The sequence below is a fragment of the Mesorhizobium sp. CA4 genome, assembly GCF_020165075.1.
GTDB lineage: Bacteria > Pseudomonadota > Alphaproteobacteria > Rhizobiales > Rhizobiaceae > Mesorhizobium.
In genome coordinates this window covers 1-113,639 of sequence record NZ_JAIUHK010000010.1, presented here as the reverse complement: position 1 = coordinate 113,639, position 113,639 = coordinate 1, and the positions used below count along the sequence as shown (strand labels likewise).

At 64.1% G+C, this 113,639-nt stretch carries 102 protein-coding genes and 2 pseudogenes (1 of these 104 running past the window's edge); 69 read left to right on the top strand and 35 right to left on the bottom strand.

The annotated features are described in order from the left end of the window. The 4 genes from LB528_RS11000 to LB528_RS10985 all read right to left on the bottom strand — a co-directional run. Positions 1 to 79, bottom strand: partial view of a hypothetical protein gene (locus LB528_RS11000; protein ID WP_224714875.1) — the 5' end (the start) only. 95 nt of this gene lie to the left of the window's left edge; the window shows 79 of its 174 coding nt (coding positions 1-79); its start codon is at positions 77 to 79; its stop codon lies beyond the left edge, outside the window. Between the two features lie 278 nt (positions 80 to 357). Beyond that, complete coding sequence (locus LB528_RS10995) at positions 358 to 561, bottom strand: hypothetical protein (RefSeq protein ID WP_224514769.1); 204 nt, start codon at positions 559 to 561, stop codon at positions 358 to 360. 54 nt (positions 562 to 615) lie between these two features. Next, positions 616 to 2,607 (bottom strand): protein-L-isoaspartate(D-aspartate) O-methyltransferase, encoded by a 1,992-nt coding sequence (locus LB528_RS10990; protein WP_224714874.1) that lies wholly within the window; start codon positions 2,605 to 2,607, stop codon positions 616 to 618. 12 nt (positions 2,608 to 2,619) lie between these two features. After that, on the bottom strand, positions 2,620 to 4,380 hold the full coding sequence (locus LB528_RS10985; RefSeq protein ID WP_224714873.1) for a thiamine pyrophosphate-dependent enzyme: 1,761 nt from the start codon (positions 4,378 to 4,380) through the stop codon (positions 2,620 to 2,622). A gap of 255 nt (positions 4,381 to 4,635) precedes the next feature. On the opposite strand from LB528_RS10985, the pseudogene LB528_RS30530 reads away from it, so the two are divergent. Then, positions 4,636 to 4,731 (top strand): annotated as a pseudogene (locus LB528_RS30530) (hypothetical protein); the annotation flags it as partial. A 7-nt stretch (positions 4,732 to 4,738) separates the two neighbouring features. Here LB528_RS30530 and LB528_RS10975 read toward each other — a convergent pair. The 4 genes and pseudogenes from LB528_RS10975 to LB528_RS10960 form a co-directional block, all read right to left on the bottom strand. Continuing rightward, a pseudogene (locus tag LB528_RS10975) lies at positions 4,739 to 4,959 on the bottom strand (DUF2267 domain-containing protein); the annotation flags it as partial. A 240-nt stretch (positions 4,960 to 5,199) separates the two neighbouring features. Beyond that, positions 5,200 to 6,015: an alpha/beta hydrolase gene (locus LB528_RS10970; RefSeq protein WP_224714872.1), complete on the bottom strand. Its 816-nt coding sequence runs from the start codon at positions 6,013 to 6,015 to the stop codon at positions 5,200 to 5,202. Between the two features lie 8 nt (positions 6,016 to 6,023). Beyond that, a complete protein-coding gene (locus tag LB528_RS10965) occupies positions 6,024 to 7,472 on the bottom strand; it encodes an NAD-dependent succinate-semialdehyde dehydrogenase (protein ID WP_411962140.1) in 1,449 nt (482 codons plus the stop codon). Positions 7,473 to 7,528: 56 nt separating this feature from the next. Further along, on the bottom strand, positions 7,529 to 8,755 hold the full coding sequence (locus tag LB528_RS10960; RefSeq protein WP_224714870.1) for an iron-containing alcohol dehydrogenase: 1,227 nt from the start codon (positions 8,753 to 8,755) through the stop codon (positions 7,529 to 7,531). A gap of 204 nt (positions 8,756 to 8,959) precedes the next feature. Here LB528_RS10960 and LB528_RS10955 point away from each other — a divergent pair, with 204 nt between their 5' ends. Further along, complete coding sequence (locus LB528_RS10955; RefSeq protein WP_224714869.1) at positions 8,960 to 9,658, top strand: GntR family transcriptional regulator; 699 nt, start codon at positions 8,960 to 8,962, stop codon at positions 9,656 to 9,658. 45 nt (positions 9,659 to 9,703) lie between these two features. Beyond that, entirely contained in the window at positions 9,704 to 10,297 is a 594-nt protein-coding gene (locus tag LB528_RS10950) for a DJ-1/PfpI family protein (RefSeq protein ID WP_224714868.1), read from the top strand. Between the two features lie 130 nt (positions 10,298 to 10,427). Here LB528_RS10950 and LB528_RS10945 read toward each other — a convergent pair whose 3' ends face one another. Continuing rightward, the gene (locus LB528_RS10945) at positions 10,428 to 10,712 is read right to left on the bottom strand and encodes a hypothetical protein (protein WP_224714917.1); all 285 of its coding nucleotides are present in this window, start codon (positions 10,710 to 10,712) and stop codon (positions 10,428 to 10,430) included. Between the two features lie 124 nt (positions 10,713 to 10,836). After that, the gene (locus LB528_RS10940; protein WP_224714867.1) at positions 10,837 to 11,622 is read right to left on the bottom strand and encodes an SDR family NAD(P)-dependent oxidoreductase; all 786 of its coding nucleotides are present in this window, start codon (positions 11,620 to 11,622) and stop codon (positions 10,837 to 10,839) included. Positions 11,623 to 11,789: 167 nt separating this feature from the next. On the opposite strand from LB528_RS10940, the gene uxuA reads away from it, so the two are divergent. Beyond that, a complete protein-coding gene (gene uxuA / locus LB528_RS10935; RefSeq protein WP_224714866.1) occupies positions 11,790 to 12,974 on the top strand; it encodes a mannonate dehydratase in 1,185 nt (394 codons plus the stop codon). Between the two features lie 65 nt (positions 12,975 to 13,039). On the opposite strand, the gene pqqE is transcribed toward uxuA, so the two are convergent. From pqqE to LB528_RS30170, 5 genes are all read right to left on the bottom strand, one after another. Then, on the bottom strand, positions 13,040 to 14,149 hold the full coding sequence (pqqE, locus tag LB528_RS10930; RefSeq protein WP_224514752.1) for a pyrroloquinoline quinone biosynthesis protein PqqE: 1,110 nt from the start codon (positions 14,147 to 14,149) through the stop codon (positions 13,040 to 13,042). Further along, on the bottom strand, positions 14,146 to 14,442 hold the full coding sequence (gene pqqD, locus LB528_RS10925; protein ID WP_224514751.1) for a pyrroloquinoline quinone biosynthesis peptide chaperone PqqD: 297 nt from the start codon (positions 14,440 to 14,442) through the stop codon (positions 14,146 to 14,148). Before pqqD ends, pqqE begins: the two co-directional genes overlap by 4 nt. After that, the gene (gene pqqC, locus LB528_RS10920) at positions 14,439 to 15,197 is read right to left on the bottom strand and encodes a pyrroloquinoline-quinone synthase PqqC (protein WP_224514750.1); all 759 of its coding nucleotides are present in this window, start codon (positions 15,195 to 15,197) and stop codon (positions 14,439 to 14,441) included. The genes pqqD and pqqC overlap by 4 nt, the downstream gene beginning before the upstream one ends. Continuing rightward, complete coding sequence (gene pqqB / locus LB528_RS10915) at positions 15,194 to 16,132, bottom strand: pyrroloquinoline quinone biosynthesis protein PqqB (RefSeq protein ID WP_224514749.1); 939 nt, start codon at positions 16,130 to 16,132, stop codon at positions 15,194 to 15,196. The genes pqqC and pqqB overlap by 4 nt, the downstream gene beginning before the upstream one ends. Before the next feature lie 133 nt (positions 16,133 to 16,265). Next, positions 16,266 to 16,400 (bottom strand): hypothetical protein, encoded by a 135-nt coding sequence (locus tag LB528_RS30170; RefSeq protein WP_263484085.1) that lies wholly within the window; start codon positions 16,398 to 16,400, stop codon positions 16,266 to 16,268. 508 nt (positions 16,401 to 16,908) lie between these two features. Here LB528_RS30170 and LB528_RS10910 point away from each other — a divergent pair. The 3 genes from LB528_RS10910 (at position 16,909) to LB528_RS10900 (ending at position 19,667) form a co-directional block, all read left to right on the top strand. Beyond that, positions 16,909 to 17,892, top strand: coding sequence for an ABC transporter substrate-binding protein (locus LB528_RS10910; RefSeq protein ID WP_224514748.1), 984 nt, complete (start codon positions 16,909 to 16,911; stop codon positions 17,890 to 17,892). A 90-nt stretch (positions 17,893 to 17,982) separates the two neighbouring features. Further along, positions 17,983 to 18,786 carry an ABC transporter permease gene (locus LB528_RS10905; protein WP_224514747.1) on the top strand — a complete coding sequence of 268 codons (804 nt, stop codon included), beginning with the start codon at positions 17,983 to 17,985 and terminating at the stop codon, positions 18,784 to 18,786. A gap of 122 nt (positions 18,787 to 18,908) precedes the next feature. Beyond that, positions 18,909 to 19,667 carry an ABC transporter ATP-binding protein gene (locus LB528_RS10900; protein WP_224514871.1) on the top strand — a complete coding sequence of 253 codons (759 nt, stop codon included), beginning with the start codon at positions 18,909 to 18,911 and terminating at the stop codon, positions 19,665 to 19,667. Positions 19,668 to 19,823: 156 nt separating this feature from the next. Here the strand turns inward: LB528_RS10900 and LB528_RS10895 are convergent, their stop codons facing one another. Beyond that, a complete protein-coding gene (locus tag LB528_RS10895) occupies positions 19,824 to 21,443 on the bottom strand; it encodes a GMC family oxidoreductase (RefSeq protein ID WP_224714865.1) in 1,620 nt (539 codons plus the stop codon). A gap of 355 nt (positions 21,444 to 21,798) precedes the next feature. On the opposite strand from LB528_RS10895, the gene LB528_RS10890 reads away from it, so the two are divergent. The 5 genes from LB528_RS10890 to LB528_RS10870 are packed head-to-tail and all read left to right on the top strand — an operon-like array spanning position 21,799 to position 26,704. Then, complete coding sequence (locus tag LB528_RS10890) at positions 21,799 to 23,073, top strand: flavin-containing monooxygenase (RefSeq protein WP_224714864.1); 1,275 nt, start codon at positions 21,799 to 21,801, stop codon at positions 23,071 to 23,073. 35 nt (positions 23,074 to 23,108) lie between these two features. Further along, a complete protein-coding gene (locus tag LB528_RS10885) occupies positions 23,109 to 23,525 on the top strand; it encodes a RidA family protein (protein ID WP_224514743.1) in 417 nt (138 codons plus the stop codon). A 5-nt stretch (positions 23,526 to 23,530) separates the two neighbouring features. Further along, complete coding sequence (locus LB528_RS10880) at positions 23,531 to 24,205, top strand: DUF1028 domain-containing protein (protein ID WP_224714863.1); 675 nt, start codon at positions 23,531 to 23,533, stop codon at positions 24,203 to 24,205. Between the two features lie 22 nt (positions 24,206 to 24,227). Beyond that, positions 24,228 to 25,718: an aldehyde dehydrogenase gene (locus tag LB528_RS10875; protein ID WP_224714862.1), complete on the top strand. Its 1,491-nt coding sequence runs from the start codon at positions 24,228 to 24,230 to the stop codon at positions 25,716 to 25,718. A 50-nt stretch (positions 25,719 to 25,768) separates the two neighbouring features. Continuing rightward, positions 25,769 to 26,704 carry a LysR family transcriptional regulator gene (locus LB528_RS10870; RefSeq protein ID WP_224514737.1) on the top strand — a complete coding sequence of 312 codons (936 nt, stop codon included), beginning with the start codon at positions 25,769 to 25,771 and terminating at the stop codon, positions 26,702 to 26,704. A gap of 12 nt (positions 26,705 to 26,716) precedes the next feature. Here the strand turns inward: LB528_RS10870 and argE are convergent, their stop codons facing one another. Beyond that, complete coding sequence (argE, locus tag LB528_RS10865; protein ID WP_224714861.1) at positions 26,717 to 27,868, bottom strand: acetylornithine deacetylase; 1,152 nt, start codon at positions 27,866 to 27,868, stop codon at positions 26,717 to 26,719. Between the two features lie 210 nt (positions 27,869 to 28,078). Between argE and LB528_RS10860 the strand changes: the two genes are divergently transcribed. The 4 genes from LB528_RS10860 (at position 28,079) to LB528_RS10845 (ending at position 33,818) form a co-directional block, all read left to right on the top strand. Further along, positions 28,079 to 30,148: an NAD(P)-binding protein gene (locus LB528_RS10860; RefSeq protein ID WP_224714860.1), complete on the top strand. Its 2,070-nt coding sequence runs from the start codon at positions 28,079 to 28,081 to the stop codon at positions 30,146 to 30,148. A 172-nt stretch (positions 30,149 to 30,320) separates the two neighbouring features. Beyond that, on the top strand, positions 30,321 to 31,361 hold the full coding sequence (locus LB528_RS10855; RefSeq protein WP_224714859.1) for a proline racemase family protein: 1,041 nt from the start codon (positions 30,321 to 30,323) through the stop codon (positions 31,359 to 31,361). A gap of 222 nt (positions 31,362 to 31,583) precedes the next feature. Continuing rightward, a complete protein-coding gene (gene ftsZ / locus LB528_RS10850; RefSeq protein ID WP_224514728.1) occupies positions 31,584 to 32,576 on the top strand; it encodes a cell division protein FtsZ in 993 nt (330 codons plus the stop codon). Positions 32,577 to 32,756: 180 nt separating this feature from the next. Beyond that, the gene (locus tag LB528_RS10845) at positions 32,757 to 33,818 is read left to right on the top strand and encodes a maleylacetate reductase (RefSeq protein ID WP_224714858.1); all 1,062 of its coding nucleotides are present in this window, start codon (positions 32,757 to 32,759) and stop codon (positions 33,816 to 33,818) included. A 35-nt stretch (positions 33,819 to 33,853) separates the two neighbouring features. Here LB528_RS10845 and LB528_RS10840 read toward each other — a convergent pair whose 3' ends face one another. Further along, positions 33,854 to 35,350 (bottom strand): aldehyde dehydrogenase family protein, encoded by a 1,497-nt coding sequence (locus LB528_RS10840; protein WP_224714857.1) that lies wholly within the window; start codon positions 35,348 to 35,350, stop codon positions 33,854 to 33,856. 320 nt (positions 35,351 to 35,670) lie between these two features. Between LB528_RS10840 and fghA the strand changes: the two genes are divergently transcribed. Further along, complete coding sequence (fghA, locus tag LB528_RS10835; protein ID WP_224714856.1) at positions 35,671 to 36,504, top strand: S-formylglutathione hydrolase; 834 nt, start codon at positions 35,671 to 35,673, stop codon at positions 36,502 to 36,504. Here fghA and LB528_RS10830 read toward each other — a convergent pair. After that, positions 36,461 to 37,618 (bottom strand): NAD(P)/FAD-dependent oxidoreductase, encoded by a 1,158-nt coding sequence (locus LB528_RS10830; RefSeq protein WP_224514725.1) that lies wholly within the window; start codon positions 37,616 to 37,618, stop codon positions 36,461 to 36,463. The genes fghA and LB528_RS10830 overlap by 44 nt on opposite strands. 205 nt (positions 37,619 to 37,823) lie before the next feature. Between LB528_RS10830 and LB528_RS10825 the strand changes: the two genes are divergently transcribed. From LB528_RS10825 to LB528_RS10815, 3 genes are all read left to right on the top strand, one after another. Next, positions 37,824 to 39,200 carry an aspartate aminotransferase family protein gene (locus LB528_RS10825; protein ID WP_224714855.1) on the top strand — a complete coding sequence of 459 codons (1,377 nt, stop codon included), beginning with the start codon at positions 37,824 to 37,826 and terminating at the stop codon, positions 39,198 to 39,200. A 140-nt stretch (positions 39,201 to 39,340) separates the two neighbouring features. After that, positions 39,341 to 39,793, top strand: a complete 453-nt coding sequence (locus LB528_RS10820; protein ID WP_224514723.1) for a DUF2231 domain-containing protein — start codon at positions 39,341 to 39,343, stop codon at positions 39,791 to 39,793. Between the two features lie 40 nt (positions 39,794 to 39,833). Then, on the top strand, positions 39,834 to 41,126 hold the full coding sequence (locus LB528_RS10815; RefSeq protein ID WP_411962144.1) for a PQQ-dependent sugar dehydrogenase: 1,293 nt from the start codon (positions 39,834 to 39,836) through the stop codon (positions 41,124 to 41,126). A gap of 9 nt (positions 41,127 to 41,135) precedes the next feature. Here the strand turns inward: LB528_RS10815 and LB528_RS10810 are convergent, their stop codons facing one another. Continuing rightward, positions 41,136 to 42,005 carry a LysR substrate-binding domain-containing protein gene (locus LB528_RS10810; protein WP_224514721.1) on the bottom strand — a complete coding sequence of 290 codons (870 nt, stop codon included), beginning with the start codon at positions 42,003 to 42,005 and terminating at the stop codon, positions 41,136 to 41,138. A gap of 150 nt (positions 42,006 to 42,155) precedes the next feature. Between LB528_RS10810 and LB528_RS10805 the strand changes: the two genes are divergently transcribed. From LB528_RS10805 to otsB, 14 genes are all read left to right on the top strand, one after another. Beyond that, complete coding sequence (locus LB528_RS10805; protein WP_224714854.1) at positions 42,156 to 43,358, top strand: 2-aminoethylphosphonate--pyruvate transaminase; 1,203 nt, start codon at positions 42,156 to 42,158, stop codon at positions 43,356 to 43,358. An 11-nt stretch (positions 43,359 to 43,369) separates the two neighbouring features. Next, positions 43,370 to 44,623 (top strand): phosphonoacetate hydrolase, encoded by a 1,254-nt coding sequence (gene phnA, locus LB528_RS10800; protein WP_224714853.1) that lies wholly within the window; start codon positions 43,370 to 43,372, stop codon positions 44,621 to 44,623. A 230-nt stretch (positions 44,624 to 44,853) separates the two neighbouring features. After that, positions 44,854 to 46,308, top strand: coding sequence for a phosphonoacetaldehyde dehydrogenase (phnY, locus tag LB528_RS10795; RefSeq protein WP_224714852.1), 1,455 nt, complete (start codon positions 44,854 to 44,856; stop codon positions 46,306 to 46,308). A gap of 5 nt (positions 46,309 to 46,313) precedes the next feature. Beyond that, a complete protein-coding gene (locus LB528_RS10790; protein ID WP_224514712.1) occupies positions 46,314 to 47,432 on the top strand; it encodes a TIGR03364 family FAD-dependent oxidoreductase in 1,119 nt (372 codons plus the stop codon). Beyond that, complete coding sequence (locus LB528_RS10785; protein ID WP_224514711.1) at positions 47,429 to 48,775, top strand: aspartate aminotransferase family protein; 1,347 nt, start codon at positions 47,429 to 47,431, stop codon at positions 48,773 to 48,775. Before LB528_RS10790 ends, LB528_RS10785 begins: the two co-directional genes overlap by 4 nt. Before the next feature lie 5 nt (positions 48,776 to 48,780). After that, on the top strand, positions 48,781 to 49,791 hold the full coding sequence (locus tag LB528_RS10780) for a 2-hydroxyacid dehydrogenase (RefSeq protein WP_224514709.1): 1,011 nt from the start codon (positions 48,781 to 48,783) through the stop codon (positions 49,789 to 49,791). A gap of 253 nt (positions 49,792 to 50,044) precedes the next feature. Continuing rightward, positions 50,045 to 51,076, top strand: coding sequence for a 2-aminoethylphosphonate ABC transporter substrate-binding protein (locus tag LB528_RS10775; RefSeq protein ID WP_224714851.1), 1,032 nt, complete (start codon positions 50,045 to 50,047; stop codon positions 51,074 to 51,076). A gap of 31 nt (positions 51,077 to 51,107) precedes the next feature. Next, complete coding sequence (locus tag LB528_RS10770; RefSeq protein WP_224714850.1) at positions 51,108 to 52,256, top strand: ABC transporter ATP-binding protein; 1,149 nt, start codon at positions 51,108 to 51,110, stop codon at positions 52,254 to 52,256. Next, positions 52,249 to 53,106, top strand: a complete 858-nt coding sequence (locus tag LB528_RS10765; RefSeq protein WP_224714849.1) for a 2-aminoethylphosphonate ABC transporter permease subunit — start codon at positions 52,249 to 52,251, stop codon at positions 53,104 to 53,106. The genes LB528_RS10770 and LB528_RS10765 overlap by 8 nt, the downstream gene beginning before the upstream one ends. Positions 53,107 to 53,108: 2 nt before the next feature. Next, positions 53,109 to 53,906 (top strand): ABC transporter permease subunit, encoded by a 798-nt coding sequence (locus LB528_RS10760; RefSeq protein WP_224714848.1) that lies wholly within the window; start codon positions 53,109 to 53,111, stop codon positions 53,904 to 53,906. A gap of 169 nt (positions 53,907 to 54,075) precedes the next feature. Continuing rightward, positions 54,076 to 55,134 carry a glycosyltransferase family 4 protein gene (locus LB528_RS10755; RefSeq protein WP_224714847.1) on the top strand — a complete coding sequence of 353 codons (1,059 nt, stop codon included), beginning with the start codon at positions 54,076 to 54,078 and terminating at the stop codon, positions 55,132 to 55,134. A 146-nt stretch (positions 55,135 to 55,280) separates the two neighbouring features. Further along, positions 55,281 to 57,443 (top strand): amylo-alpha-1,6-glucosidase, encoded by a 2,163-nt coding sequence (locus LB528_RS10750; RefSeq protein WP_224714846.1) that lies wholly within the window; start codon positions 55,281 to 55,283, stop codon positions 57,441 to 57,443. Between the two features lie 147 nt (positions 57,444 to 57,590). Beyond that, the gene (locus tag LB528_RS10745; RefSeq protein ID WP_224714845.1) at positions 57,591 to 59,384 is read left to right on the top strand and encodes a trehalose-6-phosphate synthase; all 1,794 of its coding nucleotides are present in this window, start codon (positions 57,591 to 57,593) and stop codon (positions 59,382 to 59,384) included. Beyond that, on the top strand, positions 59,381 to 60,163 hold the full coding sequence (otsB, locus tag LB528_RS10740) for a trehalose-phosphatase (RefSeq protein WP_224714844.1): 783 nt from the start codon (positions 59,381 to 59,383) through the stop codon (positions 60,161 to 60,163). The genes LB528_RS10745 and otsB overlap by 4 nt, the downstream gene beginning before the upstream one ends. A 123-nt stretch (positions 60,164 to 60,286) precedes the next feature. Here the strand turns inward: otsB and LB528_RS10735 are convergent, their stop codons facing one another. From LB528_RS10735 to LB528_RS10700, 8 genes are all read right to left on the bottom strand, one after another. Then, complete coding sequence (locus tag LB528_RS10735) at positions 60,287 to 61,393, bottom strand: ABC transporter ATP-binding protein (protein ID WP_224714843.1); 1,107 nt, start codon at positions 61,391 to 61,393, stop codon at positions 60,287 to 60,289. After that, positions 61,390 to 62,190, bottom strand: a complete 801-nt coding sequence (locus LB528_RS10730; protein WP_224714842.1) for an ABC transporter permease — start codon at positions 62,188 to 62,190, stop codon at positions 61,390 to 61,392. Before LB528_RS10730 ends, LB528_RS10735 begins: the two co-directional genes overlap by 4 nt. Before the next feature lies 1 nt (position 62,191). After that, complete coding sequence (locus LB528_RS10725) at positions 62,192 to 63,052, bottom strand: ABC transporter permease (RefSeq protein WP_224714841.1); 861 nt, start codon at positions 63,050 to 63,052, stop codon at positions 62,192 to 62,194. Positions 63,053 to 63,121: 69 nt separating this feature from the next. Further along, positions 63,122 to 64,126 carry an ABC transporter substrate-binding protein gene (locus LB528_RS10720; protein ID WP_224714840.1) on the bottom strand — a complete coding sequence of 335 codons (1,005 nt, stop codon included), beginning with the start codon at positions 64,124 to 64,126 and terminating at the stop codon, positions 63,122 to 63,124. 62 nt (positions 64,127 to 64,188) lie between these two features. After that, positions 64,189 to 65,664, bottom strand: coding sequence for an aldehyde dehydrogenase (locus LB528_RS10715; protein WP_224714839.1), 1,476 nt, complete (start codon positions 65,662 to 65,664; stop codon positions 64,189 to 64,191). After that, entirely contained in the window at positions 65,661 to 66,713 is a 1,053-nt protein-coding gene (locus LB528_RS10710; protein ID WP_224714838.1) for an LLM class flavin-dependent oxidoreductase, read from the bottom strand. Before LB528_RS10710 ends, LB528_RS10715 begins: the two co-directional genes overlap by 4 nt. A 5-nt stretch (positions 66,714 to 66,718) precedes the next feature. Then, entirely contained in the window at positions 66,719 to 68,527 is a 1,809-nt protein-coding gene (locus tag LB528_RS10705; RefSeq protein WP_224714837.1) for an alpha/beta fold hydrolase, read from the bottom strand. Beyond that, a complete protein-coding gene (locus LB528_RS10700; RefSeq protein WP_224514674.1) occupies positions 68,520 to 69,107 on the bottom strand; it encodes an amino acid synthesis family protein in 588 nt (195 codons plus the stop codon). Before LB528_RS10700 ends, LB528_RS10705 begins: the two co-directional genes overlap by 8 nt. Positions 69,108 to 69,247: 140 nt before the next feature. On the opposite strand from LB528_RS10700, the gene LB528_RS10695 reads away from it, so the two are divergent. Then, positions 69,248 to 69,922: a GntR family transcriptional regulator gene (locus LB528_RS10695; RefSeq protein WP_224514671.1), complete on the top strand. Its 675-nt coding sequence runs from the start codon at positions 69,248 to 69,250 to the stop codon at positions 69,920 to 69,922. A 16-nt stretch (positions 69,923 to 69,938) separates the two neighbouring features. Here LB528_RS10695 and LB528_RS10690 read toward each other — a convergent pair whose 3' ends face one another. Then, the gene (locus LB528_RS10690) at positions 69,939 to 70,970 is read right to left on the bottom strand and encodes a hydroxyacid dehydrogenase (RefSeq protein WP_224514669.1); all 1,032 of its coding nucleotides are present in this window, start codon (positions 70,968 to 70,970) and stop codon (positions 69,939 to 69,941) included. A 146-nt stretch (positions 70,971 to 71,116) separates the two neighbouring features. Between LB528_RS10690 and LB528_RS10685 the strand changes: the two genes are divergently transcribed. The 6 genes from LB528_RS10685 (at position 71,117) to pcaD (ending at position 76,824) form a co-directional block, all read left to right on the top strand. Further along, on the top strand, positions 71,117 to 72,193 hold the full coding sequence (locus tag LB528_RS10685) for a LacI family DNA-binding transcriptional regulator (protein ID WP_224514667.1): 1,077 nt from the start codon (positions 71,117 to 71,119) through the stop codon (positions 72,191 to 72,193). 61 nt (positions 72,194 to 72,254) lie between these two features. After that, complete coding sequence (locus LB528_RS10680; RefSeq protein WP_224514665.1) at positions 72,255 to 73,244, top strand: substrate-binding domain-containing protein; 990 nt, start codon at positions 72,255 to 72,257, stop codon at positions 73,242 to 73,244. A 67-nt stretch (positions 73,245 to 73,311) separates the two neighbouring features. Continuing rightward, the gene (locus LB528_RS10675) at positions 73,312 to 74,304 is read left to right on the top strand and encodes an ABC transporter permease (RefSeq protein ID WP_224714836.1); all 993 of its coding nucleotides are present in this window, start codon (positions 73,312 to 73,314) and stop codon (positions 74,302 to 74,304) included. Then, positions 74,301 to 75,077: an ATP-binding cassette domain-containing protein gene (locus LB528_RS10670; protein ID WP_224714835.1), complete on the top strand. Its 777-nt coding sequence runs from the start codon at positions 74,301 to 74,303 to the stop codon at positions 75,075 to 75,077. Before LB528_RS10675 ends, LB528_RS10670 begins: the two co-directional genes overlap by 4 nt. 1 nt (position 75,078) lies before the next feature. Next, entirely contained in the window at positions 75,079 to 75,933 is an 855-nt protein-coding gene (locus LB528_RS10665) for a sugar phosphate isomerase/epimerase family protein (RefSeq protein WP_224714834.1), read from the top strand. 93 nt (positions 75,934 to 76,026) lie between these two features. Beyond that, a complete protein-coding gene (gene pcaD / locus LB528_RS10660; protein ID WP_224714833.1) occupies positions 76,027 to 76,824 on the top strand; it encodes a 3-oxoadipate enol-lactonase in 798 nt (265 codons plus the stop codon). A gap of 2 nt (positions 76,825 to 76,826) precedes the next feature. On the opposite strand, the gene pcaF is transcribed toward pcaD, so the two are convergent. Genes pcaF through LB528_RS10645 form a run of 3 tightly spaced genes read right to left on the bottom strand, consistent with a single transcriptional unit; the run spans position 76,827 to position 79,729 of the window. Further along, positions 76,827 to 78,071 carry a 3-oxoadipyl-CoA thiolase gene (gene pcaF / locus LB528_RS10655; RefSeq protein WP_224714832.1) on the bottom strand — a complete coding sequence of 415 codons (1,245 nt, stop codon included), beginning with the start codon at positions 78,069 to 78,071 and terminating at the stop codon, positions 76,827 to 76,829. After that, positions 78,072 to 78,875, bottom strand: a complete 804-nt coding sequence (locus LB528_RS10650; RefSeq protein WP_224714831.1) for a CoA-transferase subunit beta — start codon at positions 78,873 to 78,875, stop codon at positions 78,072 to 78,074. It lies immediately after the preceding gene. Then, entirely contained in the window at positions 78,872 to 79,729 is an 858-nt protein-coding gene (locus LB528_RS10645) for a CoA transferase subunit A (RefSeq protein WP_224714830.1), read from the bottom strand. The genes LB528_RS10650 and LB528_RS10645 overlap by 4 nt, the downstream gene beginning before the upstream one ends. Before the next feature lie 100 nt (positions 79,730 to 79,829). Here LB528_RS10645 and LB528_RS10640 point away from each other — a divergent pair, with 100 nt between their 5' ends. From LB528_RS10640 to LB528_RS10605, 8 genes are all read left to right on the top strand, one after another. After that, positions 79,830 to 80,600, top strand: coding sequence for an IclR family transcriptional regulator C-terminal domain-containing protein (locus LB528_RS10640; RefSeq protein ID WP_224714829.1), 771 nt, complete (start codon positions 79,830 to 79,832; stop codon positions 80,598 to 80,600). Between the two features lie 148 nt (positions 80,601 to 80,748). After that, positions 80,749 to 81,474, top strand: coding sequence for a GntR family transcriptional regulator (locus LB528_RS10635; protein ID WP_224714828.1), 726 nt, complete (start codon positions 80,749 to 80,751; stop codon positions 81,472 to 81,474). 2 nt (positions 81,475 to 81,476) lie between these two features. Then, a complete protein-coding gene (locus tag LB528_RS10630) occupies positions 81,477 to 82,505 on the top strand; it encodes an ADP-ribosylglycohydrolase family protein (protein WP_224514645.1) in 1,029 nt (342 codons plus the stop codon). Further along, on the top strand, positions 82,505 to 83,479 hold the full coding sequence (locus tag LB528_RS10625) for a PfkB family carbohydrate kinase (RefSeq protein ID WP_224714827.1): 975 nt from the start codon (positions 82,505 to 82,507) through the stop codon (positions 83,477 to 83,479). Before LB528_RS10630 ends, LB528_RS10625 begins: the two co-directional genes overlap by 1 nt. A 39-nt stretch (positions 83,480 to 83,518) precedes the next feature. After that, positions 83,519 to 84,583, top strand: a complete 1,065-nt coding sequence (locus LB528_RS10620) for an ABC transporter substrate-binding protein (RefSeq protein ID WP_224714826.1) — start codon at positions 83,519 to 83,521, stop codon at positions 84,581 to 84,583. A gap of 27 nt (positions 84,584 to 84,610) precedes the next feature. Next, positions 84,611 to 85,480: an ABC transporter permease gene (locus LB528_RS10615; protein ID WP_224714825.1), complete on the top strand. Its 870-nt coding sequence runs from the start codon at positions 84,611 to 84,613 to the stop codon at positions 85,478 to 85,480. Beyond that, complete coding sequence (locus LB528_RS10610; RefSeq protein ID WP_224714824.1) at positions 85,480 to 86,268, top strand: ABC transporter permease; 789 nt, start codon at positions 85,480 to 85,482, stop codon at positions 86,266 to 86,268. Before LB528_RS10615 ends, LB528_RS10610 begins: the two co-directional genes overlap by 1 nt. Then, positions 86,268 to 87,332, top strand: a complete 1,065-nt coding sequence (locus LB528_RS10605; RefSeq protein ID WP_224714823.1) for an ABC transporter ATP-binding protein — start codon at positions 86,268 to 86,270, stop codon at positions 87,330 to 87,332. Before LB528_RS10610 ends, LB528_RS10605 begins: the two co-directional genes overlap by 1 nt. Before the next feature lie 18 nt (positions 87,333 to 87,350). Here the strand turns inward: LB528_RS10605 and LB528_RS10600 are convergent, their stop codons facing one another. Beyond that, positions 87,351 to 88,379, bottom strand: coding sequence for a LacI family DNA-binding transcriptional regulator (locus LB528_RS10600; protein ID WP_224714822.1), 1,029 nt, complete (start codon positions 88,377 to 88,379; stop codon positions 87,351 to 87,353). Between the two features lie 348 nt (positions 88,380 to 88,727). Here LB528_RS10600 and LB528_RS10595 point away from each other — a divergent pair, with 348 nt between their 5' ends. From LB528_RS10595 to LB528_RS10530, 14 genes are all read left to right on the top strand, one after another. Further along, positions 88,728 to 90,341, top strand: a complete 1,614-nt coding sequence (locus tag LB528_RS10595) for an extracellular solute-binding protein (protein WP_224714821.1) — start codon at positions 88,728 to 88,730, stop codon at positions 90,339 to 90,341. A gap of 81 nt (positions 90,342 to 90,422) precedes the next feature. Next, positions 90,423 to 91,283: a carbohydrate ABC transporter permease gene (locus LB528_RS10590; protein ID WP_224714820.1), complete on the top strand. Its 861-nt coding sequence runs from the start codon at positions 90,423 to 90,425 to the stop codon at positions 91,281 to 91,283. Beyond that, positions 91,280 to 92,236: a carbohydrate ABC transporter permease gene (locus LB528_RS10585; RefSeq protein ID WP_224714819.1), complete on the top strand. Its 957-nt coding sequence runs from the start codon at positions 91,280 to 91,282 to the stop codon at positions 92,234 to 92,236. Before LB528_RS10590 ends, LB528_RS10585 begins: the two co-directional genes overlap by 4 nt. Then, entirely contained in the window at positions 92,233 to 93,318 is a 1,086-nt protein-coding gene (locus LB528_RS10580; protein ID WP_224714818.1) for an ABC transporter ATP-binding protein, read from the top strand. Before LB528_RS10585 ends, LB528_RS10580 begins: the two co-directional genes overlap by 4 nt. Positions 93,319 to 93,321: 3 nt before the next feature. After that, positions 93,322 to 94,383: an ABC transporter ATP-binding protein gene (locus LB528_RS10575; RefSeq protein WP_224714817.1), complete on the top strand. Its 1,062-nt coding sequence runs from the start codon at positions 93,322 to 93,324 to the stop codon at positions 94,381 to 94,383. A gap of 35 nt (positions 94,384 to 94,418) precedes the next feature. Then, positions 94,419 to 95,507, top strand: coding sequence for a Gfo/Idh/MocA family protein (locus LB528_RS10570; RefSeq protein ID WP_224714816.1), 1,089 nt, complete (start codon positions 94,419 to 94,421; stop codon positions 95,505 to 95,507). Between the two features lie 69 nt (positions 95,508 to 95,576). Then, positions 95,577 to 96,491 carry a sugar phosphate isomerase/epimerase family protein gene (locus LB528_RS10565; protein ID WP_224514626.1) on the top strand — a complete coding sequence of 305 codons (915 nt, stop codon included), beginning with the start codon at positions 95,577 to 95,579 and terminating at the stop codon, positions 96,489 to 96,491. A gap of 70 nt (positions 96,492 to 96,561) precedes the next feature. Then, positions 96,562 to 97,506, top strand: a complete 945-nt coding sequence (locus LB528_RS10560; protein ID WP_224714815.1) for a substrate-binding domain-containing protein — start codon at positions 96,562 to 96,564, stop codon at positions 97,504 to 97,506. Positions 97,507 to 97,636: 130 nt separating this feature from the next. Continuing rightward, on the top strand, positions 97,637 to 98,587 hold the full coding sequence (locus tag LB528_RS10555) for an ABC transporter permease (protein WP_224714915.1): 951 nt from the start codon (positions 97,637 to 97,639) through the stop codon (positions 98,585 to 98,587). A gap of 2 nt (positions 98,588 to 98,589) precedes the next feature. Further along, positions 98,590 to 99,366: an ATP-binding cassette domain-containing protein gene (locus LB528_RS10550; RefSeq protein WP_140630653.1), complete on the top strand. Its 777-nt coding sequence runs from the start codon at positions 98,590 to 98,592 to the stop codon at positions 99,364 to 99,366. Positions 99,367 to 99,370: 4 nt separating this feature from the next. Next, a complete protein-coding gene (locus tag LB528_RS10545; protein WP_224714814.1) occupies positions 99,371 to 100,552 on the top strand; it encodes an aldose 1-epimerase family protein in 1,182 nt (393 codons plus the stop codon). A gap of 82 nt (positions 100,553 to 100,634) precedes the next feature. Then, on the top strand, positions 100,635 to 101,720 hold the full coding sequence (locus tag LB528_RS10540; protein WP_224714914.1) for a fatty acid desaturase family protein: 1,086 nt from the start codon (positions 100,635 to 100,637) through the stop codon (positions 101,718 to 101,720). A gap of 29 nt (positions 101,721 to 101,749) precedes the next feature. Beyond that, positions 101,750 to 102,064 carry a MocE family 2Fe-2S type ferredoxin gene (locus tag LB528_RS10535; RefSeq protein WP_140699262.1) on the top strand — a complete coding sequence of 105 codons (315 nt, stop codon included), beginning with the start codon at positions 101,750 to 101,752 and terminating at the stop codon, positions 102,062 to 102,064. Between the two features lie 30 nt (positions 102,065 to 102,094). Beyond that, on the top strand, positions 102,095 to 102,898 hold the full coding sequence (locus LB528_RS10530) for a 3-methyl-2-oxobutanoate hydroxymethyltransferase (RefSeq protein ID WP_224714813.1): 804 nt from the start codon (positions 102,095 to 102,097) through the stop codon (positions 102,896 to 102,898). Positions 102,899 to 102,916: 18 nt separating this feature from the next. Here LB528_RS10530 and hutH read toward each other — a convergent pair whose 3' ends face one another. Continuing rightward, positions 102,917 to 104,413, bottom strand: coding sequence for a histidine ammonia-lyase (hutH, locus tag LB528_RS10525; protein ID WP_224714812.1), 1,497 nt, complete (start codon positions 104,411 to 104,413; stop codon positions 102,917 to 102,919). Further along, positions 104,410 to 105,411 carry an ornithine cyclodeaminase family protein gene (locus tag LB528_RS10520; protein WP_224714811.1) on the bottom strand — a complete coding sequence of 334 codons (1,002 nt, stop codon included), beginning with the start codon at positions 105,409 to 105,411 and terminating at the stop codon, positions 104,410 to 104,412. Before LB528_RS10520 ends, hutH begins: the two co-directional genes overlap by 4 nt. 443 nt (positions 105,412 to 105,854) lie before the next feature. Here LB528_RS10520 and LB528_RS10515 point away from each other — a divergent pair, with 443 nt between their 5' ends. From LB528_RS10515 to LB528_RS10490, 6 genes are all read left to right on the top strand, one after another. Continuing rightward, positions 105,855 to 106,841: an ABC transporter permease gene (locus LB528_RS10515; RefSeq protein WP_224714810.1), complete on the top strand. Its 987-nt coding sequence runs from the start codon at positions 105,855 to 105,857 to the stop codon at positions 106,839 to 106,841. 86 nt (positions 106,842 to 106,927) lie between these two features. Further along, a complete protein-coding gene (locus LB528_RS10510; protein WP_224514608.1) occupies positions 106,928 to 107,953 on the top strand; it encodes a sugar ABC transporter substrate-binding protein in 1,026 nt (341 codons plus the stop codon). Positions 107,954 to 108,035: 82 nt separating this feature from the next. Continuing rightward, positions 108,036 to 110,159, top strand: coding sequence for an ABC transporter permease (locus LB528_RS10505; RefSeq protein WP_224714809.1), 2,124 nt, complete (start codon positions 108,036 to 108,038; stop codon positions 110,157 to 110,159). Then, positions 110,156 to 111,211 carry a hypothetical protein gene (locus tag LB528_RS10500; RefSeq protein ID WP_224714808.1) on the top strand — a complete coding sequence of 352 codons (1,056 nt, stop codon included), beginning with the start codon at positions 110,156 to 110,158 and terminating at the stop codon, positions 111,209 to 111,211. The genes LB528_RS10505 and LB528_RS10500 overlap by 4 nt, the downstream gene beginning before the upstream one ends. Next, positions 111,211 to 112,707 (top strand): sugar ABC transporter ATP-binding protein, encoded by a 1,497-nt coding sequence (locus tag LB528_RS10495; protein WP_224714807.1) that lies wholly within the window; start codon positions 111,211 to 111,213, stop codon positions 112,705 to 112,707. Before LB528_RS10500 ends, LB528_RS10495 begins: the two co-directional genes overlap by 1 nt. Positions 112,708 to 112,966: 259 nt before the next feature. Further along, the gene (locus LB528_RS10490) at positions 112,967 to 113,374 is read left to right on the top strand and encodes a carboxymuconolactone decarboxylase family protein (RefSeq protein ID WP_224514601.1); all 408 of its coding nucleotides are present in this window, start codon (positions 112,967 to 112,969) and stop codon (positions 113,372 to 113,374) included. The last annotated feature ends 265 nt before the right edge of the window (positions 113,375 to 113,639 follow it).

The following is a 113,639-nucleotide window of genomic DNA, read 5'->3' as shown; positions in this document are numbered from 1 at the left end:
CTCCGTTGGGCTTGGCTGTCGTGTTCGTGCTGTTTGTGGCGTTCGGATCGATCGTGCCGCCATTGCCGTTGTTGTTCATGCCACTGGTCCCGGTCGTGGTCCCTGTGCCGTTGGTGCCCGTCGTGGCGCCGGTCCCGCTACCACTGGTTCCGGACCCGCTGGACTGTGCCATTGCGGATGTGGCGAGCACGATTGCGACAGCCGAAGCCGAGAGAAGTCTAATCATGGGGAGTCTCCTATTTTATCGCCTGATTGCGATACGATTCAAACAAGAGACTCCTGCCGATGTTCCAACTGGGCTATGCACAAATTATACTTCGTTGTCACGCTGTTCGGGGCATAGCAACGTAAGAACGATTATTTGTTTGTACGGATTTTCTGCCTCGGGTTGATTCCACCGGCGGCGTTAGTGTCGTTCTCGACGTCCCCTTCGACCGTGTTCTCGCCATGCTCCAGCTCGTCGCCCTCCTTGATGGTGCCCTTGGACGTGCCGATGCCTGGATCGTTCGCCATATCCGCGTCGCTCGGTTTTTTCGATTTCGGGTGCTGGTTTCCGCTCATGGTTTTCCTCGCTCTTGTCTTTCTGAACCGGAAGCGGCGCCGAATGCTCCAGCGTCAAACGCCGAATGGGTAGGTTTCGGGCATGCCTCCAGCCGCGTGCTCGGGTCCAAGAGGCGTGACGGTGCTGGTTTGATCGAACCAGACGAAGGCGTCGAACTGCCGCGCCAGCGAAGCGTCGGCATAATGGCTGTGCAGTTCGGTTTCCGGTCGGTAGATCACGCCGATGAATCGTTCCAGGCGACGCTCCGTCAGCCGGTCGCGCAGCTTCGGATCGCGTCCGAGGTCAAGCAGGAACCGCTCGACGCCGGCGTCGTGGCAGAGCCGCTCGTAGCTGTCCTCGCGCGAAGGTCGCACCGACTTGATTTCCATCTCGCCGTCCCAGTCCGTTGCCGCGGCGACAGTGCCTGCATGCGTGCCGAAACCGATGAGCGCCGCGGCATCGCCGAACCGCTGCCGGCAGAGCTGGCCGATATTCACTTCCTCGCGCGAGATTCCCATTTCGGTGTAACGGGCGTCGCCGATATGGGAATTGTGCGCCCACACCACGGCTTTGGCGTTCGGACCCCGCGCGCCGAGAATACGTTCCAGCGTTTCGAACATATGCGTGTCGCGCAGGTTCCAGGATTGCGATCCGCCATAGTACATGGTGCGGTAATAACGCTCGGCGGAGGCAATGAGCCTGGCGTTTTGCGCGGCGTCGAAAAGTTCGTCGCCGTCCCGGCCGGCATGATCGAGTTGCCTCGCCAGCATGTCGCGGCACTGCTGGAGGACCGCTTTCTCGCAGTCGCGATAGCCTTTGGTCAGCGCGGCCCGGGCATAGGTAGACGGTTCGGTCTGCCACGGCGTCAGGCAGCCATAGCGTTCCCGCGCAACCCTCGCCGCTTCCGGATCGACGTGGTCGAGATATTCCAGGACCGCGGCGATCGAGCCGCGCATGTTGTAGATATCGAGGCCATAAAAGCCTGCTTGCGGCTGGAGTGCCTTGACCTTGTCATTATGCTCGCGCAGCCATTCCACGAATGCCGCGACGTCGGTGTTGCGCCACATCCAGGTTGGAAAGCGCTGGAACGGCCGATCGGCACCGGGCGAGGCGCCGCGGCCGCGGACATAGCGGTCGATCGCGGCGGCATCGGGCCAATCAGCCTCGACCGCGACGATGGTGAAGCCATGCCTCTCGATCAGCCTTTTTGTTATTGCCGCGCGCGCCCGGTAAAATTCCGACGTGCCATGGCTGGCCTCGCCAAGCAGGACGATCCGCCGGTCCGCAAACCGGTCGAACGCTTCGGCGAAGCCGGGATCGTCGAAGTCCAAAAGCGGCTCGGCTGCCGCCGCGATCATCTCCGGCAGGCTGCGCGGGCGGGCAAGCGGCATCGTGCGGGCAATTCCTGGGCGGCTTTCCTCCCGCCAGCCCTGTTCGCCGATCAAGGGGACGAAGCGCACCCCACCGAAATCCTCCTCGCTGTAAGTCGATGCGCCGGTGCGGGTTACCTTGAGCAGCCGCTGCTCGTCAGGATCGTCGCCGACCGGGATAACCAGCCTGCCGCCGACATCGAGCTGCTGCTGCAAGGCCAGCGGCGCGCCCGGCCCGCTCACCGCTACCACGATGGCGTCGAAGGGCGCCGCTTCCGGCCAGCCTCTGGTGCCGTCGCCGGTCCGAACTTCGATATTGCCGTAGCCTAGTTTTTGAAAGCGCCGCCGTGCTGTCTCGGCCAGCGCCGCATGGCGTTCGATCGTGTAGACATGGTCGACGACGCGGCTCATGACGGCGGCAGCGTAGCCCGATCCCGTGCCGACTTCGAGGACCTGATCTCCCGGACCGATCTCCGCCATTTCCAGCATGAAGGCGACGATATAGGGCTGCGATATGGTCTGCCCCTCCGCGATCGGCAACGGTCCGTCTTCATAGGCGAATTCCTCGTAGCCAGGATCGACGAAGGCTTCGCGCGGAACCTCCCGCATCGCCGCCAATATCTCCCGATTGTGGATGCCGCGGCGGCTGAGATGCACATCGACCATCCGACGGCGCTCGCGGGAAAGATCGAGCATAAGGATTCCTTCCTATTCGCCTGCTTCCATCATCGTCTTGGCCGGCTGCCGGGCGACATTTTCCTCGATCAGGTCGCGGCCCGGAGTCTGGGGCAGCGCCTTGCGGAAGTTCCTGGCGTAGTCGCGCGGCATCTTCGGCGGCATCATCGGCTCATAGGCGTCGACCAGCGCTTCGATGATCACCGGCCCGCTGGCGGCGAAGGCCTGGTCGAGCACGCGCTCGACATCGTCCGCCCGCTCGATGCTGAAGCCTTTTCCGCCCATCGCCTCCGCAGCCTTGGCAAAATCGATCGGCTGCAATTCGCAGCCGAACTGGGGATTGCCGAGGAACATCATCTGCTCCCAGGCGATCTGGTTCAGCATGTTGTTCTTGATGACCAGGAGCTTCAGCGGAATGCCGTAGCGCACCGCCGTAGAAAATTCGCCGAGCTGCATGGCGAGCCCGCCATCGCCGACGATCGCCGCGACCGGACGGCCGGGAAAGGCGATGCCCGCGGCGATCGCGTAGCTCAAACCGCAGGACATGGAAGCAAGCGCGCCCGAAACGCCGAAGGCTTGCCCCGCGCCAAGATCGACATGGCGAGCGGCCAGTTCCGTGTTCTGACCGGAATCGGCCGCCAGTATCGTGTTTTCGGCGAGGCGTTCGCCGAAGGCGCGCGCGATACGCTGCGGCTTGAGCGGATGCGCCGAGCTGTCTTCGGATTGGCGCATCATCTCGCGCCATTTTTGCATCGAGCTTTGCGCCGTCGCCAGGAATTCGCCATCGCTCTTCTGCTCCAGCCGCTTGTTGAGGGCGCGCAAGGTCTCCGCCGCGTCACCGACCAGGCCGGCCTCGACCGGGAAGCGCAAGCCGATGCGCTGCGCGTCGCAGTCGATCTGGACGCCACGCGCCTTGCCCGGCTGCGGATAATATTCGATGTAGGGGAAGGTTGAGCCGACAATGAGGACGGCATCGCAGGTTTCCATCGCCTGCTGCGAGGGCAAGGTGCCCAGAATGCCGATGCCGCCGGTGGTATAGGGATGATCGTCCGGCAGCACCGCCTTGCCGAGCAGCGCCTTGACGATCGGCGCCTTCAGCAGCCTCGCCGTGTCTTCGAGTTCGGCCGCCGCGCCGATGGCTCCGCGTCCCGCCAGGATCGCCACGCGCCGCGCGTCGTTGAGGATGGCCGCGGCCTTGTCCAACTCCGCATCCTCGGCGAGGCAGTGAGGAGCGAACATGTCCTGCGGCGTGTGCGCCGGCCGGTTGCGCTTGGACCGCTTGGCTGCGTCGGCGGGCTGTTCCTGGATATCGCTGGCTATCGAAAGATGAGCGACGCCCTTGCGGGCGAGCGCCGTGCGGCAGGCAAGGCTCGCCACGTTCTCCATATGCGCCGCATCCGATACCTGGACGTTATAGACGCTCACATCGTTGAAGACGCGGGTCAGATCGACGTCCTGCTGCGTGAATGTCTCGATAAGATCGTGGAACTGCATGCCCGTGATCGCCAACACCGGGGCCTGGTCGAGCTTGGCATCATAAAGGCCGGTCAGAAGGTGGGTGCCGCCGGGTCCGGACGTTGCGAGGCACACGCCGAGCCTGCCTGTCCATTTCGCGTAAGCGCAGGCCATGAACGCGGCCGACTCCTCGTGCCGCACTTGAATGAAAGAAATTTTGTCCTGGTTTTTGCGCAGCGCCTCCATGACGCCGTTGATGCCGTCGCCGGGGAGCCCGAACACGACTTCGACGTTCCAGGCGATCAAGGTGTCGACGAGGATTTCGGCTGCATTGGGCATTGCGAGGCTCCGCTGTTGGTTTCCGAACCATCACGATTGCGGTTGGTTCCCTTGTTGGCGGCCGCAACAAACCCAAGCGCCCAGAATGCGCCCAATCCCGAAACCCCTCTATGCAAAGCGCCAGTACAGCTGTGATGAGGAAACCCGTAGCGCCCGATAGGAAGACGCGACGGAGGCCGGCAATTCGGACCGGCCGAGGCGGTATCGGCCGGTCCTGGCGAAGGAACGGGATTTGGCGGCGGCGAGGGAACGCCTAGCTTCATCCATATCGTCGATTCCATGGTCAATCAGCACGCCAAATGGCTAAAGACCTCGGCGGAGCTTTTCTGGCGCGAACCGATCGCGTCGCTCACTATCTGCTGGGGTTGTACTGATCGTAATAGGCTCCGCGGATCAGGAGCGGCAACTCGGCGGCGAGATTGGCTCCCAGGTCCGGGGGCAGGCTGTCGCGCAAGGTCCGCAGGACAACGCCAGGGGTATGCCTGCCGATCCGGCCCGAGATCATCCATGATCTCCTTCAGCCAGATATTGGTGGTCTGGTATCGTCTTGTCGAACACGTCGAGGCCATTAGAGCTCATCGTCGCCTCCAGATGAGAAAATGCCCGCACACCCATCTAAGGCAGAACACGCTGCCAGAGTTATTGTTTCGTCCGTTTGGCAATCGTTTTGATTGGCTGCCCGGAAGCGCCCACATCAACAGGGGCGCCAGGGTCTGCTTCCGTGACCCGGATATTGCCGTCCGAGATGCGCCTCATGGTGTTCGGAGCAGATCCTATCCTTACCGAAAGACGACTTTCGATCGCTGGCGTCTAAGCCTTTCATCTGGCCAGCAGACGAGTCAACAAAGCCGAAGCCTGTGTGCCAGGCATGCCGAGGTCGCGAATGCTGCTCATATGATTTGCGCCCGCCAAGCTCGAGCGCGAAACGGCCAGCCCTTGCCGTTCCAGGTGCTCGGCAAACGCTGCAGCTTGACCATGGAAGGGGGGTGTCTCATCGCTTCCGACCGCGATCTCGACCGCCACCCGACTATCGAAACGATGGCCGATGGGCGAAAAGCCGGCCACCTCTTCGTTGGTGAGCGCGATCTCCCCAGCAAGGAAGGAGCTTTGCAACGGCCTCAGGTTGTAAAGCCCGCCAAGCAGCATTGCTCCCTTGATGCCCGACGGCTGGCTGCCGTCGTTGAAGAGCATGGTAGCAAGATGCGCCCCCGCTGAATGACCGCTGATTGTGAGTTGCCCGGGATCGCCGCCAAAATTCGCGATCCTCTCATCTAGCCACCGTCTTGCCCGGCGCACCTGATCCACGATTGCAGCCATCCTGACGGCAGGCATCAACGCATAGCCAACGATCGCTGCGATGGCTCCTGCGCTTGTGACGGTCTCGGCGACATACGAATAGTCGCTCTTGGAAAACATGCGCCAATAGCCGCCGTGGATGAACATGTGCACCGGCAGCCGATCGCGCCTTCCTTCCGGGAAGAACAGGTCCAGGGTTTCGGCACGGCTCGGTCCGTAGGCGACATCGGCGACCATCGGGATTCTCGCCCTGGTCTCCGCGCTTCTGCGAACAATCTCGGCGACGATTTCGTCAAATTCGACGACGTGATCACGGGTGCGGAACGGGTCTTTCGCCATTTGTCTGCTCACATCGTCACGGCGATGTACTTCGCCTCCATGAACTCGACTATGCCGTGCTTCTGGCCGCCTTCCCGTCCCAACCCGCTCTGCTTGACGCCGCCGAATGGCGCCGCCGGATCCGACATGAGGCCGCGATTGAGCGCGATCATGCCGGACTCGATCTTCGATGCCACGCGCATGCCTTTTGCAAGATCACGTGTGTAGATGTAGGCGGCGAGGCCGTATTCGGTATCGTTCGCTTTTGCGATGACCTCCGCCTCACCTTCGAAGCGGCTGATCGGTGCCACGGGACCAAATATCTCCTCATGCGCCATGAGGGCGTCGGCAGGCACATCGCAGAGCACGGTCGGCGGATAGAAGTAGCCTCTGCCTTCAGAAATCGCGCCGCCGCACAGAACTTTCGCGCCGCGGGCAAACGCGTCCTGGACGAGCCGGTCGATCTTGTCCACGGCCTTCCTTGTGATCATCGGACCGCACTCTGTATCGGATTCAGTGCCCGGGCCGACCTTGAGCGCCGCCATGCGCTTGCGCAGTCCTTCCGCAAAAGCATCGTGGATGCCGGCCTGCACATAGAGCCGATTGGCGGCCGTGCAAGCCTCGCCCGCATTGCGCATCTTAGCGATCATCGCGCCGTCGAGAGCCGCCTCCAGGTCGGCGTCATCGAAGACGATGAATGGAGCGTTGCCGCCAAGCTCCATCGAGCAGGAGATGACGTGTTTGGCCGATTCGGCAAGAAGCACCCGGCCGACGCCGGTCGAACCGGTGAAGGACAGCTTGCGTACGCGCGCATCGGCCAGCATGGCCGATGTTACCGTGCCTGGATTCGAGGTGGTGATGACGTTGACGACGCCGGGCGGCACTCCGGCTTCCTCGTAGAGCGCGGCAAGCGCGTAAGCCGTCAGAGGCGTCTCGCTGGCGGGCTTGAGGATCACGGTGCAGCCGGCTGCAAGGGCAGGCGCGATTTTGCGCGTGGCCATGGCCGCGGGAAAATTCCAGGGCGTTATAAGCACGCAGATGCCGATGGGCTGGTAGTCGACGACAATCCGATTGGTGCCTGATGGCGACAGGCCAAATTCGCCGCTGATGCGCACTGCCTCCTCGGCGTTCCAGCGAAAGAACTCGGCTGCATAGGCGACTTCGCCGCGCGCATCGCGCAGGGCTTTGCCGTTCTCCAGGGCGATCAGCGCAGCCAGCGTCTCTGCCTGTTCGGTCATCAGCTCGAAGCAGCGCCGCAGGATCTCGGATCGCCTGCGCGGCGGCGTTTCGCGCCAACCCGATGCTGCCGCCGCAGCCGCATCGACCGCGGCCCCGGCATCGGCCAGCGTCGCATCGGGAACCGCGGCGATTACTGCTTCCGTCGAGGGATCGACCACTTCGATGACGCGTCCGTCGGATGAAGCGCGCCACTTACCGCCGATGTAAAGGCCGTGCGAAAATGTGGTGTAGTCGGACATGTCGGAATCCTGGTCAAACAAGTCTGGAGAGATGTTCATAGTTTCGGATTCCTCCATCACATCGCGCTGGCGGCCATGTCGCCTTCATACGCGGCTCGGATCAGGTTTCGCATCGCCGCGATGTCGAATGGACGGGGATTGTTCTTGATCAACCTGTCTATTCCGAGCGCCTGCTCGGCCGTCCAGTCGATCTTATCCGCGGGGAGGCCGAGTTCGGCCAACGTCCGTGTGATGCCTATCGCGGCGAACAGTCGGGCGATTTCATCGATGGTCGCTTCCGCCAGGGCGGCGGGATTGCCGTTGTAGCCGGCCAAACCGAAGGCTGAGCCGATCTCGGCTATCTCCGCTGTCGCTGCGGCAAGGTTATAGCGCATCACGTAAGGAAGCATCGTGGCGACGCCCAAGCCGTGCGGCGTGTGGGTGAGGGCGCCGACCGGATACTGCACGGCGTGGGCAGCAGCCGTTCCCGCGGTGCCGAAGGCGCAGCCGGCGGCCAACGCCCCCATCATGACATCCGCGCGTGCGTCCTCGTTGGACCCGTCGCGGCAAGCCGCTTCCAGGCTGCGGCCAAGGAGTCTGATCGCCAGCAAGGCGAAATGGTCGGTCATTGCGCTCTTGCCGATGAACACATGTCTTTGCGGCAGGTCGGGGTCGGTGCCCCGCTTGGCAGCGGTCAAGGCTTCGATCGCGTGTGTGAGTGCATCGGCGCCGGCAATGGCTGTCAGTGATGGGGGACAACTCGCTGTCAGGTCCGGGTCGCACAGCGCAACCGCGGCGATGAGATGCGGGCTGGAGATGCCGACCTTGAGCGTCCGCTCCGGATCGGAGATCACCGCGACGGGAGTAACTTCGGAGCCGGTGCCGGCCGTGGTCGGCACTGCGATAAGGGGAAGGGCAGGGCCCGGCACCTTGAACTCACCATAATAGTCCTGGAGCTTGCCGCCATGGCTGATGAGCAGCCCGGCGCATTTTGCCATATCGAGGCAACTGCCGCCGCCGATGCCGATCACCATGTCCGGCCTGAACCCCTTCGCCTCTGCGATACAGGCACCCACGCTGTCGCGCGGCACATCGGGCAAGGTGCGGTCGTAGACGAGCGTGTCGATCCGGGCAGCCTTTAACCCATCGAGCATCTCGATGAACTCGGACGTTCCGGCGAGCCGTTCGTCGGTGCAGATGAATGCACGCCGGCCATGTCGGCCGGCAATGGCAGGCAGCGCGTGGCGCTGACCTTTGCCGAAGAGAATTTCGCGCGGCAGACGCGCGGCTGCAAAAAGGGTCATCGACTGAGATCTTTCGAAAAAGACTGTTGGAAAAGTGTCGTGTTCCTCATGGGGTGGTCTTCAGTTCGGGGACCGTGCTTTGTCGGATTGTGCCCGGGTCGGGCTTCCTAACCCATCTCGTTATCCTCTATAAAATCGTATAGGATATCCTATTGAATTGGCTGGAGCATCATGTTAGGGCTTGCTCCTGTCAAGAGGTAACCGATGGAAAATCCCGACCTGACGGTTGAAACCGAAGCTCGCTCAAGCGGCCGCATCCAGCGCGCCAACAGCTTGGCGGGCGATGTTTACGAAGCAATCTTCGCGCAATTGATGTCGCTGAAGATTCCGCCAGGATCGCGCATTACCGTCGATAATCTTGTCAGGGAATTCGACGTTTCACACACGCCCATCCGCGAAGCGCTCGGGCGATTGGAAGGCGAAGGCCTGGTCGTAAAGACCCATTTGATCGGCTATCGCGCGGCCCCGCAGATCACTCGGCGCCGGTTCGACGAGCTCTACGAACTGCGTCTCCTGCTTGAGCCCGCCGCTGCGGCAAAGGCTACGGCAACGCTCGACGAGGAGCGCCTCACGGCATTGCGGGAGGCGGCCGGCGTGATGGCCCGGCGGGTGGGGAAGGACGAGCGTCTGCGCTATTCCAACTTCGCGCGGCAGGATGCGATCTTTCACGACAAGATCATGGAGTTCGCGCAGAACGAGCTCATTCGAGAGACGCTGAACCATCAGCATACCCACTTCCATATTTTCCGCCTGATGTACCATTCGCGGGTCACCGAGGAAGCGTTGGATGAGCACGAGGCGATTCTCGCCGCGTTCGCTGCAGGCGACGCGAGCGGCGCCGCGGACGCGATGCGCGTTCACATCGAGAATTCGCGGGACCGGCTCCTGCCTGCCTTCGAGTGACAGGTTCCTACGGCCATCGCCGCCCCAAATCAAAGAGGACAAATCATGCCAGCCAAAAAAATCCTGATGCTGACCGGTGAGTTCACCGAGGAATACGAAATCTTCGTCTATCAACAGGCGATGGAGGCGGTCGGCCACACGGTTCATGTGGTCTGCCCCGACAAGAAGGCCGGCGATGTGATCAAGACGTCATTGCACGACTTCGAGGGCGACCAGACCTATACCGAGAAGCTTGGCCATTATGCGCTGATCAACAAGACTTTTTCGGATGCGGAAAGGCAACTTGATCAGTACGACGCCGTCTATTGCGCCGGCGGCCGCGGACCGGAATATATCCGCACGGACAAGCGCGTTCAGGCAATGGTGCGCCATTTCCACGAAACCAAGAAGCCGATCTTCACAATCTGCCACGGCGTGCAGATTCTGATCGCGGTCGACGGCGTCGTGCGTGGGAAGAAGGTCGGAGCTTTGGCGGCCTGCGAGCCGGAAGTGACGCTCGCCGGCGGCACCTATATTGACCTGTCGCCAACCGAAGCCTATGTCGACGGCACAATGGTTTCGGCCAAAGGTTGGACTGCGCTCGCGGCCTTCATCCGGGAATGCCTGAAAGTGCTCGGCACAGAAATCCGGCACGGCTAGAACTTGGCAGCGCGCAGAAAGTACTTGGAGCGGAAGGCGGCTGAACTGAAGCCGCATCGCTCCAAGTACACAATGGCTGCCGTCTTTCGCCGGCCCGCTAAATCGCGTTATGGGACCTCGCCGGCAAGGCCTATGCGTGCCGATCTACCAGATGCTGGGCGGCAAATTTCGCGATCACGTGCGCGTCTATTGCGACACCGACGCGGAGAAGCAGCTTCGGCCAGTCGTCGCCTTCGCCCCTGTCGGAAAGCACGCCGGGTTTGATTTCATGGGCGAGCGCTCGGGTCGTCTCGCACTCGACATCGTTCGCCGCCAAGGCCTTGGTCAACTCCGTGAGCATTCGATCGGTGGAGGATCGTTCGTCGTCCTCGGGCATCTTGAGTGTGCAATTGAGAGCAAAAGCGGTGAGCGGCATGTAAGTCCTCCTGCTTCGCCCCGAGGGACCAATGTGAAGCAGGGACCGAGGTTGCCTCACGGGCAAAGCGGAAATTATCTTGAGTCAGCGGTTCCCGGTAAAGACCAAGACCGATCTTCATGGGTCACTTCACGCCGATGCCGGCGGTCAGGCCGCCGTCTATCTTGTAGTCCGCGCCGGTGCAGAAGCCGGCCTTCGACGAGCACAGAAAGGCGATCAGTTCCGCCACTTCCTCGGGTTCGCCGATGCGGCCCAGCGGATGCGCCGCGCCGAAGCGCCTGTAGGCTTCTTCGACATCGGCATCGCTGCCATTGTCGCCGCGCGCGGCCTTCTCGAGGATCGGTGTGCGGATCGAGCCGGGGCTGACCGAATTGACCCGGATTCCGGCGGCCGCGTAGTCGAGCGCCAGCGAACGCGTCAGCGTGTGGATGGCACCCTTGGTAGTGGCGTAGGCGGCGACGTTCTGCTGACAGGCGAAACCCTGCACCGAGGCGACATTGACGATGGCGCCGCCGCCGCGCTTGATCATTTCCGGGATGCCGAAATGGGAGGTCAGGTAGATCGAGCCGACATTGACCGTCATCGCCCTGTTCCAGGTTTCCCAGTCGGTCGTCGTCGCGGTTCCATAGGGATGGACCGCCGCCGAATTGACGATCACGTCGAGGCCGCCGAAGCGCTCAACGCCGGCGGCGACGGCGTCGCGGACCTGGTCCGATACGGAGACATCGGTGTCCACGACCAGCGCGCCGGCCTCGGAGCTTTTCAACTCCGCTCTCATCGCGGCATTGGCCGCGCGATCGATGCCGCAGGCGATGATCGCGGCGCCCCCGGCGGCGAGGCGCCTGGCGGCTGCGAGACCGATCCCGGTCGTTCCGGTCACCAGCGCGACCTTGCCGTCAAAATCCTTCATTGCTGAACTCCTTTGGTCACGTCTCGGAAGCCGGTTCTTCCGGCAGGAATCGCAGGGCGAAATCGAGATGGCGGCTTACCAGATAGGCGTAAGCCAACTGTCGCGCGCCTATTTGACTCTCATTGTGGTCCAACAATAAGTTGCCCACCTCGCGGAGGAAAGCGGCAATGGAACAATGCTGGCGCTGGTATGGCCCGGACGATCCGGTGACACTCGATCATGTCAAGCAGGCGGGCGCGACAGGCGTGGTTTCGGCCCTGCACGACATCTATGACGGGCGTGTCTGGCCGCTGGAAAACATCCTCGAGCGCAAGCGCATCATCGAGGCGGCGGAGCTGACCTGGTCGGTGGTCGAGAGCATTCCCGTCCATAACTCGATCAAGATCGGTTCGCCGGAGCGGCTCCGCTATGTCGGCTTCTACAAGGATACGATCCGGGCCCTGGCGAAGGCCGGCATCGCGACGATCTGCTACAATTTCATGCCGGTGGTCGACTGGACGCGGACGGATTTAGCCTACCGTCTGCCGACGACGGGTTACGCGCTGCGCTTCGATGCGATCGATTTCGCCGCTTACGATCTGTTCGTGCTGAAGCGCCGGAATGCCGAGGCCCGCTACACGCCTGCCCGCATCGCCGAGGCGGAAGCGCGGCTGAAGGAGCTCGGCGACGAGAAGATCGACAGGATCGAGCGCAATCTCATCGCCGGCCTGCCGGCCACCGAGCGCGCCTACAACCGCGACAGCTTTCGCGAGGCCTTGGCTGACTATGATGCAGTCGGGCCGAAGGAATTGCGCGAGAACCTCGCTTGGTTCCTGCGCGAAATCATTCCGGTGGCCGAGGAGGAGGGGGTGCGCATGTGCATCCATCCCGACGATCCGCCATTCTCGCTCTACGGCCTGCCGCGCATCGTTTCGACCGCCGAGGATGTGCGCTTCATCCTCAATGTTGTCGACAGCCGGGCCAACGGGTTGACGTTCTGCACCGGCTCCTACGGCACGCGCGCCGACAACGACATTGTCGCGATGGTCAAGGAATTCGCGGAGCGAATCCATTTCGTCCATCTGCGCAATGTCACCATCGAGGACGACGGCTCCTTCCACGAGGCCGAGCATCTCGAGGGTGGCACCGACATGGCGCATGTCATTCTCGCGCTGATGCAGGAGGAGGCGCGTCGCCGTAAGGAAGGCCGCGCCGACTGGCGCATTCCGATGCGGCCCGATCATGGGCATCTGCTTGCCGACGATATCGGCAAGACCAAGATCAATCCCGGCTACTCGCTGATCGGCCGGCTCAAGGGCCTTGCCGAGTTGCGCGGCATCATGCGCGCCGTCGAGCGGTTCGGGCTGGCTTGAGGTGACTGCCACCAAGGCCGGGGTATCCTTCGGACCGTTATCGGTGGCCAGGCTCAGCGCGCGTGTCACGTGGGGGGTGTGGCGCCGATCCGCCGGAAAATGAAGCTTTCATTTCCCTCCGGCGCTGCCTGCGCGGCGTCGGTCAGCATCGCCATTCGCTTGTGGATCGGCGACTTGATGCAGGCCGGATCCGTTGCCGCCGCATCGCCGGCGATCGCCATCGCCTGACACCTGCAGCCGCCCCAATCGACCTCGCGGCGCTCGCAGCTTCGGCATGGCTCCTGCATCCAGTCGGTGCCGCGGAAGGCGTTGAATGCCGGTGAATCGGCCCAGATTTCGGCGAGCCTCCAGTCTCCGAAGCGCTCGAAGCGCAGCGAGGGAATGGTCTGGGCGGCATGGCACGGCAACACGGTGCCGTCGGGAGCCACCATGAAGGCGTCGCGCGCCCAGCCGCCCATGCATGGCTTGGGATAGATGGCAAAATAATCCGGCGTGACGAAATCGATGTTCATGATGCCGGCGAGCCTTTCGCGCGCCGCCGCGACAATGTCCGCCTGCCGGTTGACCGCCGCCAGGTCGGGCATCAGCCTGTCGCGGTTGGCGAGCGCCCAACCGGCATATTGGACGTTGGCGATCTCCAGCCGCTCCGCATCCAAGGAGAGGGCGAGATCGATGAATTCCGGCACTTCCTCGATGTTATTGCGATGAACCGGCGCATTGATGGTGAGGGGCAGCCCGACCGCGCGGGCGCGGCGTGCCGTCTCCAGCTTCTTCTCGTGACTGCCCCGGTGGTTGCCGATACGGTCGGTGGTCGCCGGACGGGCGCCCTGGAAGCTTAGTTGCAGATGGTCAAGACCGGCTTCGGCAAAGGCCTCGATGCGGCCCTCGGCAATGCCGACGCCGGCGGTGATGAGGTTGGTGTAGACGCCGCGGGCCGAAAGCCCGGCGATCAATTGCCCGAGGTCGCGACGCAGCGTCGGCTCGCCGCCGGAAAGATGCACCTGCAGGACACCGAGATCGGCGGCCTGCGAGAAGAGATCGAGCCAGGTCTGCGTGTCGAGCTCGCAGTTGGCCTTCAGCAGTTCGAGCGGATTGGAGCAATAAGGGCACTGCAGCGGGCAGCGATGCGTCAGTTCCGCCAGCATGCCGATCGGAGGCAGGAGGGGCGCACTCATAGCTTCACCAAAAGCTTGTCCGACCATTCCTGCAGGAAGGCGATGACGTCGGCCGCCACGTCCTCCGGATCCGCGTCATAGTCGGCCGCAAGATCGGCGATGATGCGCTCGACCGTGGACCGGCCGTCGCAGCGGCGCAGTATGTCGAGACTGATCTCGTTCGGCCAGAAGACCTTCTCCGGCGAAAGCACGGCGAAGGCCTGCCGCACGGGATCGTACTGGATGCGCACATGCCTGGGCAGTGATGGCGCCGACCGCAACGACACGATGGCTCTGTCGCGCAGCGCTGTCATGGCGCCGCCTCCGGGCGGAAGGCGCCGGGCGGTATGTTTCCCGGCGCGCCATAAGCATGCTGGAGCGCATCGAGCATGGCCCAGAGTATGTCGCATTTGAACACCAGCGCATCGATCGCCTGCTGCTGGCGTTCGGCCGTGTCGGCGTGGGCGAGCACGTAGGCGAGGGCGAAGTCGGCGTCGCGCGATGCCTGTTCGGGCCGGCGGGTGAAATAGGCCAGCGTATCCTCGGTGATGTAGTCGTATCTGGCCAGCATCGCCGGCACCCGCTCGCCGATGATGGTCGGTGAGAACATCTCGGTCAGCGATGACGCGACCGCCTCGAGCAGCGTATGGTTTGTGCAGAAGGAAAGATAGGCGCCGACGGCGAAGCGGGTCGCCGGGAGCGCCAACCTTTCGCTCTTGACCGCTTCGGCATCGAGCCCGAGCGAGGTCGCCAGGTGCAGCCAGCGCGCGATGCCGCCGCTCCATCCGTCCTCGCCGTCATGGTCCTCGATGCGTTTGCGCCAGGCGGCGCGGAACGCCGGATCCTCGGCGCGCGCCAGGATCATGGCGTCCTTGCGCGGAATGACGGCCTGGTAGCAATAACGGTTCAGCGCCCAGGCCTGCATTTCGGCCTTCGACAAGGCGCCGCCGGTCATCCTGTGATGGAAAGGATGGCGGTTGTGGTAGCGCTTGTCGCCGACCTGCCGCAGCACTGCCTCGAACTCGCTCTTGGACAGTCCGCCTCGGGCCGCGTCGTGGAAATCGCTCAAAATTCCATCTCCATGCCATCCCTGGCGACTTCCCAGCCAGCCGCCTTGACCGCCGCGTGTTCGGCGGAATTCTCGTCCAGAACAGGATTGGTGTTGTTGATATGGATGAAGATACGGCGACCGATCTTCACATCGGCCAGGCCGGCGATCGAACCCGCTTCCCCGGACATCGCGATGTGCCCCATGCGCGCGCCGGTTTTCTGGCCGACGCAGGCGGTTATCATCTCTTCGTCCGTATAGACGGTGCCGTCGAACAGAAGGCAGGCGGCATTCGCCAGGCGCGTGCGCAACGCGGCATCGATGCGCGCGCAGCCCGGAACGTAGAAGACGGCGCCGCGACCGCCGGTCCCGCTGATGCGGACGCCGATCGTGTCGCCCGTGTCGGAGCTGAAATCGGCGGCGAGATCGCCTCTTTGCTCAAGATAGAGCGCGACCTTGCCGGGCACCGGAAAGCTGCGGACGACCACCCCGGTCGGGTGACCGTCCGCGCCGCAGATCGGCATCTCCTCCGTCTGGGCCAGCAGGCGCCGGGGCACGATCGCCGGGTCGAGGACATTGAAGATCGAATTCGCCTCCAGCGTCGCCAGCACCTGTGCCGTCGCATAGATCGCGAAAGGCTGTCGCTCGCGCAGGCTCAGCAGGCCGGCGACATGGTCCACGTCGGCGTTGGTCAGCACCACCGCGCGGATCGGCGTCGAGCGCAGCGGAGCGTCAGCCGCGGGCTGAAGCTCGGGCGCTTGCGCAATCTGCTGGCGGATATCGGGCGACGCGTTGAAGAGAACCCAACCTGTGCCGTCCGCCGATACGGCGATGGATGATTGGGTTCGCGAACGCACGCCGGGCATGCCCGCGCGAGCCGCGCGGCTCAGGCGGTAATTGCAATTCCATTGCGGGAAGCCGCCTCCCGCCGCCGATCCGATGATCTTCACGCGCATGCCAAACGCCCGCTCCGCGCCCCGTCCGATCGGCTTTTCGGCGGCAGACAGCTTGGTATTCGCGTTTCCCGCTGCAAGCCCTCACATGCGGCGGAGTGCATGCCCCTGCTGCCAGGGACATGCACCTTGCGGCCTACTTCCTGGGAGGAATTTCAGCAGGCAGATACCGCGAAATTTCGAAGCCCGCAGCGACCTGGCACATGGTCGGTTTCTTCCAGCTCTTCTTCATCGCATTGTCCTCTTCTGCCAGCCCGAAGGGGCCGGTCATGTCGTTGGCCCATTGCGGGCGGGTGCAACGGCTCGTCCATCATCTCACAAATGGACAAATGAAACACCGGGTTCTCAAACAACCAAATCGAAGATCGGTTCCTTTCCTCTATCGCCTCTTTCGTTTTCACGCCCATCGAGTTCGCCCCGGCGTCGCCGGGATCGGGTTATCATACTCGTCGATTGGGCAAACCGCACTACAATCCCTTTGGCCGGCAAGCCTCCATGGTCATCGGCATATCTGCCGGCGCCCCCGGAACCACGGTTCACCTGGCGTCCTCAATTCAGGCTTATCAGCCAAGCTCAGCCTGCTGCTTCGGTTTCGGCGAAGCAAAGGACAGAAAAAGACTTCTTTTTGCGATCCGGGCCGGGTGCTCTCTTGCAGGCCTAGAACACGCTAGGCCCGCCCGGGAGGCGACGCATAACAAGAGAGCGGCTGCCAAAACGCCGCTTGGCATAGGCCGCTTGAATGGGGCCGACGCCGGCAACAGCCATGGGGAACCACGACAATGAAGACATTCCGAAATTGCCTGATGACGGCGGTCAGCGCAGGCCTGCTGGGCCTGGGGCTTGCCGCTCCCGCCAATGCCGGCGCCATTCGCCTCGGCATGACCACCTGGGTGGGCTACGGGCCGCTGTTTCTCGCCCGTGACCTCGGCTACTTCAAGGAAGCCGGCGTCGATGTCGACCTGAAGATCATAGAAGAATCAGCGCTTTACATGGCGGCGGTCGCAGGCGGCGACCTCGACGGCGCCGCTTCCACCGTTGACGAGCTGATGAAATACCGCTCCGAGGAGCTCTGCTTCAAATATGTGGTGGCGCTCGACGACAGCCATGGCGGCGACGGCGTCGTCACGCAGCCCGATGTCAAGTCGCTCAAGGATCTGAAGGGCCAGCAGGTGGCCTTGAACGAGGGCTCCATTTCCGAATTCTGGTTCAATGTGCTCCTGAAAAAGGAAGGCATGACCGAGGACGACGTCACCATCACTAACATGACCGCCGACGACGCGGCCACCGCCTTCATCGCCGGCCAGGTACCCGCAGCCGTGACGTGGGAGCCGCACCTCACCGAAGTCCGCAAGGGCGGGAAGGGCAAGGTGCTGATCGATTCCACGACCACCCCCGGCCTGATCGTCGATGTGATCGCGCTCAAATGCGACCTGATCGAGAAGCACCCAGAGGACGTGAAAGCTCTCATCAAGGGCTATTACAAGGCGGTCGACTACATCAAGACCAACCCGGACAAGGCCTATGAGATCATGGCCAAGGGCATTGGCGGCTATCTCGAGAAGCCGGAGGATTTCGCAGCCGGCGCCAAGGGCGTGCGCTACTACGATCGCGCCCGCAACCTGGAATTCTTCGGCACGCCGCAGAAGAGCGAAGCGGCCGACCTGGTAAATTTCGCGCAGGACGTCTGGGGCAAGGCCGGCAAGCTCAAGATGACGATCGACTCGAAAACCATCCTCGACACCGATTTCATCAAGGAACAGTAGGCCATCGGGATGGCCGGGGGTCGGCCCGTCGGGCCGATCCTGCTTCTCGAACGCCTGAGTTTCAGGCCTGAAATCAACGGAGGCCATCTCATGGCACAAAGGCGGACGGCGTGGACACGCCTGACGACCCCATTCGCCAACATCCCCGCCAGCACGGCCACCACGCTTGCGCTGGCGATGTGGGTGGTCGTGATCGGCGGCTGGGCGTTGCTGTCCTATGGCCGCGTCGTGCCGAACATGTTCCTGCCGACACCTGGAACCGTGCTCGAGACGACCTATCGCATGTCTCTGGACGGCAGCCTTCTCTACCACACTTTGACAAGCGCCAAGGTGGTGATCCTGGGCTTCATCGTCTCCTCGCTCATCGCGGTGCCGCTGGGACTGTGGATGGGGACCTATCGGGCGGTTCAGGCGCCGCTGGAGCCGCTGGTCAATTTCATCCGCTATCTGCCGGTGACCTCCTTCGTGCCGCTGTTCATCCTTTGGATCGGCATCGGCATCGAACAGCGCATAGCGGTCATTTTCTTCGGCACGTTCTTCCAGCAACTGGTGATGATCTCCGACTGCGCGCGCGGCGTCTCCAGGGACCTGGTCAACGCCTCCTACACTTTGGGCACCAAGCGCAGCGAAGCGGTGTGGCACGTCATTTTTCCTGCAGCGCTTCCGGCGATCCTCGACACGCTTCGCGTCACCATGGGCTGGGCCTGGACCTATCTGGTCGTTGCCGAGCTCGTCGCCGCGTCGAGCGGCCTCGGCTATATCAGCCTCAAGGCAATGCGCGGCTTCCAGGTGGATGTGATCTTCATGGCGATCGCCGCGATCGGGCTTCTGGGCCTGATCACCGACACGGCATTCCGCATTCTCCGGGCAAGGGTCGCGCCATGGGCACCTTGATCTTGAACGCATCCTCGCAAACCGCAGCCGGATCAAGGGTAGTGATGACCGAAACCGTCAAGGCGAACCATCCGGCCGGCACGGTCCATGCATCCGGCGATCCGCGTTCGGCCGGGACCACGATGGCCATCGAGGACGTGACATTGCGCTACGGCGATGCCAATGGCGTGCTGGCGCTGGACGATGTGTCGCTGAAGGTGGCCAAGAACGAATTCTGCGTCATCGTCGGCCCTTCTGGATGCGGCAAATCCAGCCTGCTCTACCTTGCCGCCGGCCTCAATGACGCGACCTCGGGCAGCATCAAGGTCGACGGCCGGGAAGTGATCGAGCCCGGCGCCGACAGGGGCATGGTGTTCCAGAGCTACACCTTGTTCCCGTGGCTCACGGTGCGCGCCAACATCGAATACGGGCCGAAGCGCAAAGGCCTGCCAGCGGAGCAGCGAAAGCAGATCGTCGACCAGTATCTCAACGAGGTTGGCCTCGCGTCTTTTGCGAATCACTACCCCGCCCAGTTGTCGGGCGGCATGAAGCAGCGCGTGGCGATCGCGCGCGCCCTGGCCAACGACCCTGCCGTCCTCTTGATGGACGAGCCGTTCGGCGCGCTCGACAGCCAGACGCGCGGCACCATGCAGAAGCTGCTTCTGCGCGTCTGGGAGCGGCAGCAGAAGACGGTGCTCTTCGTCACCCACGATATCGACGAGGCGCTGGTGCTCGGCGACCGCGTGCTGGTGATGACGGCAAGGCCCGGCAAGATCAAGGCCGAGATCAAGGTCGACATTCCTCGGCCGCGTTCGATGGATGTAATCCTCGAACCCGACTTCATCGCGCTCAAGCGCCGCATCCTCGGCCTTCTGCACGACGAGATCGACGAGGATCACTAATCCGCCGCCCCAAATTCGCAGCGGTTTTGGGAGGGCTTAAACAAGGCTTAAAGCGCGTTACGCATTTTAGAGCACTCGCAAGCAATCACAAATAGTTGGGGGCAGTTCTGCATAGAAACGCTGAACTGCCCTCAAACGTGAAGGGCGGAGGGATCTTTACCTTTGCGCGCGATGCGCCGGGCCGAGGATCATCTCCGAAGCCTTTTGCCCGATCATCATGCTTGGCGCGTTGGTGTTGCCGCCGATCAGCTTCGGCATGACGGAGGCATCGGCGACCCGGAGCCCATCCACGCCTCTCACCTTGAGCGTCGCCGGATCGACCACAGCCATGTCATCCGTTCCCATCTTGCAGGTTCCGACCGGGTGATAGACGGTCAGCGCCTCGGCGCGCAGATAGGCCAGGATCTCGTCGTCGGTTCGGACATCCTTGCCCGGCAGCATCTCCTTGCCGCGCACGGCGTCGAACTCGGACGAGGCAAAAATCCGGCGCGCGATCTTGATGCCTTCCACCAGCACCATGGCGTCGTCTTCATGGGTGAAGAAGCGGTGGTCGATCAGGACGTCGCGGCGAGAATTGTCGCGCGACAACCTGATCTCGCCCACGCTTTTCGGTCTGAGCACGCAAGTGTGAATGGCGTAGCCGTGGCCGTATTCGATCAGCCTGCCGCGATGGCTGCGATAGCCCGGCACGAAATGGAACTGGATGTCCGGAAGGCCGTTGGCGTGGCTGGTCTTCGCGAAGCCGCCGGCTTCGACATAGTTGGTGGTGAGCATGCCCTTGCGGCGGGCGAAATACTGGAAGGGCGCCGCCGCCATGCGCGGCAGGTTGGCGAGTGAGAGGCCGAGCGTCCTGGTGCTCTTGGAGCGCACGGTGATCATGCCGTCGACATGGTCCTGCAGGTTCTTGCCGACGCCCGGCAGGTCGAGGACCGGCGTGATGCCGATCTGCTTGAGATCGGCTGCCGGCCCGATGCCGGACGCCATCAGGATCTTGGGCGAGTTGATGGCGCCGGCCGAAAGCACGATCTCACGGCCGGCCGAGAGCGTCTTCTGCTGGCCGCCATGACGCACGCGCATACCCGTGGCGCGCCCTTCGGCAATGACGAGGTCGATCACCTCGCATTCGCTGAGCAGCGTCAGGTTCTTGCGGTCGAGCACCGGGCGCATGAAGGCGCTGAAGCTGCTGAAGCGCTGCCCGCGATCCTGCGTGACGTTGTAGATCCCGAGGCCGAACTGGCTTGCCGCATTGAAGTCGGTGTTGGCGGGCAGGCCGGCGCTTGCGCCAGCTTTCACGAACATCGCGGAAAGCTCGTTCGGATCGCGCGGATTGTCGACCAGCAACTCACCTTCAGTACCGTGATAGCGCGGGTCCTGGGCAAGCAGGTTGCGCTCCAGTTTCTTGAATAGCGGCAGCACATCGTCATAAGCCCAGCCGGCGCAGCCAAGTTCGGCCCACTCGTCATAGTCCTCGGCGGCGCCGCGAATATAGACCATCGAATTGATCGAGCTCGATCCGCCCAGCGCCTTGCCGCGGTTGACCGGAATCCTGCGATTGTTGAGCTGCGGTTGCGGTACCCCGACGAAACAATAGTCGTAGTTCGGGTTGCCGTAGAGCGAGAGAATGCCTGCCGGCACTCTGACCCGCAGGCTGCTGTCGCTGCCGCCGGCCTCGATCAGGCACACTGTGACCGACGGATCGGCGCTCAGCCGATTGGCGACCACGCAACCGGCCGAGCCGGCGCCGACGACGATGTAGTCAAAGCTTTCAGTTTTCATGCCCAGCCCCTCGAGAATGCCGGCGCTCGAGGCATGGCAGAACCGGCCGCCGCGAAGGCGTATCCTTGTTCCGGAACCAGTTCCGCGCGGACACATGTCCGGCCTCGCCCGCCACCTCATGCAGCGCTGTCGATCCGACCGCCGGGACTCTAGGTGCGTCTATCGGTGCGAGAAATTCGGAAATGGTTACGCGTGACTTCGGAGATTCGTTATGGGCGCCCGCCGGCACGTGCTGCTACTTGTGAGCGCCAGCAGAGAAGCGGTCGGATGGCAGCCTGGCTGCATCCACCAACTGCCAGAGATCGTTTTCATCCCGCGCGGCGGAAGCTGTCGGATGGTCAGAAGAGGACTGAGCATGTCGGTTGAGAAGGTAGACACGCTCGTCGTCGGCGGCGGCCAGGCTGGAGTGGCCATGAGCGAGCATCTGAGCAAATGCGGGGTGCCTCATCTCGTCCTCGAACGCGGCCGGATCGCCGAGCGCTGGCGCTCACAGCGATGGGACTCCCTGGTCGCCAATGGCCCGGCCTGGCATGACCGGTTTCCGGGCATGGAGTTTCCGGTGACGGGTCCCGACGGCTTTCCTTCCAAGGAGGAGGTCGCCGACTATTTCGTCGCCTATGCAAAGCAGATCAATGCGCCGATCCGCTGCGGCGTGGAGGTCAAGCTGGTGCAGAGGAATGTCGGCCGTCCGGGATTTCGCGTCGAGACATCGGGTGGGGTGATCGAAGCCAACAGCGTCGTGGCCGCGACCGGGCCTTTCCAGGTCCCGGTCATCCCGCCTCTCGTTCCTGACGATGCCGGCATTCTGCAAATCCACTCCAGCGCCTACCGCAATCCGGCGCAGCTACCAAAGGGCGCGGTGCTGGTGGTCGGCGCCGGATCCTCGGGCGTGCAGATTGCCGACGAGCTGCAGCGCTCAGGCAGGCGCGTCTATCTTTCGGTCGGCCCGCATGATCGGCCGCCGCGCGCTTATCGCGGGCGCGACTTCTGCTGGTGGCTGGGCGTGCTCGGCAAATGGGACCTCGAAACCCCGGGGCCCGGAACGGAGCATGTCACGATCGCGGTGAGTGGCGCGCGCGGCGGCGAGACGATCGACTTCCGCCGCCTGGCCGCGCAGGGGCTCACGCTCGTCGGCATGACAAAGGCATACCAGGACGGGGTGATGAGTTTCGCGCCCGACCTAGCGAAGAATATCGCCAGGGGCGACGCCAGCCTGATGTCGCTGCTGGACGAGGCCGACGCCTATGTCGAGCGCAACGGCCTCGACCTTCCGGAAGAGCCTGCTCTTCGCAAAATCGACCCCGATCCGGACTGCGTGACCAATCCGATCCTCGAGCTCGATCTGACCGAGGCCGGGATCGCGACGATCATCTGGGCGACGGGCTTCGCCGTCGATTACAGCTGGCTGAAGGTCGACGCTTTCGACGAGAGGGGCCGGCCAAGGCATCAGCGGGGCGTCTCGACCGAGCCCGGGATCTATTTCCTTGGGTTGCCCTGGCAGTCGCGCAGGGGGTCGAGCTTCATCTGGGGCGTCTGGCATGATGCCAAGCATGTGGCAGACCGTATTTCGACGCAGCGCAAATATCTGGCCTACCACGCCGCCGCCAAGCGCGAGCCCGTGGACGCCTGACCAAAGCTGCGAGCCCGATCCTCATGGAGACCAAGATGGCGCATACGCGAATTCGCAAATTCAACTCCAAGGACACCTATCCCGAGCAGAAGCTCGATAACGATCTCTGCCAGGCCGTCGTCACACGCGGCGGCCGCACCGTCTATCTGCGCGGCCAGTGCCCGCAGGACCTCGACACCGCCAAGAACATCGACAGCCACGATCCGGTCGAGCAGACCCACAAGGTGATGCAGAACATCAAGCAGCTCATCGGGGAGTGCGGCGGCACGATGGAGCATCTGGTGAAGGTGGTGGTCTATATCACCGACGTTCGCCATCGCGAGGCCGTCTACCGGACGATGGGCGAATATATCAAGGGCGTGCATCCGGTTTCGACCGGCCTGGTCGTGTCGGCGCTTGCGCGGCCGGAATGGCTGGTCGAGATCGACGGCACCGCCGTCATTCCGGACTAAGCGCCATGACCTTCTCCATCGTCGCGCGCTGCAGGCGCACAGGCATGTTCGGGGTGGCGGTGTCGTCGTCGTCTCCCGCGGTCGCGGCGCGTTGTTCCTATGCGCAGGCGGGCGTCGGCGCGGTTGCCAGCCAGAACGTCACCGACCCCACGCTCGGGCCTCGAGCATTGGAACTGATGGCGCGTGGCGCTTCCGCCACGGAGGCGGTCGCGATCCTCAAGCACACGGGCGCTTTTATCGAGTACCGGCAGATACTGTCTGTAGACGCCGCGGGCGGCAGTGCGGTCCACTCCGGGCCGAAAGCGCTCGGCATCTGGGCCGAGGCGCGCGGCGAGGACGTTGCCTGCGGCGGCAACCTGCTCGCGAACGCCGGCGTTCCGCAAGCCATGGTCGACGCCTTCCTTGCCTCCGAAGGCGATCTCGGTGACCGGCTGATCGTCACGATGCGTGCCGCGCTTCAAGCCGGCGGGGAAGCGGGTCCCGTCCGCTCCGCCGGCATGAAGCTGGTCCGCGATGTATCCTGGCCCGTGGCCGACCTGCGTTGCGACTGGACGGAAGTATGTCCGATCGAGCAGCTGGCGGGACTGTGGGACATCTACAAGCCCCAGCTCGATGCCTACGTCACCCGCGCCCTCAATCCGTCCGATGCGCCAAGCTACGGCGTCCCCGGTGACGAATAGTCCGGCCAGTTCTGGAGCGAGCATGAGCGAACTCAGCCACAAGGAGTGGGTCCGCAAGGCGTCGGCGATCCGCTTCCGCGACAAGGCCTTCATCGACGGCAAGCCGGTGCCGGCGCGCTCCGGCCGGACCTTCGCCAGCGTCAATCCGGCCACGGGAGCGACGCTCGCCGAGGTCGCCTCCTGCGGTGAAGAGGACATTGACCTTGCCGTCGCGGCGGCGCGGCGCAGTTTTGAGGCCGGCGTCTGGTCGCGAGCAGCCCCCGCGCATCGCAAGCAAGTGCTGCTGCGGCTGGCGGAATTGCTGCGCGAGAACCTGCCGGAGCTCGCGCTGCTGGAATCGCTGGACATGGGCAAGCTGGTCAAGGACGCCGCCACCATAGACGTGCCGGGCTCGGCGGCGATCTTCCAGTGGTATGGCGAGGCGATCGACAAGGTCTATGACGAGGTAGCCCCGACGGGGCAAGGCGACCTCGCTTTGGTGCGGCGCGAGCCGCTTGGCGTCGTGGGCGCGGTTGTGCCTTGGAATTTCCCGCTCGACATGGCGACCTGGAAATGCGCGCCCGCGCTGGCCGCGGGCAATTCGGTGGTGCTAAAGCCGGCCGAGCAATCGCCTTTCTCGGCGCTCAGGCTGGCCGAGTTCGCCATGGAGGCGGGCCTGCCCGCCGGGGTGCTCAATGTGGTGCCGGGCCTCGGCGAGACCGCCGGCCAGGCGCTGGGCCGGCATATGGATGTCGATTGCCTCGCCTTCACCGGATCGACCGCCGTAGGCAAGCTGTTCCTGCAATATTCCGGCCAGTCGAACATGAAGCAGGTCTGGCTGGAGGCCGGCGGCAAGAGCCCCAATCTGGTGTTCGCGGACTGCGGCGATCTGGATGCGGCGGCCGACATGGCCGCCTTCGGCATCTTCTTCAACCAGGGCCAGGTCTGCTCGGCCAATTCCCGGCTGCTGGTGGAACGCGGCATCAAGGATGCGCTGGTCGAGAAGCTGGCGGAGCGTGCGGCGGCGACGCAACCCGGCGACCCTCTCGACCCGGCATCCAGGATGGGCGCGATGGTGGATGCGCGGCACGCCGCTACGGTGATGCGCTTCATCGATGGCGGCAGGCAGTCGGCACGGCTGGTCGCCGGCGGCGGCCGGATCTCGGTCGGCGGGCGCGGCAGCTTCGTGCAGCCGACGATCTTCGACAATGTCTCGCCCGAGGATCCGCTCGCCCGCGACGAGATATTCGGTCCGGTGCTGTCGGTCATCGCCTTCGACAGCGAAGAGGAGGCGCTGCGGATTGCCAATGACAGCGTCTACGGCCTTGCAGCGTCGCTTTGGACCGACAGCCTGTCGCGGGCACACCGCATCGCGGAAAGACTGCGGGTGGGCACGGTTTCGGTGAATACTGTCGACGCGCTGAGCCCGATGACGCCCTTCGGCGGTTTCAAGCAGTCCGGCTTCGGGCGCGACCTGTCGCTGCACGCGCTCGACAAATATACCGCGCTGAAGACCACCTGGATCAGGTATTGAGGAGCGGCCGCGACTTGATTGCAGCGACCAAACGGGCATCATAGAAGCCCATGCCGCTTCGTTTCACACTCAGACAACTCGAGTACTTCGTCGCCGTCGGCGAGGCAGGCTCTATCGCCAAGGCAGCCGAGCAGGTGAACGTGTCGCCGCCGTCGATCTCGGCTTCGATCGCCCAGCTCGAGGCGGAGTTCGGCGTCCAGCTCTTCGTGCGCAAGCACTCGCACGCGCTTGCCCTCACGGCGGGCGGGCGCCTGTTCCTCAAGGAAGCCGCGCGGCTGCTCAACGACGCCGATGCGCTGCATGACATTGCCGGCGATATCGCGGAAAAGGTGCGCGGACCGCTGGCGATCGGCTGCCTTCTGACTTTCGCACAGATCGTGCTGCCGGCGCTGCGCCGCAAATTCGAGGACGCCTATCCGGATGTGCGCGTCCGACAGTTCGAGCGCAACCAGGGGCAGTTATTCGAGATGCTGCAGCGTGGCGAAATAGACGCAGCACTGACCTACGATCTCGAACTGTCGCAGGATATGACGTTCGAGCCGCTGATGCAGCTGCCGGCCTATGTGATGCTGCCGGCCGCGCATCGCCTGGCGGGGAGGGCGGGCATCACCCCCGAGGAACTGGTCGATGAGCCGATGGTACTGCTCGATTTGCCCTACAGCCGCGAATATTTCCTGTCGGCTTTCCAGCCCAAGGGCCTGCGGCCAAAGATCGCCGAGCGCACCGGCGACATCGCCGTGATGCGCTCGATGGTCGCCAATGGCTTCGGCTACGGCATCGCCAACATGCGGCCGCTCAACACCATGTCGCCGGACGGCAAGCTGCTGGTCTTCGTGCCCCTGCTGGGCGACCTCAGGCCGCTGACCATGGGAATTGCGCTGCCGAATGCCGAGCATCGCACGCTGACGGTGCAAGCCTTCATCGACCACTGCCGCCGCTTCGTTGTCGAGCAAGGGGTCTTCGGCACCGAACGTATCGTCAAATAAGCCTGGTCACGGTCAGCCGTCGGCGAGCCGCGACAGCAGCCTCTCCAGCATCTCGTCGCAACGCCGCAGTTGTTCCACGCTGATAAATTCCTCCGGCTTGTGCCCCTGCGCCATCGAGCCCGGTCCGCAGACGACGGCCGGCGTGCCGAGATCGCGGCTGAACAATCCGCCTTCCGTGCCGAACGCGACCTTCATGGTATCGTTGGCGCCGGCCAGCGATTTGACGAAGGCGACCGCTTCCGAAGCGACCGGCGTGTCGAGGCCCGGATAGGTGTTGGTGATCTCGATGTCGATCGCGGCTTCGGGCGCGATCAAAGCGGCGTCGGCTGCAATGCGTGCCGCGGCGCCGCGAAGCCTGTCGAGAATGCCGGCGGCATCGTCGGCGGCGATGTTGCGGATCTCGAAATCGACCTGGCAGAGATTGGGCACGATGTTGAGCGCCACGCCGGCATTGATTTTGCCCACATGCACAGTCGTGTAGGGAATGTCATAGTCGCCATCGCGAGCGCCTTCGCGTGCCAGCCGGTCCTGTTCGTCGCGAAGCGCCCGCACGAAATCGCAACCGAGATGGATGGCGTTGAGCGCCAGCGGGGCGAGCGCCGAATGGCCTTCGCGTCCTCTGCAGAGGGCGCGCGCTGCAAGCTTACCCTTGTGCCCCGTCGCCACCTGCATGTTGGTCGGCTCGCCGACGATGCACAGCAACGGGCGTTGCGGTGCAGCGCTCAGCATTTCGATCAGGTGGCGGACGCCCAGGCAGCCGACTTCCTCGTCGTAGGAGAGCGCCAGATGCAAGGGCGTGCGAAGCGTCATCTTCGAGGCCTTGAGACACGCCGCGAGAGCTGAGGCCACAAAGCCCTTCATGTCCGCCGCGCCGCGCCCGTAAAGCCTGCCGTCGCGCGCGGTCATGGCGAATGGCGGCAGCGTCCAGTTCTGGCCATCGACGGGGACGACGTCCGTGTGACCGGAGAGCATGATGCCGGGCTTATCGGCCGGGCCGATCGTGGCGAAAAGATTGGCCTTGTGCCCGTCCGGACTGTGGATGATCTGGGAGGCGATGCCGTTTGCTTGAAGCAGGGCCACCGCATAGCCGATGAGGTCAAGGTTAGAGTCGTGGCTCACCGTCGGGAAGGCGATCAACCGCTCGAGTATTCTGACGCTGTCCATTCTTGTCTGGTCCCGTTGCCGCAGCCGTTCTCTACATCGCGTCGCGACAGCCCTGAAGTCGCATTTGGCTCAGCCTCGCTTCATCTGAGGTTAATCCAGGCGACACAAGATTAGGCGCGCCCTAATCCCCGCGGAAGAAATCCGTAGTTTTCCCGCCCACGCGCCCACTTATGGGTAATCTCCAGAGCAGCCGGCATGAAGGAAGCTATTATGCGCGACCCACGCTACGACATTCTGTTCGAGCCGATGAAGATCGGTCCGGTGACCGCCAAGAACCGCTTCTACCAGGTTCCGCATTGCAATGGCGGCGGCTATCGCGATCCCTCGGCCGCGGCCGAGATGCGGCGCATCAAGTCCGAAGGCGGATGGGGCGTCATCTTCACTGAGCAGACGGAGATGCATCACACCTCCGAGATCACGCCCTTCATCGAGCTCAGGCTGTGGGACGACGCCGACATTCCGGCTCTGGCCAAAATGGCCAAGGCCATGCACGAATATGGCGCGCTCGCCGGCATCCAGCTCGCCTATTCCGGCATCAATGGTCCCAACCTCTACACCAAGGAGGTGCCGCGCGGGCCGTCGGCGCTACCGATCCGCACCTTCACCAACGATCCGGTGCAGGCGCGCGCCATGGACAGAGAGGACATCCGCGACCTGCGCCGCTGGCACCGCAATGCCTTCAAGCGCGCCAGGCAGGCGGGGTTCGACCTGGTGTGCCTCTACGGCGCGCATGGCTTCGGCATCATCCAGCACTTCCTGTCGACCGCTACGAACCAGCGCAGCGACGAATATGGCGGCTCGCTGGAAAACCGCTCGCGACTGATGCGCGAGCTGATCGAGGAAGGGCGCGACGCGATCGGCGACACGTGCGGCCTTACGCTCAGGCTGTCGCTGGACGAGATGGTCGGCGAGCTTGGCTTCGCCAATTCGGAAGTCCGCGAGATGATCGAGATGCATGCTGAGCTGCCCGATCTTTGGGACCTCGCCCACGGCGCCTGGGAGGATTGCTCCGGGCCGTCGCGCTTCAAGGAAGAGGCGGCGCAGGAAAGCCTGGTCTCCGGCATCAAAAAGCTTACCTCGAAGCCGGTCGTCGGTGTCGGCCGCTTCACCTCGCCGGACGTGATGGTGAAGATGATCAAATCAGGCACGCTCGATTTCATCGGCTGCGCTCGCCCGTCGATCGCCGATCCTTTCCTGCCAAGGAAGATCGAGGAGGGCCGCATCGAGGACATCCGCGAATGCATCGGCTGCAACATCTGCATCACCGGCGACATGACGATGTCGATCTCGCGCTGCACGCAGAACCCGACCTTCATGGAGGAATGGCGCAAGGGCTGGCATCCGGAGCGCATGCAGGCCAAGGGCGATAGCGACAGCGTGCTGATCGTCGGCGCCGGGCCTGCCGGACTGGAGGCCGCCCGCGCGCTCGGCCTGCGCGGCTACCAGGTTGCGATTGCCGAAGCCGGCACCGCGCTTGGCGGGCGCGTGGCGCGCGAATGCCTGCTTCCGGGTCTCTCGGCCTGGGGCAGGGTGCGCGACTATCGCCAGTATCAGCTCAGCCAGATGCCGAATGTCGACATTTATTTCGAAAGCCGGCTGTCGGCGGACGACATCCTGTCCTTCGGCTTCCAGAACGTGGCCATCGCCACCGGATCGACCTGGCGGCGCGACGGCGTGGCGCGTGCCCATGTCGTGCCGATGCCGATCGACGCCGCCATGCCGGTCTACACGCCCGACGACGTGATGGACGGCAAGGTGCCCTCCGGCAATGTCGTGCTGTTCGACGACGACCATTATTACATGGGCGGCGTGCTGGCCGAGCTGATGGCGCGCCAGGGGGCGAGGGTGACCCTGGTGACGCCGTCGGCCTATGTCTCGGACTGGACCCGCTGCACGCTGGAGCAGGGCGCCATCCACCGCCGCCTGACGGAGCTGGGGATAGATATCGTCCTCAACAGGACCATCACGACCATCGCGCCCGGCGGCGTCGTGACGGCCTGCGTCTATACCGGCGCTCGGCAGGAGTTGGCGGCCGATGCCGTCGTCCTGGTCACGTCGCGCAATCAGGACGATGCCGTTTGGCGCGAGCTCAAAGCAAGGGAGAACGAGTGGACCGACAATGGCATCCGCTCGATCAAGGTCATCGGCGATGCGGAAGCGCCGGGGCCGATCGCCTGGGCGACCTATGCCGGCCACCGCTTCGCCCGCGAGCTGGACGAACCCGATATCGGTGACGCGCTGCCTTTCCGGCGTGAGGTGACGGCGCTGGCGGACGGGTAGAGCCCCTCGGTTGTGGCCGCTTCGGAGCACTGTCGTTTCTTATTTTGACAAGCAGCCCAAAAAACGTCGGCGGTCAGGATTCTCCTTGAGGCCGGCGCGCGGATTGATCAGTTTGTCCCCAAGCCGGACCGCTTGCCTGGCGGGTAATCGCGGCCGACAGGGAGAAAAAACAATGCGCACCAAAACCAGCATCCGCGTCGTCGGCTGCCATGCCGAGGGCGAGATCGGCGATGTCATCGTGGGAGGCGTGCTGCCGCCTGCGGGCCGCACGATGATGGAAAAGATGATCACGATGGAGCGCGATCACGACCATATCAGGCGCATGCTGATCTGCGAGCCGCGCGGCAGCGTTGCCCGTCATGTCAATCTCCTGCTGCCCTCCACGCGCGAGGATTGCGCTGCGGGCGCCATCATCATGGAGCCGACCGAATATCCGCCGATGTCCGGCTCCAACACGATCTGCGTCGCTACGGTGCTGCTCGAGACCGGCATGGTGCCGATGCAGGAGCCGGAGACGCGCTTCAAGCTCGATATGCCCGGCGGCGTCATCGAGGTGCGCGCCGAATGCAGCGACGGCAAATCCCTGTCGATCACGCTGCGCAATGCGCCCGCTTTCGCCGAGCGCCTCGATGCCGATATCGAGGTGGAAGGGCTCGGCACGATAAAGGCCGATATCGCCTATGGCGGCATGTTCTACGCGATTGTCGATGCGCCCGCGCTCGGCTTCTCGGTGACGCCCGACGAGGCGCGCGAGTTGGCGGTGCTCGGCGAGAAGGTCCGCCGCGCAGCGCGCGAGCAGCTCGATGTCGTGCATCCGCAGTTCGACAATGTGCGCGGTGTGTCTATCGTCCAGTTCGCCATGCCGTTCCAAGGGCCGGGCAACGTCACGCGCAACACCTGCATCGTTTCGCCCGGGCGCTCGGACCGCAGCCCGACGGGAACCGGCACCTCGGCCCGCATGGCTGTGCTGCAGGCGCGGGGTCAGATGAAGCAAGGCGAGGTGCTGATCCATGAATCGATCATCGGCTCGCGCTTCACCGGCAAGATTCTCGAACTCACCGAAGTCGCCGGGCGCAAGGCGATCGTGCCGCAGATAACGGGCAGAGCCTGGATCACAGGAGAGCACAATTATTATCTCGATCCGACGGATCCGTACCCGCAAGGCTACGTGCTGTCGGACACCTGGGGCACCTCGACTTCGGTGACGCAATAGACTTTCCCGCAACGACGCCGGCTCGCATAACTCGAGCGCCCGGACGCTTTCCAGCTGTCGGTCGAGGCATTTGCGCTTGCAGAATGTCAGCGGACCTTGCAGGGAGGCGCCTGCTCTGATTCCCTGCGGTTGGTGGGGATCGCCTGATTCGTGTGCTCGTTGTTCCGGTTCCGCATGATCGTGCGGCGGAGCAACAGGTACCTTCGGTAGAAAGATGAGAAAATGACCGCCAAGCCGGAAATCCTGGAGATGAGGCCCAAGATCACCGTCGTCGGGGTCGGCGGCGCCGGCGGCAACGCCGTCAACAACATGATCGCCGAAGGGCTCCAGGGCGTCGAGTTCGTCGTCGCCAACACCGACGCGCAGGCGCTCACCATGTCGAAGTCGTCGCGGCTGATCCAGCTGGGCGCGCATGTGACCGAGGGCCTGGGCGCCGGATCGCTGCCCCAGGTCGGCAGTGCCGCCGCGGAGGAATCCATCGACGAGATCATGGATCACCTTGCGGGAACGCATATGTGCTTCATCACCGCCGGGATGGGAGGCGGCACCGGGACGGGCGCTGCGCCCGTGATTGCGCGTGCCGCGCGCGATGCCGGCATTTTGACGGTGGCCGTTGTCACTAAGCCTTTCGTGTTCGAAGGCAAGCGCAGGACCCAGGCAGCCGAGGAAGGCATAGAACGGCTGCGCGAGAGCGCCGACACGGTGATCGTCATCCCGAACCAGAACCTGTTCAGGGTCGCCGACGCCAAGACCACATTCGCCGACGCCTTCGCCATGGCGGACCGCGTTCTCTACGCGGGTGTCGGCTGCATCACGGATCTCATCGTCAAGGAAGGCCTGATCAATCTCGACTTCGCCGACGTGAAGTCGGTGATGCGGGACATGGGCCGGGCGATGATGGGAACCGGCGAGGCCTCCGGGGAAGGGCGCGCCAAGATCGCGGCCGAGGCGGCGATCGCCAATCCGCTCCTCGACGAGGCCTCGATGTCCGGCGCCAGGGGCCTGCTTGTTTCGATCTGCGGCGGCATGGACATGACGCTGTTCGAGGTCGACGAAGCCGCGACGCGGATACGCGAAGAGGTCGACGCCGATGCCGACATCATCGTCGGCGCCATCTTCGACCAGGCGCTGGCGGGAAAATTCCGCGTGTCCGTCGTCGCGACGGGTCTGCGCAAGAGCGCGGACATCGCGCAATTCGAGCAACGGATCGCCTGAGACCAACGGCGATCTCGCGTCTGTGCCGATGGCGTGACGCGATCGGCCGATGTGTGCTTCCGATGGCGGATAGATAAAACACTGCGAGATGCCGGTGGCTGGCGCACTTACGCACGCGCCTCTTCGTCGCTAAGTTTGATGCTCACGGCACACAATCGCGGCTGACGGGAAGGGGCTCACATGAAAAGCTTCGTCTATAACGCCCAGCCGGCGCGCGTCGTCTTCGGATCGGGCACCATTGCCCGGCTGCCGGAGGAGATCGACCGGTTAGGGCTGAAACGCGTGCTCGTGCTGGCAACGCCGCCGCGTGAGGCCGACGCCCGGCGTCTCGCCGGATCGCTCGGCGGCGTGGCCGCCGGGGTCTATGCCGGGGCGACGATGCACACGCCCGTGTCCGTGACCGAGGACGCGCTGCGGGTCGTGGCGGAGCTCCAGGCCGACGGGCTGGTTGCGGTCGGCGGCGGCTCCACGACAGGCCTCGCCAAGGCGATCGCCTTGCGCACCGACCTGCCGCAGATCGTGATGCCGACAACCTATGCCGGCTCGGAAATGACGCCGATCCTCGGCGAGACGAAGGATGGCGTGAAGGTCACCCAGTCGAGTCCGAGGGTACTGCCGGAAGTGGTGATCTACGATGTCGACCTGACGATGACGCTTCCTGCCGCACTGTCGGGAACGAGCGGCATGAACGCCATCGCCCATGCGGCCGAGGCGCTCTATGCAAGGGAAGGCAACCCGGTGATAAACCTGATGGCCGTTGAGGCCATCCGCACGTTGGTGCGCGCCTTGCCGGCCATAGCCGGGAGCCCGCATGACCCGGACGCGCGCTCCGAGGCGCTTTACGGCGCCTGGCTCTGCGGCATCTGCCTCGGCTCGGTCGGCATGGCGCTGCACCACAAGCTGTGCCACACGCTCGGCGGCAGTTTCGATCTGCCGCATGCGGAGACCCATGCGATCGTGCTGCCGCATGCGCTGGCCTACAACGCCCCCGCCGTTCCGGCGGTCATGGAAACCCTGCGGGGCGTGCTGAAGGCGGACGATCCTGCCATGGCTCTCTACGATCTGGCCGGCCGGATCGGCGCCGAGCGCGGCCTGTCGCAGATTGGCATGCCGCCAGACGGGATCGACATCGCGACAGACCGTGCGCTGGCCAATCCGTACTGGAATCCGCGGGCGCTGGAGCGGGAGCCGATCCGGGCTCTTATGGCGCGCGCCTATGCCGGCGAGCCGCCGCAGGCCTGAGAAACCGAGCGTCGCAGGCCGGCCTCACCTGAACATCAATCTGTCTGGATCCAGACCGCCTTCGTCTCCAGATATTCGTGCAGATGCTCGACGCCGCCCTCGCGGCCGTAGCCGGACATCTTCATACCACCGAACGGCACGGCCGGATCGATGGCATGGTACATGTTGATCCAGACCGAGCCGGCCTTGACGCGGCGCGCGAGCTTGTGCGCGGTGCCGAGATTGGTGGTGAAGATGCCAGCCGCAAGGCCGTAAGGCGTTGCGTTGGCGCGCGCGACAACCTCATCCAGCGTGTCGAAAGGCATGGCCGAGATGACCGGCCCGAAGATTTCTTCGCGCGCGATGGTCATCTTGTCAGAGACCGCGCCGAAGACGGTCGGGGCGATAAAATTGCCGCCGTCATAGGGCTCGCCCCTCAGCCTTGAGCCGCCGGCCACCAGTTTGGCGCCTTCGTCGCTGCCCGCCTTGATGTAGCCTTCCACTTTGCCGGCCTGCCTGGCATTGATCAGCGGCCCGATTTCGGTCTCCACCTCGATGCCATGGCCGATGCGAAGCTTGCCGGTGAAGTCGGCAACCCGACGCACGAACTCGTCATGGATCTCGCGCGCCACGAACAGGCGTGAGCCGGCAATGCAGATCTGACCGGAATGCACGAACACCGCCATCGCCGCGACCGGCACGGCCTTGTCGATGTCGGCGTCGCGGCAGACGATGATCGGCGACTTGCCGCCGAGCTCCAGCGAAACGCGCTTGAGGTTGGTGACGCCGGCGCGGGCGATCGCCTGGCCGGTCAGCGTCGAGCCGGTGAAGACGATCTTGTTGACGTCCGGGTGCTCGGCAAGCCGCGCGCCGGCCTCGGCGCCCGTCCCGGTGACGACGTTGACGACCCCGTCGGGGACGCCGGCCTCCTGCATCAGCTTCGCGATCAAGAGCGGCGTCAGCGAGGCATCCTCCGACGGCTTCAGCACGATGGTGCAGCCGGTAGCCAGAGCCGGCGCGATCTTCCATATCGAGGCGGCGGTGGGCGCATTCCACGGGATGATCGCGCCGACGACGCCGACCGGCTCGCGCCGGGTGAAGGAGACGATCTCGCCGGGTATGGAATTGTCGATCGTCTCGCCATGCAGCGCGGTCGCCATGCCGCCGTAGAAGCGCAGCATGCCGATGACTCGGCGCCGGTTGGCCAGCGTGCGGGTGATCGGCAACCCCATGTCGAGCGTGTCGGAGACGCTGAGCTCTTCCCAATGCTTCTCGAACAGGTCGGCGATCCGCAGGAGCACGCATTGCCGCTCGTAAGGGGAGAATTTCGACCATGGCCCTTCGAAGGCGGCGCGCGCCGCGGCCACTGCAGCGTCGATGTCCGCGGCTCCGCCGCGCGGCACGGTGGCCAGCACTTCGCCCGTCGCCGGGTTCAGCGCCTGCATCTCCTCGCCGGATTGCGCTGCGACCCACTTGCCGCCGATGAACATCGGCCGGAATTCGCCATGGTAGAGCGTGGCGGCCTTCGCCCTCGGGTCGAAGTTCAGCGTCATCGTCTCCTCCTCACGAATTCCGACGCGACTATTACTCCCGCTGCCGGCGGGCTCAAACAAGGAAAGCTAAAGGGCGTTCAGATAATCGGATAACGCGCAGGTCCTCGCCTTGGCGACGCATCGATAGCGGAGAGCTTTGCGGCGACGCTCGATGGCCGCAGTCGGCACTGGGCGGCTCCTGGCGGCACAGGCCAGTGTTGGTCCGGCAGGCTACCGGTGCCGGCCTATTCATCGCCTTGATAGTTTTGCGAGGCGCAGGTTGCGTGAGTCCCGGCCGGCGGTTATGCCGGATCGAGATTTGCTGACGAAAGACAGAGCCGATGAAGGTCGTTTCCACATCGAAATCGCATGGCGGAATCCAGGGCGTCTATTCGCACGCTTCCGAAGTCTGCGCCTGCGACATGACCTTTGCTGTGTTCATGCCGCCGCAGGCCAAGGATGGGCGGCTCCCGGTCCTGTGGTACCTGTCGGGCCTTACCTGCACGCACGCAAATGTCATGGAGAAGGGCGAGTACCGGCGGATGGCATCCGAGCTCGGGCTGATCATCGTGTGTCCCGACACCAGCCCGCGCGGAGCCGACGTTCCGGACGAGAAGGACAATTGGCAGTTCGGCTGCGGCGCCGGCTTCTACCTCGATGCGACGCAAGAGCCTTATGCGGAGAATTACCGCATGTATTCCTATATAGCCGAGGAATTGCCGGCGCTCGTCGGCGCCAATTTTCCGGTTGACATGTCGCGCCAGGCGATCTTCGGCCATTCGATGGGCGGACATGGCGCGCTGACGATCGCGCTCAAAAATCCCGAGCGCTACCGGAGCTGCTCGGCCTTCGCGCCGATCGTGCAGCCGTCGACGGCCGGCTGGTCGCGGCCGGCATTCGAGAAGTATCTCGGAGCGGACGAAAAGAGCTGGCGCGCCTATGACGCGACGCTGCTGATCGAGGACGGCAAGCGATATCCGGAATTCCTCGTCGACCAGGGCGCGGCGGACGGCTTTCTGCAGGATGGCCTCCGCCCATGGCTGCTCGACGAGGCCTGCAAGAAGGCAGGAATCGACCTCACCCTGCGCGTGCAGGAAGGCTACGATCATTCTTACAACTTCATCTCGACCTTCATGGACGATCACCTGAAGTGGCATGCCCGCCGCCTTGGGTGATTTTCGGCGTCAGGGACCGGGCCACATGGTCGGCGATCGCCAGGCTGGAGGTCAGGCCGGGACTTTCGATGCCGAAGAGGTTGACTAGGCCACCGATGCCGTGCGTCTCGGCATCCTGGATCACGAAGTCGCTGTTGGCGTCGCCCGGGCCTGACAATTTCGGCCGGATGCCGCTATAGGCTGCCTGCAGGCTGTCGTCGGCCAGGTCGGGCCAGTATCTGCGGATTTCGGCATAGAAGCGCTCGCCGCGCGCCGGATCGACGCGATAATCGATTGTGTCCGTCCATTCGACATCAGGCCCGAAACGGGCGGTGCCGGCAAGGTCAAGGGTCAGATGGACGCCAAGTCCGTCGGGCTCGGGCACGGGATAGACAAGATGTGAAAACGGCGCCCGCCCGGCAATCGAGAAATAATTGCCCTTGGCGAGGCGAAGCGCCGGTAGGAATTGCCGGCCGAAGCCTTCGATCGAGCCGGCAAGCGTGACCGCGCCGAGACCGGCCGCGTTGATGAAGCGCGGTGCGGCGATCTCGAACTCTGCGCCGCTCGCGGAATCCATCGTCTCCAGCACGACGCGGTCGGCCTCGATGCGGCCGGAAACGATGCGGGTATTGAGCGACAGCATTGCGCCGCTCTCCTCGGCATCGCCGAGCAGGGCAAGCATCAGCCCGTGGCTGTCGACAATGCCGGTCGAGGGTGACAGCAGCGCGGCGGTGCAATGCAGCGCCGGCTCCAGCGCTTGTGCCTCCTCAGCGGTAAGGAAGCGCAGGTCATCGACACCGCAGGCGTTGGCATTGGCGCGGATGGCGGCCAGCACCGGTTCCTGCGTCTCGTCGGTCGCGACGATCAGCTTGCCCGTGCGGCGGTGCGGGATCGAACGTTCGGCGCAGTAGCGGTAGAGCATGTCGCGTCCCGGTAGGCAGAGCCGGGCTTTCAGCGAACCCTGCGGGTAATGGATGCCGGCGTGGATGACTTCGGAATTGCGCGAACTCGTTTCGGTGCCGATGGCGTCCGCCGCTTCGACGATCAGGGTTTCGAGACCAAGCGCCGCCAATTTGCGCGCGATCGCCAGACCGATCACGCCGGCACCCGCGATGATGCAATCGACCTGTTCCATGCCCTGATCCTGCTGCGCGTCATTTACATCATTGCCGAGACAGTCCGAGGCTTGTTGGCGCTATCGATCCCGACATCGCGGCTCTTGCGATCAGCCAGCGCGATGAGGCATCAACCGCCACAATGCAAGGCGGAATCTTCGGACTTCTCAACCAGAGAGGCGGTCCTATTTCCGCTTTGGACGCCTGCCGACAGGAGCCACCACGATGGACGCCACACCGAATTCCCCTGAAGCCCGCGACATCCGCTATCACATGCATGGCTATACCAACGCCCGCAAGCATCAGGAAACCGGACCGCTAGTCATCGAAAAGGGCGACGGCATCTATGTCGAGGACATTGCCGGCAACCGCTACATCGAGGCGATGGCGGGCCTGTGGAGCGTCGCCGTCGGTTTTTCGGAAAAGCGGCTAGTCGAAGCGGCGACAAAACAAATGTCGAAGCTGCCCTTCTATTACGACTTCGGCTCGAAAGCGCATTCACCGTTGATCGATCTTGCGGAGAAGCTGGTGCAGATGGCGCCAGTGCCGATGAGCAAGGCCTATTTCACCAATTCCGGCTCTGAGGCCAATGACACCGCGATCAAGATGATCTGGTACCGGTCGAACGCGCTTGGCCAGCCGGCGCGCAAGAAGATCATCAGCCGCAAGCGCGGCTACCATGGCGTCACCATCGCCTCGGCGAGCCTGACTGGCCTGCCCAACAACCATCTCTCCTTTGACCTGCCGATCGCCAACATCCTGCACACCTCGACCCCGCATCACTGGCGCGACGCCGAGCCCGGCGAGAGCGAGGAACAGTTTTCCGCGCGGCTCGCCGACGAACTGGAAAAGCTCATCCTAGCCGAGGGGCCTGAAACGATCGCCGCCTTCATCGGCGAGCCGGTCATGGGCGCCGGCGGCGTCGTCGTGCCGCCTGCCGGTTATTGGGAAAAGATCCAGGCGGTGCTGGCGAAACACGACATCCTGTTGGTCGCCGACGAGGTGATCTGCGGCTTCGGCCGCACCGGCGAGATGTTCGGTTCGCAGACCTTCGGCGTCAAGCCGGACATCATGGTGCTGTCGAAGCAGATTTCGTCCTCCTACCTGCCGATCTCGGCGCTGCTGATCAACGATCGTGTGTTCGAGCCGATCGCCGACGAGAGCGACCGCATCGGCACCTTCGGCCACGGCTTCACCGGCGGCGGCCATCCGGTCGCCGCGGCCGTCGCGCTGGAGAACATCAAGCTGATCGAGGAGCGCGACCTGGTCGGCAATGCGCGCAAGGTCGGCGCGCATCTGCAGGCGCGGTTGCGCCAACTCGCCTCGCATCCGCTGGTGGGCGAGGTGCGCGGCGTCGGTCTCATCGCCGCCGTCGAGCTTGTCGCCGACAAGGCGACCAAGGCGCCCTGGGGCAAGCCAGCCGCGCTCGGCGCGCTGGTCAACGGCTTCCTGCAGCAGAACGGCGTGATCTCGCGCAACATGAGCGACGCGATCGCCTTCTGTCCGCCGCTGATCATCACCGAGGCGCAGGTCGACGCGTTGGTCGATGCGTTCGAGCGTTCGCTCGACGCCGCCCTGCCGCAGGTCCATCCGCGGAACTGACGAGGCCGCGAGGGCTACCCGGCGGTAGCCTGGGCTGGCAACCGGTTCGTTCACCTTCTGGTGAGCGGTAGATTTTCCAGCGGAACATTCGCGTTTTCGCGCTGTTACATCCAAGCAGCAGCGCGGAAAGGAGCCTCCGCATGGACAATCCGCGATCCACGGCAAGCATAGCCGGCCATCCCATCCACCCCATGCTCGTCACTATCCCGATCGCCTGTTTCGTCGGGACTTTGATCACCGATATCGCCTATTGGCAGACAGCCGAAATGACCTGGGCCAATTTTTCGGCCTGGCTCCTGACCGTGGGTGTCATTGTCGCTATTCTGGCCGCCATCGCCGGGCTTACCGACTTTCTTGGGGACCGCAAGATACGCGCTCAGCCGACCGCATGGCTGCACATGGGGGGTAACCTCATCGTGCTCGTGCTGTCCTTCCTCAACATGCTCATCCACACGCGCGACGCCTGGACGTCCGTCGTGCCGACCGGACTGATCCTGTCGGCGCTAGTTGTGATCATCCTGCTCTTCACCGGCTGGCTTGGCTGGGCGCTGGTCTATCGCCATCATGTAGGAGTGGCCGATGAGACGACTTGATAGCCTAATCAAATGGACGACCGCTGCGCTTTGCAGCGCAATGGTCCTGGGCGTTGCCGGCTGCAGCGACGACAACACCGATCCGAACGCGCAGATTGGCCCAAATCCGAAACTGCCAGAGATAAACCAATACCTGTTCCCGCCGATGCATCTAGCCTCGGTGGTCGGTTGGAAAAACGATGAAAAGCCGACCGTCGCGCAAGGCCTGCAGATCGAGGCGATGGCCAAGGGGCTTCAGCATCCTCGCTCGGTTTACGTGCTGCCCAATGGCGACATCCTGGTGGTGGAGTCCAAGGCGCCGAACGAAGCATCGGTCAAGCGCCCGAAGGACATCGTCATGGGTTGGGTCGAAAGCTGGGTCACCTCCAGCGGCGACACCGGCCCGAGCAACCGCATCACGCTCTTGCGCGACACCAATGGCGACGGCAAGCCGGATTACCAGGGCGTGTTCCTCGACCATCTCAACGCGCCTTTCGGCGTGGCGCTGGTCGGCAACGACTTCTATGTCGCCAATACCGATGCCATCGTGCGCTACCCCTATCAGCCGGGCGACACCAAGATCACGGCACCGGGCAAGGTGCTGACGGAACTGCCGGGCGGGCCGATCGATCACCACTGGACGAAGAGCCTGGTGGCGAGCCCAGACGGTTCGCTGCTCTATGTCGGCGTCGGCTCGAACTCCAACATCACCGAGAACGGCATCCAGGCCGAGAAGGACCGCGCTGCGATCTGGGAGGTCGACCGCGCCACCGGCCGCTCGCGCATTTTCGCCAGCGGTCTGCGCAATCCCAACGGCCTGACGTTCGAACCTGAAAGCAAGGCGCTTTGGACGGTGGTCAACGAGCGCGACGAGCTCGGGCCGAACCTGGTGCCGGACTACATGACGTCCGTGAAGGACGGCGCCTTCTATGGCTGGCCCTACAGTTATTACGGCCAGCACGTCGATCCTCGCGTCATGCCGCAGCGGCCGGACATGGTGGCGAAGGCCATCCCGCCGGACTACGCGCTGAGCTCGCATGTCGCGCCGCTCGGGCTTGCCTTCTACACCGCAAGCAACCTGCCCCAATTCTATCGCGGCGGCGCCTTTGTCGGTGAGCATGGCAGCTGGAATCGCTCCCGCTTCAATGGCTACAAGGTGATCTTCGTGCCGTTCAGCGGCGGGCATCCGAACGGCAAGGCGCAGGATGTCGTCACCGGCTTCCTCAACGACAAGGGTGAGGCGAGGGGCCGTCCGGTCGGCGTTGCCGTCGACAAGTCCGGCGCGCTGCTGATTGCCGACGATGTCGGCAACACGGTGTGGCGGGTCACCACGGCGGCACCCGGATCCACGTAAAAGCCGGGCTCAATCTTCCGACATCGAGCGGGCCATGTCGAGGAAGGCGCGCACGAGCTTGCCGCCGCTGCGTTCGCGCAGGCAGATCAGCGCTTCCTCCATCAGCGTTTCCGGCGCGTCGATCGCGATCGGCACCAGCCGCGAGTCGTGGCCGAACTCCGCAGCCGAGACGAAACCGACGCCGGCTCCGGAGGCGACGATCTCGCGCACAGCCTCACGGCCTTCGGCTTCGATGGCGGGCTTCAGCTCGACATTGGAAGCCGTGGCCAGATCTTCCAGCTTCTTGCGCGTTTTCGAGCCGCGCTCGCGCATCACGAGCGGCTCCTGCGCGAGCTGTCCGAGCGTCAGCGATTTCCTGCCCGACAGCGGATGATCGGCTGACACGAAAGCAATGATCGGCGTCGAGTTGAGCTTGAGCATCTCGAAATCGCGGCCCGCGGGCATCTCACCAAGAACGCCGATGTCGGCCTCGTAACTGTAAAGACCGCTGATCACGGTCTCGGTATTGCCGGAGCGCAGGGACACCTGGACGCCCGGATAACGGGCGCGAAAAGCGCCGAGAATATGCAGGAGATGGTGCGCCGCGTCGGCAACGATGCGCAATGTGCCGGAACGCAGCGCGCGCGATTCGGTCAGAAGCTCCAGCGCCTGCTGTTCGGTCTCGAACATGCGATGCGTGATCTCGAGCAGCCTCTGGCCTTGCGTTGTCAGCGTGACCTGCTTCTTGTTCCGGTTGAACAGGAGTACGTCATACTCTTCCTCCAGCTTGCGCACTTGGTCCGAAATCGCCGGCTGGGTGAGGAAGAGTGCTTCGGCGGCACGCGAAAAGCCGCCCGAAACGGCGACCTGGTGAAATGCCCTGAGCTGAACATAGCGCATTCGCATGGCTCCTATGGAGGCGCTTATCGTTCAGGTTCGTAGCATCGACCAGATCGATACATCAATACAAAATAACGATTTTACAAATATATCATGCCCACTGAGAATGGCTGTCATATTCCAATGACAGGATCGAAGTGGGAGGGCAGCATGCTCGCTGAGATGGAGTTTGCGGCGACCAAGCCGCTGGATGCGCCGGCGCTGGGCGAACCTTATCTGCTGACGCCCGGCCCGCTCACCACGGCCTATGCCGTCAAGCAGGCGATGCTGCGCGACTGGGGCTCCTGGGACGGCGATTTCCGCGCCATGACCGCCGAGCTGCGCCGTCGCCTTCTGGCATTGACCGGCGACGGCCGTGACGAATTCGACTGCGTTCCGATGCAGGGCAGCGGCTCGTTCTGCGTCGAGGCCATGCTCGGCTCGTTCGTGCCCAAGGACGGCAAGGTGCTGGTTTTGGCCAACGGCGCCTACGGGCTGCGCGCGGCGCAGACCATGCAGTATATCGGCCGCGCCTACACGTTGATCGACAAGGGCGACTACCTGCCGCCGCGTGGCGAGGAGGTTGCCGCAGCGTTGAAGGCCGACCCGGCCATTACGCATGTCATCGCCATCCACTGCGAGACGAGCTCAGGCATCCTCAACCCGGTGGCCGAGATATCGGAAGCCGTCTATGCCAATGGCCGCAAGCTTCTGATCGATTCCATGAGCGCGTTCGGCGCCATCCCGCTCGACGTCAACGACATCCGCTACGAGGCGATGGTTTCGTCGCCCAACAAATGCATCGAGGGCGTGCCGGGCTTCGGCTTCGTCATTGCCCGCAAAAGCGAGCTCCAAGCCGCCAAGGGCCGCAGCCATTCGCTGTCGCTCGACGTGCACGCGCAATGGGCGAACATGAACAAGACAGGGCAGTGGCGCTACACGCCGCCGACGCATGTGGTCGCCGCCTTCCTCGAAGCGCTGCGACTGCACGAGGCAGAAGGGGGCGTCGCGGGGCGCGGCGCGCGCTATACGCGAAACCGCGACGTCATGGTGGCCGGCATGCGTGAGTTCGGGTTCGAGACCCTGCTCAAGGATCGCTGGCTGTCGCCGATCATCGTCACCTTCTTCAACCCGGCGCATCCGAACTTCGTCTTCGATCGCTTCTACGAGCTGATGAAGGACAAGGGCTTCATCATCTATCCGGGCAAGCTCACGGTCGTGGACTCCTTCCGCGTCGGCTGCATCGGCCAGATGGACGAGCACGTCATGCGCCGCGTGGTCGAGGCGGCTTCCCAGTCGCTGAACGAAATGGGCGTCGACACCGCCGCCCCGTCCCCCGCCGCTATCGCTGAGCGCGCCAAGCTCGCCGTCTGAAAGGTCTTCGGATGAACCAGATGTCTCCCGTCAACGTCACGGCCAATGGCCGCTCCTATGCGTGGCCGCGCGTGCCGGCCATCGCCATCTGCCTCGACGGCTGCGAGCCGGCCTATCTCGATGAGGCTATTCATGCAGGGCTGATGCCGGCGCTGGAAAGGATCAAAAAGAAGGGCACGGTGCGCTTCGCCCATTCGGTGATCCCGAGCTTCACCAACCCCAACAATCTGTCGATCGCCACCGGCCGGCCGCCGGCGGTGCATGGTATCTGCGGCAACTACCTCTACAACCCGGAGACGGGCGAAGAGGTGATGATGAACGACCCGAAATTCCTGCGCGCGCCGACCGTGTTCCAGGCCTTCTACGATGCCGGCGCCAAGGTGGCGGTGGTGACGGCCAAGGACAAGCTGCGCGCGCTGCTCGGCAAGGGACTGAAGTTCGACGATGGCAGGGCAATGTGCTTCTCGGCCGAGAGGTCCGATACCACGACGAAAGCCGAGCACGGCATCGACAATGCCTCGAAGCATTTCGGCCTGCCCGTGCCCGAGGTCTATTCCGCCGAACTTTCGGAATTCGTTTTCGCCGCCGGCGTGCAACTCCTGAAGGAGTTCCGGCCAGACGTGATGTATCTCACCACCACCGATTATGTTCAGCACAAATACGCGCCGGGCGTGCCTCAGGCCAATGCCTTCTACGAGATGTTCGACAAATATCTCGCCGAACTCGACGCGCTGGGTGCCGCGATCGTCGTTACCGCCGACCATGGCATGAAGCCGAAGCACCACGCCGACGGCTCGCCCAATGTGGTCTATGTGCAGGACCTTCTCGACGAATGGCTGGGCAAGGACGCAGCCCGTGTCATCCTGCCGATCACCGATCCTTATGTGGTGCATCACGGCGCGCTGGGTTCCTTCGCCACCGCCTATCTGCCGAAGGGCGCCGACTGCGAGGCGGTGATGGAAAAGCTGCGCAAGGTCGAGGACGTCATCCTGGTGCTCGGCCGCGAGGAAGGCTGCGCCCGCTTCGAGCTGCCCGAGGATCGCATGGGCGACATCATCCTGATCTCGGGCGAGAACAATACGATTGGCACGTCGGAGCACCGGCACAATCTGGCAGCACTCGACGAGCCGCTGCGCTCGCATGGTGGGCTGACGGAGCAGGAGGTGCCGTTCATCGTCAACCGGGTGCTGCCGGATTTGCCGAGCGAGCCCAAGCTGCGCAATTTTGACGCGTTCTACTACGCGACGATGGCGGCGCTGGGTTGAGGTGGGCGCTGTCGACCCCCACTCCGCCGGGCTTCGCCCGGCAACTCTCCCCTGATCGACCGGGAGAGGAAGGCGCCCAGTCGATTCCGCAGCGCTTTTGCTCAAATGCTGCGCTGTTGGATTGGAGGAGAGCGCTGAGCTGATTTCCTCTCCCCGTCGATCGGGGGAGAGGTGGCCCGAAGGCCGGAGTGGGGTCGACCCCGCGACGTATCCAAGACTGGAACCAATCGATGACCCAACTCGATCCTGCCATCAAAGTCCGCCATGAGCCGATGCGCATCGCCGGCGAGAAGGTCGATGCCGATCAGAGGCTGGAGGTGCGGTTTCCCTGGAACGACACCGTCATCGGCACGGTGCCTGCGGGCGGAGCGGAGCATGCGCGGCGCGCCTTCGAGATCGCCGCCGCCTACCAGCCGAAGCTGACGCGCTACGAGCGGCAGAAGATCCTGCTCAAGGCCGCCGAGCTGCTCGATGCGCGGAAGGACGAGCTATCGGATCTCATCACGCTGGAGCTCGGCATCTCTAAGCAGGATTCGCTCTACGAAGTGGGCCGCGCCTTCGACGTCTTTACGCTTAGCGGTCAGCTGGCCATCCAGGACGACGGGCAGATCTTCTCCTGCGATCTCACCCCGCATGGCAAGCAGCGCAAGATCTTCACCATCCGCGAGCCGCTCAGCGCGATCTCGGCGATCACGCCGTTCAACCATCCGCTCAACATGGTGTCGCACAAGGTCGCGCCGGCGATCGCCACCAACAACTGCGTCGTGGTCAAGCCGACGGAGCTGACGCCGATCACCGCGCTGATGCTGGCCGACATCCTCTACGAAGCCGGCCTGCCACCCGAAATGCTTTCGGTCGTCACCGGATGGCCGGCCGATATCGGCGGCGAGATGATCACCAACCCCAACATCGACCTCATCACCTTCACCGGCGGCGTGCCCGTCGGCAAGATGATCGCGTCGAAGGCCGGCTACAGGCGCCAAGTGCTGGAGCTCGGCGGCAACGATCCGCTGATCGTGCTCAACGATCTTTCGGACGAGGACCTCGCGAAAGCGGCCGATCTGGCCGTCGCGGGCGCGACGAAGAATTCCGGCCAGCGCTGCACGGCGGTCAAGCGCATCCTGGTGCAGAAAAAAGTCGCCGACCGTTTCGTGCCGATGGTGCTGGAGCGGGCCAAGGCGATCCGCTTCGGCGATCCGCGCGACCCGGCGACGCAGCTCGGCACCGTGGTGCATGAGAAGGCCGCGGCGCTGTTCGAGAAACGCGTCCACGTGGCGGCGGAACAGGGCGCCGAAGTGCTCTACAATCCAGGCCGCAAGGGTGCCTTGCTACCGCCGATCGTCGTCGACCGCGTGCCGCACCAGTCCGAGCTGGTGATGGAGGAAACTTTTGGCCCGATCGTGCCGATCGTGCGCGCGCCCGACGATGACGAGGCGCTGATCAAGCTGTCGAATTCGACTGCTTTCGGCCTGTCGTCAGGCGTCTGCACCAACGACTTTCGGCGCATGCAGAAATACATCACCAGCCTCAAGGTCGGCACCGTCAACATCTGGGAAGTACCGGGCTACCGCATCGAGATGAGCCCCTTCGGCGGCATCAAGGATTCCGGCAACGGCTACAAGGAAGGCGTCATCGAGGCGATGAAGAGCTACACCAACGTCAAGACCTTCTCCTTGCCGTGGTAGGCGCCGTGACGGACAGTTTCGACCTTGCCGTCGTCGGCTCCGGCATCATCGGGCTGGCTCACGCATTGGCCGCCGCTCGGCGCGGCTTGCGCGTTATCGTCATCGATCGCGATCAGAAGGCCAACGGCGCCTCGATCCGCAATTTCGGCCTCGTCGTCGTGACCGGACAGGAGCCTGGGCCGTCGCGCCGCCTGGCCGAGCGCAGCCGCGAGATCTGGCTCCAGCTTGCGAACGAGGCGGGGATCGAAATCCTGCATCGAGGCAAGCTCATCGCAGCGCAACGCCCGGAAGCGCTTGCGCTGCTCGAGAATTTCAAGTCCGGCGAGCATGGCGGCGCGTGCAAGCTTCTAACCGCGCGCGAGGCGCTCGCGCATCAGGCCGGCCTTGACGAGAAGGCGATCATCGGCGGGCTCTACAGCCCGTTCGAGTTGCGCGTGGAGTCGCGTGAGGTGCTGCCGCGACTGGTATCGTTCCTGGCTGAAAAGCATGGCGTCGTGTTTCGCACCGGCGTGTCGGCGACCGAGGTCGCTCCGCCCTTTGTCGAAATCAGCGCGGGACGTGTTCAAGCGGAAAAGGTCGTCGTCTGTCCCGGCGACGATTTCAGCTCACTCTATCCGGAACTGATCGGCAAGCACGGCGTGCAGCGCTGCAAGCTGCAGATGCTGCGCCTCGCCGATCCGGGCTTTCGGCTTTCGTCCGCGCTGATGTCCGATCTCAGCCTGTTGCGTTATGGCGGTTTCGCCGGCCTTCCCGAGGCCGGCGCATTGCGAAGCAAGCTGGGCGAACAGCGCGGGGCCGCGTTGGCCAACGGCGTTCACCTGATCGTGGTGCAGAGCGCGGACGGTTCGCTGGTCGTTGGCGATTCCCATCATTATGGGCTGACGCTCGATCCGTTCGGATCGGAAGCGGTCGACCAATTGATCCTGGATGAACTCAAGGCATTGTTCGGCAAGGTGCCGAACGTGCTTGCGCGCTGGACGGGATACTACGCTTCAGCGAAGAATGCGGTGCTGCGCGAGACCCCGCATGAAGATGTCCGGCTGGTGATCGTCACCAGCGGCACCGGCGCCAGCACCGGCTTCGGGCTTGGCGAGGAGACCATCGTGGAGTTGTTCGGCCAATGACGCTCGTCCATACCGAAGGCGAATCCAACAAGGCTCCAGCACGACAGGAATGGAACGCCAGGCAGAGCCACGCACCGTCACAGGAACTCCTGCGGCGCGACGCGGCGGTCTTCCTGCACCAGAGCCTTTCCAGCCCCTGCGTCTCGGCCATCGCCAAGGCGGGAGGCATCTGGATCGAGGACACGGCCGGACGCCGCTACATGGATTTCCACGGCAACAGCGTCCACCATATCGGCTACGGCCATCCGCGGCTTAAGGAAGCCATCCGCAAGCAAATGGATGAACTGCCCTTCTCGCCGCGCCGCTTCACCTGCGAGCCTGCGGTCGAATTGGCCGAGACGCTCGGCAGGCTGGCGCCGGGGGATCTCGGCAAGGTGCTGTTCACGACTGGCGGCTCCGACGCAATCGAGGTCTCGCTGAAATTGGCGCGCGCCGCCACTGGCCGGTTCAAGACATTGTCGTTCTGGGATGCTTTCCATGGCGCAGGCTTCGGCGCTTCCAGCGTCGGCGGCGAGGCGACGTTCCGCTCCGGCATTGCCGGGCCGCTTTTGCCCGGCACCGAGCATGTCGCGCCTTGGGCACCGCACAATTGCCCGTACGGCACCAATTCGCTGGAGGATTCTGCCCGAGCGTGCGCCAACATGATCGCTTACGTGCTGGGACGCGAAGGTGATTTCGCCGCTTTCATCGCCGAGCCGATGCGGGCGACGCCGCTGGTGCCGGCGCCGGGCTTCTGGAAAGCGGTGCGCGAAGCCTGCGACCGGTACGGCACGCTGCTCATCTTCGATGAAATCCCGACCGGGCTCGGCAAAACAGGAAAATTCTTCGCTTCCGAGCATGATGGGGTGACGCCCGACATCATCGTGCTCGGCAAATCGCTCGGCGGCGGCATCCTGCCGATCGCCTCGGTGATCGCGCGGCGCCATCTCGACGTCGCGGGCGACTATGCCATCGGCCACTACACGCATGAGAAGAACCCGGTCACCGCGCGCGCCGCGCTGACGACCATCGCTATCATTCGCGACGAAAGCCTCGTCGAGCGCTCGGCGGAGCTTGGCGCCTATGCGCTCGCCCGTATGCAGGACCTCATGCAGCGCTCGCCTTTCGTCGGCGACGTCAGGGGCAGGGGCCTGATGTTCGGCGTCGAGATGGTCGAGGACAAGGCGAGCCGGACACCGGCGCGTGCGCTTGCCGAGAAGATCTACTATCGCTGCCTCGACGAAGGCCTGAGCTTCAAGATCAGCCAGGGCAATGTGCTGACGCTCTCGCCGCCGCTGGTGATTGCGCGCGCCGATCTCGACCGGGCGCTCGACATCGTCGAGGCCGCAGTGCTGGCGGCGTGAGCCGGATGAAGGCTGTCCGCACCGACAGAGAGCTGGAGTGCCCGGGCATTGACGCCGGCTTGAGAGCGCGCGGCGTCGAGCTCGTCACGCTGCCGGACGGCATTCCCGAAGCCGAGCTCATGGCAGCGGTCGCCGATGCCGATCTCATCCTGATGTGCTACACGCCGATCACCGCGCGTGTCGTAGAGGCCGCGCGTAACCTCAAGGGCATCGTCAAATATGGCGTCGGCATCGATGCCATCGACATCCGGGCGGCGATGCGGCGCGGCATTCCCGTCGTCAATGTTCCCGACTATGCGGAAGAGACGGTCGCCGAGGGCGCTTTCGCGCTGATGATCGCGCTGGCGAAGCGGCTGCCCGCGATCACGGCGGCGGTTTCGCGCGACGGCTGGATCTGGCCCGAGCAGCGCTGGCTGGGGCGCGATATCGCCGGCGCCACGCTCGGGCTGGTCGGCTGCGGCAAGATCGGCCGCAGCATGGCGCGCATGGCGGGGCAGGGGTTTCGCGCTAGGGTGCTCGGCTTCGATCCCGGCGTCGACGCGGCAACGATGCGGGATGCGGGGGTCGAGAAGGTCGAGGACCTGAAGGCCATGCTTGGCGCTTGCGATTTCGTCTCGGTGCATTGCGTGCTGAACGATCAGACTCGCGGCCTGATCGGAGGCCAAGAACTGGCCTGCATGAAACCTTCGGCGATCCTCATCAACGTCTCGCGCGGGGCACTCATCGATGAAGCAGCACTTGTCGAAGCGATCGTTGCCGGGCGCATCGCCGGAGCCGGGCTCGACGTCTATTCGCTGGAGCCGCTGGCGAGGTCCGGCCACCCAATGAGCGCGCTTTTCGATCGCGACAATGTGATCCTGTTTCCGCATCTCACCTTCTTCACACATGAGGCGATGCGCCGGCTCGAGGACGACACGCTCGCTCGCTGTTTCGAGGTGCTCGAAGCTCGACCCGTGACGATCCGATCGCACGACCCGCGCTTGCGCGCGCAGACGACGAGCGTCGAATTTCGCTGAACAATCCGTCATTTCCCTGAGGCATCGGAACCAGATGTGCAGGAGAACATGCCTGCAACGGTCACGCGACAGTTCCGCGACAAATCAGCTGAAGCTTGCCTGTCATAAAATAAATAGATTTTACTTATCGATCGACGGGCCTCAAAGTTGGCACAACGACGACATGCACCAGCGCTGCAGAACCCTTGGCGGGCCGACCAACGCCACCACGAGTGCGTCGCAGATTGTGCTTTCAATCAAAGGGGAACTGACCATGAAATCGCGAAATCTCATCGTGGCTATGGCCTTCGGCGCAGCGCTGCTGGGCTCATCGGCACTCGTCGCGCCGGCCTTCGCCGACGGCGTCGTCACCATCTATTCGGCCGACGGGCTGCATGACGGCAATGGCAGCTGGTACGAGACCGAGTTCGCCGCCTTCACCAAGGCCACCGGCATCACCGTGCAGTATATCGAAGGCGGTTCGGGCGGCGTCGTCGAGCGCGTCGCCAAGGAGAAATCGAACCCACAGGCCGATGTCCTGGTGACGCTGCCGCCCTTCATCCAGCGCGCAGCCGCCGATGGGCTTCTGCAGGATTTCAAGCCGGAAGGCTCCGACCAGATCGACGGCGGCACCGACAAGTACCGGCCGCTGGTCAACAACTACATGAACTTCATCTACAACGCCTCGGTGCTCTCTGAAGCGCCGAAGAGCTACAACGACCTGCTCGATCCAAAGTTCAAGGGCAAGATCCAGTATTCGACGCCCGGTCAGGCCGGCGACGGCACCGCCGTCATGCTCGAGATCATCCACGCCTTCGGCGGCGAGGACGCCGGCTTCGAATACATGAAGAAGCTGCAGGACAACAATGTCGGCCCGTCCGCCTCGACCGGCAAGCTGACCGCGCTGGTCAACAAGGGCGAGCTCTATGTCGCCAATGGCGACCTGCAGATGAACCTGTCGCAAATGGCCGATAATCCGAACATCAAAGTGTTCTGGCCCGCAGGCCCGGACGGCACCCGCTCCACTTTCGCGCTGCCCTATGAAATCGGCCTGGTCACCGGCGCGCCCAACAGCGACAATGGCAAGAAGCTGATCGAGTTCTTGCTCTCCAAGGAGGCGCAGTCGACGGTAAGCTCCGTGGCGCTCGGCCTGCCGGCCCGCAAGGATGTGAAGCCGGACGACGCCAATTTCGCCAAGGCGCGGGAGGCGATGAAAGGCGTGACCATCTGGGCGCCGAACTGGGACGACGCGCTCGCCAAGCTGCCTGACTACGTCAAGAAGTGGAACGAAGCGACGGGAAGTTGATCTCCTGGTGACCAATTCCGGAGGAGCAGCCATGTCGGTGCCCGCTTTCACGGGAAGCAATGTCATGGACGTCGACGCCGCGAAAATTAGCGGCGCCGGCTCCAATGTCCACTTCGACAAGGTCAGCGTCGCCTATGGCGCGCATGTCGTGCTGCATCCCCTGACGCTCGATATCGCGCCCGGCGAGATCCTGGCGATGATCGGGCCTTCCGGCTCCGGCAAGACGACGGCGCTTCGGGCCGTCGCCGGTTTCGTCAGACCGGCAAGCGGCCGCATCCGTATCGGCGCCACCGACGTGACCGATCTTCCGCCCTATGAACGCGGGCTCGGCATGGTGGTGCAGAACTACGCGCTGTTCCCGCATATGCGGGTCGAGGACAACGTCGCCTTCGGGCTCAGGGCGCAAGGCGCAGACAAGGCGCTGATCGGCGAACGCGTCAAGGACTCGCTTGCGACGGTCGGCATGTCGGGCTTTGCCAAACGCTATCCGCGCGAGCTTTCCGGCGGCCAGCAGCAGCGTGTCGCGATCGCACGGGCGCTTGCGGTGCGGCCGCGCGTGCTGTTGCTCGACGAACCGCTATCGGCGCTCGACGCGCAGATCCGGCGCAATATGGTCGAGGAGATCGCCAAGCTGCATCGCGACCTGCCGGGACTGACGATCCTCTATGTCACCCACGACCAGACCGAAGCGCTGACGCTCGCCGACAAGATCGCCATCATGCGTGACGGCCGTGTGTCTTCGCACGGGCCGACGGTGGAGCTCTATCGCCGGCCCCCGAACCGCTTCACGGCTGAGTTCCTGGGTCGCGCGAACCTCTTGCCGGTGACGGTCACTGAAGGCGCTACGGGACCGAAGGGGTTCGCCACGGCTAGGCTCGGCGATGCCCTGCTGGCAGGCGCCGCACGAGGCGAGAAGCCCGGCGACAAGACCCTGCTCTGCATCCGGCCGCAGCATCTCAGCCTCACCGGCGACGAGGAACACACCAACAGGATCGTCGGTACGCTGAAGGAAGTGCACTGGCAGGGCGAACTCACCCATCTCGTGCTCGAAGTCGATGGCACGCCGGTGCGCGTCTCGGCAACCAGGCTGCCGGTGAGTCTGCCGGAGCGCGGCTCGGCCGTGCCGCTCTTCTTCACGCCTGGCGACACCTCGCTTGTTCCGGAAGACGTCCGTGGCTGACGCGGCGGTCCTTCCCGCGCCGGCAGCGAAAAGAGTGCCCGGCCGGTTCTGGATCGTGCCGCCGGCGGCACTGCTGGCGCTGTTGTTCTTCTATCCGCTGGTGTTGATCGTCCAGCAGGCGTTCATGGACGACAGCGGCATGGCCAATGTCGGCGAATTCGTGCGCGTGCTGCATGCGCGCTTCTTCCTCAACGCGCTCATCAACACCGTCACCATTTCTGTCGCGGCAACGGCCGGGTGCCTGATCGTCGGGCTCGTGCTGGGGCTGATCCTCGCCTTCGTACCGTTTCCAGGCAGCGGCGTCATTGCCCGGCTGATCGACACCTTCATCGCCTTGCCGACTTTCCTGGTCACGCTTGCCTTCACCTTCCTCTACGGCTCGGCGGGCATGCTCAATGCCGGATTGACGGAAGCGTTCTCGCTGCAGGCGCCACCCGTCAACTTCCTCTACTCGACCTGGGGCGTGGTGCTGGCCGAAGTCACCGTCTACTCGCCTTTCGTGCTGCGTCCGCTGCTTGCCGCCTTTTCGCTCGTCGACCGCGGCCAGATCGAAGCAGCGAGCGTGCTCGGCGCGAGGCCGTTCCGCATCGTGCGTCAGGTGATCCTGCCGGCGGCCGTGCCTGCGCTGATTGCCGGCGGCAGCCTCTGCCTGCTGTTGACGGTGAACGAGTTCGGCATCGTGCTGTTCATTGGCGCCAAGGGCGTCATCACGCTGCCGCTGCTGATCTACAGCAAGGCGATCCAGGAATCGGCTTATCAGGTCGCATGCATCATCGCGGTCATCAACATCGCGCTGTCGCTGGGACTGTTCGGCCTCTACCGGTTCGCCGCCGGCCGGCTGGGAGCATAGAGATGCTGGTCTGGTCGCGCCCCGGTCGCATCGTGATTTGGTTGGTCTTCACGCTGCTGTTCGGTGTGCTGTTTCTGGCGCCGCTGGCAGTGATCCTGCTCTCCAGCCTGGCCGACCAATGGAACGGCGTGCTGCCCAGCGGCCTGACAACAGAGCATTACAGCGATGTCGTGCAAGGCGCGGCGTGGAAGGCGGTGAAGGCGAGCCTCGTCACCGGCTTCCTGGCCAGCGCAGTGGCGCTGGTCAGCGGCACCTGGGCAGCGCTTGCGCTGCGTATCCAGGACGCCACTCTGGCCAGGGTGCTCGGCGTGCTGTTCTTTATCCCCAGCGCCGTGCCTTCGGTGTCCGTCGGCCTCGGCCTGCTGGTGGCCTTCAGCCATCCGCCGCTGCTCCTCAACGGCACGATCGCTATCGTCATGGTCGCGCATTTCGTGCTGATTTCGGCCTTCACCTTCGGCAATGTCTCAGCCGGGCTGGCGCGGCTCTCGCCCGATTTCGAACAGGTGGCGTCGAGCCTCGGGGCGCGTCCGGCCTACCGGCTCCGGCATGTCACGCTGCCCCTGCTTGCGCCCTATCTGGTTGCCGCCTTCGGCCTGAGCTTCGCGCTTTCGATGGGCGAGCTTGGCGCCACCGTCATGGTCTATCCGCCGGGCTGGGTGACGCTGCCGGTATCGATCTTCAGCCTCACCGACCGCGGCGATGTGTTCGCGGGTGCGGCGCTGACCATGGTGCTCGTTGCCGTGACCCTCATCCTGCTGCTTGGGCTCGAACGCGTCACCGGCCGGCAGGCGGGGTCGTGATCTCGCAAATCTAGGACGGTCACCGTTTCACGGAAACGGCGAACCGCTCTATCCAATTGTTTTGTTGAAATTCCAAACGGAAAACCGCTCAGCCGAGCCCGCGGCCAATTGGGCAGGAACGATCTCGCGGCTGACGCATTTTGCTTCGCGTCAACAGCCGAGGGACCCGATGCGCATTGCCCATGTCGCGCCGCTCTACGAATCCGTGCCGCCGAAACTCTATGGCGGGACGGAGCGGATCGTCTTCTACATCACCGAAGCATTGGTCGAGCTCGGACATGATGTGACTTTGTTCGCGAGCGGCGACAGCGAGACGTCGGCGCGGCTGGTGCCTGGACGCGACCAGGCGATACGCCTCGATCCGCGGCCGAAGAAATCGGAGATCGCCGCGCATCTGGCAATGCTTGCCGATGTGCGCGAGCGCGCCGGCGAGTTCGACGTCATCCATTTCCATCTCAGCCACTTCCTACATTTTCCGTTCTTCGAGCTGATGGCGGCGCGGACGGTGACGACGCCGCATGGCCGGCTCGACTATGTGGACCTTGCGCCGGCCTACAAATGCTTTCCGCGTTTCCCGATGATCTCGATTTCGCACAGCCAGAAGCGCGGCCTGCCGGACGCGAACTGGCTCGCCACGATCCATCACGGACTGCCGCTCGACGCCTACCAACCGACTTATGAGCCGCAGGCGGAAGAACCGTATCTCGCTTTCCTCGGACGCCTGTCGCGCGACAAGCGGCCGGACCGCGCCATCGAGATCGCGCGTCGGTCCGGGTTGAAGCTGAAGCTGGCGGCCAAGATCGGCGACGATGACCGCGCCTATTTCCGCGACAATATCGAGGCGCTCATCGATGGCGACCGCATCGACTATGTCGGCGAGATTACCGAAGATGAGAAGGCCGGGTTTCTCGGCAATTCGGCAGGCCTGCTGTTTCCCATTGACTGGCCGGAGCCGTTCGGCCTTGTCGCGATCGAGGCCATGGCCTGCGGCACACCGGTGATTGCCTGGGACCAGGGCGCCTTGCCGGAGATCGTCGACAATGGCGTCACCGGCTTCGTCGTCGACAGTGTGGACCGTGCCGTGGCGTCGATACCCGCGCTTCTCGATCTCGACCGGCGGCAGGTGAGGGCGGTGTTCGAGAAAAGGTTCTCGGCGACAAGAATGGCAAGCGACTATCTTGCTGCCTATATGCGTCTGACCGGCACGCCGCAGGCGAAGGCCTCTTGATCTTTATGCCTAGAGCCGGATGATTTCAGGTCTGTTCGGCCTGACCCTGAATCCGGCTCTAAATTAAAGAGATAGAGCGTGATGTCGCCCGAAAGCCGCTTTTTTCGGCATCATGCTCTGGGGCGGGGCAAACGAAGAGGTGACGAATGACGGAGCTCGACGAGCGTAAGCTCGATCCTGCCGTAGCCCTTTCTTCGCTCGACGAGATCGCGCCACGCGAACCGCACCGGCTTTTTGCCCTCAAGCAGGGCGACTGCTTCGCCGTCGCCGATGCCTATGGCGACATCAGAGGGGCGGGGGACGGCTTTTTTCGCGACGACACCCGTGTGCTTTCCGAATTCCGGCTGACTGTCGGCGGCAGGCCGATGTCGCTGCTCGGCGCCTCGCTCAGCCAGGATAATGTGCTGTTCACGTCCAACCTCACCAACCTGCCGATCCAGACTGCCGCAGGCCGCGATATCCCGCAGGGTGCAATCCATATCGAACGCGTCAGGCTCCTCTGGCAGGACAGGCTGTTCGAGCGCATCACGCTTTCCAACTATAGCCGCGAGCATTCGACCATCACCGTCTCGCTGCATTTTGCCGCCGACTTTCGCGACATGTTCGAGGTGCGCGGCTCGACGCGGGTGAAGCGCGGCACGACGCATGTCATCAAGACCGACGAGGCCTCGGCGCTGCTCGGCTATGACGGCCTCGACGGTCTGCCGAGGCTTTCCGCGATCGCCTTTTCGCAGGCTCCCGACAAACTAAGCGACAACCGCGCCGATTTCCTGATTGCGGTGACCAAGCGCAGCAGCAAAGTACTTTATGTCGAAGTCGGCCCGGAAGCTTCGGAGGCTCCCAATCGCGACCGTTTCCGCGCCGCGGCGGCACGGGCCCGCTTTGGCATGCGCGCCAAGCGCAGGCATGGCGCCACCGTGCATAGCTCGGGCCGCGTCTTCAACGATTGGGTCGAGCGCGCCCGCGCCGATGTCGCGCTGCTTACCACCGAGCTTCCGACCGGGCCCTATCCCTATGCCGGCATCCCGTGGTTCTCGACGGCATTCGGCCGCGACGGCGTGATCTCGAGCCTGCAGATGCTTTGGCTCAATCCCGGCCTGGCGCGCGGTGTGCTTGCTTTCCTGGCCGAGCACCAGGCGACCGAAACGTCGCCCTTTTCGGATTCGCAGCCCGGCAAGATCATGCATGAGACGCGCAAGGGCGAGATGGCGGCGCTGCGCGAACTTCCTTTCGGCCGCTATTACGGAGGCGTCGACACCACGCCGCTCTATATCCATCTGGCTTCCGCCTATGCCGACCGCACCGGCGACATGGCCTTCATCGACAAGCTTTGGCCTTCGCTGAAAGCCGCTGCCGAATGGATGGAGGAGGCGGGCCGCACCACCGGTTTCGTCACTTACCAGCGCGCCGCCGAGTCAGGCCTCGCCAACCAGGGCTGGAAGGACAGTTTCGATTCGGTCTTTCACGCCGATGGGCGCATCCCAAAGGGACCGATCGCGCTGGTCGAAGTGCAGGGCTATGTCTTTGCCGCCTTCCGCGGCATGGCGGCGCTCGCACGCCGCCGCGGCGAATTCGCGGACGCCGAGCACTGGGAGGGCCGCGCCGAGGAAATGCGGGTCGCCGTGGAACGCGACTTCTGGCTGGATGATATGAACTTCTACGCCTTGGCCATCGACGGCGATGGCCAGCCCTGCAAGGTCCGAACGTCAAATGCCGGGCACCTGCTTTTCGTCGGGCTGCCGCAGCCCGAGCGCGCCCGGCTGGTCGCCGACCAGCTGCTGTCGGCCTCCTTCCATTCCGGCTGGGGGCTGCGGACGCTCGCCGACGATGCGGTTTTCTTCAACCCGATGTCCTACCATAACGGCTCAATCTGGCCGCATGATACGGCGCTTTGCGGCGTGGGCCTCGCGCGTTACGGCGAGCGCGACAGCGTGGTGCGGCTGATGAGTGGTACGTTCGAATCTGCCGTGCATTTCAACATGCGGCTTCCGGAACTGTTCTGCGGTTTCGCTCGGGCGCCCGGCGAGGCGCCCATCGCCTATCCCGTCGCCTGCCTGCCACAGGCCTGGTCGGCCGGCTCCACTTTCATGCTGATGCAGGCATGCCTGGGCCTGGAGATCGATGGCTGGGAGGGCGAATTGCATGTCACGCGACCGAGGCTGCCGATCGGCATCGATACTCTCATGATCAGACACCTGACGGTCGGCGACAAGGCGATCGACCTCACCTTCCAAAGGGTTGGCGACCGCGTCGCCGCCTTTCTATCCGACCGGCATGAGGGCCAGGTGCCGCTTATCGTGCGCACGTAAATTCAGCGCTGCAACCCCACGTTCAACAATCGGGAAAGGTCGGAACTGATCGCTGGTTTGTGCGTTGCAAACGTGACCCGGCTTGCCCCTCCGCGGCCGGTAAGAACGAAAACAATGAACGATAGCCGGAGGCAACCTGGCATTTCAATGACACAATATGGCGTCGACCTGTTATTGGTCCTTATTCTCGCAAGCCTCGGATTGTCCGCACTAGCGATTTTCATTTCGATATCCCGGTACCGTCGCAATCACCCGAGGGCATCGGCCGTGCCGGGCGCCGGCGACGACTTTACCACCGAGGCGGCGCGAAAGGTTCTACGCGAATACGAGAAGAACGGGCAGTCGGTCGATGCGGCTCTAGTGACATGGTCGCCGGACACGCTGCGCAAGATCCTCGCCGACGAGTTGCCGGGAGCGCAGGTGATCGTCGTCTCCAATCGCGAACCTTATATCCACAATGAGACGAAGGATGGCGGCGTCGAGCTCGTCGTGCCGGCGAGCGGACTGGTTTCGGCGCTGGAGCCGATCACGCGCGCCTGCGCCGGCACCTGGATCGCCTATGGTGGCGGCACCGCCGACCGGACGGTGGTCGATGGAAACGACCGCGTGCAAGTGCCGCCTGGCCATCCCTCCTACACGCTGCGCCGGGTCTGGCTCAGTGACGACGAGTATCAAGGTTATTATCTCGGCTTCGCCAATGAAGGCCTGTGGCCGCTCTGTCATATCGCCTTCACGCGGCCGATTTTTCGCGAGTCGGACTGGGAGGCCTATGAAGCCGTCAACCGCAAATTCGCCGAAACAGTGGTTGCCGAGGCTCGCAACGAGCGGCCGATCGTGCTTGTCCAGGACTATCACTTCGCGCTTTTGCCGCGCATGATCCGCGAGCGTCTGCCCGAGGCGATCGTCATCACTTTCTGGCATATCCCCTGGCCGAATTCGGAAGTGTTCAGCATATGCCCGTGGCGCGAGCGCATCCTCGACGGTCTGCTTGGCAGTTCGATCGTGGGCTTCCACACCCAGTTCCACGCCAACAATTTCACCGAGAGCGTCGACCGCTTCATGGAAAGCCGCATCGAGCGTGCCGATGCCGCTATTTCCTATGGCGGCCAGGTGACGCTGGTGCATTCCTATCCGATTTCGATCGAATGGCCGGTCGAGCTCCTGAACGCCCTGCCCAGCGTCGAGGAATGCCGGATGCGCGTTCGCAAGCGGTTCAGGATTCCAGCCGGCGCCAAGCTGTGCGTCGGTGTCGAGCGTCTCGATTACACCAAGGGCATACTCGATCGCTTCCACGCGCTGGAGGAGTTGTTCATTCGCCATCCTGAGATGGTGGGCAAAGTCGTGTTCCTGCAGATCGCGGCGCCGAGCCGCGGTACGTTGCCGGCCTACAAACAGCTGCACGAGGAATGTCTGCGCTGTGCCGAGGAGCTCAATCAGCGCTACGGCAGCGAGTCTTACCGGCCGGTGGTCATGGTGGCCGAGCACCATTCGCAGGCCGCGGTCTATGAACTCTATCGCGCCGCCGACATCTGCCTGGTCACCAGCCTGCATGACGGCATGAACCTTGTCGCCAAGGAGTTTGTCGCCTCGCGCGACGACGAGCAGGGCGTGCTTTTGCTCAGCACTTTCGCAGGCGCCTCGCGCGAGCTGCTGGAGGCGCTGATCGTCAACCCTTACGACGCGGCGATGATGAGCGAGGCGATGCTGCAGGCGCTGATCATGGGGCCGGACGAACAGCACGAGCGCATGCGGCGCATGCGCGAGATCGTGCGCGACAACAATGTCTTTCGCTGGGCCGGCAGTATGCTGCTCGACGCCGCGCGGCTGAGAAAACGCGGCGAGCTCGACCGGGTCACCGGCTTGTACGACCGGCCGGCAAGCGTCACCGGCGATAATGTCGTTTCCATGTTCGAACGCAAACAGGCAGTCGGATTCCGATGAATAGTCAGGCAGACCTTACCCCACCGCTTCCCGAAGGCCGGTGGGCGCTTTTCCTCGACATCGACGGGACTTTGCTGGAGCACGCGGCGCATCCCGACGCCGTCTCGGTCAGCCGGGAGTTGCGCCTTCTCCTGGAGAGGATCGAGCGGCGGCTCGACGGCGCGCTCGCCTTCATCACCGGCCGCTCGATAGCAGCCGTCGACCAACTGTTCGACCCGTTGAAACTGCGGATCGCCGGCCTCTACGGGCTGGAGCACAGACTTCGGCCGGACGGAAAGATCGAAGCCGCCGACGAACCGGCGGATATGGCGGCACTTGCCGACGAGATCGAACTGGAGCTGGCAAGCAAGGCCGTCTATGTCGAGCGCAAGGGCCCGGTGCTCGCCATCCACACAAGGGCCGCGCCGCAGCTTCTGGCGCGGGCGACGGAGCTGGTCGAGGCAGCGCTCGCCCGCTTGCCGCAAGGCTACCGCGTGATCGCCGGCAATGCCGGGGTCGAGCTGATGCCGCTCGAAGCCGCCAAGGGAGCCGCGATCCGGCGCTTCATGCAGATCGATCCTTTTACCGGCAGACGTCCGGTGTTCCTCGGCGACGACACGTCCGACGAGAACGGCTTCGACACGGTCAATGCCGCGGGCGGAATCTCGATCCGCGTCAAGCCGCAGGGCGAGACGGCTGCCCGCTTCGTCATCGAGGATGTCGCAAGCGCGATCGCCTGGCTAGAAGCCAATTTCGGCGAGCCGGTCGCACCAACGGTGAGCCGCAATCTCGTCGCCTAAATCGGGCAGATGCTCCACAGCTATTGCTGCTGCAGGCCCGTGATCATAGCGATGATCGCGTTTCTTGTCGGCCTTCTTCGTCTCGCGCACGCACGCCCGAGCGTTCAACTTTGATCGGGACCGTTAATATGACAGCTCCTTGCCGGTTTTGCTCGAGGCAGGAAACAGGAAGGCACCGGCGGGATCGAAGAATATCTGCCGCCTGCCGAGCGAGGCATCATGCGTTGCCGCTGCCGAAGATGTCGGCCGGATGTCGATTTCCTGTCCGGCGCCCGTGCGCGCCACAATACGCCGGCGTTCGCCGTAGAAGGCGACATCGACGATCTCGACCGACAGCTCCGCATTGTTGGGCGAGCGCTCAAGGCGAAATGCTTCCGGCCTGATCATCAGCCTGGTTTTCTGTCCGGGCGCGAAGTTGCCATTGGCGTTTATGCCGGAGACAAGCGCGCCGTCGGCGAGGCGAATGGTCGAGGCGCCGCCCACCGTTTCCAGATGCTCGGCGGCGAGGAAATTCGAGTTGCCGATGAAGCCGGCAACAAAATCGGTTGCGGGCCTAAGGTAGAGGTCTTCGCCGGTGCCGATCTGTTCGATGCGGCCATCCCTGAAGAGGGCGATGCGGTCCGACAGATGCAGCGCTTCTTCCTGATCGTGGGTGACGTAAAGGATGGTGACGCCGGTTTCGCGATGGATGCGTCGGATCTCGGCCTGGATCTCCTCGCGCAGCTTCTTGTCCAGTGCCGACAGTGGTTCGTCCATCAGCAGGATCGGCGGATCATACGCCAGCGCGCGGGCAAGCGCGACGCGCTGCTGCTGACCGCCCGAGAGCGCCGCGGGCAGACGCTCGGCGAAGCTTTCCAGCCGCACCAGGGAGAGCATGTCGGCGACCTTGCGCCTGACCTCGGTCTCAGGCCGGCGGCGGACGCGAAGCGGGAAGGCGACGTTTTCGGCGACGCTCAGATGCGGGAACAGCGTGTAGCGCTGAAAAACCATGCCAATGTTGCGCTTGTGCGAAGGCACTGAAAGCAGCGACTTGCCCTGCAGCAGCACATCGCCGGAGGTTGGATCCTGGAAGCCGGCGATGGCATAGAGCGTAGTCGACTTGCCGGAACCGGACGGCCCGAGGAAGGTCAGGAATTCGCCCTTCGGAATATCCAGCGTTACATCATGAACGGCGGTAAAGGCACCGAACGCCTTGTGCAATTTGCGGATCGAGAGAAAGGGTTGGGTCATGTCTGCAGCTTTCGGCGCAAGAGTGCCGTCACGATCATCAGGGCCAGCGTGAGCGTGACCAGCAGACTGGAGGCGGCGGCGATGACGGGGGTGAGGTCGGAGCGGAGACTCCCCCAGATCTTTACCGGCAAAGTCTGCAAAGTGGGGCTCGCCATGAAGATAGCGACCACGACCTCGTCCCAGGAGGCCAGGAAGGAAAAGATCGCGGCGGAGAAGATGCCGATGCGGATCGACGGTAGAGTGATACGCAACTTGGCCTGCAGCGGGCTCGCGCCACAGACGATCGCCGCATCCTCGATAGACTTGTCGAATCCTTCGAGCGCGGTCGCGATCGGGATGATGGCGAAGGGCACCGCCAATACGGAGTGGGCGACGACGAAGCCGATGGTGGTGCCGCCGAGGCCAAGCCGCAGGAAGAAGGCGTAGATGGCGACAGCGAAAACGACAACCGGCAGGACCATCGGCGTGAGCAGCAGCCCGCGCAGGACCTCGCGGCCGCGGAACTGGCCGCGAATCAGCGCGAAGGAGGCGAGCAGGCCGATGGCGACGGCGAGGATAGCGGTCATCGTGGCGATGCGGGCGCTGGTGAGGGCCGCTTCGATCCAGGACGGATCGGCGAACAGTTCCTGATACCATTTCAACGTCCAGCCGGGCGGCGGGAAGGCCAGCCAGCGTGACGAGCCGAAGGACAGCAGCACGATGAAGACCACGGGCAGCAGCAGGAAGGCGGCGACCAGGGCGGTGAAGGCGAGCAGTGCTGCCTTCAACCAGCCGAGGCGGTCATAGTCGAGCAGCATCTCAGGCGCCTCCCGCCGCGCGTTTTGACCCGACCAGGCGCAGCTGCAACGCATAAAGTGCCATGGTGACGACGAGCAGGATGAAGGCGGCAGCACTCCCCAGGCCCCAGTTGAGCAGCGACTGGATCATTTGCGCGATCATTTCGGCGAGCATCATGTTCGACGTGCCGCCGAGCAGCGCCGGCGTGACGAAATAGCCGAGCGACATGACGAAGACCATCAGGCCGCCGGCGGCTATGCCGGGCAGTGACAGCGGCAACAGGATGCGCCTGAAGGCGGCGAGCGGGCTGGCACCACAAAGGGCGGCTGCGCGCAAAGTCATCGGATCGATGGCGCGCAAGGTGCCGACCAGCGGCAGGATCATAAAGGGCAGCATGATGTAGACCATGCCGATGGTGACGCCGGTGAGATTGTTGATCAGCGGCAGCGGCTGATCGATTATGCCGGCGCCCATCAGCGCCCGGTTGATGACGCCGGTGCGCTGCAAGAGCACCATCCAGGCATAGGTGCGGGTCAAGAGGTTCGTCCACATCGAAAGGATGATGATGCCGAACAGGATCGAGGCGAGCGCCGGCGGCATCATCGCCAGCATCCAGGCAACGGGGAAGGCGACGAGCACGGTGACGACGGTGACGACGAAGGCGACCACGAAAGTATTGAAGAACACACGCACGTATGTGCCGTCGCCCAGCAGCGCCGCGTAATTCTGCAGGCCCGGAGCGGGGTCGGTGACGCTGCGCAGCAACAGCGCCAGGACTGGAACGACGAAAAACAGTCCGACCAGGATCAACGCCGGAAGCAGGCCGCCCAGGCCTGATGGTATGCGCGAATTTGCGATCCCTTGCTGTGCTTCCACCGACATAACGGTAATCCCGGATTGCGGATCGGGGCGGCGAGCGCCGTCCCGATCCTTGTCACGAAAGGATAGCGTCTACTTCGCCTGCCAGGCGTACCAGCGCGTGGCGATCTCGTCGCGATGCTCGGCCCAGTAGTTCATGTCGAGATTGATCTGTCCGTCGATATGGGCGTCGGGCAAGCCCTTGACCACGTCGGCGGGCATTTCGGCCTTGGCCTTGGTGTTGATCGGCGCGTAGCCGCTCGCCTCGGCGAATTTCGCCTGGCCGGTCGGGCTGGTCGCGGCGGCGAGGAACTTCATGGCGCCCTCCTTGTTCTTGGCGCCCTTCGGCACCACCAGGACGTCGGCGGCGGTGAGGTTCTGGTTCCAGGACACGCCGACATCGGCGCCGTCCTTCTCGAGCGCGAAGACGCGGCCGTTCCAGAGCTGGCCGAATGCGGCCTCGCCAGAGGCGATCAGCTGCTGCGATTCGGCGCCGCCACCCCACCAGACGATGTCCGACTTGATGGTGTCGAGCTTCTTGAAGGCGCGGTCGAGATCGAGCGGATAGAGCTTGTCGGCCGGCACGCCATCGGCGAGCAGCGCGATCTCGATCACCCCGGGCGCCGACCATTTGTAGAAGGTGCGCTTGCCCGGAAATTTCTTGGTGTCGAACATGTCCGCCCAGCTTGCCGGCTCGCCGGTCACGGCGCCCTTGTTCCAGGCGAGCACGAAGGAATAGTAGAAGCTGCCGACGGCATTCTCATTGCTGAAGCGCGGGTCGAGATCGGCCTTCGGCACGACGGCGAAATCGATCGGCTCGAGCAGACCGTCCTTGGCCGCCTTGATGGCGAAATCCATCTCGACGTCGACGACGTCCCAGGTGACGTTCTTGGCGTCGACCATGGCTTTCAGCTTGCCGTAGTCGGTCGGTCCGTCCTGCAGCACCTTGATGCCTGACGAGGCGGCGAAAGGCTCGGCCCAGGATTTGGTCTGGGCTTCCTGGGTCGTCCCGCCCCAGCTGGTGAACACCATTTCATCGGCCTTCGCGGCCGTGGTCGCCATCAGTCCGGCAAGGATGCCGGCGAAAATCAGTTTCATGTCGTTCTCCTCTGATTGGTTGTTCCGTTTCTTGTTCTTGTCTGCACCGTCGCCATGCCTTCTCAGCGCATGACGAAGGGATCGGGGATCGGGTCGTCCGAGGTGCGGATCCACACCGATTTCGAGCGCGTGTAATCGCGGATGGCGTCGAGGCCGCCTTCGCGACCGAGACCCGAAAGACCGTAGCCGCCGAAGGGGACCAGCGGCGAGACGGCGCGGTAGGTGTTGACCCAGACGACGCCGGCATGGATGCCGCGGGCCATGCGATGCGCCTTGGCGAGATTCGAGGTGAAGACGCCGGAGGCGAGCCCGAATTGCGTGTCGTTGGCCAAAGCCAGCGCTTCAGCCTCGCTGTCGAAGGCGAGCACGCTCAGCACCGGACCGAACAGCTCTTCACGCACGCAGGCGAGAGCCTGATCCTGCGCCTCTATGATGGTCGGCGCGTAGTAGTATCCGTCAGCCTTGCCCTTCGGCCGTGCGCCGCCGGTGACCAGTCGGCCGCCTGCCGCCACGCTCTCCGCCACGATCGCCTCGATCCTTTCGCGCTGGCGCGAGGTCGCCAGTGGGCCCATCTCGGTCGCGGGATCCTGCGGGTCGCCGATGACGATGGCTTCCGCTTTGCGGTTCAGCCGCGCCAGGAAATCGTCCTTGACCGAACGCTCGACCAGCAGCCGCGAGCCCGCGACGCAGCTCTGGCCCGTGGCGGCGAAAATACCGGCCACTACTGCATTGGCGGCGCTGTCGAGATCGGCGTCGGCGAAGACGACGACCGGGCTTTTGCCACCGAGCTCGAGCGTGGTGTAAGCGAGGTTCTCGGCGGTGTTGGCGACGATCCGCCGGGCGGTCGAAGGGCCGCCGGTGAAGGCGACGCGGGCGACGAGCGGATGGCTGGTCAGGCGGTGCCCGCAATCATGGCCGAAGCCGGTGAGGATGTTGACGCTGCCGGCCGGAAAGCCGGCCTCATGGACGAGCTCGGCGAAAGCCAGCAGCGGCGCCGGCCCATCCTCGGAGGCCTTAAGAACGACGGTGCAGCCGGCGGCCAGCGCCGGGCCGAGCTTGACCGCCGACAGGAAGAGCTGCGAGTTCCAGGGTACGACGGCGGCAACGACGCCGATCGGCTCGGGCCGAACCGTCACTTCCATATCGGCCTTGTCGATCGGGATGAAGGCGCCTTCATGCTTGTCGGCCAGTCCGCCATAATAGCGGTAATAATCGCCGACATAGGCGATCTGGGCACGCGTCTCGCGGATGATCTTGCCGGTGTCGCGCGTTTCAAGTTCGGCCAGGCGGCCGGCATTGGCGGCGACCAGATCGCCAAGCTTCACCAGCAGTTTTCCACGCGCCGTCGCTGTCATCGATACCCATGGACCGGAGCGCAGCGCCCGGTGCGCGGCCTCCACGGCGCGATCGACATCGGCAACCGAAGCGGCAGGCATGGTCGCCCAGGGCAGGCCTGTGGACGGATCGATGCTGTCGAAGCTGGAGGCGGCTTCGGCGAACCGGCCGTCTATGTAGTTCCTGAAGGCGGTGCTGCTCATCGCGACTCCGCCTCCTGGAAAGCCGGCATCACCTTGTCGATGAACAGCTGCAGCGATTTCTTCTTGCGCTCGTGCGAAAGGCCGCTGTCGATCCAGATCGAATACTGGTCGTAGCCTTGCGCCTCATAGGTCTTCAACCTGGCGATCACCTCGTCGGCCTCGCCGATGACCAGGTTTTGCCGGATCTTGTCCGGCGCGTATTGGGGCATCGCCGCGATCTCGTCCTCGGTCAGCGGCTCCAGAACGCCCTGGCGGACGGGTTTCTTGTTCTGGAACCAGGCGCCGAACTGGCAGTAGAACTGTGAGAGGTCCTGGGTCAGGCGGTCGGCGTCGGCGGCGTCTTCGGCCACGAAAGTGTGCATCAAGAGCATGATCTGCGGCCGCGGGATGTCCGGGTGCGCCTGGCAGGCGGCATTGAAGCGCTCCATCAGGCTCGCCACCTCGCCATCTCCGGAGGCAAGCGGCGTCACCTGCACCTGGCATTTGTTGGCTACCGCGAAATCGTGCGAATTCGGGTCGCGCGCGGCCACCCAGATCGGCGGGTAGGGTTTTTGCAAGGGCTTGGGGGAGGAGGTGGTCGGCGGGAACTGCCAGAACTCGCCGGAATGCTCGTAGTCGCCGTCCCAAAGGCCGCGGATCGCCGGTATCATCTCGCGCATGCGCTGGCCGGCGCCCCGCGCATCCAGTCCCGGGAAGATGCGCTGATACTCATAGCTGTAGGCGCCGCGCGCGATGCCCAGATCCAGCCGGCCGCCGGTGATGACATCGGCCATCGCCGCTTCGCCGGCGAGTTTAATCGGATGCCAGAACGGCGCGATGATCGTGCCGGTGCCAAGACGGATGGTGTTCGTCTTTGCGGCGAGATAGGCGATGTTGATGAACGGGTTCGGCGAGATAGTAAATTCCATCCCGTGATGCTCGCCGATCCAGGCGGTCTCGAAGCCTGCCGCTTCCGCCTGCAGGACCAGTTCTTCCAATTCTACCAGCAATTCGGAATGCGGCTTGGCAAGATCCGAGCGCTCCATATGGACGAAAAGCGAAAATTTCATCGGTCTCACCGCTGGCCGGAATGGATTGGGCCGGAAGGGATTGGCGCCGACGGCGCCGGCCTTGCGAGCGGCCGGACCTCGCCTTCGACCTCGTTGCCGACATAGACGCCGAACATGTCCTCGGCGCGCTCGCGTGCGTAGCGGGCGAGCATCGAACGCACTGCCGGGTCGGCGATCTTCAATTCCGCGATCCGCTCGATCTCGACAAAGCGGATCTGGCCATCGCCGGAGACGGGGGCGTCCACCGTCCCGCGATAATAGACGTGCGTGCGTGCGGCGTCCGTCGCATCATCCCACACTGCGTAGAGGAAGCCGAGCTCGGCATCGATCGCCTTGGCGGCAAGTTTTCCCCTGAGGCTGCGAGGGTCGTTCACGGCACCGAGACCGCGGCCGGCTGGCAATTGGTAAGATCCCTCGGCGGTCTCGAAGAAGAGCACGCGGCCTTCGTTCTCGAGGATCGCGCCGACCTCTGTTCCGGGCGGAGCGGCGGCCGCCAACGCCTCCTGGCTCAGGCCCGGCGTGACATAGGCGCCCCGGCAGTAGCCGAGAGGCTGGGCGCCATTGTGGCTGAAGTGATGGACGCGGCCGATGAGGATCGAATGGTCGCCGGCATCGACCAATTGCTCCATACCGCAATCGAACACCGCAACTGATCCCTCGATCAGCGGATTGCCGGTCTGCCCGGGCTGCCACGCCACGGAGGCGAATTTGTCCGCGGCCTTCGAGGCGAAGATGCCGGACGCGGATTTTTGGGCTTCCGACAGGACGTTGATGGCAAAGCCTCTCGCAGTCGAGAAGGCCTGATGCCCCAACGCCTTCTTGGCAATGCAGACCAGCACCATCGGCGGGTCGAGCGAGACGGAGGTGAAGGAGTTGGCGGTGAAGCCGCGCGCATCGCCAGCCTCGTCGATCGTGGTGACGATGGTGACGCCGGTCAGGAAGGAGCCCAGCGCGCGCCGGAACTCCATGGCATCGAATGCCGGACCGGCGTCCGCGCCTGCGGAAGCGCTCGACGCCTCGTCGAGAAAGTCCACTATCCGTTGAGTCACTTTTTGCGGCGAAGCGATTGTCATCATGTGCTTTTCGCCATTCAACACCAGGCACCGCCCCGCCGGCGCGAGCCGCGCCATCGCCGCCGACATGGCGGGGGTCGAGTTGCGATCCTCCGAGCCGGTCATGAACAGCGCGGGTGCGGCAAGGTCGGCCAGGTGATCGGTGTGCGCGGTGTCGGCACTGGCAAAGAGGCGGTAGGTGCGGGCATACCCTTCGGCGTTGACGCTTTCGAGTGCTGAACGAGCCGTCGCGGCCGCGTTTGAAAGAGCCGGCGGAACAGGATTGCCGAACCAGCGGGCAATCGTGGCGGCGATGGCCGACGGATCGCCGGGCCGGCCAAGCGCTGCCGCCCGTTCGCGCACCGCCTGCGCGAGCTCGGGCGGGCGACGGAAGACGGCGTTGAGACAGACGATGGCGCTGATGCGAGCGGGCGCTCGGAGCGCGAGTTCCTGTGCCACCAGCGCGCCCATCGAGTGGCCGACAACGGCGACGCGATCGAGGCCGAGATAATCAAGCAGGCGGATCGCCTGATCGGCGAAGTCCGACAGCTGGGCATTCGCCGGCGGGAGGGGCGAAGAACCATGGCCGAGCATGTCGATGGCGATCACGTCGAAGCGGTCCTGCATCGCGGCGATCTGCGGCCGCCAGATCTCGGCATTCATGCCGACGCCGTGGATAAGCAGAACCGGTCTGCCTGAACCGGCACGGATGAAGCCGGTGCCGTCGGGTGCTTTGCTGCGGATCGTCGCGGCGTCAGCCATGCAGATCTCCGAGCTCCCTCAGATCCTGGTACCGATCGCCGATCCGGTGATGCGGGCGGCCGCCGATCGATGCGCCGAGCGCCACGACCAGTTCGTCCGGAGCCGGCGCGTCGCCGATCTGGAAATGCACCGTCAGGTAATGCGAGCGGCGGCCTTCGTCGTTCTTGTCCATCAGCGGGATCATGATCGGCGTGTTCGGACCGCCACGCAGATTGGTGAAGGCGAGATAGGTCTTGGCGCCGACAGCGCGGCGATAGTGGTTGCCGAAATGCAGCGTGTGGATCAGCGCCGAAGCATGCTCGACCTCACCGGATGTGCCGCAAATGGCGGCTTTGCCGTAGCCTTCGATGGCCTCGCCCGAACCCGCCACGCCGATGATCTCATTGGTCAGCGTTTCGCCGAGCACCGGCGCGAAAGCGCGGATCTCGGGCGAGAGGTCCTCGGTGAAGCCGCGGCCTGCCCACGGGTTGGTGAGCACCGCGGCGACGCCGATCAGGCGCAGCGGCCGCGGGGCCGTCTTGCCGCCCTCGATCAGGGTGTTCTCGGTATAGGTGACGATCTTGCGGATGGCCGGCTGCATGAAAGTCCTCGGGATGGGAGCCGCTCGCGGCCGCATCGATTTGTGTATCATCTTATGGTATACCATGCTATGGAGTGCCGCATGCCTTGTCAATCCGTCATGGAATCTGTTTTTGTGATTAGGCTAGGGATTCAGGAAAAATGGCTGACACGCTTCGCATAGACCGCTCCGCCAAGACGTTGAGGACACTGGCGCTGGAGCGCATGCGCGAGGCGATCATGGATTTCCATTTCCAGCCCGGCGAAAGGCTGGTCGAGCGGCCGCTATGCGACCAGCTCGGGGTCAGCCGTTCGGTCGTGCGCGAGGTGCTGCGGCAGTTGGAGGCCGAAGGCCTGGTGCAGATGATACCTGGACATGGGCCGGCCGTGGCGAAGCCTGATCTTGGCCGGACCGACGAGATCTACGAGTTGCGCGCGCTGCTGGAGGGCATTGCGGCGAAGGCCTGCGCCACATCGGCCACTGACGGTCAGATCGCGCTGCTCGATGCGGCGCTGGCAAAGCTGCTCGAGGCGTGGGCGTCGGGCGTGCCGGCCGAGGTGATGCGGGCGACGGCGAGCTTCTATGAGGTGCTCTTCGAAGCCGCCGACAAGCGCATAGCCTGGGAGATCGTCACCGGTCTCAATGTGCGCATCAACCAGCTGCGTTCGATGACAATCCTGTCGCAGAACCGCCGCGAGCCGGCGATCGCCGAAATGCACGCGATCATGGATGCGATCCGTTCGCGCAAGCCGGAAGCGGCGGAGGCGGCGGCGCGGCGGCATGTGGAGACGGCCTGGCAAATCGCGCGCGACGCGCTTCGGCTCGGGACGCTTTAGGCAGCCCTGTTCGAAACTAATTCCTGTCGACCGGCTTGGAGCGCATGCGCGACACCGTTTCGCGTTCGGCGCGCTTGGAGCGCAGCGGCGGCAGGCCGCGGTCGATGAGGTCCATGTCCTCCAGCACCATGTCACCCATGCGCTTGAAGGCGATGTCGAGCGCGCCGGCGCGATGCGCCGAACGCAGGAAGCCGGGGAGGGTGCGGACGGGATGGTCCTTGGCCAGCGGCTCCTCCGGGAAGACGTCGCTTGCGGCGACGATGTGGCGGCTCTTCACCGCTTGCATCAATGCCGGGAAATCGACGACGCCGGCGCGGCTGAGCAGGATGAAGGCCGCGCCCTTGCGCATTTTGGCAAAGGAGTCCGCGCCGAGAAAGCCCTGGTTCTCGCTGGTGACGGAAGCGACCACAAAAACGAAATCGCTTTGCGACAGCACCTCGTCCAGCGAGGCCGGCTCGACGCCATTGTCGACCAGGATCGACGGCGGCAGCCACGGATCATAGACCTTGGTGCGTGTGCGAAAACCGGTCAGCAGGCGGTTGAGCGCGCGGCCGAGGTCGCCGAAGCCGATGATGCCCACATCGGCGCCGGAGAGAAGCCGCGCAGTCTGGTTGCCGTCGCCGCCCCACAGTTCCTTGCCCTGCCGGAAAGCGAGGTCAGCGTCGACAATGTTGCGCGCTAGGTTCAGCGCCATGGCGAGGCCAAGCTCCGCCACCGGTTCGGCAAAGACCAGCCCGGTGGTAACGACATGGATGCCGCGTGCGAACAGCGTCTCATAGGGCATGTTGTTGAGGAGGTTGGTCTCGACGTTGAAGATGCAGCGCAGCGCCTTCAGCTTTTCCAGCGTGTCGGAGGAAATCGGCGGTTGGCCGATGATGTAACGCGCCTCGGCCAAAGTTTCGGCGGGTAGGGCGGAAACGTCTTCCGGCGTGGTCTCGACAATGCGATAGTGGCTGCGCAGGCGTGCCAGTTGCGGCGGCGTGAAGATCAGGTCGAGCGTGCGCGGTTCGGGTGCGCTGATCACCAGCGGCAAGGTGTTGTCGGACATGTTTTCCTCCCGGGACACGATTGGGTCGCGTCAATCACTTCTTTCCAGTCTTACTCCCGGTGAAACGATTTACAAGAACGAAAAATCGATTTATCGATTGGAATGGCGAGGTGGCTGATCGGCTGCCTGCCTTCGGGAGGAAGTCAATGGCGCAACAGGAAGCCCGGCAGCGGCGTCCGTCGATCCATGACGTGGCAAGCCATGCCGGCGTGTCCGCGGCCACCGTCTCCAAGGTGCTGGCCGGCGTCATCACGGTGAAGCCTGAAAACGCGCAGCGCGTCTTCGATGCCGTCGAACGCCTGGGCTACCGCGTCGATCCATTGGCGTCCGACATGCGCAGGGCCAAGCGCCGCATCATCGGCGCCATCATGCCGGAATTCGAAAGCGAGTTCTTCGGTTCGATGGTCACCGAGCTGGAAGGCCTTGCCGAGCAGCGCGGCTATACGCTCGTCGCGGCATCGAGCCGTGAATCGGAGGCGCGCGAGAAGGAGATCCTCGCCCGCATGCATGACTGGCGCGTTGCCGGCGTGGTGCTGGCGCCGGTGCGCAATGAGCACGGGCCGGCGGCTGCCTTCATGAAAGCCCACGGCATGACCGGCGTGCTGATCGACCGTGTCTTGTCCGACGACGCTTTCGACACGGTCTCGGCCGATAGTTTCGCCGCCAGCGCCGAAGTGGCGCGGATGCTGATCGGCAATGGGCACAGCCATATTCTGGTCATCGGCCTTGCCGAGCAGGCGGCGACGGTGCGGGCGCGCCTGGAAGGTTTTCGCAGCCAGGCGCTGGCGCTCAACCCGTCGGCACGCATCGACGTCATCACCTCGGAAGTCAGCGTCGAGCCGCTGCGATCTTCGCTGCGCGACTATTTCGGGAGAGGCGAGAGGCCGACCGCCGTCTATTCGCTGCTTTTGAAGGGCACGCTTGTCGCGCTGTCCGAATTCCGCCGCCGCGGCTGGCATTGCCCGAACGATATCTCGCTGGTCGGCTTCGACGACGCCGAATGGATGCAGGTGACATGGCCGGCGATCGCGGCCGTGGTGCAGCCGGTGCGCCAGATCGCCAGCGAGGCGATGAACCTTTTGTTTCGCAGGGTCGAGGGTGATGCGGGACCACCCGCGGCGCGGCTCGAGCCCTGCCAGGTGTTGATGCGGGAATCCGTTGGCTCGCCAGGCAACGGCCCGCATTCCGGGGGAGGAGATCGACAACAGCCCCCATTGTCGTGAGCGGAAGCATGCGCCGGCCCTGGCCGTGGCATCCGGCGCCAAGAATCGAATGGAGGATCGAATGATATCGCATTTCTTGAAGATAAATCGATTTACACTTGCCGTAGGCGTCGCGCTTGCGTTCTCCGCCGTCGGCGTCGCCAAGGCCGAGGACGGCGAATATGGCGTGCTGATGAAGACGCTGGCCAACCCGTTCTGGGGCGCGATGGCGCAAGGCGTCGCGGACGGCGCGAAGGAAGCCGGGGTTAAATATTTCCAGCAGGCGGCCGAGAGCGACCAAGCGGCCGAGCCGCAGCTCAACCTTTGCAACACCATGCTCGAGCGCAAGCCGGTGGCGATGATCACTGCCGCCATCAACTCGACCAATCTTCTGCCTTGCCTGAAGTCGGCGCAGGAGGCCGGCATCAAGATCGTCGATCTCGACAACAATCTCGACCAGGCGGTGCTCGACAAGGAAGGCGTCAAGGTCACCTTCCATATCGGCTCCGACAACATCGCCGCCGGCGCGCAGGGTGCGGAATATCTCGCCAACAAGCTCGGCAAGGACGCCAAAGGTCCGGTGCTGGTGATCGAAGGCCTCTCCGGCAACATCACCGGCGAGAAGCGCGCCAAAGGCTTTGCCGACAAGCTGAAGGAACTGGCGCCCGGCCTTGAAATCGTCGCCTCGCTGCCGGGCGACTGGGATCGCGGCAAGGCCGCCTCGATCGCCACCGACACGCTGACCGCGCATCCCGATCTCGTCGCCATCTTCTGCGCGAATGACGGCATGGCGCTTGGCGCGGTGGAATCGGTCTATGCGGCGGGCAAGGGTTCTCAGGTGACGATCATCGGCGTCGACGGCAATGTCGATGCGGTGAAGTCGATCAAGGAGGGCCGCCTCAACGCCTCTGTCGCGCAGCTTCCCTATCTCGTGGGCAAGCAGGCGGTGGAGAACGTCAAGAAGGCGCTCGGCGGCGAGAAGGTTCCGGAAAGCATCGCCGTGCCGACTTTGGTGCTGACCAAGGACGTGCTCGACGCCGGCAAGGAGCCGATGCTGCAATATGTGAAATAGTCCTCCCGGACAGGCTGGCGCGGGTCTACCCTGCGCCAGCCAACTTTTTTGCGAACAGCGAGGCAAGATGGCTTCCGAAACGACGCAGCCCGGCTTCTGGGCTCGGGTGCAGCGCGCATCCGTCGAAAGGCTCCACATCAGGGTGGAGTCGCTGGTGGTGCTTCTGGCGCTGAGCACGGCGATGGCGCTGCTGTCACCGTATTTCCTGTCGCTCAGCAATTTCCTCAACATCCTTTTGGCCACCTCGACGATCGGCGTGCTGGCGATCGCCGCCACCTTCGTCATCGGCTCGGGCGGGCTCGACCTGTCGCTCGGCTCGGTCATGGGGCTGGCCGGGGTCGCGGGCGCTTTCGTCGCGGTCAATCTCGGCTGGCCATCGGTCTTCGCAGTAATCGCCTGCATTCTGGCCGGCGGGATCGCCGGCTACATAAACGGCCAGTTGGTCACCCGTGCCTTCGTGCCGGCCTTCATCGTCACGCTCGGCATGCTGGGTCTTGCGCGCGGGCTGGCGCTGGTCATCTCGAAGGGCAGGGCAATCTACGGACTGCCGCCCGAGATCGTCTATATCGGCCAGGGCCGGCCCTTCGGTGTCCCTATGCCGGTCATCATCTTCGTGCTGACGGCAATCGTCGCGCATGCGGTGCTCGCCTATACGCGCTTCGGCCGACACACGCTGGCGCTGGGGGACAGTGAAGGGGCTGCCCGCGCGGCCGGCATCCGCGTCGAGCATCACCGCCGCATCATCTACACGCTGTCCGGCGCGCTTGCCGGGCTCGCCGGCCTGCTCTTCACCGCCCGCGTCAATGCCGGCGATCCGACCGCCGGCATCAACTACGAGCTTACCGCGATCACGGCGGCTATCATCGGCGGCACCAACCTGTTCGGCGGCCGCGCCTCGATCCTCGGCACGATGATCGGCGCGCTGATCATGGGCGTCTTGCAGAACGGGCTGACGCTGCTTGCGGTGCAATCCTATTACCAGCAGATGGCGATCGGCGCGGTGCTGATCCTCGCCGTCTTCATCGACCAGTACCAGGTGCGGAAGGAGTCGCGCATATGACCCTGCTTTCGCTTCGCGGCATCCGCAAGAGTTTTGGCGCGGTCGATGTTTTGCATGGTGTCGATCTTTCGGTCGCGGCCGGCGAGGTGGTCGGGCTGGTCGGCGACAATGGCGCCGGCAAGTCGACGCTGATGAAGACCATCACCGGCATCTACCGCGCAGACACCGGCTCGATCGAATTCGATGGCAAGGACATACTGGCGCTGGATCCCGGCCAGCGCCGCCGTCTCGGCATCGAGATGATCTACCAGGACCTGTCGCTGGCCAAACAGCAGGACGTGGCCTCGAACATCTTCCTCGGACGTGAACCGACGAAAAAGTTGCTCGGCCTAGTCCCGGGCTTCGTCGACAAAAGCGAGATGGATCGTCAGGCTGCGAAAATGATCGAGCGGCTGGGCGCGCATCTGCCATCGATAAATCGGTCGGTCGGTTCGTTTTCCGGCGGTCAACAGCAGACGGTGGCAATCGCGCGTGCGCTCACCTTCAATCCGAAGCTCGTCATCATGGACGAGCCGACTGCGGCGCTGGCCGTGCGCGAGGTGCAGAGCGTGCTTGACCTCATCCGGCGGCTGAAGTCGGAAGGCATCGCCGTGATCCTGATTTCGCACCGGCTGAACGACGTCCTGTCGGTCACCGACCGCATCGTCGTGCTGCGGCACGGCAGGGCGGATGCCGATCTCGTCACCGCCAACACCAACATGAACGAAGTCGTCAGCCGCATTGTCGGCGGCGGCGATACGGCCGCAGCGGCGGCTCATGAGCAACGAGGCTGACATGAACACCTTCGGACTGCACACTTTCGCCATCGCGCCTGTCTGGGACCTCGCCCGCATCGAGCCGCAGATGGACCGGCTGAAGGAGCTCGGCATCGGCCTGATGGAGATCCCGCTGCTTCGCCCCGAGGAGATCGACACCAAGCGCACGCGCGGCTTCGCCAATCACTATGGCGTCCAGCTTATCCCCTCGCTCGGCCTGCCGCGCGCGCTCGACGTGGTCGAGCGGCCGGACGAGGCGCTCGACTTCCTGCAGCCGGCCTTCAAAGTCTGCAACGAGGTGGGTGCGGAAGCGCTCGGCGGCGTCACCTATGGCACGATCGGCAAGACCACCGGCCGCGCGCCGACGCAAAGGGAGATCGACGGCGTGTGCCGCTTTCTCGAACGGGCGGCGAAATCGGCGAAGTCGCGCAGCCTGAAGCTCGGCATCGAGCCCTGCAACCGGTACGAGACGCATCTGATCAACCGCGGCATCGACGCGGCGCGCATCATCGAGCGCGTCGGCGCCGACAACATCTTCATCCATCTCGACACCTACCACATGCATATCGAGGAGGAGAGTTTTGCTTCCGGCTTTGAGGCGGCGGCGCCCTATCTCGGCTATGTGCATGTCTCGGAAGCCAATCGCGGCGTGCCGGGGCGCGGCATGCTGAACTGGGCGGCCTGCATGAAGGCAATCGCCGACATCGGCTATCAGGGCGCCATCACGCTTGAAAGCATGAACCATGTCGATGTCGACATCGCCGGCGGTCTCGCCGTGTGGCGGCCGGTGGCAGAAGATCCCCGCGACGTCATCGAGGTCGGCCTGCCGTTCCTGCGCGAGGAGGCGAAGAAGGCCGGACTGACGCTGGGATAGAATCGAGTAGCGCAGCCAAGAGACCGAAGCCTGGACGGCGCTATTTGCCGAACCAGATACCTCGTGCAATGTGGCTTCGGAGGATCAAAAATCGTGCCATTCGTCAGCATCGGCGGCGTCGCGCTGCACCACCGCTACATAGAAGCGAAGGGCACTTCGCGCCCGATCATCTTCATCAATTCGCTGGGCACCGACTTCCGCATCTGGGACGACGTCATCGCGCGGCTTACCGGTGAAATGCCGATGCTCGTTTATGACAAACGCGGCCACGGGCTTTCGGATATCGGAAGCGGGGTGCGCTCGATCGACGACCATGTCGATGATTTGAGGGCGCTCATCGACCATTTTGGTTTCGATAAGGTGGTGCTGTACGGCCTGTCGGTTGGCGGCATGGTCGCGCAAGGGCTCTGTGCCCTCCGGCCCGAGCTCGTCGATGCGTTGATCCTGGGCGACACCGCGCACAAGATCGGCACCACCGAGAGCTGGAACAGCCGCATCGCGACCGTTGGGCGCGACGGCATCGAGGCGATCGCCGACGCCGTGCTCAAGGGGTGGTTCACGCCGCATTTCCATGCCACGCGCGCCGCGGATCTTGCCGGCTGCCGCAACATGCTGACCAGGCAGGCCCTGCCGGGTTATATCGGCACCTGCATGGCGGTCCGCGACGCCGATTTCACCGAGAGCGCCCGGCGCATTGCGGTGCCGACGCTCTGCATCGTCGGCGACCAGGACGGCTCGACGCCGCCGGAGTTGGTCCGCTCGCTGGCCGAGTTGATCCCCGGCGCACGCTTCGAGGTGATCCGCAATGCGGGACACATCCCGTGCATCGAGCAGCCCGAAGCGCTGACCGCTCTTATCCGAGGCTTCGTCGCCTCGCTTGATCGTCAGTGAGATTAAACACCGTTCAGGACAGAGCCATACCGCGCCGGGTAATCAACCCGCTCCAGCGCGATCGCGATGCCCTGGCCGACGCCGATGCACATGGTGGCCAAAGCGAGCTTGCCGCCGCGCTCGCGCAGTTCGAGCGCCGCCGTGCCTGTAATGCGGGCGCCGGACATGCCGAGCGGATGACCAAGCGCGATGGCGCCGCCATTCGGATTCACATGCTCCGCGTTCTCGGAAATTCCGAGCTGGCGGAGCACGGCAATGCCCTGGGAAGCGAAGGCTTCGTTCAATTCGATGACATCGAACTGTTTGGGCGTGAGGCCGAGGCGGGCGCAAAGTTTCTTCGTGGCCGGCGCCGGACCGATGCCCATGATGCGCGGCGCCACACCGGCGACGGCACCGCCGAGGATACGGGCGATCGGCGTCAGCCCATGTTTCTTCGCCGCTGCTTCGGACGCGATGATGAGGGCGGCCGCGCCGTCATTGACGCCGGAAGCATTGCCAGCGGTGACGGTGCCGCCCTGGCGGAACGGCGTCGGCAATTTGGCCAGCACCTCGATGGTCGTGCCGGCGCGGGGGTGTTCGTCCTTCGCGACGACGATCGGATCGCCTTTCTTCTGCGCGATCGTCACTGACGTGATCTCTTTCGCCAGCCGGCCGCTCTCTTGCGCGGCGACCGCCTTGTCCTGGCTACGGACCGCGAAGGCGTCCTGGTCGGCTCTGCTGACGGAAAAGTCCTCAGCGACGTTCTCGCCGGTCTCCGGCATGGAATCGACGCCGTACTGCTTCTTCATCAGCCGGTTGACGAAGCGCCAGCCGATGGTGGTGTCGTAGATCTCGGCGTTACGCGAGAAGGCGGTGTCGGCCTTCGGCATGACAAAGGGCGCTCGGCTCATCGATTCCACGCCGCCGGTGATCATCAGCTCGGCCTCGCCTGATTTGATGGCGCGCGCGGCGATGGTGATGGCATCCATGCCAGAGCCGCACAGGCGGTTGACCGTCGAGCCGGGGATGTCCTGGGGCAAGCCGGCAAGCAGCAGCGCCATGCGCGCCACGTTGCGGTTGTCCTCGCCGGCCTGGTTGGCGCAGCCATAGACGACGTCATCGACCGCCGCCCAGTCGACGCCCTTGTTGCGCTCAACGAGCGCTCTTAACGGGATGGCGCCGAGATCGTCGGCACGCACCGAGGACAATGAACCGCCGAAGCGGCCGATGGGCGTGCGGATGTAGTCGCAGATGAAGGCGTCAGTCATTTATGCAGCTTTCCCGCTGGCGGTCCCTTGATGCGCCGCCTTGGTGCGGGCCTGCAGGTCGCGCAATGTCTTCAATTCGAGTTCCGTCGGCGCCGGCGTCTCGTCAAGGGCCTCGGCGAATTTTACGGCCCAGCCACAAGTCTCCTGCACCCGCTCGCGCGTGATGCCGGGATGCAGCGACACCACGGTAAACTCCTTGGTCACCGGGTCCGGCTTCCAGATGGCGAGGTCGGTGATCAAAAGCGTCGGCCCGGCGGTATCGATGCCGAGCCGCTTGCGATGATCGCCGCCATCGCCATGGCCAAAGGACGTGAAAAAGTCGATTGTCTCGACCATGCCGCGCTTCGACTGCGCCATGGTGATGTAGACCTGTTGCGACGAGGTGGCGATCTCCGGCGCGCCGCCGCCGCCGGGCAGGCGGGTCTTGGGATGTGCATAGTCGCCGATGACGGTGGTGTTGATGTTGCCGAATTTGTCGAGCTGGGCGGCGCCCAGGAAGCCAATCGAGATGCGCCCGCCCTGCAGCCAGTAGCGGAACATCTCCGGCACGGCGACAGTGGTCACCGCCGTCTCGCACAATTCGCCGTCGCCGATCGACAGCGGCAGCACGTCGGGCGCGGTGCCGATGGTGCCGCTCTCATAGATCAGCGTGATGTCGGGGGCATGGGTCAGCCGCGCGACATTGCAGGCGGCCGACGGCGCGCCGATGCCGACGAAGCAGACATCCTCGCTTTTCAGCGCGCGGCTGGCGGCGATCGTCATCATCTCGTTCGGGGTGAAGCCCAGATTGTCCGCGTCGCTCATGCGGCTTTCCTCAGGTGCTCGACGCGGCCGGCAAAGTCATCCGCGCTGCTCTCGATGACGTTCTTCCGGATCCACGCCTGAAAGCGGTCGCGATCGGCGGCGATCTCGTCCCATTCGAGATAGGCGGCATTGTCGCGCTCGTAATAGCCATGCGTGTAGGATGGATGCGAGCCGCCCGGCACGACGGAAATCGCCGCGATGGTCCAGCTCGGCAGCACGGCGAGATTGGGGTGGAGGTCGTCGAAATTGTCGACCACTTCCTCGACCGTAACCACCGCGCGCTTTGCGGCAAGAACGGCCTCCTTCTGGATGCCGATGATGCCTTCGACCAGCACGTTGCCCTTCCGGTCCGCCTTCTGCGCGTGGATGAAGGTGACGTCTGGCCTTATCGCCGGGGCGGCCGCCAGCACCTCGCCGGTGAAGGGGCAAGTGACCGATTTGATCTTGGGATTGACCGCCGCAAGACCTGCGCCCCGATAGCCGCGAAACACCGCGCAGGGCAGACCGGCGGCGCCTGCATCGTAGGCATTGGCCATGCCTGCGTGGCTGTGCTCCTCGACCTCGATGGCGCGCGGAAAGCCGTTCTCGATGGCGTCGCGGGCGCGCCTGAGCAGGCCGACGCCCGGATTGCCGACATAGGAGAAGACCACCTTCCTCGCCATGCCCATGCCGATCATCTGGTCGTAGATCAGGTCGGGCGTCATGCGGATCAGCGTCAGGTCGCGAAAGCCCTGGCGGATCGCCTCATGCGCTGCGGCGGTGGGGATCAGATGGGTGAAGCCCTCGAAGGCGACCGTATCGCCGTCGTGCAGGTTTTCTGCGACCGCCTCCTTCAGCGGCAGGAACTTGACCATCTCCGGGCTCCGCGAAAGTTCGTATTGCGAACATATGTTTTATATGAGATATTTTTAGCTCCAGCCTTTGCATTGAGTCAACGCCGGCCTGGAGGCGCCCGTGGAAGAGGAATCCATTTCGCGCGACCATGTCGGCTCGCTGGAACGCGGCCTTACGGTGATGGAAATCCTCGCGCGCCATCCGGCCGGCATGACGCTGACCGAGATGGCGGAGGAGGCGGATCTCACCCGCGCGGGCGCGCGCCGTTTTCTGCTGACATTGGTCGCCACGGGCTATGCCACCCAGTCCGGCCGGCTGTTTTCGCTGTCGCCGCGTCTTTTGACGGTCGCGCGGACCTGGCTCGGCGGCGCATCGCTCTGGACGTCCGCGGCGCCGATCATGCGCGAGGTGGCGGCGAAGCTCAACGAGGCCTGCAACGCGGCGGTGCTGTCGGGCGAAGACGTCGTCTATGTCGCGCGCATCCCCGGACGGCGAATCTTAAGCGTCGCGCTCGATGTCGGTACGCGGCTGCCGGCCTACTGTACCTCGATGGGGCGGGTGCTGCTGTCCGGACTGGCGGCGGACGAGTTGCAGACCTTCCTGGCGCAAGCGAGCATCGAGCGGCGGACGCCGAAGACGATCACCGGCCGCGCCGCGCTCGGCAAGGCCATCGACAAGGCGAGAGCGGATGGCTTTGCCATCGTCGACGAGGAATTGGAACTCGGCCTGCGCTCGATCGCGGTGCCGATCGTCGATCGCGCCGGCCGTACCGTCGCCGCCATCAATGTCTCGACGCAATCCGCGCGTTTCTCGGTCGAGGCGATGGAGCGCGACATCCTGCCGGTGCTGCGCCAGGCCAAGCAGCGCGTCGAGGAGTTCTTCTTCATTTGAGCGGCGCGTCTCCGATTCTGCCGGTCAAGGCCGCAGGCTCATTCCGCGCCCAACCCCTCATTCTTGAATCGTGACGAAGGTTCGTTGACGGGGGAATTCCAATCCGATATTGAACAGGATTATACAGGTTCACTGAACAGGTATCGATATGGCCCGTCGCGCGACGCAGATCACTCCCGGCACGGGCAAGCCCGAGCAGATCGCGACGGTTCTGGAGCATGAGATACGCTCCGGCCTGCTCGGCTTCGGCGACCGCCTGCAGAGCGAAAACGAACTCGTCCAGCGCTTTTCCGTCAGCCGCAATACGGTCCGCAAGGGGCTCGAGGAACTGTCGAGCCGCGGGCTGATCACCACCAAGGTCGGCATCGGCTCCTTCGTCACCTTTGACGGCATGCCGGTCGACGACGCGATCGGCTGGTCGCGCGCGCTTGCCAATGCGGGCGCCAATGCCGAGACCCGCACATTGCGGCTCGAGATCATCGAGGATGCCGAACTGGCGGCCAGGCTCGGCGTCGAGAGTCCATCCTTCATCGCCGTCGATCGCGCCCGCACCAATGCCGATGACGGCCATGCCATCTCGATCGAGCGCAGCCGGCTGCCGTTGTCGCAGGAATTGGAGGACATACCGCTGCGCGGCCTGCGCGAAGGCTCGCTGCACCAGACCCTGCGCGGGGCAGGGCTTGTTCCCGATCACGGCGAGGAATGGGTCGACATCGAGATGCTGAGCGCCGTTGACGCGGCGATCCTCGCCTGTTCGCCCGGCACGCCGTTCCTGCGCACACGCCGCCTGACACGCGCCGCCGACGGGCGTGCCATCGAATTCGTCACCAGCCTGCTCAACCCGGCGCATTTCGCGCTGCACCTGGAGTTCTGAGCATGGTGGCCGACGCAATGGACCGGGCTATGGGCGCGCTGATCGGCGGGGCGCTGGGCGATGCGCTGGGCATGCCGACGCAGCTTCTGTCGCCGGCCCGCATCGCCGCGCTCTACGGCCACGTCGAGGATTTCGTCGCGCCTGCCGCCGATCACCCGGTGTCGAAAGGGCTGCCCGCCGGCGCGATCACCGACGATACCGAACAGGCGCTGCTGCTTGGCCGCATCCTCGTCGAATCCGGCGAGCGCTTCGATCATGCACGCTGGGTCAACGCGCTGCTCGACTGGGAGCGCGAGGTCAAGGCGCGCGGCAGCTACGACCTGCTTGGACCATCAACCAAGCGCGCAATCGATGCCATCAACAGCGGCGTGCCGGCGGAGGAGGCCGGGCGCAGCGGCGACACCAATGGCGCTGCGATGCGCATCGCGCCGGTCGGCATCATGATGCCGCCGGAGCCGCTCGACGTTCTGGTTTCCAAGGTGGCGGAAACCTGCCGGGCCACGCACAACACGTCGATCGCCATTGCATCGGCTGCGGCGGTCGCAGCCGCTGTCAGTCTCGGTGTCTCGGGCGGGGACTGGCGCGCCGCTTCCGACCATGCGGTCGCCGCTGCAAGGCTAGGTGCTGCGCTCGGCCATTGGGTCACCGGCGGCAACATCGCCGCGCGCATCATCTGGGCGCAGGAGCTTGTCCGCGGCAAGGCGGAGAAGGAAGCCATCAAGCTGATCATCGATCTGGTCGGCACCGGCGTCGCCAGCCAGGAATCGGTGCCGGCGGCCTTCGCCGTGCTGGAGATCGCGCAAGGCGATGCGTGGCGGGCAGCCGTCATCGCGGCCAATCTCGGTGGCGATACCGACACGATCGGTGCGATTGCCGCCGGCATGGCCGGCGCCTGCGCTGGCCTGTCGAGGCTGCCGCAGGACCGCATCGCCCAACTGCATGGGATCGACATCGCGCAGCTTCGCGGGCTGGCTGGCGACCTGGTCGCCGCACGCGGCTCCAAGGCCGGCCAAGGCAAGGAGGTTGCCTGATGAGCGGGCGCCTCGTTCATGTCGGCAGCGCCGTGGTCGACTATGTCTACCGCATCGATGCCCTGCCGGCGGCCGGCACGGAAAAGACCGCGTCAGCTTACGCGCGGGTCGCCGGCGGCGGCTTCAACATGATGGTGGCGGCAAGCCGCACCGGCATGAAGGTGGTGTTCGGCGGCCAGCTCGGCACCGGACCGGATGGAGACTTCCTGCGCGCCGCCTTCGCGGCCGAAGGCATCGAGACGCTGACGCCGCCATCGCCTTCGATGGACAGCGGCAATTGCGTCGCCATGATCAGCGGCGACGCCGAACGCACTTTCGTCTCCTGGCCGGGCGCCGAGAGCCGGCTCACGCCGGACATGATGAAGCCGGTGCAAGTGGTTCCGGGCGATTGGGTTTTCACCTCCGGCTACACGCTGAGCTATCGTGGCAGCCGCGATGCGCTTGCCGATTGGATCGAGGCGCTGCCGGCCGGCATTCCTTTCGTCTTCGATCCGACACCGGTGATCGCGGATATTCCACGGCCGCTCCTGGACAGGGTTTTGGCGCGTACGACCTGGCTGAGCTGCAACACCAATGAGGCCGCCGAGATTGCCGGCGCCGGCGATGCCCAGACCGTTGCGATCCGATTGCTTGCCGAGCATTGCCCCAGGGCCGAAGGCGTCGTCATCCGCGCCGGCGCGCATGGCTGCCTTGTGCGCATGGCCGATGGCGGCACCCGCGCGGTGCCGGGTTTCGAGGTGGAAGCCGTCGACACCAATGGGGCCGGCGACACGCATATCGGCGCCTTCGTCAGCGGCCTTTCGCGCGGCATGGGTGCTTGCGAGGCGGCACGCTATGCCAATGCGGCCGCGGCGCTTTCGGTCACCCGCCATGGCGGGTCATCGGCGCCGACCGACATGGAAATCCAGGAGTTCCTGGCTGAGCGCGGCGAAGCGACGACCGCGCTCGGCCGGGCGGAAGCGACTGCAACTTAACAAGCCCATCAATCGGGCAAACAATGAGAGGAAAAGAACATGCGCATGCCCAGACTGACCGCTTTCCTGACGGCGACCGCCGTCTTCGTCTCAGCATTTACGCTTGGAGCACAGGCCGCCGAGGAAGTGCATGTGCTCAACTGGAAGGGCTATGGCGCCGATGAACCGTGGGCGGTCGCAAATTTCGAGAAGGCGACCGGCTTCAAGGTGGTCAACGACTTCTTCAACTCCGAACAGGAGATGCTGACCAAGATCCGCACCAATCCCGGCCTCTACGACGTGGTCATGATCAACGCCGCCTTCAACGACCAGGCGATGGCCGGCAAGCTGATCCAGCCGATCGATGTCTCGAAGCTTTCCAACTATGCCGACATCGCCAAGGACAAAGCCAGCTCGCCGATGCTCAACCATGACGGCAAGGTCTATGGCGTGCCGTGGGTGTGGGGCCTGACGGCTTTGGCGATCAACGAGAAGTCCTTCGACAAGCCGCCGACGAGCATCGCCGAGATGTGGAACCCGGCGCATAAGGGTCGCGTCATCATCCGCGACGATGCCGTCGAGGCGGTGCAGTTCGGCGCGATCGCGACGGGGCAGAACATCAACGACATCAAGGACATGGACGCGGTCAAGGCGAAGCTCACCTCGCTGATGCCGCAGATCAAGACCTTCTGGAGCTCGGAGAACGACTGGAACCAGATGGTCGCCTCCAACCAGATCGACATTGGCACCTATTGGAGTGGCTCGGCCGACCGCGCCAAGACGCATTTCAAGCTGCCGGTCTCGCTGGTCATCCCGCAGGAAGGCGCCGTCGCCTGGCTCGATGCCTTCTCCATCCCGGTCGGCTCGAAGAATGTCGCGGGCGCCGAGGCCTTCATCAACTATATGATCGACCCGAAATTCTATGTCGAGTGGGTGACCAAGGTCGGCGCGCCGGTTTCGGCCAACACCAAGGCTGTCGAGGCGCTGCCCGAGGACGCCTTCAACCGCAAGGTCATGGGCAGCCCTGATGTCGCCAAGCGCATCCAGTTCCAGGCGCCAATCACCGACGCGCAGCGCGAGAAATACCTGGCGCTGTGGCAGGAGCTGAAGGTCAACGTGAAATAATCACGTCTTTCGGGGAGGAGAGGCAAGATGGCTGACCAGCTTGCGATCGGTTCGCGCCGCGGACTGAGGCCGGCCCTGCCGCTTCTCCTTCCCGCCTATCTCTGGCTGACGGTGGCGATCTTCCTGCCGCTGTCGGCCATGGTGTTCTTCTCCTTCATGACCGACCTGCCGCTGGCCGGAAAGGAATGGTCGTTCACGCTCGGCAACTACGCCGCCTTCTTCTCGCAGAGCCTCTATTCGACGCTGTTGCTTTCATCGCTGCGGCTCGGGCTCGAAGTGACGCTGTGGTGCGTCGTCATCGGCTACCCGGCGGCCTATGTGTTGGCAAAGGTGCTGAAAGGGCGCAGCCGCGAGGCGATCTTCCTGCTCGTTATCCTGCCCTTCTGGTCGAACGGGCTGGTGCGCATCTTCTCCTGGGCGATGGTGCTGCGCGAAGGCGGCATCCTCGACACCGCGCTCAATGCGGTGCTGCCGTTCAAGATCAACATTGATCTCATGTATTCCTACCCAGCCGTCATCATCGGCCTAGTGCACTCCTATGTGCCCTATATGGTGCTGACCTGCTATCTCACGCTGCAGGCCATCGATGATTCGCTGATCGAGGCGGGCCGCTCGCTTGGCGCATCGCGGCGGCAGGTGCTGTGGCGGGTGATCATCCCGCTGTCGATGCCGGGCCTGATCGCGGGTGCCGCGCTGATCTTCGTGCCGGTGGTCGGCTCCTTCATGGAGCCGCGCATCCTCGGCGGCCGCACCGGTACCTTCTACGGCACCATCATCGAGGACCAGTTCGTCGCCGTCTTCAACTGGCCGCTGGGCGCGGCACTCTCCTTTATCCTGCTCGCGGTCGTGCTGATCATCCTGGCGCTGGCGGCGCCTGTCCTGCGGAGGGCTGCGTGATGGCGACGACGCGCATCCTCGAATGGCTCGGGCGCTTCTACATCGTGCTTTTGCTCGGCTTCCTCTATTTGCCGATCATCATCATGGCGGCGATGTCCTTCAACGCTTCGCCCTTCTACCAATTGCCGTTCGAGTGGACGACGGACTGGTATTCATCGCTCTGGCAGAACGACCAGTTGATCGCGGCGACCTGGAACAGCATCGAGATCGCCGTCATCACCACTTTGATCTCGACGGTGCTGGGCTCGATGGCCTCGCTGGCGCTCTACCGTTACGACTTCCGCGGCAAGAAAGTCCTGCAGGCGCTGCTCTTCCCGCCGATCGCCATTCCGTGGCTGATCACCGGCACGGCAATGCTGATCTTCTTCTTCGGCGTCGGCATCGGCCGCGGGCTGGTGGCAATCCTGCTCGGCCATGTCGCGCTTGCGCTGCCTTATGTGATCGTCGTCGTCTCGGCCCGGCTGCAGACCTTCGCGCCCGAGCTGGAGGAGGCGGCGCGCTCGCTCGGCGCCAACCAGTGGCAGGTGAGCATGCGGGTTACCTTGCCGTGGATCATGCCCGGGGTGATCGCCGGCGGGCTGTTCGCCTTCGCGGTGTCGTTCGACCAGTTCGTGGTCTCGTATTTCCTGTCGACGCCGGGACAGACGACATTGCCGGTCGAAATCTATGCCGCGATCCGCAAGGGCTTTACGCCCGAGATCAATGCGGTCTCGACGATCATCATTGTCGTGTCGATGGCGCTGATGCTGCTCACGGCGCGCTTCTTCAAGTTTGGCGGAGAGAAATAATGGCTGGCGTCCAGGTCGCGAACGTCTCGCGCAGCTTCGGCGCGCACAAGGCGCTGGACGAGGTCTCGATCGACTTTGCCGATGGCGGCTTCTATGCGCTGCTCGGACCGTCCGGCAGCGGCAAGACCACGCTGCTCCGCCAGATCGCCGGCTTCGATTTTCCCGACGCCGGCAGCATCGCCATAGGCGGCGAGAGCGTCGAGCGCGTGCCGGTCGAAAAGCGGCGCATCGGCATGGTGTTCCAGAACTATGCGCTGTTTCCCAATATGAGCGTCGCCGACAATGTCGCCTTCGGCCTCTCGGTGCGCGGCGAGCCGAAGGCGACGATCGCTACGGAAGTGCAGCGCGCGCTCGACCTCGTGCAGCTCGGCAAGCTCGGCGGGCGAAAGCCGCATCAGCTCTCCGGCGGCCAGCGCCAGCGCGTGGCGCTGGCGCGGGCCATCGTAACCAAGCCGCGCGTGCTGCTTCTCGACGAGCCGCTCGGCGCGCTCGACAAGGCGCTGCGCGTCGACATGCAGATCGAGCTGAAGCGCATCCAGCGCGAGATCGGCATTACCACCATCTTCGTCACACATGACCAGGAAGAGGCGCTGACGATGAGCGACCGTATCGGCATATTGCGCGACGGCAGGCTGGTGCAGGAAGGGCCGCCGGAGGAGATCTATGACAGGCCGCAAAGCGAGTTCGCCGCGACCTTCCTCGGCGATGCCAACATCTTTCGCGGCGATGCGACCGGCTCAGGGATCAGGCTGCCCGACGGCACGACGATCGCGGCTTCGACAGGCGCATTGATGCCGACCGGCGCCAAGGCGAGCTGCGCGGTTCGCCCCGAGCGCATCCGGATTTCGCCCGGCGCGGCAAAGCCCGATCAAGCCACTGCCAACACGCTTACTGGGCAGATCTCGAAACGCATCTTCGCCGGCAACAACAGCACCTATTTCGTCGAACGCGACGGCCAGACGCTGAAGGTGATCGTCCAGAACACCGGCGCCGAACGCCTGGCCGAAGGCCAACCTGTGGTGCTCAGCTGGTCGCCGGACAGCACGGTGCTGATCGCGGCCTGAGATTGGCGAGCTCCGCGGTCAAATCTCCGGGATGCTCTCGCGGAAAATCACCTGCAGCCGCGGCTGGTGAAGCTCGTAGGGCAATCCTCTGACCGAGTGCGACAGGATGTTGAGCGCCTCCCTGGCCTCGACACGCGGGTTCTGGTCGATCACCGCGTCGAGCGTGCCGTCGAGCAAAAGCTCCTTCGTGCCGTCCGTCACCTCATGGCCGAGGAAGAGGATCTTCCTCGCGCGTCCGCGCTCCTTCAGCGCGCGGGCGATGCCGGTGTTGCCGGCGCCGACATTGTAGATCGCGGCGAGGTCGGGGTGGCGCTCGAGCAAAGCGGAGGCCTCGGAATAGGCCTTTTCGCGATCGTCGAGCATTTCACGCATCTCGACGATTTCGAGGTTGGGAGATTCTTCGGCGAGGATATGGCGAAAACCCATCTCGCGTTCCTCATGGCCGCGATAGGCGAGCGAGCCTGCGAACAGCGCAACCTTGCCCGGACGTCCGGCGCCCATGAAGCGGTTGAGCAGATAGCCGGCCAGCCGCCCGGCGGCGCGGTTGTCGATGCCGATATAGGCGACCCTCGGCACGTGCAGGATGTCGGAGGCGATGGTCACGACCTTGATGTCGCTCGCCGACAGCGAGCGGATCGCCTCGCGCACCGTCGGGTGGTCGAGCGCGATGACGCCGACGCCTTGCGTCTGGCCGTGCAGGTCCTGCAGCAGGCGGGCGAGCCGGTCGGGGTTGAAGCCTTCGATGGTCGTCACGCGGACGTCGAGATCGGGCCGCGTCAATGCCTGCGCCTCGATGTGCCGATGCAGCAGCTTGATGAAGGAGTTGGTGCCGGCCGGCAGCGCGAAGTCGAGCCTTATCGTCTGCCCCGGCACGGCTCTCTGCGGCACGCCGTTCGGCGTTTCGGCGATGTAGCCCAGGCGCTGCGCCATCTCGATGACGATCTCGCGCGTGCGGGCGCGCACGCCCGGCCGGTTGTTGAGCACGCGGTCGACCGTGGCCGGAGAAACACCGGCTTCCCGGGCTATGTCTGTCAGGGTTGACCGCACGTCGAGCACCTCATCGCAAGCATCAAACACAGGTTCCACTCAGTTCCGGAAAACGCCTCAGCGGCGACCGCGATTCTGATGTGAAATGATGTAACCGCCCTTGGCTTGCGCGCAAGCCGGCGCGGTACATAAGGCGGCGAAGGTCCGGCCAAGTCGGTCGGATCGAGGCGAAAGCCCCTCAAATCCAAGCAATGGGTGCGACGTGATGGGTTCGGCGGACTGCATTGTTTCCCTCATTTGCGATCTTATGACGTATTCTGAGTATTTATGATGTTGACAGGCTTCACGCACTGTCGTCAATATCCCTCACGCGGGCCATGGAGGAACAGGCCCCGAGGGAGGAATTCGATGTCTCAATTGATCCGCATGTCGCGGCGCCGCCTGCTGGCGTCCGGAGGAAAGGCGGCGGTGTTCGTCGCCGCGACTGGTATTGCACCGCAGTTCATTCGTCCCGGCCGTGCCTTCGCCGCCGACGCGCTGGCGCCCGGCATGATCGGCGGTCCGACCGGCTTCGAGGGTGCTGAACGCTATCAGTACGGTTCCGACACGCCGGAAGGACGTGCCATCGAGGCAGCCAAGGCGCTGAAGGCGGCCGGCAAGGCGCCGGCAAAGATCGTGCTCGGCCTGTCGGACGGCTCGATCGGCCAGTTGACCAAGCCTTTCCCGGCCGGCGCGCCGTCGATCAAGGATCTGTGGGAAAAGGAAACCGGCATCGCGATCGAGATCGTCGGCCTGCCGAACGGCCAGGAATTCACCAAGACGATGCAGGACATCTCCACCAAGGGTGGGGCCTACGACATCTATTCGACCGAATGGAACCGCCTTGGCGATCTCGCCGAAACCGGCGGCATCGCCAAGCTCGACGACTTCGTCGTCAAGCACAAGCCGGAGTGGGACGACCCCAAACAGGGCTACGTCAACGGCGCCAAGGGCGTGTCGCTGCTCAACCAGTATCGCGGCTCGACCTTTGGCGTGTCGCTGGACGGCGACTTCCAGACCTGGGTCTACCGCACCGACCTGTTCGGCGACGCCACCGAGCAGAAGGCTTTCAAGGACAAATACGGCTACGACCTCGCTCCGCCGAAGACCTGGAAGCAGCACAGCGACGTCGCGGCCTTCTTCCAGCGGCCGGACAAAGGCCTGTTCGGCTCCACCGACCTGCGCAACCAGGGCTGGGGCTACACCAACTGGTACCAGCGCTATGTCTCGATGGCCTCGCCCAACCAGTTCCTGTTCGGCGACGACGGCAAGCCGATGATCAATTCCGAACAAGGCATCGCCGCCACCAAGGAATATGTGGAGTCGCTGGCGCATCATTCGCCCGACGCGATCTCGTGGGGCTGGCCGGAGCAGTATGGCAACTTCGCCAAGGGCGGGGCAGCGATGACCTGTGCCTTCTCCAACCTGCCGAAATTCCTCGACAATGCCGGCAACAAGGATTCCGCCGTCACCGGCAAGATCGGCTCTATGCTGCCGCCGGGCCGCGAGATCGACGGCAAGCTGATCAGCCGCTCGGTGCTCTGGTTCTCGCTGACCGGCATGGTCTCGTCGCAGTCGAAGAATCCGGAGGCCGCCTACCTGTTGCTGCAGTGGCTGGGTTCTGCCCGCATCTATGCCTGGATGAGCGCCAATCCCGGCGGCTATCTCGACCCGTTCCGGCTCTCGGACTTCTCCGATCCGCTGGTTCGCCAGACCTATCACGCCTACCACATGGACGTGGTGCGCGAGACGGTGGCGCGCACGGTGCCGACGATCAACTATCCAGGCGCCACGGCCTTCCACAACGCGCTCGACGAGAACCTCGTGGCCTCGCTGACCAAGGCCAAGACGCCGGAGCAGGCGATGGCCGACACCGAACGCGAATGGAAGAAGATCGCGCGGCGCATCGGCGAGGACAAACTCCTCGAAGCCATCAAGACCAACAAGGAGGCCTGGCCCACAGTTCTCGATCCGATCAGCTGATCCGCCTCCCTGGATCAGAGCCGGAGGGGAGGGGCGTCAGCTCTTCCCCTCCTTCCTTAACGCCGCCAGCAAAGCAACCAGATGAAGCGTTCCGTTCCCTTCGAGATATTCCGCTATGCCGCGATCTTCGCGGCGATGGCTGTGACGTTGGTGCCGATCCTGTGGATGGTGTCGATGGCGTTCAAGCCGATCGGCGAGTGGTCGGCGACCGGCGCCGACCTGACCTGGTGGCCGAAGCACCCGACGCTCAGCAATTTCCGCTTCGTGTTCGGCGAATCCGACAACGACCTGATCGTCGCGCTGGACCATACGGCGGTGAAGCCGATCCTGTCGTCGCTGCTTTCGGCGGTGTTCGGGACCGTGATCGCCATGTCGGCGGGCACCGCCGCCGCTTACGGCCTGTCGCGCTTCGGTTCCGGCCAGAACCTGCCGCTGGCGCTGATCCAGCTCAGGCTGTTTCCGCCGATGGCCGTGATGATCCCGGTGATGATCATGTGGGCCTTCCTCAACCTCAACGACACCTGGTTGGGGCTGGCGCTGATCTACGGCATCGTCACGCTGCCCTTCGCCTTCTGGCTGATGAAGACCTTCTTCGACGACATGCCGCGCGGGATCGAGGAGGCCGCGCTGGTCGAGGGCTGCTCGCGGCTGCGCGTCTTCACCCGCATCACGCTGCCGATGATGCGCGCGCCGCTGGCGAGTGCTGCGCTCTTCGTCTTCATCCTCAACTGGTCGGATTATCTCATCGCGCTGCTGCTCACCACGCGCGAATGGGTGACGATCCCTGTCTATATGGCGTCGCTGTCGTCCTCGATGACCGGGCAGCTCTACGGCGCCAAGGCCGCGCTCGGCCTGATCGCGGCGGTGCCGCCGGTGATGATGGGCATCGCCATCCAGCGCCATCTGGTGCGCGGGCTGACCTTCGGAGCGCTCAAGCAATGAGCGCGGTGACGGCGACGATTTCGGAGGACGAAATGGGCGCGCGGACAAAGCCCGCCACGCCTGACGAGGGCGCGCGGCTGGGCTTCCGCCTGACCTTGCCGGCGCAGATCCTGGTGCTGTTCATCTCGGCCTTCCCGCTGCTGATGCAGCTCTACATCAGCGTCACCGACTGGTCGCCGCTCTCCGGCATCGGCTGGTGGAACGCCTGGGAGATGTGGAACAGTTTTGCCAACTATACCGACCTTGCGGCCGACACCCGCTTCTGGAGCGCCCTGCAGCGCACGGCGATCGTCATGCTGATCTGCGTGCCGGCCGAGTTCCTGCTGGGCCTCGCGCTGGCGACGCTGTTTGCCGACGACTTCCCCGGCAAGCGCATCTTCTATTCGATCCTTTTGATGCCGATGATGGTCGTGCCCGCAGTCGCCGGCTACATGTTCTTCATGCTGTTCCAGTCGGGCGGCCCGGTGAACGATATCCTGTCGCGGATCGTCGGCACGCCGGTCACCATCGCCTGGCTGTCCGATCCGAACCTCGCGTTGATCGCGGTCATGGTCGCCGACATCTGGCAATGGACGCCGCTGATGTTCCTCATCCTGCTTGCCGGCCTGGTCGGCGTGCCGGAAGACCAGATGAAGGCGGCGACGCTGCTCGGCGCCAATGCCTGGCAGCGCTTCGTCACCATCGTGCTGCCGAAGATGAAGACGATCATCATCATCGCGCTGGCGATCCGGGTGATCGAGAACTTCAAGATCTTCGACACGCTTTACATCATGACCGGCGGCGGCCCCGGCGTCGCCACCGAGACGATCTCCGTCTACATCTACAAGGTCACCACGCAGGACCTGATCTGGGGTTATGTGGCGGCCATCGCTTTAGCCATCCTGATCGTGCTTTCGATCGTCGCGGTCTACGCCATGAAGCGCATGGCCAAGGCGCGGGAGGTGCTGGCATGAGCGCCATCCATCTTCAGAACCTGGTCAAGAAATTCGGCGACTTCACCGCGCTGAAGACGATGGATCTCGAAATCGCCGATGGCGAGTTCATGGCGCTGCTCGGGCCGTCCGGCTGCGGCAAGTCGACGACGATGAACATGATCGCCGGCATGGAGGAGCCGACCAGCGGCAAGATCCTGTTCGGGGAGCGCGATATGGCGGGCGTGCCGATGGGACGGCGCGGCGTCGGCTTCGTGTTCCAGAACTACGCGATCTTCACCCATATGACGGTGCGGCAGAACCTTGCCTACGGACCGCGGATGCGCGGTGCCGCCAAAGCCGAGATCGATCGCCGCGTCGGCGCCATCGCCGAGATGCTGCAGCTTTCGCCACTGCTCGGCCACAAGGCGGACCGGCTTTCGGTCAACATCCTGCAGCGCGTGGCGATCGGCCGCTCGGCGATCATGGAGCCGGCGATCTTCCTGCTCGACGAGCCGCTGTCCAATGTCGACGCGGCCTTCCGCGCGGTGATGCGCACCGAGCTCAAGCAACTGCAGCGCCAGTTCAGGCAGACGATGGTTTATGTCACGCATGACCAGCTCGAAGCCATGACTATGGCCGATCGCATCGCGGTGATGGATCATGGCGTGCTGCAGCAGGTCGGCACGCCACTCGAAGTCTACAACAATCCGGCCAATGTCTTCGTTGCGCGCTTCATCGGCGCCCCGGGCATGAACCTGCTCAAGGGGAGGCCGGCGGAGAGCGATCGCGGGCTGGTGATCGATCTCGGACCGCTCGGCGTCACCCCGCCTTTGCCGGACGAACTGGCAACCGCGCTGCGCACAGTGCGCGGCGACGTGCTCTACGGTTTCCGGCCGGAGCAGGTGACGCTTGCCGAACGCGGGCTGTCGATGCCGGTGAGCTTCGTCGAGCGGATCGGGGCGCGCACGATCGTCCATCTCGGCGAAGGCGAGAGCGCGGTGAAGGCGGTGTTCGAGAACGATGTCGGGCTGTCAGTCGGACAGGCTGCGGTGGTCGCGCCGCCGGCCTCGTCGGTGCGCGTCTTCGACGCCGCGACCGGCCTTGCAGTGAGGGCGGGCTGAGCCATGTCCGATATCGTTTTCCGCAATGTCACGAAGCGCTACGGCAACACCCTTGCCGTCGACGACGCTTCCTTCACCGTCAACGACAACGAGTTCTTCTGCTTCTTCGGTCCGCCGCTGTCGGGCAAGTCGACGATCCTGCGCCTTGTGCTTGGATTGGAGCAGCCGGACCAAGGCGAGATCCTGATCGGCGGCAAGCCGGTCAACAGCGTCTCGCCGGCCGAACGCAACGTCGCTATGGTGTTCCAGAACCTGGCGCTGTTCCCGCATATGAGCGCGCGCGACAATGTCCGCTTTCCGCTGGTCGAGCGGAAGGTGGCAGAGGCCGAGATCGAGAAGCGGCTGGCCGACGTCGCGGCGAAGCTGCATATCGGCCACATCCTGCACAAGCCGCCGGCGCAGCTTTCCGGCGGCGAGCGGCAGCGCGTGGCGATCGCGCGCGCCCTGGTGCGCGACCCGGCCGCCTATCTGATGGACGATCCGATCTCGGCGCTCGATGCGCGACTGCGCGAGGAGACGCGCGTCGAGTTGAAGCGCATCCAGCGCGAGCTCGGCAAAACGCTGATCTACGTCACGCACGACCAGGAAGAGGCGATGTCGGTCGCCGACCGCATGGCAATCCTGGAGAACGGCCGCATCCGGCAGATCGGCGCGCCGGCGGAAATCTACGACCGGCCGGCAAGCGCCTATGTGGCGCGCATGCTCGGCTCGCCGATGATGAACATCCTGCCGTCGGTGCGCGGCCCAAGCGGAATCGAGGCGGCCGAAGGGAGAATCCGCATTGCCGATGCCAAAGCGCCCGCCGAGGCGATCGAGATCGGGTTGAGACCCGAAGACATCAACGTGCGGCCATGGGCGGGCAACGGGACGGCGGAAGGCCGTCCGGCGCGGGTGTTCGAGGTCGAGCCGCTCGGCGGCTATACCGTGGTGACTTTAGCTGCCGGGCAAGCACGGCTTAGGGCGTTGCTGCGCGGGCAGCCCGACATCAGGCCGGATGCGATGGTGGCGATATCCTGCGAGCCGGCCAAAGTGCATTATTTCGGCCAGGACGGAGGCGCGCTGTGACGGCGGCCGTAAGCACGGAATTTCGGGAGGAAGAGATGGCAGAAAAAGGCTTCGAGCCGGACGTCAAGGTTCGCACCAGGGATTACAAGATCGGTTGCGTCGGCGCCGGCATGATCATGGCCGAATGCCATCTGGCGGCCTACAAGGAAGCCGGTTTCCCGGTAGTGGCGATCGCCTCGCGCACCAAGGCGAATGCTGAGAAGGTCGCCACCCGCTGGGGCATTCCGACCGTTCACGACACGCCGGAACAGCTCATCGAGGACGGACAAGTCGAGATTATCGATCTGGCATTTCCGCCAGACCAGCAGCCGGCGCTGATCCGCCACGCGCTGAAGCAGAAGCACATCAAGGCGATCCTGGCGCAGAAGCCTCTGGCGCTGTCGGTCGAGGAAGCCGTCAAGCTGCGCGACGAGGCGGCGAAGGCCGGCAAGATACTCTCGGTCAACCAGAACATGCGCTACGACCAGTCGATGCGCGTCCTGAAGCAGATCATCGACAGCGGCGCGCTGGGCGACATTGTCTTCGCGCAGATCGACATGCATGCGATTCCGCACTGGCAGACCTTCCTTCAAGGCTACGACCGGCTGACGCTCGCCAATATGAGCGTGCACCATCTCGACGTGTTGCGCTTCCTGTTCGGCGATCCCGACGAGATCACGACGCTGACGCGCAAGGATCCGCGCACCCAGTTCGACCATTCCGACGGCATCACCGTCTCGACGCTGCGCTTCCCGTCGGGCGTGCTTGCCGTCTCGCTGGAGGACGTCTGGTCCGGTCCGCGCCAGGAGGGTTACAAGGACGACCAGCACATTAACTGGCGCGTCGACGGCACCAAGGGCGTCGCCAAGGGCACGATCGGCTGGCCGACCGGCGCGGCCTCGACGCTGACCTACGCTTCGGCCGAGACGACCGGCGGCGAATGGGTGAGCCCGAGCTGGGAAACGATGTGGTTCCCGCATGCCTTCATCGGTGTGATGGAACAGCTGCAGCACGCCGTGAAGACCGGCACGCCGCCGGCGCTCTCCGTCGCCGACAACGTCAAGACCATGGCGCTGGTCGAGGCGGGCTACCGTTCGATGGCCGCGGGCCGGACGGTCAAGCTCTCCGAAATCTCAATCACCTGAAAACATTGGCAACTGAATCAACCCAATCAACTGAAATCACTGAATCGCTTACAGGGAGGAATTCACATCATGATGCAGGCAGGTATTTTCACGGGCTATTTCCCGTACGGCCTCGAGGAGACGGCGCAGAAGATCCGCGGTCTCGGCTTCAACACGGTGCAGCTCGACCTGCACTTCAAGGACATCGACCTCTCGGCCGGCCAGATCACCACGGACAAGGCGAAGAAGGTGCGCGACACCTTCCGCGACCATAACCTGCCGATCTGCTGCGTGTCGGGCTACACCAACATCATCCATCCGGACAAGGCGGAGCGCGAGAAGCGCGTCGGCTATCTCAAGGAGATCATCCGCAATGCGCGCCATTTCGGCTCGCCTTACGTGATCTCGGAAACCGGCACCTACAACACCGAGTCGGACTGGGTGCATCACCCGAAGAACAAGACCGAGGAAGGCTTTGAGGAGTGCCGCAAGGTGATCGCCGACCTTGCCCAAACAGCTTACGACCATGGCGCGGTCTTCCTGCTCGAAACCTATGTCAACAATGTCGTCGGCTCGGTCGAAGAGACGGTGAAGATGTTTGCGCAGGTCGACCATCCCGGCCTCGGCCTGCTGATGGATCCGACCAACTATTTCGAGACCCACAACATCGACCGGATGGACCAGATCCTGAACCAGGTCTTCGACACGCTGACCGACAAGATCAAAATCGCGCATGCCAAGGACGTGAAACGCTCGGGCGACGACAAGTCCGAGAAGCATGCCGATATCGGCGATGCGGACGCGATGGAAAGCCACACCTTCCGCGGTGTGGGCGAGATCGAGCTGCCGGCGCCGGGCCTCGGCTCTCTGAACTACGACCTCTATCTCAAGCGTCTCGCCGAGAAGCATCCGAATATCCCGATAATCATCGAGCATCTGTCGGAAGACGACGTGCCGCGCGCCAAGAAGTTCCTCGACGGCAAGTTGCGCGAGAACGGCCTCTAAGGGGTCGCGCGGGCGCCGTCGCTCGGATGGCGCCCTGCGGCTTGCATGAACACAAGGTGGAGGAAACCAGATGTTGAAATTCGGATTGAAACTGGCGGCCGCGGCGACCGTATTCGCCGGCATCGCGTTCGGCTCGGCTGCGCAAGCCGCGGACGGCCAGAAGACGTTCTATCTCTTGTCGCATGGCGGCCCGTCCGATGCGTTCTGGATCGACTGGAACGCCGGCGCCACCAAGGCCTGTGAACAACTCAAGGTGACCTGCAAGATCTCCTTCAGCGGCGGCGACATGGCGGCGCAGAAGGAAGCCTTCAACTCGGCGCTCGCCGCCAAGCCGGACGGCATTGCCACGACCTCGGCGCAGCCGGGGCTGTGGACCGAGGAAGTGAAGGCTGCCAAGGCCGCCGGCATACCGATCGTGTTCTTCAATACGGACGATCCGGCCACCGGCCGCCAGGCCTATGTCGGCGCCGATCTCAAGGAAGCCGGCGCCATCTGGGCGAAGTACCTCGTCGACCACAAGATGGTGAAGCAGGGCGACAAGGTGTTCCTGCCGGTCGAGGTGCCCGGCGCCAGCTACCAGCAGCTCGAGACGGAAGGCATCGCCGGCGTCTTCGATCCGCTCGGCATCAAGTATGATGTGGTCGATTGCGGCACCGACCCGGCGGGCATCATCGCCAAGATGACCGACTATATGGTCGCCAACAATCCGCCGGCGATCATCGCGCTCGGCGATTCCGTCGCGGCCAGCGTCAAGCGAGTGTTCGACGGCGCCGGCATTCCGGCCGGCAAGATCCCCGTCGTCGGCTGGGGCAATTCCAAGGAGACGGCGCAGGCGGTCAAGGACGGCTTCGTCAATGCCGCCGCCTGGCAGTATCCTTCGGCGCAAGGCTTCATGCCGGTCGCGCTGCTCGGTCTCGCGGCCTCGGGCGAGCCGATCGGCTACGACATCCACACCTTCGGCCTCTACGACGCCTCCAGCGTCGAGCCGATCCTGAAGCTCTACGACAAGAAGTGAGAGAACTGGCGCCCGTCGTGTGAGCGGCGGGCGCAAGGCAGAAAGCATGGTTCAGCAAGTCATGGTTCAGCAAGTCGGGGCAGTCACCTCGGAAGACGGCGCGGGGCGCGCGAAAGGCAGGTCGAGCCTGATGCGCTCGCCGCAATTCTCCTCCTTCGTCATCCTCATCGTGCTCCTGGTGGTGTTCGCGCTCGCCGACGGCAATTTCCTGTCGCCGCTCAACATCTCCAACATGATGGCGTTCCTGCCGGAGCTCGGCATCATCGCGCTCGGCATGACGCTGCTTCTGACCGCCGGCGAATTCGACCTGTCGGTCGGCGCGGTGTTCGCGCTCGCCCCGGTGGTGGTGATGCTGCTGGTGCAGAATGCTGGGGTCGATATCGGGGTCGCGCTGCTCGCCGGACTTCTGCTGTGCATCGCGATCGGCGCGATCAACGGCGTGATCGTCACCAAGATCGGCATCTCGTCTTTCCTGGTGACGCTGTCGATGCTGCTTATCGTGCGGGGTGCGGCGCTCTACATCACGCAGGGCTTTCCGCTGAAGTCATGGGACCAGCCAGGCTTCTTCGTCACGCTGCTCGCCGGCAGCTTCAACATCGGCGCGTTCCGCTTCTACACCTCGCTCTGGTGGTTCATCGGCCTGTCGCTGCTTGCGGTCTATGTGCTGCGCTACGCCAAGCTCGGCAACTGGATCAGCGCCATCGGCTCCAACCGCAACGCGGCGGTGGCGCGCGGCGTGCCGGCTGATGCGGTCAAGATCTGGCTGTTCATCCTGACCTCGGTGCTCGCCGGGCTCGCCGGCATGATCAGCGCTTTCCGCATCTCGGCGGCTTCGCCGGTCGCGGGCACGGGCTACGAGCTGGAGGTGATCGCCATGGTCGTGGTCGGCGGCACGGCGCTGACGGGCGGCCGTGGCACCATCCTCGGCACCATCGTTGGCGCGCTGATGCTGCGGGCGATCCGCAACGGTATCGTGCTCGTCGGCGTGCCGGGGCTGGCTTACAACATCTTTGTCGGCGTCATCATCCTCGCCATGCTCATCCTGCACGCGCTGCTGCAGAAAAACGCCGCAAGGAGCTGACGATGATGCAGGAAGTGCTCCGGCTGCAGAATCTGCAAAAATCCTTCGGCAGCGTGCGCGCGCTGAAGAATGCCTCGCTGACGCTCAAGGAAGGCGAGGTAGTGGCGCTGCTCGGCGACAACGGCGCCGGCAAATCGACGCTGATCAAGGCGATCTCCGGCGTCTTCCCGATCGATCGCGGCGACATCTATGTGCGCGGCGAGAAGGTCTCGATCCGCTCGACGCGCGAGGCGATGGACCTCGGCATCGAGACCATCCATCAGGACACTTCGCTCGCGCCCGACCTCAGCATCGCGCGCAACCTGTTCCTCGGCCGCGAGCCGGTCAATCTCAAATGGCTGGGGGTCTTCGCGCCGCTCGACCTCGCCAAATTGCGCGATGCGGCTTCGGCGCTTCTCAAGCGCGTCGGCATCTCCAAGAAGCTCGACGCCGATGCATTGGTCTCGACACTTTCCGGCGGCGAGCGGCAGTCGATCGCGATCTCGCGCGCCATGCAGTTCGCCGCCAAGGTGATCATCCTTGACGAGCCGACCAACAATCTCGGCGTCGAGGAAACGCATGGTGTGCTGCGCTTCGTGAAAGAGATGCGCGCGGCCGGGCATTCGGTGCTCTTGATCACCCACAACATCCACCACGTCTTCGAGGTCGCCGACCGCATCATCGTCATGCGCCGCGGCGAGATCGTTGCCGAGCAGACGGTCGCCGACACCGACCTCCTGACCGTGGAAAGCCTGATAACCGGCGCCGACCTGTCGGCCCTCATGAAAAGGGCGCAGTGACGGCATGGTGAAGCTCTACGGCCAGACGCTTTCACGCCGGCAGGTCGCCGAACGCTCCGGCATGCTGTCGCAATTCGCCGGCGTGCGGCTGATGACGCTCGGCGACGGCGTCGAGCGCGGCATCCGCATGCTCGAATTCCGCACCGGCTCGGGCCTGCGCTTCACCGCGCTGGTTGACCGGGCGCTCGACATCGCCGACTGCGAGTACAAAGGCCAGGCGATCGGCTGGCACTCGCCGAGCGGTTTTCGCAATCCCGGCCTGCATGACTATGAAGGCGAGGACGGCTTTGCCTGGGGCCGGTCCTTTTCCGGCCTGCTGGTCACCTGCGGCCTCGACCACATTCTCGGCCGCAACGAGGTGCCGGCCGAGAACTATAATTATCCTGGACGCAAAACTGTGACGCATTCGCTGCATGGCCGCGTCGGCACCATTCCGGCGCGGCTCACCGGCTATGGCGAAAGCTGGGACGGCGACCGCTGCATTTTGTGGGCGGAAGGCGTCGTCCAGCAGGCCAGCGTGTTCGGCGAGGATCTGCATCTCATCCGCCGCATCGAGGCCGATGTCGGCGGCAGCGAGATCCGGCTCTCGGACCGCGTCGTCAACCACGGCTTCCACCGCACGCCGCATATGTATTTCTACCACATCAATGTCGGGCATCCGCTGCTCGACGAAGGCTCGCGCTACCTGGCGCCGATCCGCGACGTGGTCTGGGCCGCGCATGAAGGCGAGCGCTACGAAGCGCAGAAGGTCGGCTACCGCACCGTTTCTGGGCCACAGCTCCGCTTCAGCGAGCAGGTCTGGCAGCATGAGCTTGGCGCCGACACCGATGGCGAGGTGCCGGTCGCCGTTATCAACGACCGGCTTGGCCTCGGCTTCGAGGTCGTCACCCGCAAGGACCAGCTGCCTTGTTGCTATGAGTGGCAGAATTTCCAGGCCGGGCAGTATGCGATTGGCATCGAGCCCTCGACGCATCATGTGCTCGGCAATCTTGCCGCGCGCGAGCGCGGCGAGATGATCTGGCTGGAGCATGGCGAGACCCGTGCCTATGACGCGATGTTCCGCGTCCTCGACGGCAAGGATGCGATTGCCGGCGCAGAGGGCAGGATCATGGCCATCGCCCCTCAGCCCGAGCAGGATTATCCTCGGCCCTCCGGCAATTTCCCAAGACTGGCGGGCAGGGGATGAGCGCGACATTTATCCACAGCAAGCACTCCGGCCGGCGGACCGGATTGCCAGCGCTCAGTGAAGATTGGAGGCCGATGTGACGATGGCAAAGAAGCGCGACTACAGCCTTGTCGGCGAAAGTACTCGGCTTGCGATCGAGACCGGGCTCGCCTCGGCCGAGTGGTACCATACCGACGTGCCGCGCAAGACCATGAAGGAATTGATGCAGCGCTCCGACGGGCCGGCGATCCGCGACACCATCATCTGGATCGTCGCGATCCTGGGCTCGGCGGCCGGCATCGTTTGGTTCTGGGGCAGTTGGTGGGTCGTGCCGTTCCTGTTCGTCTATGGCGTGCTCTACGGCTCGTCGAGCGACTCGCGCTGGCACGAATGCGGCCACGGCACCGCCTTCCGCACGCGCTGGATGAACGACGTCGTCTATCACATCGCCTCATTCATGCTGATGCGCAACCCGGTGCAGTGGCGCTGGAGCCATGCGCGCCACCACACCGACACGATCATCGTCGGTCGCGACGCCGAGATCGCGGTGATGCGGCCGCCGGATCTCATCAAGGCGGCGCTTGCTTTCACGGGCATCCTCGATTTCCGTTATTCGCTGCCGACGCTGGTGCGCCAGGTCTTCGGCACATTATCGGACGACGAGAAGAGCTACATTCCGGAAATGGAGCAGCACAAAGCGGTGATCGCGGCGCGCTGGCACATGGTCGTGTATGCCGCGACGATCGCTGTCGCGATCGCGCTTAGGTCATGGATACCGCTGGTGCTGATCGGCCTGCCGCGCCTCTACGGCACCTGGCACATGGTGCTGACCGGGCTGCTGCAGCATATCGGGCTGGCCGACAACGTCACCGATCACCGGCTGAACACGCGCACCGTCTACATGAACCCGGTCAGCCGGTTCATCTACTGGAACATGAACTACCACGTGGAGCACCACATGTTCCCGATGGTTCCGTATCACGCGCTGCCGAAGCTGCATGAGCTGATCAAGCATGATCTGCCGGAGCCGAACCCGTCGATGTGGCACGCCTATCGCGAGGTCTGGCCGGTGCTGCTCAGGCAGCTGAAATACGAGGACTATTATCTCAAGCGCGAATTGCCGCCGACGGCCAAGCCCTATCGCGGCGAATTCCATGATCTCGACATAACGGCCGCGGCCGCCGAATAGGCCTCGCGCAGGCAAGCTGGAGACAGACGATGGCGGAGTGGGTTGAAGCATGCGCGGTGGACGACGTGGACGAGGAAGATGTGATCCGCTTCGATCATGGCGGCCGCACTTTCGCGATCTACCGCTCGCCGGAGGATGCGTTCTTCGCTACCGACGGTTTTTGCACGCATGAAAAGGCGCATTTGGCCGACGGGCTGGTGATGGATGACATCATCGAATGCCCCAAGCACAATGGCCGCTTCAACTACAAGACCGGCCAGGCCAAGGGCGCGCCGGTCTGCGTCAACCTCAAAACCTATCCGGTCAAGGTCGAGGCCGGTAAGGTGATGATTGATATCGGCTAAGGCCGTAGGCGAATCAACAGGGACAAACCAATGAGCCGAAAGAGACCGACCGTTGCCGATCTGCGCGCCATGAAGGGCAAGCGACAATTGACCATGCTGCGCGTGCTGACGCTGGAGGAAGCCGAGGCTGCCGAGCGGGCAGGGGTAGACATCGTCTCGGTGCCGCCGGAACTGGTGCTCAACCCGCAATATCGCGATGCCGCGCCCAGCCTCTTCACCATGCCGGGCGACAATTTCTTCGAGATCGGCACAGCTGACGATTTCGTGCGCTGGTCGTTCCGGCTCTACAAAGCCGGCGCCGACGCGGTCTATTGCAGCGCCGGCTATGCCACGATCAAGCGCATGGCCGACGATGCCATTCCGGTGATCGGCCATGTGGGCCTCATTCCTTCCCGCGCGACCTGGACCGGCGGCTTCAAGGCCGTCGGCAAGACCGCGGACACCGCCATGCAGGTGTTCGAGGCGGTGAAGCAATTGGAGGCGGCCGGCGCCATCGGCGCCGAGATCGAGGTGGTGCCGGTGGAGGTGGCAAAGGCGATCTCGGAGCGTACTTCGCTGATCATGCTGTCGATGGGCGCGGGCACCGGCTGCGACGCGCAATATCTGTTCGCCGAGGATATCCTCGGCACCAACCGCGGTCACATGCCGCGCCACTCGAAAGTATACCGCAATTTCGCCGCCGAATATGACCGGCTGCAGCAGGAGCGCATCGCCGCCTTCTCGGAATATGTGGCCGACGTCAACAGCGGCGCCTATCCCGAAGACAGGCATGTCGTGCACATGGATCCGGACGAGCTCACTCTCTTCATGAAGAAGGTGGACGCAAAGCCCTGAACCAGGAGTCGAAAACCGTCAGCCCGTAGCCGGGGGCCCTTGCCAGATTCCGCTGACAAGGACGGCATAAAGCGCTTCGGCGTCGATGCCGAGCGGCCTGTCTTCTTTGAGCGTCGCCACATGCGAACGCACGGCCGCGTGGATTGCGCCGGTGGCCGGCGCGAGCGCCATGCCCTCGCGCAAATCGACAGCCTGCGCCGCCGCCATCAGTTCAAACGCGATCAGCCGCCGCCACAGCACGATCATCTCGGCGCATTTGGCGACAGCGAGCGGCGTCTGCGTGGCGTGGTCCTCGACGCCCTCGGACACGGCCAGGAAATCGAGCATCACCGGATTGGCCTTGTGGCGGATCGCGGCCAGGATCGCCGTCATCGTCTTCTGCAACGGCACGAAGCCGGCAGACGCACCGCCGACTGGCGAGAGGTATTTCGGCAGGCCGTGGCGGGTCGAGCCGGTGAGCTGGACGAAGCGCGCGGCGGACGCGGCCGCGCATTGCGCGATCGCCAGGCCGAGCGTCTCGAAGGCGAGCGCCAGCGACGCGGTGTGGAAATTGCCGGTCGACATGACCAGTTCGTCCTCCACAAGCACCAGCGGATTGTCGGCGGCGGCGTTGAGTTCGATCTCGACAGCCAGCCGTGCATGGTCGATCGCCTGGATCAGCGCGCCGTGGATCGAGGGCATGCAGCGGATCGACAGCGGATCCTGGATGGTGGTCGGCGCCGGCGCCTCATCGCGCGCCAAGAGGTCGCGCAGCGCCTTGGCCGCAAGCTGCTGGCAGGCGCCCGGGCGTGCCTGATGCTGGCGCGGATCGAGAATGGTGCGGTTGGCGCCGATGCCTTCCATCGTCAGCGCGCCGGCCTGCTGCTGCTGGTCGAGCGCCGACAGCGCATCGGTCAGCACCAGCGCCCCGGTCCCGGTGGAAATTGCCGAAGCGTTGATCAGGGAGAGACCGTCCTTCGGCGAGAGAGTGACGGGTGCAAGCCGCGCCATCATCAGCGCCTTGGCGGCAGGCATGCGGCGGCCCTGATATTCGGCTTCGCCTTCGCCGATCAGCACCCGGGCGATCGCCGTCATCAGCAGAAGATCGCCGGCGCCGATCGAACCCAGCGACGGCATCACCGGATGCACGCCGGCATTGAGCGCTTCGACCAGCGCGGTGAACACGCGCGGCGACAGGCCCGAGCCGCCGGCGGCGAGCATCGCAAGGCGGGCAAACATCGCCGCCCGCACCACCGGCACCGGCAGCGCCTCACCGACGGCGGCGCTGCGGCCTTCGATCAGCTGGCGCTGGAACGCGCTGGCGTCGCCTTCGACCGCGGTGACGAGATTGGCGCCGAGGCCTCTGTTCAGCCCGTAGATCTGTTGGCCCGCGGCCGCAGCGGCATCGAGGACCTGGCGAGCCTTGTCGAGCTTTTCGAGGACGGCAGGCGTGACCTCGACCTTGCAGGCATTGCGCGCGGCGGCAACCACATCCTCGATGCTGACGCCGGCCCCGGTGAGAACGAGCGGGCTCATGCGAAGCGCAGCCTCTGGCCGATGCCGTTTTCGCCGGCCTTGGCGAGCATCGCCTTGCCGAGCGCGATGTCGGAGAGCGAGAGGCCGCGATGCCAGAGCAGGATCGTCTCGCCATCGCTTTGCCGGCCGGCTTTGAGGCCGGCGGCGATCTGGCCGAGCTCGGCGTGCAGTGTCGCCTCGCTCAACCGTCCCGTCTCGACATGGGCGCGCAGCGAGCCGAACTTGCCGCCCTTGCACTGGCCCCAGTCGTCGACGACGATCTTCTGCATGATATCGGTCAATGACAGCTCGACCGCGCTCATCGTGCCATAGGGGACGACCAGCGCGCCGCGCTTGATCCATTCGGTCTTGAGCAGCGGCTGCGGTTCCGGCAGCCGCGAGGCTTCGACGACGATGTCAGCGCCTTCGACGCAGCTTTTCCAGTCAGCCACGGCCACGACCGGCTTGCCGAGGTCGGCTGCCAGCCTCGCGACAAAGCTATCGCGGCTTTCGGGCCGGCGTGAGTGGACGCGGATCTCGTCGAAGTCGAAGAGATGGTCGAGCAGGCGCACGTTCCAATAGGCGGTGCCGCGCGCGCCGAGATGGCCGAGCACCTTGGACGACCTCTTCGCCAGATGCTTGGCGCCGATGGCGGTGACCGCGCCGGTGCGCATGTCGGTGATGACGGTGGCGTCGAGGATGGCGCGCGGCGTGCCGGTGCGCGGATCGAAAAGATTGAGAATGCCGAATTCCGACGGCAGGCCATGCCTGTAGTTGTCGACATAGTCTCCGACGATCTTCACGCCGGCGGCATCGAGCGGCGCCACATAGCCGCGCAGGACGTTGAAGTGGCCGTGGAAGGACGGGTCGGGCTCGAGATGGACGCGCGGCTCGATCACCATCTGGCCGTTGCCCTGCGCGACGAGCCCGGCTTCGACGGCGCCGATGATCTCGGCGTCCGTCATGGCAAGCGCTTCGATATCGAGAGCATTGAGGTAGTCGATATAAATCGGCTTCATGCGTTTTCCTCGGCCCACCCCCGGGCTCATCCATAACAGGCGAGACGGCGACACGGAAGTTTGTTGGATAAGCTCTGGACTCGGCCTGCGCCACTGCGATGTGTGCATGGTCCTGCTGGCCAATGCCGGCGCCGAGGTTCCAGGCCATTCAGCGAAGAATTGACGTCGCGCCGGGCGCATTTTGCGGACTCGAATTGCGCCGTCCCGCGACGTCCCGAACGGGTTCTTCCACCCGCCGCGCGATCGCGGCAACGAACCGTCAAAAGCCCAAGAGTTTCCGGCTATTGCGCCAGTTGCGGCAATCGATGCGTCCACTTGGAAAATAGTCGGAGAGGCGCGGTTCTTGAACTCGGATTCATTTGACGAGCCGCCGTTGAGCCGATTAGCTTTCGTGCGGGGTGAGGGCCGGCAAGGCCTTGCCCTCGGGGCGAAAGACATAAGCGATGAATGGGATGGGCTGGCCGAACTGGAGGCGCCTTAATCAGGAAGGCATCGTCTTTGCGATCGCCATCCTGCTGTTCGCCGCCGCTGCCCTGGGCCTGCCCGGGTTCCTGACCGCCGACAATCTGTTGGCCATCGTCCGCTCGGTCTCGGTGCTCGGCATCCTGGCGCTCGGCATGGCGGTCGTCATCATCGGCCGCGGCATCGACCTGTCGGCGGTGGCGATCATGGCGATGTTGGTCGCCTGGTACCTGCAACTGCTCAACACCGGAACTTCGGACGGACTCGCCTTCGTCTATGTGCTGGCGGGCGTTTTAGCCATCGGCCTGCTCAACGGCTTTCTCGTCGCCTATGCCGACGTGCCGGCGATCTTCGTGACCTTGGCCACCGGCTCCTTTGTATTCGGCTATGTGCGCTCGCAACTGATCACGCAGGATGCCGTGCCGGTGCCCGGCGGACACTGGGTCGAGCTGCTCGGCGGCGTCCGCTTCCTCGATATTCCGGTCGAGGTGTTCGTCTTCGCCGGGCTGGCCTTCCTGGTGTTCCTGTTCCTGCGCTACACCAAATGGGGCCGCTTCATCTATTTCGCCGGCGACAATCCGGTCGCGGCCCGCAACATCGGCGTTCCGGTACGGCCCATGCTGGTGCTGCGCTACGTGCTCTCGGCGTTCGTGGCGCTGGTCGCCGGGCTTTTGACGGCAGCCAGCCTGCATTCGATCAACACCCGCATCGTCAACTCGACGCTGCTCTACGACATCGTCCTGGTGGCGGTGATCGGCGGCATCGGCCTTTCGGGCGGCAGGGGCGGGGTGCGCAATGTGCTGGTGGGGGCGGCGCTGATCGGCATCCTGCTCAACGCCATGACCATTATCGACATTCCGCTGCTCTACCAGAACCTGATCAAGGCGGCGATCCTGCTCGGGGCCATCATCGTCGACGGCATCATCAATCCGCGCGACGAGCAGACGGCGCAACAAGGCGACATTTAGAGCAGATGGGCTAGCCCATCTTGCTCTCGGGTACCCGGGCGATCGCGACGATCGCCCGGCAACGAAAACCGAACCAGAGGTGTGACATGAGACTACTCAGAACATTGATGGCCGCCGCCACGGCGCTCGCCGTTACCGCCTTCGCGGCGCCGAGTCTTGCCGCGGACGATCCCGGCCCGGCCGCCTATGCCAAGGCGCTCAACGGCAAGCGCGTCATGCTGGTGCCGCTGGCGATGGGCTTCGACCTGGCGCAGGGTTGGGCGCACTACCTGAAGAAGGAAGTCGAGGCCTGGGGCGGCACGTTCGAGACCCGCGACCCGAACTGGGTGGTCGATGCCGGCGCGCAGGCGATCACCGACGCCATCGCTTCGGACACGCGGCCGGACGTGCTGATCATTCATGCGCCCGACCTCAACTCCTACTCGAAGCTGATGAAGAAGGCGCAGGCCGCCGGCACCTATGTGCTGCTGGTCGACAATCCGGCGAACTTCCCGGCCGACGCCTTCGTCGGCAGCGACTGGGACAAGCTCGGCCAGCTCGAAGCCGAAGCGGCGATCAAAGGCTGCGGCGAGAATTCGTCCAAGAAGATCGGGCTGGTGCAGGGCGACCAGGCAAACTCGTCGAGCCTCTACCAGTATGCCGGCATCATGAAGGTGCTGGAGAAGCATCCCGACTTCCAGGTCGTGGCCAAGCCCGACTCGAACTGGGACGCGACCACCTCGCGCAACGTGACGACGACGATGCTGCAGCAGCACCCGGACATCTGCTCGATCATCGATTTTTGGGACGGCGACGCCACTGGTGCCTCGGCCGCGATCCGCGACGCCAAGCTCGACGGCAAGGTGTTCCTGGTCACCACCGGCGGCGGCGAGAAGGCGGCCGATTGCGACAAGCTGCAAGACGGCACCTATGGCGCCGTGGTGATGACCGATCTTGCCCGCCAGTCGGGCGACATGAACGCCATCATCAAGTTCCTGCTGCAGAGTGGGCAGCCGGCCGGCACCTCGCACACCTATATCTACACGCTGGAGAAAGCCACGACCAAGGCCGACCTCAAGCCCGACAGCTGCTGGGACCTGAAGGCGCTGCAAGCCGAAGCGGCCGCGAAATAAACCGCGCCGCCCCAAGAGCATCCCATGAGGTGGCCGGATCGTTCCGGCCACCCCTTTCCCGTTTTAATGACAGCGGCAGCCGATGAATTTCCGTGAACGCCTCCAGGCCTGGCGCTACAACCTCGTGCCCGACCATCTGGTCGGCGAGATCTTGACCAAGCGCTGGACCGACAACGCCATACCCTTCCTGGCGCTGGTGGCGACGCTCGGCGTGTTCGGCTCGATTATTCCGGGCTTCTTCAAGCTCACCTCGCTGCAGGAATCGACGCGCCAGCTCGGCGAGTTCTCGCTGGTCGTCATCGGCATGACCGTGGTGATGCTGGGCGGCGGCATCGATCTTTCGGTCGGCTCGATCTTCGCGCTGTCCTGCTTTTCCGCCGTCTACGTCTTCTTCATCCTCGAACAGTCGATCTGGCTCGCGTTGGCCGCGGCACTTTGCACGGGTCTCGTCTTCGGCGCCATCAATGGCTACCTGGTCGGGTATCTCAGGCTGCGCGCCTTCCTCACCACGCTGGTCACCTTCATTTTCGGGCGGGCGCTGTTCGACATCCTCGTCACCACCTATGCCGCCGACGTGCAGCTTTCCCAAGCAAGCTCCGATGTGCTCGATTTCATCGGCGACGGCACGTTCTGGGGCCTGTCGGTCTCGGTCTGGCTGGCCATTATCCTGGCCATCGTCACGCATATCGCGCTGACGCGCTCGCGCCCGGGCTGGCATGTGCTGGCGGTCGGCGGCTCCCGGCGCTCGGCGCATAATGCCGGCATCCGGGTGCGGCGCACCGTGTTCATGACCTATGTCTTCTCGGGCTTCTGCGCCTCGATCGGCGGCTTCCTGATCGCCTGCCGGTTGAGCGGGGCAGGGCCGGGCACCGGCCTCAATCTGGAAATCATGGCGCTGACGGCGGCGGTGGTCGGAGGCGTCAGCCTGGGCGGCGGACGCGGCTCGGTGGTCAAGGGCCTGATGGGCGCAATCATCGTGCTGACCATGACCAACGGGCTGATCCGGCTCGGCTACGGAACCGGCACCAACCAGATGGTGCTCGGCATCCTTTTGGCCGTCGCCGTCACCATCGACATCCGCTGGCTGAAGAACCGCCACAAGGTGCTGAACGAGGTCTATGTCGCGCCGGTCTACCTCAAGATGGGCGAGACGCAATCGGCTGCGCCCGGTTCCGGCACGTCCTACGAGCTCGACAATCGGCTCTCGGCGGCGGACCATATCGGGCTCGGCGAGCTGGAAGGGCCAGAGGACGTCATCCTCGACCGCGACGACCATCTCTACTGCGGCACGCGCCATGGCGAGATCGTCCGCTTCTTCGCACCGGACTACCGGCGTTCCGAAGTCTTTGCCCACATCGGCGGGTTTCCGCTGGGCTTGGCCTTCGACCGGGACAGCAATCTGATCAGCTGCGTCGGCGCCATGGGGCTTTATTCGGTCTCGCCAGACCGGGAGGTGAAGCGCCTCTCAGCAGAGACGACACGCTCCTGGACCTCGATCGTCGACGATGCGCGCCTGCGCGATCCCAACGATTGCGACATAGCGCCGGACGGCCGCATCTATTTTACGGATTCGACCAAGCGCTATGACGCCCATGACTGGGCGCTGGATTCGATCGAGAACCGCGCCACGGGCCGTCTTTTGGTCTACGATCCGAAGGACGGATCGACCAAGACGCTGCTCGACGGCTATCGCTACACCAACGGCGTGTGCATGGCGCATGACGGCAAGTCGCTGTTCTTCGCCGAAAGCTGGGCCTGCCGCGTGCATCGCTACTGGCTGGAAGGGCCGAAGGCCGGCACCGCCGAATGCGTCATCCGCGACATGCCGGGCTATCCCGACAACATCAACCGTGCCTCGGACGGCAATTACTGGATGGCCTGGCTCGGCATGCGCACGCCAAGCTTCGACCTGTCGCTGCGCCATCCCGACATGCGTAAGCGCATGACGCGACGCCTGCCGCAGGACGAGTGGCTGTTTCCCAACATCAACACCGGCGGCGTGGTGAAGTTCAACGAGAAGGGCGGCATCGTCGAGGCGCTCGGCGATCTTTCCGGCAACGCGCATCCGATGGTCACCTCGATGCGCGAGCACAAGGGCTATCTGTTCGTCGGCGGCATCCTCAACAACCGTATCGGGCGCTACAAGATCGAGGGCGCGGACCCGAACTGGACGAGCCCCGCTTCCTATTGGGGAGGCAAGCCATGATCCTCGATCCGATCCTGGATGTCTTTCGCGGCAAGGCGGTCACCATACCGCCGCTCGACGGCGCCTTCCGTCCCAACACGCGGCTGGACGACGCGATGGTTTTCGCCGAACTGAGCGAGCCGGACAATCTGCTGGTGTCTGACGGGCGGCTGCTTGTCTCCAGCGGTAACGCTATCCTGGCGGTTGCGGCCGGTTCCGAGCCCGTCGTGGTCGAGACCTTTCAATCCCCCGTCACTGCGCTGGCGCTGTCGCCAACGGGCGAACTGACGGTCGGGCTGGAGAGCAGCAAGCTGCTGATCGCCGGCAAAGAGGTTTCGCTGCCGGCCGAGATCCGTTGCATCACCGCGCTTGCCTATGCCGACGACGGCACGCTGTGGCTGGCCAATGGCTCCAGCGAGCATGCGCCGTCGCAATGGGCGGCCGACCTGATGAAGAAGGGCGCATCCGGTTCGCTGTGGCGGTGCGGGCCAGGAGGCATTGGTTTTCAGAAGATCGCCGGGGACATCGCCTTTCCCTATGGGCTTCACCCGGTCGGCGCCAACGTGCTGGTGAGCGAAAGCTGGCGCCACCAGCTCGTGCGCTTTGACGGCGCGAACGGAAGCCGCTTGACGGTGCTGACGCATCTGCCCGGCTACCCGGCGCGGCTGGCGCCTGCCGACGATGGCGGCGCGTGGCTGACCCTGTTTGCGCCGCGCAACCGGCTGATCGAATTCGTGCTGCAGGAAACGCATTATCGCCAGGACATGATCGACCAGGTGCCGCCGGCCTACTGGATTGCGCCGGCGCTGGCCTCCAACCGCAGCTTCCTCGAGCCGCTGCAATGCGGCGGCATCCGCACGATGGGCATCCGCAAGCCGTGGTCGCCCAGCCGCTCCTATGGGCTCGTAGTCAGGCTCGACCGAACCATGCAGCCGCAATTCAGCCTGCACAGCCGCGCCAACGGCACGCGGCACGGCATCTGCAGCGTGGCGGAACAGGACGGGCGCCTGTTCGTCGCCTCGAAGGGCGGTAATTGCGTGCTGGCGCTCGACCTCGCTTCGGGAGGTTTCTGATGGAACTGATCGTCCGTCTGGAAAACGTCACCAAGACCTATCGCGGCGTTCCGGCCGTGAAGAACGTCAGCTTCGATTTGAGGAAGGGCGAGATCCATGCGCTGCTCGGCGAGAACGGCGCCGGCAAGTCAACGCTGACCAAAATCATCGCCGGCGTCGTCGACGCGACTTCGGGCAAGATGTTCCACAAGGGCGTCGAGACGGCTTACGCCTCGCCACACGCCGCGCTGGAAGCGGGCATCGCCATGGTGTTCCAGGAGACCAGCCTGGTGCCGTCGATGACGGTGGCGCAGAACCTTTATCTCGGCACGGAGAAATTCCTCAATCGGCTGCGCGGCACCTACATCTCGGCGCAGCAATTCCTGCAGTCTCTGAATTTTCCGGTCGATCCCAATGCGATGGTGGCCACGCTGGGGGCTGCCAAGCGGCAGATGGTCGAGATCGCGCGCGCCGTCCACCACAACGCCGAGATCATCATCTTCGACGAGCCCACCGCGACGCTGACGCCGGAGGAGAAACGCCATTTCTTCGCGCTGATCCGGAGGCTCAAAGCGCGCGGCGTGTCGATCGTCTTCATCAGCCACGCGCTGGAGGAGGCGCTGATGATCGCCGATCGCATCACCATCCTGCGCGACGGCGAACTGGTGATCACCGACGAGACATCGGCCTTCGACCGCGACAGGATCGTCGCCGCCATGGTCGGGCGCTCGCTGTCAGGACAGATCTACCGCCAGCGCGACGAGACGAAGCTGCGCAAGGCCGGCAAGAAAGTGCTCTCGGTGCAGGACATCTCGATGAGCAACATCGTGCGCAACAATTCCTTCTCGATCTTCGAAGGCCAGATCACCGGCGTGTTCGGCCTGATCGGCTCGGGCCGCACCGAGACCTTCAAGATCGTCTCGGGCATCTACAAGCGCGACTTTTTGCGCGGTGGCGCGATTGAATTGGACGACAGGCCGGTGCGCTACCTCGTGCCGAGCGAGGCGGTGGCCGACGGCATCGTCTATGTCACCGAGGACCGCAAGAGCGAAGGCATTTTCGAGACCATGGGCATCGCCGAGAACCTGTTCGGCGGACTGCTTGCGGCGGGCCGGGAAAAGGCCTGGGTGATCAACCGGCAGGAGATGCGGCAGCTCTCGGCCGAATGGACGAAAACGCTCAACATCAAGGCGATCAACGACAATGCCCGCGTGGTCGAGCTTTCCGGCGGCAATCAGCAGAAGGTGGTGATCGGCAAGGGACTGGTGCAGCAGCCGCGCATCGTCATCCTCGACGAGCCGACGCGCGGCGTCGATGTCGGCGCCATCGCCGAGATCCACCAGATCATCAACCGACTGGCCGACGAGGGCCTCGCCGTCGTCGTCATCTCGTCCTATCTGCCGGAGATCATGAACCTGTCCGACCGCATCCTTGTCTGCCGGCAAGGCCGCATCGTGGAAGAGTTCTCGCCGGCTGAAGCAACGGAGGAGAAGATTATGTATGCGGCGGTGCACTAGGGTTCGCCGATATTCAGGTGAGGCCGGCCTGCAAATGGTGGACTCCTGCGCTTCCGGTGCTCACGTACGAAAAGTACGCTCCGCTCCGGTTCTCGGAGCCCGCCATTTTCGGCTCGGCCTGACCTGAATCTCGACACACCCTGGCGGTGCCGCCTACCACGCAGAAAGGCGAAAAGTGCCAATCAAGTGAATGGATTGTCAGAGGCTATTAAGCATCCGATTCAATCCTCTGGTATCAAAAAACCGAAAGGACCACACCATGGCCACCACAAAGCTTCTCAGCGATGCCGAGGTCGAAAAGATCCCGGCGGTGAAGGCGGTGTTCGACGATATCCGCGCGACTCGGAAGTCCGACTTCGTCAACAATTTCTGGCGCGGGCTGGCCAACGATCCGGCGGCGCTGAAGCGGGTGTGGGAGCAGCTCAAGGCGGTGATGGTCGCCGACAGCGCCATCGATCCGCTGACCAAGGAAATGATCTATATCGCGGTCTCGACCGCCAATGGCTGCTCCTATTGCGTCCACTCTCACACAGCTGCCGCCCGCGCCAAGGGCATGACCGACGCGCAACATGGCGAGCTTGTGTCGATCATCGGGCTCGCAGGACAGACCAACCATCTGGCGACGGCAATGCAGATATCGCTCGATCCCCAGTTCGAGGTGAAGTGAGGCGCCGGCTTCCCCTTCTCCCCCTGTGGGAGAAGGTGGCCGAGCGAAGCTCGGACGGATGAGGGGTGTTGGACGGAGTGCAGCGTTCAGGATTCAAATGCTGAAAGCACTTGATCTTCAATGCCTCATTCCTTGCAGCGCCCCTCATCCGTCTCGGCGCTGCGCGCCGATCCACCTTCTCCCACAAGGGGCCTGTTGCGCAGTTAGCGAGGACAGGCTCGCGGAGCGATTTGGTCGCGAGGTCTCGCTCCGTTTTGGCTTTTGG

Excerpts from the sequence above, each read along its gene's own strand:
- LB528_RS10755 (WP_224714847.1), top strand. The coding sequence starts at position 54,076 with ATGCGCATTGCCCATGTCGCGCCGCTCTACGAATCCGTGCCGCCGAAA.
- LB528_RS10875 (WP_224714862.1), top strand. The coding sequence starts at position 24,228 with ATGAGCGAACTCAGCCACAAGGAGTGGGTCCGCAAGGCGTCGGCGATC.
- LB528_RS10680 (WP_224514665.1), top strand. The coding sequence starts at position 72,255 with ATGATATCGCATTTCTTGAAGATAAATCGATTTACACTTGCCGTAGGC.
- LB528_RS10995 (WP_224514769.1), bottom strand. The coding sequence starts at position 561 with ATGAGCGGAAACCAGCACCCGAAATCGAAAAAACCGAGCGACGCGGAT.
- LB528_RS10540 (WP_224714914.1), top strand. The coding sequence starts at position 100,635 with ATGGCAAAGAAGCGCGACTACAGCCTTGTCGGCGAAAGTACTCGGCTT.
- LB528_RS10940 (WP_224714867.1), bottom strand. The coding sequence starts at position 11,622 with ATGAAGGATTTTGACGGCAAGGTCGCGCTGGTGACCGGAACGACCGGG.
- phnY (WP_224714852.1), top strand. The coding sequence starts at position 44,854 with ATGACCCAACTCGATCCTGCCATCAAAGTCCGCCATGAGCCGATGCGC.
- LB528_RS10560 (WP_224714815.1), top strand. The coding sequence starts at position 96,562 with ATGTTGAAATTCGGATTGAAACTGGCGGCCGCGGCGACCGTATTCGCC.
- LB528_RS10910 (WP_224514748.1), top strand. The coding sequence starts at position 16,909 with ATGAAGACATTCCGAAATTGCCTGATGACGGCGGTCAGCGCAGGCCTG.
- LB528_RS10700 (WP_224514674.1), bottom strand. The coding sequence starts at position 69,107 with ATGCAGCCGGCCATCCGCAAGATCGTCACCTATACCGAGAACACCCTG.
- LB528_RS10565 (WP_224514626.1), top strand. The coding sequence starts at position 95,577 with ATGATGCAGGCAGGTATTTTCACGGGCTATTTCCCGTACGGCCTCGAG.
- LB528_RS10520 (WP_224714811.1), bottom strand. The coding sequence starts at position 105,411 with ATGAAGCCGATTTATATCGACTACCTCAATGCTCTCGATATCGAAGCG.
- LB528_RS10510 (WP_224514608.1), top strand. The coding sequence starts at position 106,928 with ATGAGACTACTCAGAACATTGATGGCCGCCGCCACGGCGCTCGCCGTT.
- LB528_RS10650 (WP_224714831.1), bottom strand. The coding sequence starts at position 78,875 with ATGAGCGACGCGGACAATCTGGGCTTCACCCCGAACGAGATGATGACG.
- LB528_RS10715 (WP_224714839.1), bottom strand. The coding sequence starts at position 65,664 with ATGAGCAGCACCGCCTTCAGGAACTACATAGACGGCCGGTTCGCCGAA.
- LB528_RS10620 (WP_224714826.1), top strand. The coding sequence starts at position 83,519 with ATGCGCATGCCCAGACTGACCGCTTTCCTGACGGCGACCGCCGTCTTC.
- LB528_RS10645 (WP_224714830.1), bottom strand. The coding sequence starts at position 79,729 with ATGGTCAAGTTCCTGCCGCTGAAGGAGGCGGTCGCAGAAAACCTGCAC.
- LB528_RS10550 (WP_140630653.1), top strand. The coding sequence starts at position 98,590 with ATGATGCAGGAAGTGCTCCGGCTGCAGAATCTGCAAAAATCCTTCGGC.
- LB528_RS10845 (WP_224714858.1), top strand. The coding sequence starts at position 32,757 with ATGAAAAGCTTCGTCTATAACGCCCAGCCGGCGCGCGTCGTCTTCGGA.
- otsB (WP_224714844.1), top strand. The coding sequence starts at position 59,381 with ATGAATAGTCAGGCAGACCTTACCCCACCGCTTCCCGAAGGCCGGTGG.
- LB528_RS10530 (WP_224714813.1), top strand. The coding sequence starts at position 102,095 with ATGAGCCGAAAGAGACCGACCGTTGCCGATCTGCGCGCCATGAAGGGC.
- LB528_RS10770 (WP_224714850.1), top strand. The coding sequence starts at position 51,108 with ATGTCGGTGCCCGCTTTCACGGGAAGCAATGTCATGGACGTCGACGCC.
- pqqD (WP_224514751.1), bottom strand. The coding sequence starts at position 14,442 with ATGACAGCGCTGCGCGACAGAGCCATCGTGTCGTTGCGGTCGGCGCCA.
- LB528_RS10750 (WP_224714846.1), top strand. The coding sequence starts at position 55,281 with ATGACGGAGCTCGACGAGCGTAAGCTCGATCCTGCCGTAGCCCTTTCT.
- LB528_RS10615 (WP_224714825.1), top strand. The coding sequence starts at position 84,611 with ATGGCTGACCAGCTTGCGATCGGTTCGCGCCGCGGACTGAGGCCGGCC.
- LB528_RS10970 (WP_224714872.1), bottom strand. The coding sequence starts at position 6,015 with ATGGCGAAAGACCCGTTCCGCACCCGTGATCACGTCGTCGAATTTGAC.
- LB528_RS10760 (WP_224714848.1), top strand. The coding sequence starts at position 53,109 with ATGCTGGTCTGGTCGCGCCCCGGTCGCATCGTGATTTGGTTGGTCTTC.
- LB528_RS10815 (WP_411962144.1), top strand. The coding sequence starts at position 39,834 with ATGGTCCTGGGCGTTGCCGGCTGCAGCGACGACAACACCGATCCGAAC.
- LB528_RS10960 (WP_224714870.1), bottom strand. The coding sequence starts at position 8,755 with ATGACCCTTTTTGCAGCCGCGCGTCTGCCGCGCGAAATTCTCTTCGGC.
- LB528_RS10610 (WP_224714824.1), top strand. The coding sequence starts at position 85,480 with ATGGCGACGACGCGCATCCTCGAATGGCTCGGGCGCTTCTACATCGTG.
- LB528_RS10665 (WP_224714834.1), top strand. The coding sequence starts at position 75,079 with ATGAACACCTTCGGACTGCACACTTTCGCCATCGCGCCTGTCTGGGAC.
- pqqB (WP_224514749.1), bottom strand. The coding sequence starts at position 16,132 with ATGCGCGTGAAGATCATCGGATCGGCGGCGGGAGGCGGCTTCCCGCAA.
- LB528_RS30170 (WP_263484085.1), bottom strand. The coding sequence starts at position 16,400 with ATGACCGGCCCCTTCGGGCTGGCAGAAGAGGACAATGCGATGAAGAAG.
- ftsZ (WP_224514728.1), top strand. The coding sequence starts at position 31,584 with ATGACCGCCAAGCCGGAAATCCTGGAGATGAGGCCCAAGATCACCGTC.
- LB528_RS10985 (WP_224714873.1), bottom strand. The coding sequence starts at position 4,380 with ATGCCCAATGCAGCCGAAATCCTCGTCGACACCTTGATCGCCTGGAAC.
- LB528_RS10965 (WP_411962140.1), bottom strand. The coding sequence starts at position 7,472 with ATGTCCGACTACACCACATTTTCGCACGGCCTTTACATCGGCGGTAAG.
- LB528_RS10945 (WP_224714917.1), bottom strand. The coding sequence starts at position 10,712 with ATGCCGCTCACCGCTTTTGCTCTCAATTGCACACTCAAGATGCCCGAG.
- LB528_RS10590 (WP_224714820.1), top strand. The coding sequence starts at position 90,423 with ATGAAGCGTTCCGTTCCCTTCGAGATATTCCGCTATGCCGCGATCTTC.
- LB528_RS10515 (WP_224714810.1), top strand. The coding sequence starts at position 105,855 with ATGAATGGGATGGGCTGGCCGAACTGGAGGCGCCTTAATCAGGAAGGC.
- LB528_RS10870 (WP_224514737.1), top strand. The coding sequence starts at position 25,769 with ATGCCGCTTCGTTTCACACTCAGACAACTCGAGTACTTCGTCGCCGTC.
- LB528_RS10690 (WP_224514669.1), bottom strand. The coding sequence starts at position 70,970 with ATGTCCGACAACACCTTGCCGCTGGTGATCAGCGCACCCGAACCGCGC.
- LB528_RS10535 (WP_140699262.1), top strand. The coding sequence starts at position 101,750 with ATGGCGGAGTGGGTTGAAGCATGCGCGGTGGACGACGTGGACGAGGAA.
- LB528_RS10555 (WP_224714915.1), top strand. The coding sequence starts at position 97,637 with ATGCGCTCGCCGCAATTCTCCTCCTTCGTCATCCTCATCGTGCTCCTG.
- uxuA (WP_224714866.1), top strand. The coding sequence starts at position 11,790 with ATGGAACAATGCTGGCGCTGGTATGGCCCGGACGATCCGGTGACACTC.
- LB528_RS10820 (WP_224514723.1), top strand. The coding sequence starts at position 39,341 with ATGGACAATCCGCGATCCACGGCAAGCATAGCCGGCCATCCCATCCAC.
- LB528_RS10785 (WP_224514711.1), top strand. The coding sequence starts at position 47,429 with ATGACGCTCGTCCATACCGAAGGCGAATCCAACAAGGCTCCAGCACGA.
- LB528_RS10780 (WP_224514709.1), top strand. The coding sequence starts at position 48,781 with ATGAAGGCTGTCCGCACCGACAGAGAGCTGGAGTGCCCGGGCATTGAC.
- LB528_RS10900 (WP_224514871.1), top strand. The coding sequence starts at position 18,909 with ATGGCCATCGAGGACGTGACATTGCGCTACGGCGATGCCAATGGCGTG.
- LB528_RS10990 (WP_224714874.1), bottom strand. The coding sequence starts at position 2,607 with ATGCTCGATCTTTCCCGCGAGCGCCGTCGGATGGTCGATGTGCATCTC.
- LB528_RS10880 (WP_224714863.1), top strand. The coding sequence starts at position 23,531 with ATGACCTTCTCCATCGTCGCGCGCTGCAGGCGCACAGGCATGTTCGGG.
- LB528_RS10720 (WP_224714840.1), bottom strand. The coding sequence starts at position 64,126 with ATGAAACTGATTTTCGCCGGCATCCTTGCCGGACTGATGGCGACCACG.
- LB528_RS10885 (WP_224514743.1), top strand. The coding sequence starts at position 23,109 with ATGGCGCATACGCGAATTCGCAAATTCAACTCCAAGGACACCTATCCC.
- argE (WP_224714861.1), bottom strand. The coding sequence starts at position 27,868 with ATGGACAGCGTCAGAATACTCGAGCGGTTGATCGCCTTCCCGACGGTG.
- LB528_RS10570 (WP_224714816.1), top strand. The coding sequence starts at position 94,419 with ATGGCAGAAAAAGGCTTCGAGCCGGACGTCAAGGTTCGCACCAGGGAT.
- LB528_RS10710 (WP_224714838.1), bottom strand. The coding sequence starts at position 66,713 with ATGAAATTTTCGCTTTTCGTCCATATGGAGCGCTCGGATCTTGCCAAG.
- LB528_RS10575 (WP_224714817.1), top strand. The coding sequence starts at position 93,322 with ATGTCCGATATCGTTTTCCGCAATGTCACGAAGCGCTACGGCAACACC.
- pqqE (WP_224514752.1), bottom strand. The coding sequence starts at position 14,149 with ATGAGTGCGCCCCTCCTGCCTCCGATCGGCATGCTGGCGGAACTGACG.
- LB528_RS10670 (WP_224714835.1), top strand. The coding sequence starts at position 74,301 with ATGACCCTGCTTTCGCTTCGCGGCATCCGCAAGAGTTTTGGCGCGGTC.
- LB528_RS10735 (WP_224714843.1), bottom strand. The coding sequence starts at position 61,393 with ATGACCCAACCCTTTCTCTCGATCCGCAAATTGCACAAGGCGTTCGGT.
- LB528_RS10855 (WP_224714859.1), top strand. The coding sequence starts at position 30,321 with ATGCGCACCAAAACCAGCATCCGCGTCGTCGGCTGCCATGCCGAGGGC.
- LB528_RS10580 (WP_224714818.1), top strand. The coding sequence starts at position 92,233 with ATGAGCGCCATCCATCTTCAGAACCTGGTCAAGAAATTCGGCGACTTC.
- phnA (WP_224714853.1), top strand. The coding sequence starts at position 43,370 with ATGAACCAGATGTCTCCCGTCAACGTCACGGCCAATGGCCGCTCCTAT.
- LB528_RS10725 (WP_224714841.1), bottom strand. The coding sequence starts at position 63,052 with ATGTCGGTGGAAGCACAGCAAGGGATCGCAAATTCGCGCATACCATCA.
- LB528_RS10955 (WP_224714869.1), top strand. The coding sequence starts at position 8,960 with ATGGAAAATCCCGACCTGACGGTTGAAACCGAAGCTCGCTCAAGCGGC.
- LB528_RS10605 (WP_224714823.1), top strand. The coding sequence starts at position 86,268 with ATGGCTGGCGTCCAGGTCGCGAACGTCTCGCGCAGCTTCGGCGCGCAC.
- LB528_RS10905 (WP_224514747.1), top strand. The coding sequence starts at position 17,983 with ATGGCACAAAGGCGGACGGCGTGGACACGCCTGACGACCCCATTCGCC.
- LB528_RS10500 (WP_224714808.1), top strand. The coding sequence starts at position 110,156 with ATGATCCTCGATCCGATCCTGGATGTCTTTCGCGGCAAGGCGGTCACC.
- LB528_RS10825 (WP_224714855.1), top strand. The coding sequence starts at position 37,824 with ATGGACGCCACACCGAATTCCCCTGAAGCCCGCGACATCCGCTATCAC.
- LB528_RS10685 (WP_224514667.1), top strand. The coding sequence starts at position 71,117 with ATGGCGCAACAGGAAGCCCGGCAGCGGCGTCCGTCGATCCATGACGTG.
- LB528_RS10775 (WP_224714851.1), top strand. The coding sequence starts at position 50,045 with ATGAAATCGCGAAATCTCATCGTGGCTATGGCCTTCGGCGCAGCGCTG.
- LB528_RS10495 (WP_224714807.1), top strand. The coding sequence starts at position 111,211 with ATGGAACTGATCGTCCGTCTGGAAAACGTCACCAAGACCTATCGCGGC.
- LB528_RS10810 (WP_224514721.1), bottom strand. The coding sequence starts at position 42,005 with ATGCGCTATGTTCAGCTCAGGGCATTTCACCAGGTCGCCGTTTCGGGC.
- pcaF (WP_224714832.1), bottom strand. The coding sequence starts at position 78,071 with ATGACTGACGCCTTCATCTGCGACTACATCCGCACGCCCATCGGCCGC.
- LB528_RS10745 (WP_224714845.1), top strand. The coding sequence starts at position 57,591 with ATGACACAATATGGCGTCGACCTGTTATTGGTCCTTATTCTCGCAAGC.
- LB528_RS10860 (WP_224714860.1), top strand. The coding sequence starts at position 28,079 with ATGCGCGACCCACGCTACGACATTCTGTTCGAGCCGATGAAGATCGGT.
- LB528_RS10630 (WP_224514645.1), top strand. The coding sequence starts at position 81,477 with ATGGTGGCCGACGCAATGGACCGGGCTATGGGCGCGCTGATCGGCGGG.
- LB528_RS10705 (WP_224714837.1), bottom strand. The coding sequence starts at position 68,527 with ATGGCTGACGCCGCGACGATCCGCAGCAAAGCACCCGACGGCACCGGC.
- LB528_RS10890 (WP_224714864.1), top strand. The coding sequence starts at position 21,799 with ATGTCGGTTGAGAAGGTAGACACGCTCGTCGTCGGCGGCGGCCAGGCT.
- LB528_RS10625 (WP_224714827.1), top strand. The coding sequence starts at position 82,505 with ATGAGCGGGCGCCTCGTTCATGTCGGCAGCGCCGTGGTCGACTATGTC.
- LB528_RS10595 (WP_224714821.1), top strand. The coding sequence starts at position 88,728 with ATGTCTCAATTGATCCGCATGTCGCGGCGCCGCCTGCTGGCGTCCGGA.
- LB528_RS10675 (WP_224714836.1), top strand. The coding sequence starts at position 73,312 with ATGGCTTCCGAAACGACGCAGCCCGGCTTCTGGGCTCGGGTGCAGCGC.
- LB528_RS10585 (WP_224714819.1), top strand. The coding sequence starts at position 91,280 with ATGAGCGCGGTGACGGCGACGATTTCGGAGGACGAAATGGGCGCGCGG.
- LB528_RS10635 (WP_224714828.1), top strand. The coding sequence starts at position 80,749 with ATGGCCCGTCGCGCGACGCAGATCACTCCCGGCACGGGCAAGCCCGAG.
- LB528_RS10840 (WP_224714857.1), bottom strand. The coding sequence starts at position 35,350 with ATGACGCTGAACTTCGACCCGAGGGCGAAGGCCGCCACGCTCTACCAT.
- LB528_RS10730 (WP_224714842.1), bottom strand. The coding sequence starts at position 62,190 with ATGCTGCTCGACTATGACCGCCTCGGCTGGTTGAAGGCAGCACTGCTC.
- LB528_RS10895 (WP_224714865.1), bottom strand. The coding sequence starts at position 21,443 with ATGAAAACTGAAAGCTTTGACTACATCGTCGTCGGCGCCGGCTCGGCC.
- LB528_RS10545 (WP_224714814.1), top strand. The coding sequence starts at position 99,371 with ATGGTGAAGCTCTACGGCCAGACGCTTTCACGCCGGCAGGTCGCCGAA.
- LB528_RS10490 (WP_224514601.1), top strand. The coding sequence starts at position 112,967 with ATGGCCACCACAAAGCTTCTCAGCGATGCCGAGGTCGAAAAGATCCCG.
- LB528_RS10505 (WP_224714809.1), top strand. The coding sequence starts at position 108,036 with ATGAATTTCCGTGAACGCCTCCAGGCCTGGCGCTACAACCTCGTGCCC.
- LB528_RS10695 (WP_224514671.1), top strand. The coding sequence starts at position 69,248 with ATGGCTGACACGCTTCGCATAGACCGCTCCGCCAAGACGTTGAGGACA.
- LB528_RS10805 (WP_224714854.1), top strand. The coding sequence starts at position 42,156 with ATGCTCGCTGAGATGGAGTTTGCGGCGACCAAGCCGCTGGATGCGCCG.
- fghA (WP_224714856.1), top strand. The coding sequence starts at position 35,671 with ATGAAGGTCGTTTCCACATCGAAATCGCATGGCGGAATCCAGGGCGTC.
- hutH (WP_224714812.1), bottom strand. The coding sequence starts at position 104,413 with ATGAGCCCGCTCGTTCTCACCGGGGCCGGCGTCAGCATCGAGGATGTG.
- LB528_RS10830 (WP_224514725.1), bottom strand. The coding sequence starts at position 37,618 with ATGGAACAGGTCGATTGCATCATCGCGGGTGCCGGCGTGATCGGTCTG.
- LB528_RS10950 (WP_224714868.1), top strand. The coding sequence starts at position 9,704 with ATGCCAGCCAAAAAAATCCTGATGCTGACCGGTGAGTTCACCGAGGAA.